This is a genomic window from Kribbella antibiotica (genome assembly GCF_004349055.1).
GTDB lineage: Bacteria > Actinomycetota > Actinomycetes > Propionibacteriales > Kribbellaceae > Kribbella > Kribbella antibiotica.
Genome location: NZ_SMKX01000008.1, coordinates 1 through 113,612, shown reverse-complemented (window position 1 = coordinate 113,612; position 113,612 = coordinate 1). Strand labels below are relative to the sequence as shown.

Annotated in this window: 105 protein-coding genes and 1 tRNA gene (1 of these 106 running past the window's edge); 57 read left to right on the top strand and 49 right to left on the bottom strand. The window is 67.1% G+C overall.

Annotation, left to right across the window (positions count from 1 at the left end):
- The 8 genes from E1263_RS04920 to E1263_RS04885 form a co-directional block, all read right to left on the bottom strand.
- Nucleotides 1-250, bottom strand: the 5' portion of a protein-coding gene (locus E1263_RS04920) for a hypothetical protein (RefSeq protein ID WP_132165800.1). It extends 122 nt beyond the left edge of the window; only the first 250 of its 372 coding nucleotides appear in the window; it begins with the start codon at nucleotides 248-250; its stop codon lies beyond the left edge, outside the window.
- A 46-nt stretch (nucleotides 251-296) separates the two neighbouring features.
- Nucleotides 297-1,637 (bottom strand): HAD-IA family hydrolase, encoded by a 1,341-nt coding sequence (locus E1263_RS44020; RefSeq protein WP_132165798.1) that lies wholly within the window; start codon nucleotides 1,635-1,637, stop codon nucleotides 297-299.
- Nucleotides 1,638-1,641: 4 nt separating this feature from the next.
- Nucleotides 1,642-2,712, bottom strand: a complete 1,071-nt coding sequence (locus E1263_RS04910; protein ID WP_202868721.1) for a M28 family metallopeptidase — start codon at nucleotides 2,710-2,712, stop codon at nucleotides 1,642-1,644.
- 159 nt (nucleotides 2,713-2,871) lie between these two features.
- Complete coding sequence (locus E1263_RS04905; protein ID WP_132165796.1) at nucleotides 2,872-3,090, bottom strand: hypothetical protein; 219 nt, start codon at nucleotides 3,088-3,090, stop codon at nucleotides 2,872-2,874.
- Nucleotides 3,091-3,143: 53 nt separating this feature from the next.
- Complete coding sequence (locus E1263_RS04900; protein WP_238161078.1) at nucleotides 3,144-5,267, bottom strand: DUF8189 domain-containing protein; 2,124 nt, start codon at nucleotides 5,265-5,267, stop codon at nucleotides 3,144-3,146.
- Nucleotides 5,268-5,437: 170 nt separating this feature from the next.
- On the bottom strand, nucleotides 5,438-6,415 hold the full coding sequence (locus E1263_RS04895; protein WP_165956471.1) for a GNAT family N-acetyltransferase: 978 nt from the start codon (nucleotides 6,413-6,415) through the stop codon (nucleotides 5,438-5,440).
- A 1-nt stretch (nucleotide 6,416) separates the two neighbouring features.
- Nucleotides 6,417-7,331, bottom strand: coding sequence for an aminoglycoside phosphotransferase family protein (locus E1263_RS04890; RefSeq protein WP_132165794.1), 915 nt, complete (start codon nucleotides 7,329-7,331; stop codon nucleotides 6,417-6,419).
- 45 nt (nucleotides 7,332-7,376) lie between these two features.
- Nucleotides 7,377-7,967, bottom strand: a complete 591-nt coding sequence (locus E1263_RS04885; protein WP_132165792.1) for an HD domain-containing protein — start codon at nucleotides 7,965-7,967, stop codon at nucleotides 7,377-7,379.
- An 85-nt stretch (nucleotides 7,968-8,052) separates the two neighbouring features.
- Here E1263_RS04885 and E1263_RS04880 point away from each other — a divergent pair, with 85 nt between their 5' ends.
- Together E1263_RS04880 and E1263_RS44015 are read left to right on the top strand one after the other, a co-directional pair.
- Nucleotides 8,053-8,952, top strand: a complete 900-nt coding sequence (locus E1263_RS04880) for an NADP-dependent oxidoreductase (RefSeq protein ID WP_132165790.1) — start codon at nucleotides 8,053-8,055, stop codon at nucleotides 8,950-8,952.
- A 138-nt stretch (nucleotides 8,953-9,090) separates the two neighbouring features.
- Nucleotides 9,091-9,225, top strand: coding sequence for a hypothetical protein (locus tag E1263_RS44015; RefSeq protein ID WP_272949646.1), 135 nt, complete (start codon nucleotides 9,091-9,093; stop codon nucleotides 9,223-9,225).
- Between the two features lie 75 nt (nucleotides 9,226-9,300).
- On the opposite strand, the gene E1263_RS04870 is transcribed toward E1263_RS44015, so the two are convergent.
- Nucleotides 9,301-10,179, bottom strand: coding sequence for a prephenate dehydratase (locus E1263_RS04870; RefSeq protein ID WP_132165786.1), 879 nt, complete (start codon nucleotides 10,177-10,179; stop codon nucleotides 9,301-9,303).
- Between the two features lie 38 nt (nucleotides 10,180-10,217).
- Entirely contained in the window at nucleotides 10,218-11,021 is an 804-nt protein-coding gene (locus E1263_RS04865; RefSeq protein ID WP_132165785.1) for a lysophospholipid acyltransferase family protein, read from the bottom strand.
- Nucleotides 11,022-11,169: 148 nt separating this feature from the next.
- Here E1263_RS04865 and E1263_RS04860 point away from each other — a divergent pair, with 148 nt between their 5' ends.
- A complete protein-coding gene (locus E1263_RS04860; RefSeq protein ID WP_238161077.1) occupies nucleotides 11,170-13,431 on the top strand; it encodes a M64 family metallopeptidase in 2,262 nt (753 codons plus the stop codon).
- A 9-nt stretch (nucleotides 13,432-13,440) separates the two neighbouring features.
- Here the strand turns inward: E1263_RS04860 and E1263_RS04855 are convergent, their stop codons facing one another.
- Nucleotides 13,441-14,664: an FAD-dependent oxidoreductase gene (locus E1263_RS04855; RefSeq protein WP_132165783.1), complete on the bottom strand. Its 1,224-nt coding sequence runs from the start codon at nucleotides 14,662-14,664 to the stop codon at nucleotides 13,441-13,443.
- Nucleotides 14,661-15,227, bottom strand: a complete 567-nt coding sequence (locus tag E1263_RS04850) for a TetR/AcrR family transcriptional regulator (protein WP_165956470.1) — start codon at nucleotides 15,225-15,227, stop codon at nucleotides 14,661-14,663. The genes E1263_RS04855 and E1263_RS04850 overlap by 4 nt, the downstream gene beginning before the upstream one ends.
- A 210-nt stretch (nucleotides 15,228-15,437) precedes the next feature.
- On the opposite strand from E1263_RS04850, the gene E1263_RS04845 reads away from it, so the two are divergent.
- From E1263_RS04845 to E1263_RS04810, 8 genes are all read left to right on the top strand, one after another.
- Nucleotides 15,438-15,938 carry an anthrone oxygenase family protein gene (locus E1263_RS04845; RefSeq protein ID WP_132165779.1) on the top strand — a complete coding sequence of 167 codons (501 nt, stop codon included), beginning with the start codon at nucleotides 15,438-15,440 and terminating at the stop codon, nucleotides 15,936-15,938.
- A 17-nt stretch (nucleotides 15,939-15,955) separates the two neighbouring features.
- Nucleotides 15,956-16,780 carry a TIGR03936 family radical SAM-associated protein gene (locus E1263_RS04840; RefSeq protein ID WP_132165777.1) on the top strand — a complete coding sequence of 275 codons (825 nt, stop codon included), beginning with the start codon at nucleotides 15,956-15,958 and terminating at the stop codon, nucleotides 16,778-16,780.
- A 144-nt stretch (nucleotides 16,781-16,924) separates the two neighbouring features.
- Nucleotides 16,925-20,383, top strand: a complete 3,459-nt coding sequence (locus E1263_RS04835) for an Rne/Rng family ribonuclease (RefSeq protein WP_132165775.1) — start codon at nucleotides 16,925-16,927, stop codon at nucleotides 20,381-20,383.
- A 163-nt stretch (nucleotides 20,384-20,546) separates the two neighbouring features.
- Nucleotides 20,547-20,885, top strand: a complete 339-nt coding sequence (gene rplU / locus E1263_RS04830) for a 50S ribosomal protein L21 (protein WP_132165822.1) — start codon at nucleotides 20,547-20,549, stop codon at nucleotides 20,883-20,885.
- 7 nt (nucleotides 20,886-20,892) lie between these two features.
- On the top strand, nucleotides 20,893-21,153 hold the full coding sequence (gene rpmA, locus E1263_RS04825) for a 50S ribosomal protein L27 (RefSeq protein ID WP_132165773.1): 261 nt from the start codon (nucleotides 20,893-20,895) through the stop codon (nucleotides 21,151-21,153).
- A gap of 155 nt (nucleotides 21,154-21,308) precedes the next feature.
- On the top strand, nucleotides 21,309-22,901 hold the full coding sequence (gene obgE, locus E1263_RS04820) for a GTPase ObgE (protein WP_132165771.1): 1,593 nt from the start codon (nucleotides 21,309-21,311) through the stop codon (nucleotides 22,899-22,901).
- A 6-nt stretch (nucleotides 22,902-22,907) separates the two neighbouring features.
- Nucleotides 22,908-24,020: a glutamate 5-kinase gene (gene proB / locus E1263_RS04815; protein WP_132165769.1), complete on the top strand. Its 1,113-nt coding sequence runs from the start codon at nucleotides 22,908-22,910 to the stop codon at nucleotides 24,018-24,020.
- Nucleotides 24,021-24,042: 22 nt separating this feature from the next.
- The gene (locus E1263_RS04810) at nucleotides 24,043-25,287 is read left to right on the top strand and encodes a glutamate-5-semialdehyde dehydrogenase (RefSeq protein WP_132165767.1); all 1,245 of its coding nucleotides are present in this window, start codon (nucleotides 24,043-24,045) and stop codon (nucleotides 25,285-25,287) included.
- Here E1263_RS04810 and E1263_RS04805 read toward each other — a convergent pair.
- Both E1263_RS04805 and E1263_RS04800 read right to left on the bottom strand, forming a co-directional pair.
- Nucleotides 25,272-25,949, bottom strand: a complete 678-nt coding sequence (locus E1263_RS04805; protein WP_132165765.1) for a 4'-phosphopantetheinyl transferase family protein — start codon at nucleotides 25,947-25,949, stop codon at nucleotides 25,272-25,274. The genes E1263_RS04810 and E1263_RS04805 overlap by 16 nt on opposite strands.
- 20 nt (nucleotides 25,950-25,969) lie before the next feature.
- On the bottom strand, nucleotides 25,970-26,674 hold the full coding sequence (locus E1263_RS04800) for an SDR family oxidoreductase (protein WP_202868720.1): 705 nt from the start codon (nucleotides 26,672-26,674) through the stop codon (nucleotides 25,970-25,972).
- 79 nt (nucleotides 26,675-26,753) lie between these two features.
- On the opposite strand from E1263_RS04800, the gene E1263_RS04795 reads away from it, so the two are divergent.
- Nucleotides 26,754-27,131 (top strand): winged helix-turn-helix transcriptional regulator, encoded by a 378-nt coding sequence (locus tag E1263_RS04795; RefSeq protein ID WP_132165761.1) that lies wholly within the window; start codon nucleotides 26,754-26,756, stop codon nucleotides 27,129-27,131.
- A gap of 14 nt (nucleotides 27,132-27,145) precedes the next feature.
- Here the strand turns inward: E1263_RS04795 and E1263_RS04790 are convergent, their stop codons facing one another.
- Complete coding sequence (locus E1263_RS04790) at nucleotides 27,146-27,598, bottom strand: Lrp/AsnC family transcriptional regulator (RefSeq protein ID WP_132165759.1); 453 nt, start codon at nucleotides 27,596-27,598, stop codon at nucleotides 27,146-27,148.
- 150 nt (nucleotides 27,599-27,748) lie between these two features.
- On the opposite strand from E1263_RS04790, the gene E1263_RS44010 reads away from it, so the two are divergent.
- The 7 genes from E1263_RS44010 (at nucleotide 27,749) to E1263_RS04765 (ending at nucleotide 31,725) form a co-directional block, all read left to right on the top strand.
- Nucleotides 27,749-27,877, top strand: coding sequence for a hypothetical protein (locus E1263_RS44010; protein WP_272949645.1), 129 nt, complete (start codon nucleotides 27,749-27,751; stop codon nucleotides 27,875-27,877).
- A gap of 82 nt (nucleotides 27,878-27,959) precedes the next feature.
- A complete protein-coding gene (locus E1263_RS42535) occupies nucleotides 27,960-28,115 on the top strand; it encodes a hypothetical protein (protein ID WP_165956469.1) in 156 nt (51 codons plus the stop codon).
- A gap of 1 nt (nucleotide 28,116) precedes the next feature.
- Nucleotides 28,117-28,728, top strand: a complete 612-nt coding sequence (gene nadD, locus E1263_RS04785; RefSeq protein ID WP_132165757.1) for a nicotinate-nucleotide adenylyltransferase — start codon at nucleotides 28,117-28,119, stop codon at nucleotides 28,726-28,728.
- A gap of 8 nt (nucleotides 28,729-28,736) precedes the next feature.
- Complete coding sequence (rsfS, locus tag E1263_RS04780; protein ID WP_132165755.1) at nucleotides 28,737-29,135, top strand: ribosome silencing factor; 399 nt, start codon at nucleotides 28,737-28,739, stop codon at nucleotides 29,133-29,135.
- Nucleotides 29,132-29,779, top strand: coding sequence for a histidine phosphatase family protein (locus E1263_RS04775; protein ID WP_132165753.1), 648 nt, complete (start codon nucleotides 29,132-29,134; stop codon nucleotides 29,777-29,779). The genes rsfS and E1263_RS04775 overlap by 4 nt, the downstream gene beginning before the upstream one ends.
- Nucleotides 29,780-30,509: 730 nt before the next feature.
- Nucleotides 30,510-30,582: transfer RNA gene (locus E1263_RS04770), tRNA-Ala, on the top strand.
- Between the two features lie 150 nt (nucleotides 30,583-30,732).
- On the top strand, nucleotides 30,733-31,725 hold the full coding sequence (locus E1263_RS04765) for an alpha/beta fold hydrolase (protein WP_132165751.1): 993 nt from the start codon (nucleotides 30,733-30,735) through the stop codon (nucleotides 31,723-31,725).
- Here the strand turns inward: E1263_RS04765 and E1263_RS04760 are convergent.
- From E1263_RS04760 to E1263_RS04750, 3 genes are read right to left on the bottom strand one after another with little or no spacing between them, the layout of a single operon-like run.
- Nucleotides 31,679-32,272 (bottom strand): NAD(P)-dependent oxidoreductase, encoded by a 594-nt coding sequence (locus E1263_RS04760; RefSeq protein ID WP_132165749.1) that lies wholly within the window; start codon nucleotides 32,270-32,272, stop codon nucleotides 31,679-31,681. The two genes, E1263_RS04765 and E1263_RS04760, sit on opposite strands and share 47 nt — an antisense overlap.
- Before the next feature lie 54 nt (nucleotides 32,273-32,326).
- Complete coding sequence (locus tag E1263_RS04755; RefSeq protein ID WP_132165747.1) at nucleotides 32,327-33,061, bottom strand: phosphotransferase family protein; 735 nt, start codon at nucleotides 33,059-33,061, stop codon at nucleotides 32,327-32,329.
- The gene (locus tag E1263_RS04750; protein ID WP_165956468.1) at nucleotides 33,048-33,905 is read right to left on the bottom strand and encodes a MurR/RpiR family transcriptional regulator; all 858 of its coding nucleotides are present in this window, start codon (nucleotides 33,903-33,905) and stop codon (nucleotides 33,048-33,050) included. Before E1263_RS04750 ends, E1263_RS04755 begins: the two co-directional genes overlap by 14 nt.
- Before the next feature lie 75 nt (nucleotides 33,906-33,980).
- On the opposite strand from E1263_RS04750, the gene E1263_RS04745 reads away from it, so the two are divergent.
- The 4 genes from E1263_RS04745 (at nucleotide 33,981) to E1263_RS04730 (ending at nucleotide 37,007) form a co-directional block, all read left to right on the top strand.
- A complete protein-coding gene (locus E1263_RS04745) occupies nucleotides 33,981-35,195 on the top strand; it encodes a hypothetical protein (protein WP_132165743.1) in 1,215 nt (404 codons plus the stop codon).
- Nucleotides 35,196-35,296: 101 nt separating this feature from the next.
- A complete protein-coding gene (locus E1263_RS04740) occupies nucleotides 35,297-35,935 on the top strand; it encodes an NPCBM/NEW2 domain-containing protein (protein WP_165956467.1) in 639 nt (212 codons plus the stop codon).
- A 13-nt stretch (nucleotides 35,936-35,948) separates the two neighbouring features.
- Nucleotides 35,949-36,563 carry a hypothetical protein gene (locus E1263_RS04735; protein ID WP_132165739.1) on the top strand — a complete coding sequence of 205 codons (615 nt, stop codon included), beginning with the start codon at nucleotides 35,949-35,951 and terminating at the stop codon, nucleotides 36,561-36,563.
- 78 nt (nucleotides 36,564-36,641) lie between these two features.
- Nucleotides 36,642-37,007, top strand: coding sequence for a YciI family protein (locus E1263_RS04730; RefSeq protein WP_132165737.1), 366 nt, complete (start codon nucleotides 36,642-36,644; stop codon nucleotides 37,005-37,007).
- On the opposite strand, the gene E1263_RS04725 is transcribed toward E1263_RS04730, so the two are convergent.
- On the bottom strand, nucleotides 37,004-37,639 hold the full coding sequence (locus E1263_RS04725) for an SMI1/KNR4 family protein (protein WP_132165735.1): 636 nt from the start codon (nucleotides 37,637-37,639) through the stop codon (nucleotides 37,004-37,006). The two genes, E1263_RS04730 and E1263_RS04725, sit on opposite strands and share 4 nt — an antisense overlap.
- A 178-nt stretch (nucleotides 37,640-37,817) precedes the next feature.
- Between E1263_RS04725 and E1263_RS04720 the strand changes: the two genes are divergently transcribed.
- Complete coding sequence (locus E1263_RS04720; protein WP_202868719.1) at nucleotides 37,818-39,314, top strand: FAD-dependent oxidoreductase; 1,497 nt, start codon at nucleotides 37,818-37,820, stop codon at nucleotides 39,312-39,314.
- 9 nt (nucleotides 39,315-39,323) lie between these two features.
- Here E1263_RS04720 and E1263_RS04715 read toward each other — a convergent pair whose 3' ends face one another.
- Nucleotides 39,324-40,478, bottom strand: a complete 1,155-nt coding sequence (locus E1263_RS04715) for a serine hydrolase domain-containing protein (protein ID WP_132165733.1) — start codon at nucleotides 40,476-40,478, stop codon at nucleotides 39,324-39,326.
- A gap of 116 nt (nucleotides 40,479-40,594) precedes the next feature.
- On the opposite strand from E1263_RS04715, the gene E1263_RS04710 reads away from it, so the two are divergent.
- Together E1263_RS04710 and E1263_RS04705 are read left to right on the top strand one after the other, a co-directional pair.
- Nucleotides 40,595-41,530 carry an ATP-binding cassette domain-containing protein gene (locus E1263_RS04710; RefSeq protein ID WP_132165731.1) on the top strand — a complete coding sequence of 312 codons (936 nt, stop codon included), beginning with the start codon at nucleotides 40,595-40,597 and terminating at the stop codon, nucleotides 41,528-41,530.
- The gene (locus E1263_RS04705; RefSeq protein ID WP_132165729.1) at nucleotides 41,527-42,270 is read left to right on the top strand and encodes an ABC transporter permease; all 744 of its coding nucleotides are present in this window, start codon (nucleotides 41,527-41,529) and stop codon (nucleotides 42,268-42,270) included. Before E1263_RS04710 ends, E1263_RS04705 begins: the two co-directional genes overlap by 4 nt.
- Here E1263_RS04705 and E1263_RS04700 read toward each other — a convergent pair.
- Genes E1263_RS04700 through E1263_RS04680 form a run of 5 tightly spaced genes read right to left on the bottom strand, consistent with a single transcriptional unit; the run spans nucleotide 42,254 to nucleotide 54,371 of the window.
- Nucleotides 42,254-45,352 carry an ATP-binding protein gene (locus tag E1263_RS04700; RefSeq protein WP_132165727.1) on the bottom strand — a complete coding sequence of 1,033 codons (3,099 nt, stop codon included), beginning with the start codon at nucleotides 45,350-45,352 and terminating at the stop codon, nucleotides 42,254-42,256. The two genes, E1263_RS04705 and E1263_RS04700, sit on opposite strands and share 17 nt — an antisense overlap.
- A 15-nt stretch (nucleotides 45,353-45,367) precedes the next feature.
- On the bottom strand, nucleotides 45,368-46,045 hold the full coding sequence (locus tag E1263_RS04695) for a DUF998 domain-containing protein (RefSeq protein WP_132165725.1): 678 nt from the start codon (nucleotides 46,043-46,045) through the stop codon (nucleotides 45,368-45,370).
- Nucleotides 46,046-46,098: 53 nt separating this feature from the next.
- The gene (locus E1263_RS04690) at nucleotides 46,099-50,571 is read right to left on the bottom strand and encodes a glycoside hydrolase family 2 TIM barrel-domain containing protein (protein WP_132165723.1); all 4,473 of its coding nucleotides are present in this window, start codon (nucleotides 50,569-50,571) and stop codon (nucleotides 46,099-46,101) included.
- Between the two features lie 54 nt (nucleotides 50,572-50,625).
- Entirely contained in the window at nucleotides 50,626-51,657 is a 1,032-nt protein-coding gene (locus E1263_RS04685; protein ID WP_132165721.1) for an acyltransferase domain-containing protein, read from the bottom strand.
- 53 nt (nucleotides 51,658-51,710) lie between these two features.
- Nucleotides 51,711-54,371 (bottom strand): helix-turn-helix transcriptional regulator, encoded by a 2,661-nt coding sequence (locus E1263_RS04680; RefSeq protein WP_132165719.1) that lies wholly within the window; start codon nucleotides 54,369-54,371, stop codon nucleotides 51,711-51,713.
- Between the two features lie 134 nt (nucleotides 54,372-54,505).
- On the opposite strand from E1263_RS04680, the gene E1263_RS04675 reads away from it, so the two are divergent.
- Together E1263_RS04675 and E1263_RS04670 are read left to right on the top strand one after the other, a co-directional pair.
- Complete coding sequence (locus E1263_RS04675; RefSeq protein ID WP_132165717.1) at nucleotides 54,506-55,516, top strand: medium chain dehydrogenase/reductase family protein; 1,011 nt, start codon at nucleotides 54,506-54,508, stop codon at nucleotides 55,514-55,516.
- 43 nt (nucleotides 55,517-55,559) lie between these two features.
- Entirely contained in the window at nucleotides 55,560-56,111 is a 552-nt protein-coding gene (locus tag E1263_RS04670) for an ester cyclase (RefSeq protein ID WP_165956466.1), read from the top strand.
- Here E1263_RS04670 and E1263_RS04665 read toward each other — a convergent pair.
- Nucleotides 56,087-56,503 carry a GNAT family N-acetyltransferase gene (locus tag E1263_RS04665; RefSeq protein ID WP_132165713.1) on the bottom strand — a complete coding sequence of 139 codons (417 nt, stop codon included), beginning with the start codon at nucleotides 56,501-56,503 and terminating at the stop codon, nucleotides 56,087-56,089. The genes E1263_RS04670 and E1263_RS04665 overlap by 25 nt on opposite strands.
- A complete protein-coding gene (locus E1263_RS04660) occupies nucleotides 56,451-56,852 on the bottom strand; it encodes a DUF805 domain-containing protein (protein ID WP_165956465.1) in 402 nt (133 codons plus the stop codon). Before E1263_RS04660 ends, E1263_RS04665 begins: the two co-directional genes overlap by 53 nt.
- 910 nt (nucleotides 56,853-57,762) lie before the next feature.
- Here E1263_RS04660 and E1263_RS04655 point away from each other — a divergent pair.
- Together E1263_RS04655 and E1263_RS04650 are read left to right on the top strand one after the other, a co-directional pair.
- On the top strand, nucleotides 57,763-58,773 hold the full coding sequence (locus E1263_RS04655; protein WP_132165709.1) for an NAD-dependent epimerase/dehydratase family protein: 1,011 nt from the start codon (nucleotides 57,763-57,765) through the stop codon (nucleotides 58,771-58,773).
- A 4-nt stretch (nucleotides 58,774-58,777) separates the two neighbouring features.
- Entirely contained in the window at nucleotides 58,778-59,419 is a 642-nt protein-coding gene (locus tag E1263_RS04650) for a TetR/AcrR family transcriptional regulator (protein ID WP_132165707.1), read from the top strand.
- Here E1263_RS04650 and E1263_RS04645 read toward each other — a convergent pair.
- From E1263_RS04645 to E1263_RS04635, 3 genes are all read right to left on the bottom strand, one after another.
- Nucleotides 59,416-60,522, bottom strand: a complete 1,107-nt coding sequence (locus tag E1263_RS04645; RefSeq protein ID WP_132165706.1) for an NAD(P)/FAD-dependent oxidoreductase — start codon at nucleotides 60,520-60,522, stop codon at nucleotides 59,416-59,418. The two genes, E1263_RS04650 and E1263_RS04645, sit on opposite strands and share 4 nt — an antisense overlap.
- A 62-nt stretch (nucleotides 60,523-60,584) precedes the next feature.
- The gene (locus tag E1263_RS04640) at nucleotides 60,585-61,244 is read right to left on the bottom strand and encodes a response regulator (RefSeq protein ID WP_132165704.1); all 660 of its coding nucleotides are present in this window, start codon (nucleotides 61,242-61,244) and stop codon (nucleotides 60,585-60,587) included.
- On the bottom strand, nucleotides 61,241-62,098 hold the full coding sequence (locus tag E1263_RS04635) for a sensor histidine kinase (RefSeq protein WP_132165702.1): 858 nt from the start codon (nucleotides 62,096-62,098) through the stop codon (nucleotides 61,241-61,243). Before E1263_RS04635 ends, E1263_RS04640 begins: the two co-directional genes overlap by 4 nt.
- A gap of 121 nt (nucleotides 62,099-62,219) precedes the next feature.
- On the opposite strand from E1263_RS04635, the gene E1263_RS04630 reads away from it, so the two are divergent.
- The 3 genes from E1263_RS04630 to E1263_RS04620 are packed head-to-tail and all read left to right on the top strand — an operon-like array spanning nucleotide 62,220 to nucleotide 64,209.
- Entirely contained in the window at nucleotides 62,220-62,921 is a 702-nt protein-coding gene (locus E1263_RS04630) for an ATP-binding cassette domain-containing protein (protein ID WP_132165701.1), read from the top strand.
- Nucleotides 62,918-63,625 (top strand): ABC transporter permease, encoded by a 708-nt coding sequence (locus E1263_RS04625; RefSeq protein WP_132165699.1) that lies wholly within the window; start codon nucleotides 62,918-62,920, stop codon nucleotides 63,623-63,625. The genes E1263_RS04630 and E1263_RS04625 overlap by 4 nt, the downstream gene beginning before the upstream one ends.
- Entirely contained in the window at nucleotides 63,622-64,209 is a 588-nt protein-coding gene (locus E1263_RS04620; protein ID WP_132165697.1) for an ABC transporter permease, read from the top strand. The genes E1263_RS04625 and E1263_RS04620 overlap by 4 nt, the downstream gene beginning before the upstream one ends.
- Nucleotides 64,210-64,220: 11 nt before the next feature.
- On the opposite strand, the gene E1263_RS04615 is transcribed toward E1263_RS04620, so the two are convergent.
- A complete protein-coding gene (locus E1263_RS04615; RefSeq protein WP_202868718.1) occupies nucleotides 64,221-65,693 on the bottom strand; it encodes a multicopper oxidase family protein in 1,473 nt (490 codons plus the stop codon).
- A complete protein-coding gene (locus E1263_RS04610; protein WP_132165695.1) occupies nucleotides 65,690-65,911 on the bottom strand; it encodes a hypothetical protein in 222 nt (73 codons plus the stop codon). Before E1263_RS04610 ends, E1263_RS04615 begins: the two co-directional genes overlap by 4 nt.
- A gap of 120 nt (nucleotides 65,912-66,031) precedes the next feature.
- Here E1263_RS04610 and E1263_RS04605 point away from each other — a divergent pair, with 120 nt between their 5' ends.
- The 3 genes from E1263_RS04605 to E1263_RS04595 are packed head-to-tail and all read left to right on the top strand — an operon-like array spanning nucleotide 66,032 to nucleotide 68,404.
- Complete coding sequence (locus E1263_RS04605) at nucleotides 66,032-67,210, top strand: sensor histidine kinase (protein ID WP_238161076.1); 1,179 nt, start codon at nucleotides 66,032-66,034, stop codon at nucleotides 67,208-67,210.
- Complete coding sequence (locus E1263_RS04600; RefSeq protein WP_132165693.1) at nucleotides 67,207-67,875, top strand: response regulator transcription factor; 669 nt, start codon at nucleotides 67,207-67,209, stop codon at nucleotides 67,873-67,875. The genes E1263_RS04605 and E1263_RS04600 overlap by 4 nt, the downstream gene beginning before the upstream one ends.
- Before the next feature lie 16 nt (nucleotides 67,876-67,891).
- Nucleotides 67,892-68,404, top strand: coding sequence for an NUDIX domain-containing protein (locus tag E1263_RS04595; protein ID WP_132165691.1), 513 nt, complete (start codon nucleotides 67,892-67,894; stop codon nucleotides 68,402-68,404).
- A gap of 98 nt (nucleotides 68,405-68,502) precedes the next feature.
- Here E1263_RS04595 and E1263_RS04590 read toward each other — a convergent pair whose 3' ends face one another.
- The 3 genes from E1263_RS04590 to E1263_RS04580 form a co-directional block, all read right to left on the bottom strand.
- A complete protein-coding gene (locus E1263_RS04590) occupies nucleotides 68,503-70,551 on the bottom strand; it encodes a PQQ-dependent sugar dehydrogenase (RefSeq protein ID WP_202868717.1) in 2,049 nt (682 codons plus the stop codon).
- 317 nt (nucleotides 70,552-70,868) lie between these two features.
- The gene (locus E1263_RS04585; RefSeq protein ID WP_132165687.1) at nucleotides 70,869-71,687 is read right to left on the bottom strand and encodes a MauE/DoxX family redox-associated membrane protein; all 819 of its coding nucleotides are present in this window, start codon (nucleotides 71,685-71,687) and stop codon (nucleotides 70,869-70,871) included.
- Nucleotides 71,688-71,700: 13 nt separating this feature from the next.
- Complete coding sequence (locus E1263_RS04580) at nucleotides 71,701-72,303, bottom strand: cell wall protein (protein WP_132165685.1); 603 nt, start codon at nucleotides 72,301-72,303, stop codon at nucleotides 71,701-71,703.
- Between the two features lie 939 nt (nucleotides 72,304-73,242).
- On the opposite strand from E1263_RS04580, the gene E1263_RS04570 reads away from it, so the two are divergent.
- The 3 genes from E1263_RS04570 (at nucleotide 73,243) to E1263_RS04560 (ending at nucleotide 76,738) form a co-directional block, all read left to right on the top strand.
- Nucleotides 73,243-74,154 carry a TRM11 family SAM-dependent methyltransferase gene (locus E1263_RS04570; protein ID WP_132165683.1) on the top strand — a complete coding sequence of 304 codons (912 nt, stop codon included), beginning with the start codon at nucleotides 73,243-73,245 and terminating at the stop codon, nucleotides 74,152-74,154.
- Nucleotides 74,155-74,548: 394 nt separating this feature from the next.
- Nucleotides 74,549-75,535, top strand: a complete 987-nt coding sequence (locus tag E1263_RS04565; protein WP_132165681.1) for a TerC/Alx family metal homeostasis membrane protein — start codon at nucleotides 74,549-74,551, stop codon at nucleotides 75,533-75,535.
- Nucleotides 75,536-75,607: 72 nt separating this feature from the next.
- Complete coding sequence (locus E1263_RS04560) at nucleotides 75,608-76,738, top strand: alpha/beta hydrolase (protein WP_132165679.1); 1,131 nt, start codon at nucleotides 75,608-75,610, stop codon at nucleotides 76,736-76,738.
- A gap of 229 nt (nucleotides 76,739-76,967) precedes the next feature.
- Here the strand turns inward: E1263_RS04560 and E1263_RS42530 are convergent, their stop codons facing one another.
- The gene (locus tag E1263_RS42530; protein WP_165956464.1) at nucleotides 76,968-77,696 is read right to left on the bottom strand and encodes a GNAT family N-acetyltransferase; all 729 of its coding nucleotides are present in this window, start codon (nucleotides 77,694-77,696) and stop codon (nucleotides 76,968-76,970) included.
- Nucleotides 77,697-78,095: 399 nt separating this feature from the next.
- On the opposite strand from E1263_RS42530, the gene E1263_RS04550 reads away from it, so the two are divergent.
- From E1263_RS04550 to E1263_RS04530, 5 genes are all read left to right on the top strand, one after another.
- A complete protein-coding gene (locus E1263_RS04550; RefSeq protein WP_238161075.1) occupies nucleotides 78,096-79,109 on the top strand; it encodes an ABC transporter permease in 1,014 nt (337 codons plus the stop codon).
- Nucleotides 79,106-80,056 carry a carbohydrate ABC transporter permease gene (locus E1263_RS04545; protein ID WP_132165673.1) on the top strand — a complete coding sequence of 317 codons (951 nt, stop codon included), beginning with the start codon at nucleotides 79,106-79,108 and terminating at the stop codon, nucleotides 80,054-80,056. Before E1263_RS04550 ends, E1263_RS04545 begins: the two co-directional genes overlap by 4 nt.
- A gap of 55 nt (nucleotides 80,057-80,111) precedes the next feature.
- Nucleotides 80,112-81,773: a type 2 periplasmic-binding domain-containing protein gene (locus E1263_RS04540; protein ID WP_132165671.1), complete on the top strand. Its 1,662-nt coding sequence runs from the start codon at nucleotides 80,112-80,114 to the stop codon at nucleotides 81,771-81,773.
- A gap of 125 nt (nucleotides 81,774-81,898) precedes the next feature.
- On the top strand, nucleotides 81,899-84,121 hold the full coding sequence (locus E1263_RS04535; protein ID WP_132165669.1) for a glycoside hydrolase family 95 protein: 2,223 nt from the start codon (nucleotides 81,899-81,901) through the stop codon (nucleotides 84,119-84,121).
- Nucleotides 84,122-84,153: 32 nt separating this feature from the next.
- A complete protein-coding gene (locus E1263_RS04530; RefSeq protein ID WP_238161074.1) occupies nucleotides 84,154-85,167 on the top strand; it encodes an ABC transporter substrate-binding protein in 1,014 nt (337 codons plus the stop codon).
- Between the two features lie 4 nt (nucleotides 85,168-85,171).
- Here E1263_RS04530 and E1263_RS04525 read toward each other — a convergent pair whose 3' ends face one another.
- Both E1263_RS04525 and E1263_RS04520 read right to left on the bottom strand, forming a co-directional pair.
- Entirely contained in the window at nucleotides 85,172-87,265 is a 2,094-nt protein-coding gene (locus tag E1263_RS04525) for a DUF8189 domain-containing protein (RefSeq protein ID WP_132165665.1), read from the bottom strand.
- 68 nt (nucleotides 87,266-87,333) lie between these two features.
- Complete coding sequence (locus E1263_RS04520) at nucleotides 87,334-87,945, bottom strand: hypothetical protein (protein ID WP_132165663.1); 612 nt, start codon at nucleotides 87,943-87,945, stop codon at nucleotides 87,334-87,336.
- 140 nt (nucleotides 87,946-88,085) lie between these two features.
- Between E1263_RS04520 and E1263_RS04515 the strand changes: the two genes are divergently transcribed.
- Nucleotides 88,086-89,084, top strand: coding sequence for an endonuclease/exonuclease/phosphatase family protein (locus E1263_RS04515; protein ID WP_132165661.1), 999 nt, complete (start codon nucleotides 88,086-88,088; stop codon nucleotides 89,082-89,084).
- Here the strand turns inward: E1263_RS04515 and E1263_RS04510 are convergent.
- The 3 genes from E1263_RS04510 to E1263_RS04500 are packed head-to-tail and all read right to left on the bottom strand — an operon-like array spanning nucleotide 89,073 to nucleotide 91,301.
- Nucleotides 89,073-89,714: a response regulator transcription factor gene (locus E1263_RS04510; protein ID WP_132165659.1), complete on the bottom strand. Its 642-nt coding sequence runs from the start codon at nucleotides 89,712-89,714 to the stop codon at nucleotides 89,073-89,075. The two genes, E1263_RS04515 and E1263_RS04510, sit on opposite strands and share 12 nt — an antisense overlap.
- The gene (locus tag E1263_RS04505; RefSeq protein WP_132165657.1) at nucleotides 89,707-90,804 is read right to left on the bottom strand and encodes a sensor histidine kinase; all 1,098 of its coding nucleotides are present in this window, start codon (nucleotides 90,802-90,804) and stop codon (nucleotides 89,707-89,709) included. Before E1263_RS04505 ends, E1263_RS04510 begins: the two co-directional genes overlap by 8 nt.
- Nucleotides 90,805-90,815: 11 nt before the next feature.
- Nucleotides 90,816-91,301, bottom strand: coding sequence for a hypothetical protein (locus E1263_RS04500; protein WP_132165655.1), 486 nt, complete (start codon nucleotides 91,299-91,301; stop codon nucleotides 90,816-90,818).
- A 194-nt stretch (nucleotides 91,302-91,495) separates the two neighbouring features.
- Here E1263_RS04500 and E1263_RS04495 point away from each other — a divergent pair, with 194 nt between their 5' ends.
- The 3 genes from E1263_RS04495 to E1263_RS04485 all read left to right on the top strand — a co-directional run bounded on the left by E1263_RS04495 (nucleotide 91,496) and on the right by E1263_RS04485 (nucleotide 95,628).
- Nucleotides 91,496-92,752 carry an RNA-guided endonuclease InsQ/TnpB family protein gene (locus tag E1263_RS04495; RefSeq protein ID WP_132165653.1) on the top strand — a complete coding sequence of 419 codons (1,257 nt, stop codon included), beginning with the start codon at nucleotides 91,496-91,498 and terminating at the stop codon, nucleotides 92,750-92,752.
- A gap of 207 nt (nucleotides 92,753-92,959) precedes the next feature.
- Nucleotides 92,960-93,853: a hypothetical protein gene (locus E1263_RS04490; protein ID WP_132165651.1), complete on the top strand. Its 894-nt coding sequence runs from the start codon at nucleotides 92,960-92,962 to the stop codon at nucleotides 93,851-93,853.
- Nucleotides 93,853-95,628, top strand: a complete 1,776-nt coding sequence (locus E1263_RS04485) for a GMC family oxidoreductase N-terminal domain-containing protein (RefSeq protein ID WP_132165649.1) — start codon at nucleotides 93,853-93,855, stop codon at nucleotides 95,626-95,628. The genes E1263_RS04490 and E1263_RS04485 overlap by 1 nt, the downstream gene beginning before the upstream one ends.
- A 25-nt stretch (nucleotides 95,629-95,653) precedes the next feature.
- Here the strand turns inward: E1263_RS04485 and E1263_RS04480 are convergent, their stop codons facing one another.
- The 7 genes from E1263_RS04480 to E1263_RS04450 all read right to left on the bottom strand — a co-directional run bounded on the left by E1263_RS04480 (nucleotide 95,654) and on the right by E1263_RS04450 (nucleotide 100,867).
- Entirely contained in the window at nucleotides 95,654-96,781 is a 1,128-nt protein-coding gene (locus E1263_RS04480; protein WP_132165647.1) for a methyltransferase domain-containing protein, read from the bottom strand.
- A 3-nt stretch (nucleotides 96,782-96,784) separates the two neighbouring features.
- The gene (tgmB, locus tag E1263_RS04475; protein ID WP_132165645.1) at nucleotides 96,785-97,732 is read right to left on the bottom strand and encodes an ATP-grasp ribosomal peptide maturase; all 948 of its coding nucleotides are present in this window, start codon (nucleotides 97,730-97,732) and stop codon (nucleotides 96,785-96,787) included.
- Between the two features lie 3 nt (nucleotides 97,733-97,735).
- Nucleotides 97,736-97,966, bottom strand: coding sequence for a putative ATP-grasp-modified RiPP (tgmA, locus tag E1263_RS04470; protein WP_132165643.1), 231 nt, complete (start codon nucleotides 97,964-97,966; stop codon nucleotides 97,736-97,738).
- 67 nt (nucleotides 97,967-98,033) lie between these two features.
- Entirely contained in the window at nucleotides 98,034-98,891 is an 858-nt protein-coding gene (locus tag E1263_RS04465; RefSeq protein ID WP_165956463.1) for a helix-turn-helix domain-containing protein, read from the bottom strand.
- Nucleotides 98,888-99,418: a DUF6879 family protein gene (locus E1263_RS04460; protein ID WP_132165639.1), complete on the bottom strand. Its 531-nt coding sequence runs from the start codon at nucleotides 99,416-99,418 to the stop codon at nucleotides 98,888-98,890. The genes E1263_RS04465 and E1263_RS04460 overlap by 4 nt, the downstream gene beginning before the upstream one ends.
- Nucleotides 99,387-99,662, bottom strand: coding sequence for a hypothetical protein (locus E1263_RS04455; protein ID WP_202868716.1), 276 nt, complete (start codon nucleotides 99,660-99,662; stop codon nucleotides 99,387-99,389). Before E1263_RS04455 ends, E1263_RS04460 begins: the two co-directional genes overlap by 32 nt.
- Nucleotides 99,663-99,751: 89 nt before the next feature.
- Entirely contained in the window at nucleotides 99,752-100,867 is a 1,116-nt protein-coding gene (locus E1263_RS04450) for a DUF4303 domain-containing protein (RefSeq protein WP_165956462.1), read from the bottom strand.
- A gap of 122 nt (nucleotides 100,868-100,989) precedes the next feature.
- Between E1263_RS04450 and E1263_RS04445 the strand changes: the two genes are divergently transcribed.
- From E1263_RS04445 to E1263_RS04420, 6 genes are all read left to right on the top strand, one after another.
- A complete protein-coding gene (locus E1263_RS04445) occupies nucleotides 100,990-101,757 on the top strand; it encodes a phytanoyl-CoA dioxygenase family protein (protein WP_132165635.1) in 768 nt (255 codons plus the stop codon).
- Nucleotides 101,754-102,644 (top strand): helix-turn-helix domain-containing protein, encoded by an 891-nt coding sequence (locus tag E1263_RS04440; RefSeq protein WP_132165633.1) that lies wholly within the window; start codon nucleotides 101,754-101,756, stop codon nucleotides 102,642-102,644. The genes E1263_RS04445 and E1263_RS04440 overlap by 4 nt, the downstream gene beginning before the upstream one ends.
- 156 nt (nucleotides 102,645-102,800) lie before the next feature.
- Nucleotides 102,801-105,281, top strand: a complete 2,481-nt coding sequence (leuS, locus tag E1263_RS04435) for a leucine--tRNA ligase (protein WP_202868715.1) — start codon at nucleotides 102,801-102,803, stop codon at nucleotides 105,279-105,281.
- Nucleotides 105,282-105,296: 15 nt separating this feature from the next.
- Complete coding sequence (locus E1263_RS04430) at nucleotides 105,297-105,701, top strand: secondary thiamine-phosphate synthase enzyme YjbQ (protein ID WP_202868714.1); 405 nt, start codon at nucleotides 105,297-105,299, stop codon at nucleotides 105,699-105,701.
- Between the two features lie 72 nt (nucleotides 105,702-105,773).
- Nucleotides 105,774-105,962 (top strand): hypothetical protein, encoded by a 189-nt coding sequence (locus E1263_RS04425; RefSeq protein ID WP_132165629.1) that lies wholly within the window; start codon nucleotides 105,774-105,776, stop codon nucleotides 105,960-105,962.
- A 139-nt stretch (nucleotides 105,963-106,101) separates the two neighbouring features.
- Nucleotides 106,102-108,657, top strand: coding sequence for an ATP-binding protein (locus tag E1263_RS04420; protein WP_132165627.1), 2,556 nt, complete (start codon nucleotides 106,102-106,104; stop codon nucleotides 108,655-108,657).
- 583 nt (nucleotides 108,658-109,240) lie between these two features.
- On the opposite strand, the gene E1263_RS04415 is transcribed toward E1263_RS04420, so the two are convergent.
- The gene (locus E1263_RS04415; protein ID WP_132165625.1) at nucleotides 109,241-109,753 is read right to left on the bottom strand and encodes a pyridoxamine 5'-phosphate oxidase family protein; all 513 of its coding nucleotides are present in this window, start codon (nucleotides 109,751-109,753) and stop codon (nucleotides 109,241-109,243) included.
- A 218-nt stretch (nucleotides 109,754-109,971) separates the two neighbouring features.
- Between E1263_RS04415 and E1263_RS04410 the strand changes: the two genes are divergently transcribed.
- From E1263_RS04410 to E1263_RS04400, 3 genes are all read left to right on the top strand, one after another.
- Complete coding sequence (locus tag E1263_RS04410) at nucleotides 109,972-110,814, top strand: DegV family protein (protein WP_132165623.1); 843 nt, start codon at nucleotides 109,972-109,974, stop codon at nucleotides 110,812-110,814.
- A gap of 117 nt (nucleotides 110,815-110,931) precedes the next feature.
- Nucleotides 110,932-111,582, top strand: coding sequence for a ComEA family DNA-binding protein (locus E1263_RS04405; RefSeq protein WP_132165621.1), 651 nt, complete (start codon nucleotides 110,932-110,934; stop codon nucleotides 111,580-111,582).
- Nucleotides 111,569-113,612: ComEC/Rec2 family competence protein (locus E1263_RS04400; protein ID WP_132165619.1), on the top strand; the 2,044-nt coding region annotated here is incomplete at its 3' end. The genes E1263_RS04405 and E1263_RS04400, both read left to right, overlap by 14 nt.

The window sequence follows — 113,612 nt, the reverse complement described above, 5'->3', positions numbered from 1 at the left end:
AGGCCTCGTCAAACTTGGTAAACGGACCACTCGCGCTGTCAGCACGCTGCAGCTCCACCAACACCTCGGTGACGCTCGTCGAACAGCCGTCGAGCGACACCGCGACGTACAGCATCGAGGCGCTGGAGTAGACGCCCTTCGCGATGTGCAGGTCGCACGCCTGTGCGCCGGTCGTGCTCGCCTGTGCCGGCGCCGCGAAACCGACCACACCGGCCGCCACTGCGACGACCGTTCCCAGAAGCTTCTTCATCCCAGTCCCTTCGGTTAGCAATTAACGGAAGAGCTAGCAGGTTAAGTCACTTGGTTACTGAGGTCGACCCTTTTGACGCCGCTGATAAAACCAATTCGTGGAGCGGTAGGTCGGCTGCGCTGCCCAGATCCAGGTCAGCGGCCTTCAGCGTCGCGGGTTCCACATACGGATTCGGGATCGCCACCGCGAACATCCCGGCTGCCTGCGCGGCGGCCACGCCGTGCGGGGTGTCCTCGACTGCGATCGCCTGCGCACCGGCCAGCTTGAGCCGTCGCAGCGCCAGTTCGTAGATCGCCGGGTCAGGCTTGTGGGTGCTGACCTCGTCGCCGGTGACGATCACGTCGAACAGGTCCAACGCGCCGACTCGCTTCAGATGGCCGCGAACCCAGTCGTTGGGCGAGCTGCTCGCGATCGCCGTCCGCAGCCCCAACTCACGGGCTGCCAGGATCCAGTCGCGAATCCCCGGCCGGAAGTCGAGCGCCGCATGCATCCGCTCCCGATGCGCCATCCGCCGCGTGTGGCTTGCCGCGCGGTCGAACTCCACGCCGACGGCGGCCGCCAGTACGGCGTACCGGTCCTCGGTCACGTCACCTCCGTGACCCGGCCAGAACTCGGTCATATCCAGCTGGAGCCCATGGAACCGCCATTCGGCCTGCCAGCTCTCGACCATCGTCGTCTCGGTGTCCATCAGGAGCCCGTCGAAGTCGAACACCACAGCCTGTACGTCGCCCGGCAGCAACCGACTGGCCAGCCGATGGACCTGCTCATCGGTCAAGCCGAGTCCAGCCAGGTAGGTGCGGACACCACCGAGTTGGCTCTCCACGTGCTCGAGTGAGCCGAGGATGGTCTCCGGTCGGGTGCGCGAAATTTCCGGGCCGTCTTGCAGTCCGAGGTTGACCTCGCTGATCGCATAGTCAGCGGCGATCACGTCACGCGGTACGCCGACCAGTTCGAGCAGCAGCGCGATCGTCAGGCCGGTGCGGTCCTTGCCGGCTCGGCAGTGGACGATCACCGGGCGGTCCGGGGGAGTGTCGGCGATCGCCTGGAAGATGCGGCTGATGTTGGCCGCGTTCCGGCTCAGGCTGTTGCGGTAGACGTCCACCAGGTTGGGCTCGGCGGCCGCGTCGCGCAGCGCCTCGGCTGCGGGGTCGATCCACGGGATCCGCTGGTACGACGGATGGTCCGCGAACGGATGTGGTTGCTTGAGCTCCCAGTCGGACCGGAGATCGAGGATCAGGCCAGGGTCGACGGCCACGAACTCCGCCTGGCCGTCCGCATCCAGCAGCTCGGGGGTATCAGTGCGGAACAACCTTCCGGTGGCGGTTGGTACGCCGTACCGGGTTGGGAAACCACCGACGTCACGGGCATTCAGGCATCGACTCCACACCCCCTCACCCTACGGCGAAGACGTCGATGCGGTTCGGGCCCCAGGAGACGATCGAGCCGGCTGGCCGGGGCCGAGTGGGTAGTGGTTCCAGCCAGGTGGCCAGGGCAGCGGTGTTCATTCGGAGGATCTCGGCGGCGAACGGCCAGTTGAGGAAGTTGAGGGTGTCGTTGGCGGAGTGGATGTGGGTGTTGGCGCTGTCGCTGCCCTCGATGGTGAGGACGGCGGGGATGCCGGCGGTGATGAACGGGACGTGGTCGCTGGCGAACGGGCTGAGGGAGGTCTCCACGGTGAGGCCGGTGTAGGTCGCGGCCGCGGTGGCGAGGTCGGTGATGAGCGATTGGGAGACGGGCGCGCCTTCTAGGAGGACGGTGGGCGTGGGGCCGTTCTTGCTCGCGATCATGTCCAGGTTGAGGACGGCGCGGATCCGCGCTCGCTCGGCAGGCGGGAGCGCGGCGACGTACTGCTTGCTGCCGTAGAGCCCTTCTTCCTCACCACCGAACAGAATCAGCCGGATGCCGTGCCGCCAACTGGTGCTCGCGAGCACGCGACCGAGCTCAAGGACCCCTGCGGCTCCACTCGCGTTGTCGTCCGCCCCTGGAGCTGGCGCATTGGCTCCACCCGTCAGGTTGATGGAGTCAAGATGTGCGGTGATCAGTACGACGCTGTTGGTAGTGCCTGCGCGCTCCCCGATGAGGTTCTGCGATGGTTTCGTTCCAACGGTGATCGACTGCCGCTTCGTTTGGTAGCCCAGGGCAACCATCTGCTGCTCCGCATGCTCGACCGCGGTGACGAACGACGCACTGTGCGAATGCCGCGTCGGCAAACTCGCCAACCACGTCACCTCCGCCTGGTACGACGCCAGATCCAGCTGCCCGACCAGCGCAGCCGCCACCGGATCAACCCGCGCAGTCGCAACCTCCGGCTGGTCGACCACCGTCCCGGCGCGCAGAGTTTCGATCCGCCAGCAATGATTCGACCGCCGCTTCGGTCGATCCGCCGCCGAAATCACCAGGTGCCGCCCCCGGTCGAGCAGCGGCTTCACCTCGGGAAACGCGTCCTGGAAACTTCGCCCCACCTGAGTGACCAACAACAACCCGGGTGCGCGCCGCCCAGCCCCAGCATCCCCCCAAACAACAGCCTGCTCACCGAATCGAGCCACCTTCGAGTCACTTGTTCTCTTGGAGACTGTGTCCAGGTCGGCTGTGGATACGACGCGGTAGCGGATGGTGGGCATTCAGTCCTCCCAGCGGATTTCCAGGCGGTCGGGCGTGGCGCTGACGATCCTGCCGTCCGTGAGGCCGCCGTCGGAGGTCCAGCGGCCGGCGGGGCGAGCTTCCGGGGCGTCACCCCGGCCGAGGGCGTACTCGACCAGGGTGCCGTCAGGGCGGAACTGCACCCCCCGCCGGCCGCGGGCCGGCGGGAAGGCGTAGTCGTCGCGGCGGTAGACAGTCACTCCGTCGTGGTCCTCTTCGAAGGAATGCGTCCACCGCCCCGGCAGGTGGGTGGTCAGCTCAGCACCACCTCTCCGAGGGACGGCTCAGTGGGGATGTCGGTGGGGATGGTGAGTTTGAAGTCCGAGATGGTCCCGCCGAGTGCTTCGTAGCCGTCGATGGACGGTCCCCAAGCGGTTCCGTCCCACCACTTGTGGTAGAGCTGCTTGTCGGTTCCGGTGACGAAGACGTCCAGCCGGTTCGGCCCCCACGAGACAACGCGTGGCTCGTCGGTGCAGACCCCGCCTTGGTACTCCCAGCCCGACCAGGCGTTCCCGTCCCACCACTGGTGATACAGCGCTGAGTCGGTGCCGAGCACAAAGACATCCAGCCGGTTCGCGTCCCACGAGACCACGGTCGGCGCCGTGGTGCAGACACCGCCGAGCGATTCCCAATCCGACCACGCCGTACCGTCGAACCACTTGTGATACAAGGCGGAGTCCGTCCCGATCACGAACAGGTCGAGTCGATCGGGGCCCCAGGCAACCGCTCTTGGCGGCGAAGCGCAGATGCCGCCGAGTGACACCCAGCCCGACCACGCCGTACCGTTCCAGGACTGTTGGTAGACCGCGTGGTCCGTCCCGAGGACGAACACATCCAGCCGATCAGGGCCCCAGGCAACGACCTCCGGCGGACTCATGCAGGTCCCGCCGAGCGATCCCCAGCCGGACCATGCCGTGCCGTTCCAGGACTGCTGATACAGCGCTCGATCAGTCCCCAGTACGAACGCATCAAGCCGGTTCGGCCCCCACGTCGCCACCCGCGGCGGGCTCATGCAGACGCCGCCAAGAGACGCCCAGCCGGACCACGCCGTACCGTCCCAGGACTGTTGGTAGAGCGCGTGATCAGTGCCAAGCACGAATGCGTCCAGCCTGTTTGGCACCCACGAAGCCACCTCGGGTGCGCTCAGACAGGTCCCGCCCAGCGACTCGTAGCCGGTGACCGACGGGCCCCAGGCTCCCTCCCACCATTTGTGGTACGTCGCCAAATCCGTCCCGAGCACGAACGTGTCGAGCCGGCCCGAGCCCCACGACACCACCGAGCCCGCAGGTTCCGGCGTACCGGATCCGCTGGCACCGGCGACAGGCAACGCCGTACGGACTGTGTCGAGGCAGGCCTCCATCCGCGCCGCCTGGTCGTGGGTGAACATGACCATGCCGCGGTCGTCGGTGTAGTCCATGTAGTTGACGAACAGATCGCCGTTCGGCCCGTTGCTGCACGACAACTTCGGGAACGTCGGTACGCCGAAGTTCGGCCCACCGGCGTTCGGGGTGTCGGCGCATTCGTCGGTGCCGCTGCAGCCCGTGCCGTCGTCGCCCCAGATGTGGAACAGGTTGAGGTAGTGGCCGACCTCGTGCGTCGTCGTCCGGCCGAGGTTGAACGGCGCGGCCGCCGTACCGTTCGTGCCGAAGCCGGAATGCAGGATGACCACTCCGTCGGTGTTGGCCGGTCCGCCCGGGAACTGTGCGTACCCGAGCAGGCCACCGCCGAGCTGGCCGACCCAGATGTTCAGGTAGCGATCAGTCGGCCACGGGTCGACCCCGCCGGTCGCGGACGATTTGATCCGATCGTCGGTCCCGAACGACGCGCTCGTCGTCTGGGTCCGGGTGACCCCGGTGGTCGGGTTGCCGGCCGGATCCTCGGTCGCCAGGAAGAACTCGATCCGCGAGTCCGCGACCAGTCCGGTGAACGGCGCCGGCACGATCCCGACATCGCCGTTCGTCGCCCGGAAGTCCTGGTTCAGAACGTCGATCTGGCTCTCGATCTGGGCCTGCGAGACGTTCTGCGCGGCCGTCTTCCACACCACGTGCACCACGCACGGGATTCGCACGACACCGCTGAACCGTTGCTGGCGGGCCACGTACTGCGTTGTCGCGTTCTCCAATGCCGACCGAGCGGCGGCGTACTCCGGTGAGGCGGACAGCAGCCGCCGGTGCACATCCATTACGCCGCACTGGCGTCGTACCGGGTATTCCGTGCGGCCGGTCCCGGTGTCCATTGCGCCGGTCCCACCCGCCGCCGTATTCATCGCGCCACCACCCGGCGCCGCGTTCATGTCCGCAGCGCCCCCGGTCGCGCTGCTCATCCCCGTGTCCGGCGTGCCGTTCGCCGACGCTCTCCCGTTGGCCTTCCTCGGCATGTCCTTCCCCCTAACGCAGGGGCACTTGAAGCAGGTCGAACCGTCGAGCAGACACCCCCAGTACACCCCACGGCCGAAGACGGCTCGTTCCGCCTTCCCCGCCGAGCAGTCGGCCCCCAAGTCACTGCTCTGGTTTCACCATCCTCCGATCACGCCCAGCGCACAACCCCTTACGAGACTGGTAATTCCCAACTAGTCCGCTGTGCAACCGGCCGGAAGCCGAGCTTGTCGTTGACCGCGATCATCGGCGCGTTCTCCGGTGCGTTCCACGTGTGCAGTACGGCGGGCCGCGCGACGCCGGCCTGCAGCGCGCGCAGGTTGGGCGCCTTCACTGCGATCCCAAGTCCGTTACCACGATGGGATCTGCGGACATACGTGTCGTACTGCAGCAGCCGGTCCGGCGTTTCCGGCGTACCGCCCATCTGCGTGTACGCCGCCAGTTCGCCGCTCGCAGTGTGGACCGCGGCTGTGGCATAGGTGAAGCGTCCTTGAGCAAGCCGCCGTCTTTCGGCATCGCGAATCAGCTCCGGCGTCCAATGGACCGTCTCCGTGATCCGCTCGCCGGCCGGCACGTCCTGGCTCATCCCGGTCTGCAGATCGGCGAACTGCTCGATCCATTCATCGGGGGTGTGCTCACGCCACTGCACAATCTCGTACCCAGCAACGGGTTTCTCCGCAATGACGATCGGAAGGTCGAGCACTTGATGCAGCTCCGCGTGCTTGCGGACAAACCCGCGCGCGGCGGCGAACGCCGTACCGGCGCTGTCACCCGTCACCGGATCACCCGTCAGAATGCCACCCGCCAGCACGTTCCGTCCGTCGGCCCGGGCCCGCTCGACCGCAACCTCCAGCAACCGCGACCCGAGCCCACGCCGCCGCCATTCCGGCAGTACCGCGATCTCCACGTCGACCGTGTCAGTGGTCCCCACCAACCACCAGTCGAACCAAGCCACCCCGACCCAGACGCCATCCACCACCAGGCCGAGCCCGTCGGCCCGCGCCTCCGCATGCTCGCCCGCCATGAGAACCCGAGACTCCTCGAGCCCCATCCCCACCGGAAACTCCAGCTCCTGCCGTACGCCGAACTTCACTGCGTGGAACTTGTCGAATACCTCGGGGTCTCGCCCGTCCACCGCCACGATCTCCATGTCAGCAGTCCGCCTTGAAGTCGTTCAGCAGGTCCGTGATGAAGGGGTGTTCGCCGGGGTTCGGATCGGGGCGGCGGGTTCGGTAGTAGGGGATGGCGATCATGGAGAGGGAGAGCGCCCAGCCGCGAGCGCGCGTCCAGGTGGTCGGGTCGACCCCGAGGGCTTCGCGAAAGGCTTGCCGGGCCGCACCCTCGAACAGCCACCAGGCGGGCATGACGTCGGCCGCGGGGTCGGCGGCGCGCGCGGTCCCGAAGTCGATCACGGCGGAAAGCTTGCCATCGGCAACCAGGAGATTGCCCTCCATCAGATCGCCGTGGACCCAGACGGGCGGACCGGCGTACGTGTCGGCGGCCAGCGACGCATCCCAGGCCGCCAGGACCAGTTCGGTGTCGAACTCGTCGCGAAGCTGGTCGAGGGCTTCCCGAAAGAGCGCGTCGCGGGGCTTCAGCGGCGTACCGCGACTGAAGGGATCGTCAGTGGGCGGAAGGGGAGCGCCGGAGGTGTCGACCTTCTGGAGCTCGCGGATGAAGCCAGCCAGGTCGCGGGCGGCCTGCAGCGGATCTTTCAGCTGGTCGAGGTTGAAGGTTTCGCCGTCGAGCCAGCGGTAGACACCCCAGGTCAACGGATAACCAGCCCCCGGTACGCCGATCGCCAGCGGCTCCGGGATCGCGAGCGGCAGCTGCGGTGCCAGGCGCGGGAGCCAGGTGAGGTCCTTCTCCACCTGACCCTGCATCCGCTCAGTCCGGGGAAGCCGTGCCACCAGCTCCGAACCCACCCGGAAGGCGATGTGGTCTGTGCCGGACGAGGTGACGACCTCAATCGGCTTGTCGGCCCACTGCGGGAACTGCTCGGTGAGGAGCTGCCTGAGGATCGATGCGTTGATCTCTACTTCGTCATCGTGCAGTTTCGCGACCATAGCCCCGGAGCCTCACAGCGGGCTCGCCCGCGGTCAATCGACTTTTCAGGCGTCGAGCGGGTTGGCGGCGATCCGGGTGCTGAGGTCCGCCTTGATCGCACGAGCGGGGGAGCTGTCCGGCTTGCGCTCCGCTTGAGCCTGGAAACACTTCAGGAACTCGTCGGTCAGCCCGAGTCGCGGGAACTGCTTGAGGACGTCGGCGCGGAACTCGGTACTGAGCTCGTCGACGTTCTTACCGACGATATCGAGCGCGGCCGCTCGCGAGATCAGGTGACCCGCGGGGTCGTCGCTCACACTCACATCGGGCCACATATGCCGGACGATGACCTCGCCGAGCCGCTCCCGTCGTACGGGTGACCATCCTGCGCCAGTGGCGAAGACCCGCGCGAGGTGACCGGCGGCTTCCTCGAAGGAGACGGTGTGGCTGTCGAAGACCGGTACCAGGCTGAGGTCGTGGAACATCGCGGCCACGAAGAGCAGCTCAGCGTCGTACTGGATGTTCTCCCGTTCGGCCAACGCGGTCGCCCACACGTAGACGCGGCGGGAGTGGCTCTGCAGAGCGGGGGACTGATACGCGGCGGCCACCTCCAGGGCTGCTGCCGCGGCGGGAGTTGCGGGAATCACGAGATCGTTCATAATTCAACCGTATGGTGGGAAGGGCTTACGCTGGTGGTCCATTCCGGCGTCAGGTTCATGGGCCAATCATCGACCGAGGAGCGTCATGCGAGCCATCACAGTCCGGGACCAAGCGGCCGTCGACCTGACCCTGACCGACCTCCCGTACCCCCATGCCGCCGAGAACGACGTCATCGTCAAGGTCCACGCCGCCGGCTTCACCCGCGGCGAACTCACCTGGCCCGGCACCTGGACCGACCGCGCCGGCCGAGACCGTACGCCGAGCGTCCCCGGGCACGAGGTGTCGGGCGTCGTGGCTGAGCTCGGCTATGGAACCACCGGCCTCGCCGTCGGCCAACGAGTCTTCGGCCTGACGGACTGGACCCGCAACGGGACCCTCGCCGAGTTTGTCGCCGTCGAGGCCCGCAACCTCGCGCCGCTGCCCGCCGACATCGACCACGTGACGGCGGCGGCTCTGCCCATCTCCGGATTGACCGCCTGGCAAGCCCTCTTCGACCACGCCCACCTGCAAGCCGGCCAAACCGTGTTGGTCCATGGCGTAGGCGGCGCCGTCGGCTCCGTCGCCGCCCAGTTGGCCCGTACGGCGGGCGCCCGCGTGATCGGCGCCGGTCGCAAGACCGACCGCGCCTTCGCCGATGAGCTCGGCGTCGACGAGTTCGTGGCGCTGGAAGGTGGTGACCTGGAGAACGTTGGCATGGTCGACGTCGTCATGGACGTCATCGGCGGCGAAATCCGCTACCGCTCAGGCCACATGATCCGCCCCGGCGGAACTCTGGTGACCATCCCCGACCCGCCGAGGCAGAGTCCGCCCGGCGTACGGACGGTCTTCTTCGTGGTCGAGCCCAACCGAGCCCAGCTCGTCGAGCTAGCCGCGCGGGTGCGCGCCGGCACACTCAAGCCCCTGATCGCCAAGGTCCGCCCCCTGTCCGAGGCAGTCGAAGCCTTCGCCGACCGAGGCCGAACCATCATCCAGCTAAAGCCCTAACGCGGTCGGCAGGTCCCCATTTGATGGGCTGACCCACGGGGTTGTGGGTTGGCCAACCGCATGCGGTGAGCCCACCCGCATGCGATGGGCTGGCCCATCAAACGGAGACGACGAAGCTCCGCGGTCGGCGCGCTGCGCGTGACCGCAGCCTCTGATCCGCCGCGCGAGCCTGGCCAGCCGCACGAGCAACTGCAGGTAGTCACGCTCGGCGTGCTCGGCGACCGGTCGTGCAGCGTGGCGCGCGCCGAACGCAACAACACCTGCAGTCCGTAGTGCCGCCACCCAGTGCCGCAATCCAGTTCTGCGAGCTGTGTGCACGATTCCGGCAGGGTGCGCGGAGCGGGAGGGCTAGTGGTGAGGCCGCAGGGCTCGGTTCGCTGCAGGCTCGGCGATCTGGGCTCGGAACGGATGCGCCGGGTACACGCCCAGCAGCCGGACCTCGACCGAGAAGAACGCCAGCTCTTCCATCGCCAGGGCGACGTTCGGGTCTTCGGGGTGGCCTTCGATGTCGGCGTAGAACTGGGTGGCGAAGAACATGCCGCCCAGCTGGTACGACTCCAGTTTCGTCATGTTGACGCTGTTGGTCGCGAACCCGCCGAGGGCCTTGTAGAGGGCGGCCGACACGTTCCGGACCCGGTAGACGAAGCTCGTCACGATCGGACCGGAGCCGACCGGCGGTACGACGGGCTCGCGCGCCAGCACGAGGAATCGGGTCGTGTTGTGGTGCTCGTCCTCGACGTCCTCGGCCAGCATGTCCAGCCCATACAGACCGGCCGCGGCTCGCGGCGACAGCGCCGCCACCGTCGGATCCGCGAGCTCGGAGACCTCGCGAGCAGCCCCGGCGGTGTCATCTGCGACGACCGTCGTCCAGCCGTGTTCGCGGATGATCTTGCGGCACTGGCCGAGAGCGTGGATGTGGCTGCGGACTGTCCGGATCTGGTCGATCGAAGCACCCGGTACGGCGAGCAGCTGGAAATGGATCGGCAGGAAGTACTCGCCGATGATGTGCAGCCCGGATTCGGGGAGCAGGTGGTGGATGTCGGCGACGCGGCCGGCGATCGAGTTGTCGATCGGGATCATCGCCAGCCCGGCGCGGCCGCTGCTCACCGCCTCGAGGGCGTCCTGAAACGTCGTACAGGGCAGTTGGTCGTGGTCCGGGAACATCTCGGTGCACGCCATTGCCGAGTTGGCTCCGGGCTCACCCTGGTACGCGATCGGTCCGTCCACGAGCACCAGAGTAGCCCTGAGTCATCTCAACCAGCGGATCAGGTGTCCGACTTACGGACCTTCTTCGGTGCACCCGTGGTTGCTCGGCCCTCGAGTGCCTTGGCCTTGGTGGCGTACATGTCGATGTACTCCTGGCCGGACAGTTCCATGATCTTGTACATGATCTCGTCGGTCACCGCCCGCAGGATGAGCCGATCGCTCTCCATCCCCTCGTAGCGGGAGAAGTCCAGCGGCTCACCGAACTTGACCGTCGGCGAGGCGAACGACGCCACCACCTTGCCGGGCGGCGCGACCACGTCGGTGCCGATCACCCCGCACGGGATCACCGGGACCTTCGCCTCGAGCGCCAGCCGGGCCACGCCGGTCCGGCTCTTGTACAGGCGGCCGTCGTGTGAGCGCGTCCCCTCCGGGTAGATCCCGAACAGGTCGCCGCGCTCGAGGACCTTCATGCCGGCCCGCATCGCCCCTTCGGAGGCCGAACCGCCGGAGCGGTCGATCGGCACCTGGCCGGTGCCCTTGAAGAAGCCGCGCTGGAACCGGCCCTTGAGACCGGCGCCGGTGAAGTAGTCGGACTTTGCGACGAATGTCACCCGCCGCCGGAGCACCAGCGGCATGAAGATCCAGTCGGCGTACGAGAGGTGGTTGCTGGCGATGATCGCCGCACCCTCGGCCGGGATGTTCTCGGCGCCCTCCACGATCGGCCGGAAGAGCCGCTTGACCGGCGGGCCGATCAGGACGTTCTTGAGCACCCAGTAGATGCCCCGGCCGTCACCGTCCGCGGCGGCGTCCACCACCGGATCCACCCTGCGCTCGGGCCGTGGCGACTGTGCCGGTTCCGTCATCGATGTCCTCTCCTCACGTTCCCCGAGCCCTCATGATGCCGTACGACGGCCCCGGGTGGGGAGGAAGTCGCCACGCGGGTGGTCCTGACAGGTCGCGGACACGTTCGTAAGCTGCTCACGGCAGTGTCGCCGTGGTAGGGGAGATGTCGTGAGGACCACACGTTTGATGGCGGTAGTCGGCCTGCTCGCCGCAGGCCTGATCGGAACCGGTACGACGGCGCAAGCCGATGAGGTGGCCCCGGAAGCCAAGGTGGTCCCGCTCCAGGTGACCGGCCCGGCCGCATCCCGCTTCAACCTCATCGTGATGGGCGACGGCTACACCGCGACCGACCTGCCGAAGTTCCGCGAGCAGGTCGACAAGCACCTGAACGTGCTCTGGAGCATCGAGCCGTTCAAGTCGTACCGCAACTACATCAACGTGTACGCCGTCGAGATCGCGTCACCCCAAAGTGGCGTCGACTGCGATCCGAACCTGACCTCGCCCAAGGTGGACACCCCGCTCAACATGGGCTTCTGGGGCGGCTGCAACCCGAACAGCGTCCAGCGCCTGCTGACCGTCAGTTCAACGGCAGCGATCTCGTACGCCGACCTGGTCCCCGGCTCGACCTCGAGCAACCGGCAGATTCTTGCTATCGGCAACAGCGACACGTACGGCGGTGCCGGTGGAACGTACGCCACGGCCTCCGGCGGCAACGCTTTGTCGGCCCTGATCACCCCGCACGAGCTCGGGCACTCGCTCGGCGGGCTCCAGGACGAGTACGACTACTACGCCCGCGGCGACCGCGGAGCGCCGTACGAGGGGTCTGAGCCGTCGTCGATCCACCACACCCTGCTCACCGAGCCGCAGATGCGTGACCAGCAGCAGAAGTGGTTCCGCTGGCTGGGGGAGCAGTCCGAATCAGGAGGTCCGATCGGGCGCTACGAGGGCGGCATGTACTCCGGTTCCGGGGTCTGGCGGCCGAGCCGGCACTCGATGATGAAGACCCTCGGCTACTACTTCGACCAGATCTCCCGGGAGCGGATGACCCAGCGGATCTCCGCGCGAGCTGCACTATTCCAGACCAGTACCCCAACTGGTCAGGTCGCCGCCGATCAGGTCGTCTGGCTGCAGACCCTGCACCCGAGCAGCCACGAACTCGACCTCACCTGGACCCTTGACGGCCGAACCCTCCCGACCGGCAACCGGCGGGCGGTGGATCTCGCCACTCTCGACCTCACACCCGGTCTGCACACGCTCACGGCCAAGCTCGTCGACCCGACCGGCTTCATCCGCGACCCCGCTGCCCGGCCGACCGTGTCCCGGACCTGGACGGTCAACACCGCCCTGACCGCCCAGCCCACGACCACCCCGGTCGCGTTCACCGGGTCGACCGCGACCGAGCACCCGGTCAACGCGGATGAGGTCGTGTACGCCGAGACGACCCAATCGGACACCGACCAGCCGGCGATCGCCTGGCAATTGGACGGCCGGCCGGTCGACAACCCCGGCAACGACCGCGACTTCGACCTCGGCCCACTGCGGTTGACCGGTCGGCACACCCTGAGCGCCACCGTCGGCACCCAGACCCTGACCTGGCAGGTCGACGGCGTCGAGCCGACCGTCACCTCGACGATGTCCAAGCCGCTCCTGACCGTCCAGAAGCCGGCCGGCCCGGAGTACATCTACAACGACGCCTTCACGATGAAGCTGGCCGCGACCGACGACAGCACCGGGTATGTCGTGCCGGAGTTCCGGGTCGACGGGGACGGTTGGTACAACTACTACGGCTGGCCGACCGACGCGTCCGCCCCGTTCAAGTTCACCGCCGAGGGCACCGCGATCGATCAGCTGGTCTACGGCAAACTCGGCGTACCGCGGGTGGTCCCGTGGGACGACGTACCGCCCGGCTACGGCCGGCACCAGGTCGAGTACCGCGCCATCGATGCCTCCGGCAACATCGGTACGCCGAACCGGTTCGCGGTCACCCTGTTGCGCCCGGCCCCGACCTGTACGGCGACGATCACCGGAACCCACAGCGGCCCGCTGGTCTTGCGATCCGGGGTGACCTGCTTGACCGGAGCAACCGTCAACGGCCCGATCCAGGTCGCGGCCCGGGCCTCGCTGGTCGCGACCGACGCCCGGATCTCCGGGCCGGTCAACGCCTCCAAGGCGGCTGACGTGCACCTGCTCCGAACCACCATCAGCGGCCCGGTCTCGCTGTCCGGAATCACTCGCAGCGCGGCCCTGATCGGCAGCACGATCAGCGGTCCGGTCTCGGTCGGCACGGCCACCAGTACTGAGCCGGTCGCCCTGGCCGGCAACACCATCAAGGGCCCGCTGTCCTGCTCCGGAAACACCATCGCCCCAACCAACCTGGAGGCCCCGAACCAGGTCGCCGGCCCCAGAATCGGGCAGTGCGCCCGGCTCTGAGGCTTCGCATCACGACTCGAAGATCGCCTTGCGCAGCGGCGGGACCAGCCCGCAGACCCGGAAGAACGTGCGGGCTGTCCGCCGGAGTGCACGGCTGCGGGAGGATGCCAGCTTCGTATAGCGAAGGGCTTCGGCGGCTGCGCCGAAGCCGTGACTGCGGATCGTCTCCTCGGCAACGCTGAGGGCCTCGAATAGCGGCCGCTCGCCCCGATCGACTGCGGTCAACGCCTCGCAGAGCACCCGCGCATCCTGCAGTGCTGCGTTGCCGCCGAGCCCGCCGACCGGTGGCATCGGGTGGAGCGCGTCTCCGAGGAGTGTCACCTGGCTTGTCTCCCAGGGCCCGATCCGTCGGCCGGCGGTGAAATCGAAGCGCTCGATCGTGTCCGGATCAGAGTCCCCGACCAGCCGCACCAGTTGGGGGTCCCAGCCCGTCATGCGGGCCTGCACATGGTCGCGCAGGATCGGCCCGCGCGGTCCGGTGAGACCGGCCGTCAGTGTGGAGCGATGCGCGACGTAGGCCCACATCACATAGTCCGTGTCGGTCGTGTCCTGCCGGTCCCGGCGCCGGAACACCGAGGTGAACAAGAAGTCCCGCGGGGGCAGGATCATGTTCTTGCTGCTGGTCAGTGCTCCCGGCAACCAATCCTCGGTCTCCGCGGTGAGTGCGAGCTTCCCGCCGATCCCGATCGCTTGCGGGTCGAGATACCCGGCATGCGGGAGCTGTTGGCGCCGTACCGGTGAACGCACGCCGTCGGCGCCGATCAGTACGTCGCCAATCGCCGTACTGCCGTCTTCGAAGGCTGCTGTCACCTCGCCCGAACCGGCGATCTCGTAACCGGTGAACGTCTTCCCGAAGTGGACGTCCGCCTCGAGGCCGGAGAGCAGGATCTTGCGCAGACCACCCCGGCTGACCGCGTGCACGGCGTGGACCGGGTCGGCGGGATCGGTGGAGCTGTTCTCTCTCATCAGCAGGTGCAGCCGCTCGTCGAACACACCCATTCCAGGCCCGGGATCGCCTGCCGTGGCAACGAATCGGTCCCATGACGCGGGTGGCAGGCAGTGGTGCAGAGCGGCGCTGCCGACGGGCTCGATGTTCAGGCGATATCCCTGTTGCCGCGAGTCCGGCGCGAGGTCCCGCTCGAAGACGCGCACCTCGACTCCCGCCTTACGCAGCCCCTGCGCGAGGCACAGCCCACCGATTCCGCCGCCGGCTATCAGCACTCGCACGGTCATGATTCCGCCTGGCCGGTCAGGAGTTCGGCGAGCGAACGCAGTACCGGCCCGGCTGTCGCCGGATTGAGGCTCGCACCCTTCACGGTCCCGATGATCAAGTCGGCGGTGACGGCGGCCGGGGTCCCTGCAGCGACTTCGGCGGCCTCGACCAGGTCGACGAGCGCATCGCGCCAGCCCTGCTCGCGGGCCGCGACGATCTCCGCGACCGCCGGATCGCGCATCGCCCGCAGATCCAGCTCCCGCAGAACGACGAACAGATCCGGGTCTGCCTCGATCCGCGCGGCGAGCACCTGCAGGTGGGCCCGCAGCCGATCCGTGGGATCACCTTCGGGCGGCGTGGCCCGCAGTTGCGAGGTCGCGTAGTCGGTGACCGCGGTCACCAAGTCCTGCTTGCCGGGAAAGTAGTGATGGATCGTCGTGTGGTCGATGCCGGCCGTCGCGGCGACGGCCCGCAACCGCAGCCCGCCGATCCCGTGCTCGACGATGCCTGCGAATGCTGCTCGCACCACGGCGTCGCGGCGCTCCCGGCCCGCCGGCAGCAGGCCCCGTTTCGTCCCAGCCATCGAACCCTCCACCTTTTTCAATCCACCAACCACTTGGTGGACAGAGTGGCCGTTGACCAGGCAGGATGTCAATCCCCGACGCGCTTGAGGGCGTCTGGGTAAGCGCTGAGCCGACCAGACATGAAGCTGAGTTTCGGCGACATGTCCGTGGCAGGTCGGGGCGCCTAACTTCGACATTGCGGGATCGGCCCGCCGTACTGGAGGAGCGACATGAACGGACTGCGGGTGGCGGCGCTGATGGCGGCCACGATCACGACCGGAATGATGGCCGGGGTCTACTGGGCGTACGGGATGGCCTTCATGCCCGGGCTGGCGAAGGTCGACGACAAGACCTTCGTCGGGGCGTTCCAGGCCGCCGACCGGGCGATCGTCAACCCGGTCTTCCTCGGGATCGGCTTCGTCGGGACCCTGCTGCTCACCGCGCTGGCCGGGCTGCTCAGTCTCAAGGAGAAGGCGCTGCCCTGGATCGCGGCGGCGTTCGTCCTCTACCTGATCACGATGATCATCACGGTCGCGATCAACGTCCCGCTCAACGACGCCCTCAAGGCGGCGGGCGACCCGAACACGATCGACGTCACCGCCGCCCGGGCCGCCTTCGACGAGGCCCGCTGGCGCACCTTCAACACCGTCCGCACCGTCCTCGACCTCGCCGCCTTCGGCCTCCTCGGCTGGGCCCTCTACCTGACCGGCAAATCCGCCGCCCAGCCCTGAGCTGCCACACTGTGGGGGTGCCTGTTCAAGCCCCGCCGTCGTCGCAGCTCCCCGCGGTCCAGAAACTCCGGATCCGGTTCGCCAAGCGTGGGCGGCTGCGATTCACCTCACACCGCGACTTCCAGCGGGCGTTCGAGCGCGCTGTCCGGCGCGCGGAGCTCCCGGTGGCGTTCTCGCACGGCTTCAGCCCGCACCCGAAGATCTCGTACGCCGGGGCCGCGCCGACCGGCGCCGCCTCGGAAGCCGAGTACTTGGAGATTTCGCTCACACAGGAGCGGGTCCCCGAGGAGGTCCGGGTCGCGCTGGACGAGGCCCTGCCGCCGGGGCTGGACGTGCTTGAGGTGGTCGTCGCCGGGCCGGGCGCCCTGGCGGACCGCCTGGAGGTCAGTGAGTGGCTGATCGCGTTGCCGGGAGTCGATCCCGAGCCGGCCGCTGCGGCGGTCGAGGCGTTCCTCGCGCGGACCGAAATCATGGTCGAGCGCATGACCAAACGGGGTATTCGCTCGTTCGACTGTCGGGATGCCGTTCTGCGACTCACCGTCGCCAGCGAACCGGCGTCGGTTGAGACATGTGCGATACTGCAAGTGGTGTTACGGCTCGGAACCCCGGCCGTGAGACCCGACGACGTTCTCGCCGGCTTGCTCGAAGTAGCGACGCTCCCGGTGACGGGCCCGGCTCTTCTGACCAGGCTCGCCCAGGGCCCGCACCTCGCGGCAACCGGCACAGTGGACGACCCGCTCGCTCGTGACCGCGACGCCAACCAGGCGACCGCGACCGGCCAGGCAGGTCCCCACCAGACGCATACAGCGGAGGGCGACGCCGCCGCTCCCTCTGTGCCCTGAGCCCGGGCGGAGCGGATCCCGCAGGCTTCCGTCGCCCCGGTACCAAGCTGTACCGGAGCGGCGAACCGTGACCGCCAGGCAGCAGCGCCGGACCCGTGACAGGGGTCGCAGGATGCGCCGCAGGGCTTGAGGAGACCGCACCACATGCTCGACAACGAGCCGACCACCGAGGCAGCCACGGCTGCCACCGCCCGATCGACCGCCAAAAAGACGGTCAAGAAGACCGCGGCGAAGAAGACCACGGCCACCACCGCGCGCAAGCGCGTCGCCAAGACCGCTGCGGCCGAGGTGCCCACGCAGTCCGACGCCGTCGCGGCCGACCCGGCCCCGAAGACCGCCAAGAAGGCAGTCGCGAAGAAGGCCGTCGCCAAGAAGGCGGTGGCCAAGAAGGCCGCCGCGACCCCGGTCAAGCGCGCCGCCAAGAAGGTCGCCGAGCCGGAGCCCGCCGCGGCTGAGGCTCCCGCCAAGAAGGCGCCCGCTCGCAAGCGCGCCACCACGAAGAAGGCCGCTGCCACCCTGGTCGCGACCGACACCCCGCTCACCGACGGCCCCGTAGCCGACGCCGGTACGCCGGACGCCGCGCCCGCTCGCCGTACGCGCTCCCGCCGCGGTGCCGCGCAGGCCGCTGAGCCCGCCGCGCAGACTCCCGAGCCTGCCGCTGCCGCGCCTGCTCGGACCACCTTCACGGGCACCTCCCACGTGCGTAGCTCGGCCAGCCTCTCCGCCGAGGCAGCTGCTGCCGCTGACTCGGCTGGATCAGCAAGTGCTGCCGACTCGGCAGCTGAGTCCGGCCCGAGCGCCTCCAAGCGCACTTCGCGCCGCCGCGGCGCCCAGCCCGCTGCTGACGCGCCCGCCGCATCCGAGGCAACCCCGCTCTTCCCGACGGCTGGAGAGTCAGCCGCTGCTGCAGAGGCACCCGCCGAAGAGACCACCACCGGGGCCCGCCGCACCCGTCGCCGCGCTCCTGCAGCCGCCGCGGTGCTGTTCCAGGCGCCGACCGTCCCGAGCAACGCTCCGGCCGGAACGCCCGCACCGGCGCAGGCCGAGGCGACCAGCCCGGTCGAGGCGACCGACCCGGCCCCGACTACCCGTTCGCGGAGCCGTCGCGGCGCCAAGAACACCCAGTCCGCCGAGGTTGAGGCCGAGGTGACCACCCAGGCCGCCGAGCCGGGTGACGACGAGCAGCCGAGCACGTCCCGCCGTCGTCGGAGCCGTCGTGGCCGCGATGCCGAGGCGCGCGAAGAGGTCGTCGTCGAAGAGCTCGAGGACGACGAAGAAGAAGACGAGAACGCTGACGCCGAGGCCGATGAAACGGCCGACGAGCAGGCGGACGACGTACAGGCTGAGGACGGCGACGACGACGAGTCCGCCGAGGGCACCCGTCGCCGCCGTCGCCGTCGCGGTGGCCGTCGTCGCCGCAAGACCGGTGACGCCGAGGACAGCGCCGACGAGCAGGACGAGAACGGCGACGAGCCGGACGACGCCGAAGCCTCGGCCGACGACGAGCAGGACGGTTCTGCCGACGACGGTGAGGACGCCGGCAGCTCGTCGCGTCGCCGCCGCCGTCGCCGTCGCCGCAAGGGCGAAGAGGGCACCAGCGCTGCCGACGACCCGGACGAGATCGTGGTCCGGGTGCGTGAGCCGCGCAGCAAGAACACGGCCAACGAGGTCACCGCGATCGAGGGTTCGACCCGCCTGGAGGCGAAGAAGCAGCGCCGCCGTGAGGGTCGCGCCGCTGGTCGCCGCCGCGCGCCGATCGTGAGCGAGGCCGAGTTCCTGGCCCGCCGCGAGTCGGTCGAGCGGACGATGGTGATCCGGTCCCGTGGGGACCTGACCCAAATCGCGGTCTCCGAGGACAACGTCCTGGTCGAGCACTACGTGACCACGGCGGACCAGAGCTCGCTGATCGGCAACGTGTACCTCGGTCGCGTGCAGAACGTGCTGCCCAGCATGGAGGCGGCGTTCATCGACATCGGCAAGGGCCGCAACGCGGTGCTGTACGCCGGTGAGGTCGACTGGGCCTCGCTCGGTGGATCCAACGGATCGCGCAAGATCGAGCAGGTGCTGAAGTCCGGCCAGTCGGTCCTGGTCCAGGTGACCAAGGACCCGATCGGCCACAAGGGCGCCCGGCTGACCAACCAGATCAGCCTGCCCGGCCGGTACGTCGTCTACGTCCCGCGCGGCGGCAACGGCGGTATCAGCCGCAAGCTCCCCGACACCGAGCGGAACCGGCTCAAGACGATCCTCAAGGACATCGTTCCCGACGAGGCCGGCGTGATCGTCCGGACCGCCGCGGAAGGTGCGACCGAGCAGGAGCTGACCCTGGATGTCACCCGCCTGCAGGCGTTCTGGACCGAGATCGACAAGAAGTCGAAGGGCGGCAATGCGCCGGCCCTGCTGCACGGCGAGCCCGACCTGCTGATCCGGGTCGTCCGCGACCTGTTCACCGAGGACTTCTCCAAGCTCGTCATCTCCGGTGACGAGGCCAACGACCAGGTCAGTGAGTACGTCGCCTCCGTGGCGCCGCACCTGGCCGACCGGGTCGAGAAGTGGGGCGGGGACGGCGACGCCAAATCCGGTGACGTTTTCGCGAGCTACCGGATCGACGAGCAGATCAAGAAGGCGCTGGACCGCAAGGTCTGGCTGCCGTCGGGTGGTTCGCTGGTCATCGACCGCACCGAGGCGATGACGGTCGTCGACGTCAACACCGGCAAGTTCACCGGGTCCGGCGGCAACCTCGAGGAGACCGTCACCAAGAACAACCTGGAGGCGGCCGAGGAGATCGTCCGCCAGCTCCGGCTGCGCGACATCGGCGGCATCATCGTGATCGACTTCATCGACATGGTGCTGGAGTCGAACCGGGACCTCGTCATGCGTCGCCTGGTCGAGTGCCTGGGCCGCGACCGGACCAAGCACCAGGTCGCCGAGGTCACCTCGCTCGGCCTGGTCCAGATGACCCGCAAGCGGATCGGTACCGGTCTGCTCGAGGCGTTCAGCGAGAACTGCGACCACTGCGGTGGCCGCGGCCTGATCCTGCACGACGAGCCGAAGGAGTCCCGCCGCCGTGACGGTGGCCGGGGCACCACTGGCGGCAACGCTGCTGCCAGCACCAGCGGCAACACTGGGGGCAACACCGCCAGTGCAAACGGCAACGGCAGCACCAACGGCAACGGCAACAACGGCCAGAGCAGCAACGGTCACGACAAGCCGGCCGCCCAGGCCGAGGAGTCCGGCCGGAAGAGCTCGCGTCGCCGTCGTGGCAAGGGCCGCTCCGACGAGGAGAGCACCGAGGCGGAGACCGCGCAGCACCACGCGGACGCCGCTCAGCACCTGGCCCAGATCGCTGCCGCATCCGCCAAGAAGGACGCTGAGGGTGCACCGGAACCGACCGGTTACCCGATGTCCGGTCACACCGATGAGCCCGTGAGCCCGGAAGCGACCGGTTTCCCGCCGGCCGACGTACCGGCTGATGGGGCTGAGGCGGCCGAGGCTGAGCAGAACGGCACCAAGAGCACGCGACGTCGGCGCAGTAGCCGGGGCCGCGGTAAGACGGCAGGAGACGCTCCGGAGACGCCTTCGGAGCTGGTTTCGGCCGGTCAGTAACCCGATTTCCAGGATGCTGCGCTCGCGTAGTATCCTGGACCTTCGGTGCGCTCCAGGCGTGCCGACTTGTGTGTTGTGACTGTGAGTGTGCGGGGAATCCTCGCGGCTCAGACCAGCACACTATGTACAAGAACTTCCGATCCAGCAGAGAGTGAGATCCACGGTGTACGCGATCGTGCGCAGTGGCGGCACCCAGCAGAAGGTCGCCGTCGGCGATGTCATCGAGATCGACAGCCTGACGGACGCAGTGGGCGACACCGTCGCGCTGTCCGCGGTTCTGGTCGTCGATGGCGACACCGTGACGACCGATGCTGCGGCGCTGGCCAAGGTTGCCGTGTCGGCTGAGGTTCTCGGCCGCACCAAGGGACCCAAGATCCACATCCTGAAGTACAAGAACAAGACCGGTTACCGCAAGCGCCAGGGGCACCGCCAGCACTACACCCAGGTCAAGGTCACCGCGATCGACGCGAAACTGTCATCCTCTGAGAAGAAGGGGAGCTGATTAACTCATGGCACACAAAAAGGGAGCAGCCTCGACCCGCAACGGTCGTGACTCCAACTCACAGCGCCTCGGCGTGAAGCGGTACGGCGGCCAGCTCGTCAACGCCGGCGAGATCATCGTTCGCCAGCGGGGCACGCACTTCCACCCGGGCATCCTGGTTGGCCGTGGCGGCGACGACACGCTGTTCGCGCTGGCCGAGGGCAAGGTGGAGTTCGGCACCCGTCGCGGACGCCGCGTCGTGAACATCGTCCCGGCCCCGGCGGAGTAGTACCGCCACCCCGGGAAGTAACAGCTCTTTCAAGAGGGCGGGTCGCGGAATACCGCGACTCGCCCTCTTGCTATGAAGCACAGTTGCTATGAAACGCAGTTGCTGTGTAAGGCGCTCAGTACGTTTATTTGGCTACAGGAAGTTGAGATACACCGATGGCAATCCCCAGCTTTGTGGACCGCGTGACGGTGCACGTCACCGCGGGCCGCGGCGGACACGGATGTGCCTCGGTGCACCGGGAGAAGTTCAAGCCCCTCGGTGGTCCGGACGGCGGCAACGGCGGTGACGGCGGCAGCGTGATTCTCCGCGTCGACCCGGACACCACCACACTCGTCGACTACCACCGCTCCAGCCACCGCGCCGGCACGAACGGTGCCCAGGGCAAGGGTGACCACCAGGCCGGCAGCAACGGCGAAACCGTCATCCTGCCGGTCCCGGAGGGAACCGTGATCTCGGTCGACGGCATCGTCGTGGCCGACCTGGTTGGCCCCGGCGCCGAATTCGTGGCAGCCCAAGGTGGCAAGGGTGGTCTCGGCAACGCGGCCCTGGCCAGCAGCTCCCGTAAGGCGCCCGGTTTCGCCCTGCTCGGTGAGGACGGCGAGGAGCGCACGCTCGTCCTGGAGCTCAAGGTTGTCGCCGACATCGGTCTGGTCGGCTTCCCGAGCGCCGGCAAGTCGTCGCTGATCGCGTCGATCAGTCGCGCTCGGCCGAAGATCGCCGACTACCCCTTCACCACCCTGATCCCCAACCTGGGCGTCGTGGTCGCCGGTGGCGAGACCACTTTCACCGTGGCCGACGTACCGGGTCTGATCGAGGGCGCCAGCGAGGGCCGCGGGCTCGGGCACGACTTCCTGCGCCACGTCGAGCGCTGCGCGGCACTCGTGCACGTCATCGACTGTGCGACGTACGAACCGGGGCGTGACCCGCTCAGCGACCTCGACACGATCGAGGCCGAGCTGACCGCCCATGGTGGTCTCGAGGACCGGCCGCGACTCGTTGCCCTGAACAAGATCGACGTACCGGACGCGCGTGAGATCGCGGAGATGGTGCAAGAGGGTCTGGAAGAGCGCGGGCTGCAGGTGTTCCCGATCTCGACCGCTTCGCACGAAGGCCTGGAGGCCTTGAAGTTCGCGATGGCCGAGATCGTGGCCAAGCGTCGCGCGGAGGAAGAGAAGCCGGACAGCACCCGGATCATCATCCGGCCGCAGGTCCAGGGCGGGCCCGAGTTCAAGGTCAAGAAGCTGCCGGCCGACGGCGAAGGCGACTGGCTGGTGCAGGGCGGCAAGCCCGAGCGCTGGGTCAAGCAGACCGACTTCACGAACCCGGAGGCCGTTGGCTACCTGGCCGACCGGCTGAACCGGCTCGGCGTCGAGCGGGCGCTGCTCGAGCTCGGCGCGACGGAGGGCGAAGGCGTCATCATCGGCGACGGACCCAACGCCGTCATGTTCGACTTCGCTCCCGAGGTCCAGGCCGGCGCGGAGCTGCTGTCCCGCCGTGGCGAGGACCAGCGGCTGGAGGAGAACCGGCCTGCGCTCGACCGGCGCCGGCGCAAGGACGAGGAATACCACGCGCTCCGGTCCGGCGAGAAAACCAAGTCCGACCTGTCGGAGTACGGTCACGGCTGGATCGAGGACGAGGTCGACCTGACCCCGGCCGAGGCCAGGCGAGTTGCGGAGAAGGCGGAGAAGCTGGCGCGCAAGGAAGCACGCGAGCTCGCTGCGCAAAAGGATCTCGACCAGAACGGTTGATACCTGATGAACATGCGCGCGGAGGCCGTCGAGGCCACGCGAATTGTCGTCAAGGTGGGTTCGTCGTCGCTGACTCAGCGCGGGCGGATCGACATGGACCGGCTCCGGCCGCTCGTCGATGCCATTGCGGCGCGGCGGGCGACGGGGACCGAGGTCGTGCTCGTCTCGTCGGGAGCGATCGCGGCCGGGCTGGCTCCGATGGGGTTGCGTTCGCGACCGCGTGACTTGGCGACGCAGCAGGCGGCTGCTTCGGTGGGACAGGGCGAGCTGATGGCTCGCTACAGCGAGGCGTTCGGCGCGCATGACCTGCGGGTCGGTCAGGTGCTGCTGACAGTCGACGACGTGACCCGGCGCAGCCACTACCGCAACGCGTTCCGGACGTTTGCACGGTTGCTGGAGCTGGGCGTCGTACCGATCGTGAACGAGAACGACACCGTCGCCACCACCGAGATTCGCTTTGGTGACAACGACAGGCTGGCCGCACTGACCAGCCACCTCGTGCACGCGGACCTGTTGCTGCTGCTGTCGGACGTCGATGGCCTGTACGACGGCGATCCGCGCAAACCGGGGACGACGATGGTCACCGAGGTTCGCGGTGCCGCCGATCTGGAGCCGCTCGCGATCGGCAAGACCGGCTCATCCGGTGTCGGCACCGGCGGCATGCAGACGAAGGTCGAGGCGGCCGCGATCGCCACCGAAGCCGGGATTCCCGTCGTACTGACTTCGGCGGCGCTGGTCGCAGAAGCCTTGCAGGGCAAGCGTGTTGGCACGTTGTTCCACCCCACCGGCCGTCGCCAGAAAACCCGCATGCTGTGGCTGGCGCACGCCACCACCGGCGTCGGCAGCCTGCGACTGGACGAGGGCGCCGTCCAAGCCGTCACCGTACGGCGAAAGTCCCTGCTCCCAGCCGGTATCACTGCTGTCGAAGGCACTTTCTCGGCCGGCGACCCCGTCGACCTGGTCTCGCCGACCGGCGTCGTTGTGGCCCGTGGACTGGTGAACTACGACGCAGCTGAGCTGCCTGGCCTGCTTGGCCGCTCCACTCACGAGCTGGCGCGCGAGCTCGGCCCGGCGTACGAACGTGAAGTCGTCCACCGAGACGACCTGGTCCTGTTGTGAACCTCGAATCTAGGATGGTTCCGTGAGCGAGATCATCGAACTGGCCCAGCGGGCGCGCGAGGCGTCGTACGCGTTGGCGGAAGCCTCACGGGCGACCAAGGACGCGGCACTGCACGCAATGGCGGCCGCGCTGCGGGCGAACACAGACGCGATCGTGGCGGCCAACGCAGTCGACGTCGCGGCGGCACGCGAGGCCGGTACGCCGGAATCCACCGTCGACCGCCTTGCTTTGGATGCCGGCCGGGTCGACGGGATGGCTGCAGGGCTGGAGCAGTTGGCCGGTCTGACCGATCCGGTCGGCGAGGTCGTGCGCGGGTACACGCTGCCGAACGGTCTCGAGCTGCGTCAGGTCCGCGTGCCCTTCGGCGTCGTCGGGATCATCTACGAGGCCCGGCCGAACGTGACGGCCGACGCGGCCGGCATCTGCCTCAAGTCGGGCAATGCCGTGCTGCTGCGGGGGTCTTCGTCCGCGGCCGCGTCCAACGTGGCGATCATCTCCGTACTGCGCGATGCCGCAGCGTCGGTGGGATTGCCGGCTGACGTGGTGCAGGGCGTGCCGACGGACCGGGCTGCCGTGAAGGAGCTCATGCAGGCGCGCGGGCTGGTCGACGTACTGATTCCGCGCGGGGGAGCGGGGCTGATCCAGACCGTGGTCAGCGAGTCCACAGTGCCGGTGATCGAGACGGGCGTGGGCAACTGCCACGTGTACGTCGATGCTGACGCCGATCTCGGTCTTGCGCTGGAGATCCTGCTGAACTCGAAGACGCAGCGGCCGAGTGTGTGCAACGCGGCCGAGTCGCTGCTCGTGCATGCATCAGTGGCTGACGATTTCTTGGCGATTGCCCTTCCTGCGTTGGCTTCCGCGGGCGTGACGGTGCACGGTGATCCGACAGTTGTTGCTGCGGGCAAGGACATTGTGGCGGCGACGGACGAGGACTACGGGACCGAGTACAACTCACTCGACCTGTCGGCCGCGGTGGTCGAGTCGCTGGAGAGCGCCGTACAGCACATTCGTCGTTACAGCTCCGGTCACACCGACGCGATCATCACGCGCTCCCAGGCCGCGGCCCGCCGTTTCGTGCAGGCCGTCGACTCGGCCGCGGTCGTCGTCAACGCCAGCACGCGTTTCACCGACGGCGGCGAGTTCGGGTTCGGCGCCGAGATCGGCATCTCCACCCAGAAACTCCACGCCCGCGGCCCGATGGGCCTGCCCGAAATGACGTCCACCAAGTACGTCGTCACCGGCGAAGGTCAGATCCGGAACTGATCCACATGGACGACGGGCGGCTCGGCACTCAAGACTGCCAGAGCCGCCAGGTGGTCGTCGTCCGGTGTCTGGACATCCACTAGCTGCGCCGGACCGTCATGTCCCTCCCACCGCACCACGGCGGCTGGCTGATCCGGTGAGCTCACCACCACGCCACACAGTCCGGCGCCGATCCCGTCCTCGGTGGCTTTGACCAGCGACTCCTTACGCGTCCAGTACCGCGTGAACGCCCGCGCCTTCGCGATCCCGTCGTACCGCTTGAGCTCCTGAAGCTCCTCAGGCGCCAAGGTCATGTCCGCGACCCCGTCGACATCCGTCCGCGAGTCGATCCGCTCCACGTCCAGCCCGACCGGCGCCGTACCGATCGCCAAGCCAACCCACTCGCCCGAGTGCGACACCGACAGCTCGACACCCGCGGTCCGCACCTTGCCATGCGGCTTTCCGCAGTCCCGACACGACCGATCCAGTACGACGCTCGCCGGCGGAACGGACATGCGCTCACCGACCAAGCGCCGTACGAGCGTCACTCCCAGCAGGAACCGGGCCTTGTCATCGTCACGCCGGTATCGCGCATACCGCTCCTGCTCGATCGCGTTCAGATCATTGAGGAACTCCGCCTGAGCCTGATCGACCCGCGCCCACCACACCTCAACCGCGTTCACCCTCCGACCCTAGCGGGGCCTCAGGCGGTCTTGTGGCGAGCACCGCCCTCGAGGTGGACCGTCTCGCCGGAGATGAAGCCCGCGCGGAGGAGCCACATGACCGCGTCGACGATGTCGTCGGACTCGCCGGACCGTCCGACCAGCGTGCCGGCCGCGCTCTTACTGAGGAGACCGGCCTTGCCGTCGCCCAACCGGTCCCACGCGCCCGAGTCGATGACACCGGGCGAAATGGCATTGACCCGCACTGGAGCGAGATCCGCCGCGAGATGGCGAGCGAGGTACTCGACCGCGCCGTTGGTCACGCCCTTCACGAGCGAGCCGGGGCCTGGGCGCCAGCCGACGACCCCGGAAAACACGACGATCGACCCGGTCGGCCGCAGTACCGGTGCGAAGTGCTTGGCGACCAGCATCGGTCCGATCACCTTCGCGGTGAACGCGGTCACCAGTTTGTCGTGCTCCAGTTCGACAGCCCGTACGTCGTGCGGTGCCGAACCAGTCATCACAAGGTGGTCGATGCCGTCCGCGAGCAGTGCGGCTGCGGCGGCCATTGTCGTCTCGTCCTGCAGGTCGATACGCACCGCGGTCGCGCCGAGCTCGACCGCCAGTGCCTCGGCAGCCGCCAGGTCACGGGCGCCGATCACCACGTCGTACCCGTCCTGCACCGCGCGTCGCGCGACGGCCGCTCCCAGCGCCCGTGCACCGCCGATGACCAGGATCCGCTCCATATTCGCCACTCCCTCTCGTAGGATCGGGTCTCACGGTATGGATTTGATACCGGTATCTTCAACGGAACTGGGAGCAGCCATGGGCAAGGCGTACAACGTGATGGCGGCGACCTGTCCGAGCCGGACCGTGCTGCACCGCATCGGTGCTCGCTGGACGGTGTTCATCGTCAACGCCCTCGCCGACGGACCTCGTCGCTTCACCGAACTGAAGGCGCACATCCAGGGCATCACTCCAAAGGTGCTGACCGAGACGCTGCGGTCCCTGGAGGTCGACGGGCTGATCAGCCGACGTGAGTACGTCGCCAATCCGCCGCATGTCGAATACGCGCTGACGCCGTTGGGGCGGTCCCTCCTGATCCCGCTCCGCGCCGTACGGGCGTGGGCTGAGCAACACGTCCCCGACATCGAGGCCGCCCGGGCTCGTCATGAGGATCAGGCGGCCGCCCCGACGCTGTGAGCGCCGTACGGGGCTCACTCCTCGGGCAGCGGCGCTGGGCGGCCTTCCCAGCGTGTGGAGAGGACGACCGTCGTACGGGTGCGGACCACGCCGTTCACGCGGCGCAGAGAGCCGACCACGGCCTCTAGCTGGCTGACGTCGGCGACGCGGATCTTCACGACGAGCTCCTGGTCGCCGGCGACGAACCAGCAGTCCTCGACGGCGGCGATCTCGCGGACCTGGTCCACGATGTCGTCGGTCTCGACGTCGTCGCGCTGGAACAGGCCGATCAGGGCGCTCGTGCCGAGCCCGACCTCACTCGGCGCCACGATCGCGCGATAACCGAGGAGGACGCCGCGCTCTTCCAGACGCCGTACCCGCTCCTGGACGCTCGGGCCGGACAGCCCGACCACCCGGCCGAGCTCCGCCCAGCTGGAGCGGCCGTTCAGCCGCAAGGCCTCGATCAGCTGCCGATCGATCACGTCCATACGGGGTGAACCTCCTGTTTGCCGCAGATTCGTAGGCACTTCGCCTGATCTGCCTTCAATTCGTTTGTGTGGACCGGATGATTGTCGTACAATTTGAGATGTCGGGGCCGGACCGCCCCGACCGTAGCCTGACAACCCAGTGAAGGAAACATGATCACCCCCGACGTTGCCCGTGCCCACATCGACGAGATGCACCGTGTCGCTGCGCAGTATCAGCGCGCTGCCGCCGTGCCGTCCCTCTGGCGCCGGCTGCTGACCCGTCACGCCCGCAGCAACTGAAAAACCGACCTCACGCGCGACCGGATGGCCTGAAGAGCCACCGGTCGCGCTCCTGTGTCCGGCCACGAGATAGGCTCTGACCATGCTGAACCTTGTCGTGCCGCAGCTCGCGGCCCTCGAGGAGGCCGCTGAGGCCTCACACATCTCGCCGTGGTGGTACGGCGGGTTCACCCTCGTTGTCCTGTCCCTGCTGATTCTCGTCACGGTGATCATGGGCAAGGGCCGGCCGCACAGCTGATATGACTGCCGTCGAGCGGGTCCGCCGGCTGGGCGTGATGGGCGGGACGTTCGACCCGATCCACCACGGTCACCTGGTCGCCGCCAGCGAGGTCCAGGCCTACTTCGATCTGGACGAGGTCATCTTCGTCCCGACCGGCCAGCCCTGGCAGAAGCTCGATCGCGACGTCTCCGCGGCCGAGGACCGGTATTTGATGACGGTGATCGCCACCGCGTCGAACCCGAGATTCTCGGTCAGTCGGGTCGACATCGACCGGCCCGGGCCGACGTACACGATCGACACGCTGCGCGACCTGTCCGCGCTCTATCCGGACGCGGAGCTGTTCTTCATCACCGGTGCCGACGCGCTGGCCCAGATCCTCACCTGGCGCGACGTCGACGAGATGTTCAAACTCGCGCAGTTCGTCGGCTGTACGCGGCCCGGAACCGAAAGTCTCGAACTGCCGCTGGACAAGCTGCCGATGGACCGGATCACCTTGCTGGAAGTTCCGGCGCTGGCGATCTCGTCGACGCAATGCCGGGCCCGGGTCGCCAAGGGAAACCCGACCTGGTACCTGGTCCCGGACGGCATCGTCCAGTACATCGCCAAGCGCGAGCTCTACATCAACCGTTAGGACTGTTAATGCCAGCCTCAGAACGCGCCATCGAGCTGCTCACCGCGGCCGCCGAGGCGGCCCACGACAAGAAGGCCGAGAACGTTCTCGCCTTCGACGTCTCCGAGCAGCTCGCCATCACCGACGCCTTCCTGGTCGCGTCCGCCTCCAACGACCGCCAGGTGCGCGCCATCGTGGACGCCGTCGAGGAGAAGCTCCGCGCCGATTTCGACATCAAGCCGGTACGCCGCGAAGGCGCCCGCGAAGGCCGTTGGGTCCTGCTCGACTACCTGGAGATCGTGATCCACGTCCAGCACGACGAGGAGCGCAACTTCTACTCCCTCGAGCGGCTGTGGCGCGACTGCCCAGTCATCAAGCTGCCGTCCGACGTACCCGGTTCAGACACAGCCTCGGGTTCGGCCGAATGACTGCTGGGCGGCTGATCGTCTGGCGGCACGGCCGTACCGAATGGAACCTGGCCGACAAGATCCAGGGCCAGGCCGACATCCCCCTCGACGAGGTGGGCATCGGCCAGGCCCGCGCCGCCGCCGCCCGCCTGGCCGCCCTGGCTCCCACCCGCCTGTTCGCCAGTGACCTCCAGCGCGCCGCTGCCACCGCCGGCGAACTGGCGGTCCTGACCGGGCTGCACATCGAGTACGACAAGTCCCTGCGCGAGATCGACGTCGACGACTGGGCCGGCCTCACCCAGGCCGAACTAGCCGCCCGCCACCCCGAGGCCGCCGCCCGCATCAAATCCGGCGCCCCCCAACGCCGCGGCACCGCTGGCGAAACCGTCGAAGAGGTAGCCACCCGCTTCGCCGACGCCCTCACCCGCATTTCTCTGCAAGGTGAGTCCGCCGACACCACCGTCATCGCCACCCACGGCCTGGCCGCCCGCGTCGGCATCTGCCGCTTCCTCAACATCCCAGACCCCCACTGGCCCGCCTTCGGCGGCCTCTCCAACTGCAACTGGGTCTCCCTCCTCCCCAACCGCGCCACCGGCTGGCGCATCGAAGAGTGGAACGCAGGCTCCCTCCCCGAACCAGTAATGTCCGACGACCCCCAGGGCTAAAAGGACACCCCTCCGCGGCGACAGCCCATTTGGTCGCCTCCGACGACGCCCGCGCCCGTCGCCCCGGGGCTGACTCTCGGCGCCGGACACAAACGGACACCGCTCCGCGGCGACAGAGCGGCCGCCGTTCCGCCCACCGCATTGGCCCAACGAACTGGGCTGGGCGGCGCCACGCACAACGGACACCGCTTCGCGGCGACAGCCTCTTGCCCGCCTCCGGCGACGGCTCGACCGCGCTCCCGCAGACCGCATGGACCGAAGAGTTGGTTGCAGCGCGGCACGAGCGACTGCAGGTAGTCGCCTAACGCATCCTCAGCGGCCGTTCGCACAGCGTGCCTGCGCTGGACGCCGCCACTACCTGCAGTGCTTCGTGCTGCGCCGGGCACCGCGCAGGACCCGAGTGCCAGGTTCACGGAAGTCTGCTGCCGCTATACGGCAGCAGGACTCCGATGATCGGCTCCGCATCGACTGATCAGCTGACGAGCGTCGGTAGGAACATGTAGTAGTCGCCCGTGGGTTCCCAGGCAATCTGCTGAGCGTGCGAGGCAACGGTGCAGGCACACACCTCCTGTCCTTCGCGTCGTTCGCATCACGCAGTTCGCCTGCTCAGCAACGCAAGCACGACACCCGGATGACCCATGTCATCTACCTCACCACCCCCAGCCAGGTATCCGATTTTTCTTCTCCGCCCTTCATCCGCTAAGCTTTCGGAGTCGCAAGGGAACACCGCGGGGCTTTGGCGCAGTTGGTAGCGCGCTTCCATGGCATGGAAGAGGTCAGGGGTTCGAATCCCCTAAGCTCCACCGCAAGAACAGCAGGTCAGGAAGGCATTACGCCTCCTGACCTGTTTTCGTTGGAGGGCCAGGGGAGCGGGTGTCGATATCGCACCCGGCCACGTCAGTGCTGGATATACCGGTCATGAGGTGACCGGTACTGGTACTTGGGTGGGAGGCATGAACTTGCCGACTAACTCGTCCAACTTCCCCGAGCCCACACTGATCGCCGTCAATGGCGTTGAGCTGGAGGTCTTCGAAGCGGGCAGACAGAACGCCGGGAAGCTTGTGGTGCTATGCCACGGCTGGCCGGATCTCGCCTTCACCTGGCGTTATCAGGTGCCTGCGCTCGTTGCTGCGGGCTACCACGTCATCGCCCCCAATCAACGCGGGTACGGCGGCTCCTCCCGCCCGGACGAGGTCGCCGCGTACGACGTCGCGCATCTGGCTGGCGATCTTGTCGCGCTCCTCGACCACTATGGCTACGAGGATGCGATCTTCATCGGGCATGACTGGGGCGCGATGGTCGTGTGGAGTCTCACCCTGCTGCATCCGACGCGGGTCAACAAGGTGATCTGTCTGAGCCTGCCGTACCAGGTGCGCGGAGAGACGCCCTGGATCGAGTTCATGGAAGCGGTGCTCGGTAGCGACTTCTACTTCGTCCATTTCAACCGGCAGCCCGGTGTTGCCGACGCCGTGTTGGACGAGAACCCGGAACGATTCCTGCGCAACCTGTACCGCAAGAACGAGCCTCGCCAGGAGCCGCGGCCAGGGATGGTGATGATCGATCTTGCTCGGGCGGAGACTGCTCTCGGAGAACCTCTGCTGAATGACAGCGACCTGGGCGTCTACGTCGCAGCCTTCGAGAAGTCCAGGTTCACTGGCGGCATCAACTGGTACCGGAACCTTGACCGCGGCTGGCACCTGCTTGCCGACGTCGACCCGATCATCCACCAGCCCGCCCTCATGATCTACGGCGACCGCGACGCCGTGGCCCCGGCCGAGAATCTCGCGGAGTTCGTGCCCAACGTCGAAGAGATCCACCTCGACAGCGGGCACTGGATCCAGCAGGAGAAGCCCGAGGAGACGAATCGCGCGATCCTGGAATGGCTGGCACGGTACGACGCTATTCGGCCAGGGTTGGCTGGCGGTGGAGCCAGGCTTGGGTGGTGATCTCGTCGATGACGAAGCGGGCCAGGTCGGTGCGGGTGATCTGCCAGCCGCCGACGGGAGTTTGGTTGTCTTCGACCCGGTAGGTGCCGGTGGCGGGCTCGTCCAGGAGGCGGGTCGGGCGGACGAAGGTCCAGTCGAGGTCGGCCGCGGCCACTAGGGACTCCATGGCGCGCATGTCGTCGTATGCCTCGCGCATGAGTGTGTTGGCGAGGATGCGGTAGACCGGTTTGAAGTTGGGGTCGTTGTGGCGAACGCCGGCTGAGGTGATGGCGATCAGGCGGACGCCGTCCAGGGCGGGGATCAGGGCTCGGGCGGCGTCGGAGTACAGGCCGTCGGCTTTGCGGCCGGCGGGGCCGATGGCGGAGATGACTACGTCTTGGCCTTTGAGAGCGACCTCCACAGAGGCTGGGTCGCGGAGGTCGACGACCTGAGCGCCTGGCTGGGGTGTGCGGACGGCGGCGGTTACTTCGTGCCCGGCGGCGCGGGCCTCCTCGACCAGGAGGCGGCCGCTGCGGCCGTTGGCGCCGAGGATCAGGACCTTGCTCATGAGCCAACCTCCATCGAACGGTGTTCGTCTAGCGAACACTGTACGACATGAGGTTCACATCCGAGCGCGCAGTACGTCGAACTCGGCGCCGGGGGTGTTCGGATCGAAACCGTGCTCGAGGAGCCAGCGGGCGTTGCAGAGGCTGCGGATTGACCACCAGGCGCGGATGATGTCGAGGTCGGCGGGGCCGTAGCCGGCTAGGAGGTGGGGGAGCTGTTCCTCGTGGCCGAGGGTGAGGCTGGCGAGGTCCCAGAGAGGGTCGCCTTGGGCTGCTTCGGACCAATCGATGATTCCGGTGACGGCATCGTCGGACGTGAAGACGTGGGTGATCTGCAGGTCGCCGTGGATGAAGGCGGGCGTCCACGGGCGGAGGGCGGCTTCAGCGACCTCGCGGTTGCGGGTGACCAGGTCAGCCGGGAGCACGGCGTTGCTGATCAGCCAGCCGCATTCGCGGTCGAGTTCGGCGACGATGTCGTCGAGGATCCGGCCTGGCCAGGGTGGCAGAGGTGCGTCGTGCAGTTGGCGAATGACCAAACCTGCGGCGGCCCAGGCTGCTGGCGAAGCGGGGGAGGGCTCGCCGAGTACGCCGAGTGCTTCGCCCGGTACGGCGGCGATTGCGAGCGCAGGCGCCTTGCGCCAAAGGATTTCAGGCGTGGGAACCGGGGCCAGCGCGATGGCCTCGATCTCGACGTCGAGGTTCGACTGATCGGAGTCGATCTTCACGAACACGTCGCCGACGCGCAGCGTCGCGCGATCGCTGTGGGCGACGACAACCTCAACCTTTTCCATGTCGGCCAGTATCTCGGTGCGAGTCCAGTGCTTTTGCTGTCGCGATCAGGCGCGGAAGGGTGTCGGCGTGGGTGTGTTGAGCGACGCGGGTGTAGAGGATGTCGAGCACGAGGAACTGGGCATGCCGATCGGCCAGCGTGGCCGGGTCAGTGCCCGGGGCGGCGGTGGTGAGGACGTGATCCGCGACCTCGGCCAGCGGCGAGTTCGGGTGGGCGGTGATGGCAACGGTGAGCGCACCGCGGTCGCGGGCGGCGCGCAGTACCTCGATGGTTTCGGTGATCCGACCGGACGTAGAGATGCCGATGTAGACGTCGGTCGGTTCGGCGAGCGTCGCGGAGACCAGGCCGCTGTGAACATCGCCAGAACTCCAACAGGGGATGGCGATGCGTTGCAGTCGTCGGCGCAGTTCGTCGGCGCTGACCCCGCTGGTGCCGACGCCGAAGAAGTGACATTGCCGAGCGGTCGCCAAGCGTTCAGCCACAGTGTCGACGCTTGAAAGATCGAGCCGGGCGGCGGTGTCGGCGAGGGCTTGCGTGGTAGTTGCCATCAGCACCTTCATGACCTGATCGGCGCTGTCGTCGGGCCCGATCTCACGGCCGATGTCGGCGCTCCACCGCTGTGCCCCGGCCGCCTCCGCAAGCGCGACCCGAAGCTCCGCGAACCCGGTCAGTCCACAGGTCCGGCAGAAGCGAGTGACCGTTCCTTGTGACGTCCCGGTGCGTTCCGCCAGTTCGGTGATCGTTAATCGTGAAGCGGTCGATGGCTCTGCCAGCACGAAGTCGGCGATCTGCCGCAGCGATCCACTGAGCCCGTCGTAGGCCGCCCGCACACCGTCGAGACTCATCGCAGGCTCCTCACCGAGAGCAATAATTGTTTCCATGATATTGACACCAGGGAGCCCAAAGTGGAAATTATTTCCATGACCGTGTCGCGCCGTGCAGTACTCGGTGGAATCGCAGCCCTAGCCCTCACCGCTCCCCGCGCCGAAGCCACCTGCCGCCCGGCGGACGCCTCGATGACCGCGGCCGCAGGCTTCCTCGCCGCAAAGATCGACGAGTACGGCGCCGGTTCCACCCTGCGCGTCCCGCGCAGCTACACCGGCGGCTTCTTCGACACCATCAACTTCGTCTCGTCCTTCCTGTACGACGACGCCCTCACCGTGATCGCGTTGATCCACGAAGGCTCGGCCGCCCAACTCGACCGCGCGAAGATGCTCGGCGACGTGCTGCTGTACGTGCAGTCCCACGACCCGATCGGCGACGGTCGCACGCGAGCGTCGTACCAGCCTGACCCGCTGATCACCGCCGACGGTACGCCGTACATCGGATCGCCGGCCGCCTACTCGGGCAACCAAGCCTGGGTCGGTATGGCGCTCTGTCACCTCTACCACCGGACTAAGCAGCAGAAGTATTTGGCCGGTGCGCTGACCGCCGCCAACTGGATTCAGGCGCACACCTGGTCCGCTGCCGGTATCCCCGGCTACACCGGCGGCCGCAGTGCCGACGATCAGCCGCTGACCTTCAAGGCCACCGAGCACAACATCGACATCACCGCTTTCTTCGCCATGCTCAGAACCCAGACCGGCAAGGCGATCTGGGGCACCCGATCCGCGCAGGCGGCGTCGTTCGTCCGCGCGATGTGGGACCGGAGCAAACTGTGGACCGGCACGAACCCCGACGGCGTCACGATCAACCGGCACCCGGTCCCGGCCGACGTACAGGTCTGGGCCTACCTGGCGACCCGCGACTACAGCCCAGCGCTGACCTGGACCATCAACACTCTTGGGGCGACCGACAACGGCTTCACCGGCATCAGCTTCAGTGACACTGACACCTCCAAAGTGTGGTTCGAGGGCACGGCCCATCTGGTCGCCGCACTCAAGCTTCGTAATGCTCCGGGCGACAGAGCGAGAGTCAGCAACTACCTCGCGAGCCTCCGCGACGCCCAGACCCGCGCGCCCAACGCAGACGGTCGCGGCATCGTCGCCGCCTCGTCCGACGGACTCGACACCGGCTTCGGCGACCTCTACTACGCGTCCCTCCACACCGGTGCCACCGCCTGGTACCTCCTCGCCGCCCAGGGCACCAATCCCTTCGTGCTTCAAGGAAAACCCGCTCCACAGTTCCACTCGTGAAGATCTGGAGAATCCGGGCCGGTGAGTGGAGGCAGGATTTGTCCCGTTGTCACGGTGGGTGATGGTCGCCTAGCATTCGGGGCCGAGGCGAGTGGGGGAACGTGGCAGAGAAGAAGGAAGGCTCTTCGCGGGTCAAACTGATCACTGAACTGGTGATCTTGGCGGCTGCGATCGCGGGGCTCTTGACGGCGTACCTGACGTTGCGATCGAAGGACGACGAGGGTACGGCACCACCGCCCGGCAACTCGCCGTCGGCGACCGTACCGAGCACGCCACCGCCGGTAACGGATCCGTCCGAATCGCCGCCGCCGAGTACGACGGAGCCCGCGGCAGTCCAGTACCTCGCGGATCTCGACGCGCTCCAGGGTGACACCCGGCAGCAGCAGGCGGAGCTCAGTGACAAGGGCAAGCGCACGCAGTACCTGCACAGCCTGAAACCGCCGAACCCGTTCGTCGAGTACACGTTCGAGTTCGCGATCACTGAGGGCAAGTACTTCTGCTCGACCGTCGGTATCGACACCAAAGGGTCGAGCGGCAACGTGATGGCCTTCCAGGTCTACCTGGACGGCAAGAGCGTTGCCGACTATCAGACCGCCACGAACGAGACCCGCCCCGTCCAGGTCGAGCTGACCGGGCACAGCCAGATCAAGCTCTTCTCGTCCGCCGTGAAGCGCGAGGGCACCCGCCCGCCGGCCGTCTGGGCCGACGCACGCTTCGCCGACAACTGCACCCAGAACTGAACCCGGAGGATTTGTGTCACCGAACTGGCTGTTCCTGATCCTCATCCCGATCGTGCTGCTCTGCATCTTCTTCCCGATCTTGGTGATCAAGAAAGTCCGCCGCAGCGGGGTGCTGGGCGCGCCGGCCGGGCAGAATCCGTTCCACCAGGCCGCGGGGGAGAGCCGCGAGGATTTTGTCCGGCGGTACTGGAACCGCTCGGGCGTGGTCATGGATGGCGTCACGCTGGTCGATCTTTACGATCGCGTCCGTGTCCTTGAGGGGCGTGGCCCGGGGACGGAGCCGGGCGCGTTTGTCAGTCAGGGTCCGTTTCAGCAGGCGCCGGGTCAGAGTCGCGAGGATTTTGTCCGGCAGCACTGGAATCGCTCCGGTGTGGTCGCGGATGGCGTCACGCTGGTCGATCTTTACGATCGCGTCCGTGTCCTCGAGGGGCGTGGCCCGGGGGCGGAGCCGGGCGCGTTTGTCAGTCAGGGTCCGTTTCAGCAGGCGCCGGGTCAGAGCCGCGAGGATTTTGTCCGGCAGCACCGGAATCGCTCCGGCGTGGTCGCGGACGGCGTCACCCTGATCGACCTCTACGACCGCATCGGCGTCCTCGAGGGCCTGGCCCGCACCGAACAGAAGTCTGAGTAACCTGTCGAAATCGCGGTTCGGCGTTCGTTGCGCAGGTAACAGGCGGTCCACGGGTGACCGCCGGAGTGGAGTGCTGACATGGACAAGTACCTGATCTCGTTCGACCGCGGCGCGATGGACCACATCCCCGCAGAAGACTTCCCGCAGGTCGGCGAAGACGCACACGCAGTCTGCCGCGAAGCGAAGACCGCCGGCGTCCTCATCTTCACCGGCGGCATCCACTACGACACCGACGACGAAACCCTCGCCGCCAACCCCGCCGTAGTGGACACCAACGGCCTCATCACCGACGGCCCCTACCCCGAAAGCAAAGAGCTCATCGGCGGTGTCTTCGTCGTCGAGGTCGCCACCCGCGAAGAAGCCCTGCACTGGGCCGCCAAAGTGGCCGCCGCTTGCCGCTGTCCCCAAGACGTCCGCAAGTTCATGTACGACGCCGAGGTCTAAAGAACCTGCCGCTCGGCCGCATCAAGCCAGCGCCGGTACCACCGGGCGAAGCCGAGGGGCGTCCGGTCCTCGTCGTACATCGGCCGGAACCCCTTGTCCTCGGTTGTGTCGTCCGCCCACATCTGACCGCGCGCCGGCCCAGTGATCACCAGGCACTCGCGAAGCGCGCATCCCAGGTGACACAGGTAGAGAAGCCCGATGGAGTGCTTGGGGTCGTAGACGATCGCATCGACCGCCTCCACCCACGCGTCGTCGGACTCAAAGTCCTCCCGCGCAGGTGTCCCATCGGCCGGGTTGAAGGCCTGGACATGCGGGAAGGGCTGGTCGAGCGTGTCCAGGTCAGTGAGCTCGGCGCCATCGCCGTCCCACTGCCAGCGCCCGGCCAGACGTCGTACCGGAAAGAGCCCGTACGCCGGACCGGCCCCACCGCGCCCGACTTGCAGCACGAACGACCGATACTCCGCAGGCAGTTCGACTCCGAGTTGGGTCTCGGCGTCAGCCAACTCGTCCGGTCCGAGCGGTGGCTCGAGTTGCCAGGTGTGTTCGTCGGCACCGAACACCACGCGACGGCGGTCTGCGCGCCGAAGGTGCTCGATTCGTTCGCGCACATCTGACCAGTCGAGGGTTGTCACGGTCGGAAGCGTACCGATGGACGGGTAGAGGTTGGGGGTTGCAGCGTGGGTGCGGCTGCGGGGGTGGCGTTTAGGGGACCACTACCCGTTGATCGGTACGCGGCCGCTGTTTCGGCGTGACAGCGGGGGGACAGCGCAGCGCGTGTGCGCTGTAAGCGGTTGTTGTGAGGCTCTTCTTGTGACCGAGGACAGGGAGAAACTCATGTACGACGTAGCGATAGTTGGTGCCGGACCGGTTGGGTTGTTCCTGGCGTGTGAGCTGGGGTTGCAGGGGTGTTCGGTGGTGGTGCTGGAGCGGGAGGCCGAGGCGGGGTCGGTGTGGCGGGCGGCGCCATTGGGCTTGCGGGGGTTGATGGCTTCGTCGCTGGCGGGGTTCTACCGGCGGGGGCTGCTGCCGGATCTGCTGGAGGTCTCCGAGGGGATCCTGGTGGCGGACGAGCCGTTGCAGGTCAAGGGGTTCGGGCACTTCGCCGGGATCATGATCGATCCGGACAAGGTCGACCTGGCGGCGTTGCCGCATCGGCTGCCGACGCCTGCGCCGGAGGGATTGATGACGCCGCTCGCGCATGTCGAGCAGATCCTCGCTGAGCGCGCGGTGAAGTACGGCGTGGAGATCCGCCGCGGCGCAGAGGCGACAGAGCTGACCCAGTACGACGACCACGTGGTCGTCCGGGCCGGTGATGACGACTACGCCGCCCGCTGGGTGGTCGGGACCGACGGCGGCCGGAGCGCCGTACGGCGGTTGGCGGGGTTCGAGTTCGTCGGGACCGAGCCGCTGTTCACCGGGTACACGATGCAGGTCGAGCTCGATGACCCGGGCAAGCTGAAGCCGGGGTTCAACCCGACGGAGAACGGCATGTACGTCGCGATGCGGATCGGCGGACATATCGGCGTGCTGGACTTCGATCACGGTGCTTTCGACCGGAGTCAGGAGCTGACGAAGGAGCACCTGCAAGATGTTCTGCGCCGGGTGTCGGGCACGGACGTGACGATCACCGAGCTCGGCCTCGCGTCGACGTACACCGATCGTGCTCTGCAAGCGACGACGTACCGGAAGGATCGCGTGCTGCTGGCGGGCGACGCCGCGCACATCCATTCACCGCTGGGCGGGCAAGGGCTGAACACCGGTCTCGGCGATGCGATGAACCTGGGCTGGAAGCTCGCCGCGACCATCCAGGGGCACGCGCCCGACGATCTCCTCGACACCTACACCGCCGAGCGGCATCCGGTCGGCGAGTGGGTGCTCGACTGGACCCGCGCACAGGTGACGGTCCTGAAGCCGGGTGCGCACGGCCGCGCTCTCCAAGGGGTGATGCGCGAAATGCTCGATACCCCGGACGGCGCGACGTACATCTACAAAAAGATCTCCGGCATGCAGCGCCGCTACGACCTCGGCAGTGAACACCCGCTCGTCGGCCGGATCGCTCCCGAGTTCCGGCTTCAGGACGGCACGCGGCTCGCCGATCTGATGACGGACGGCCGCGGCGTCCTCCTCGATTTCACTGGCGAACTCAACGGCCTCGACCTGAACAGCCACTTCCGGTACGCCGCTGGTCCGGCGATCGACGATCTCGGACTGGCCGCCGTACTGGTCCGGCCGGACGGTGTCGTTGCGTGGGCAGGGGATGCCGATCGGGACGCGTTCGAGCAGGCCGCGAAGCGCTATTTCGGATGACGATCGTGCCTACGACTGGTCAGCTGAGCAGAAGACGCTCTGCAGCAGCTTGTTGAGGGTCGGCTGGAAGACGGCGGCCGGGTCGATCGGGGCGTCCCCGGTGGTGATGGATGCGGTGAGAGTTTTGGTCCCGTCAGCGTTGCTGTAGACCAAGGCCGCATAGCCACCGGGGGCTGCGCCGTTGTGGTAGTAGAGGGTTCCGATGCAGCTGTCCTGGCTGAACAGGCCAAGGCCATAGTGGAAGTCGCCGCTGCGCGGATCGCCCTTCCGCATCTCGGCCAGCAGGGCGGGTGGCAGGAGTCGGCCGCCTTGGAGCGCCGAGGTGAAGGTCTGCAGGTCCTTGGTGGTCGAGATCATGTCGCCGGCGCCGGTCAGGAGCGATGGGTTCTGGCGAGTGACATCGGCGATCTTCCACTCAGTGCCGTCCTGATAGCGGTAGTAGCCGTGGGCATGCGGTCCGGGGATGTCGAGACTGGTGCCGGGGGCAACGGTTCCGGTCAATCCGAGTGGGCGGACGATCTGGCGGCGCAGAGCTTCGGCGTACGAGTGGCCGGTGAGTTTCTCGACGAGGAGGGCGGCGACTGTGTAGTTGGTGTTCGAGTAGCTCCAGCCGGTTCCGGGGGCGAAGCGCGGCGGCTTGGAGAGCGAGAATTTCACCAGTTCCTCCGGGCGGTAACTGCGGTAGCGGGTGTCGACCCAAGCCTTACCGCTCGCGTCCACGCCTAGCTCGAAGGTGCCGTCGGGCATGAGGTCGCCGGTGTAGTTGTACAGGCCGCTGGTGTGTTGCAGCAGCATCCGGACCGTGATGCGGGGATCGAGGCCGAGCTTCGGCAGCCGCGGTGCGACCGGGTCGTCGAGCTTGATCTTTCCGGCTGCGACCTGTTGAAGGACGAGGACCGAGACGAAGGTCTTGGAGACGCTGCCGACGCGGAAGCGGCCGTTGGTCGCGGGCTTGGCGGGGTCGCCGAGCTTGCGGACGCCGGCGCTCCCGGTCCACTCGTGGTTGCCGTCGCGGACGCGCAGCTGGAAACCGGCGAATCCGGCATCGACAACCGCCTGAGCGGCCTGCTGCAGATCGGGGCGGGAACGTACGGCCGCGGCGGGAGTGATGGAGCCGGCGAGTAGGGCCGTCGCCAGTGCGATGGGGATCAGGATTCTTCTCATGTGATCCACCCTCGCGACGAGCCCTGACACAGCCCCGCCGTACGGCGGCACCCGCGGTGTCAGGCGTGTCAGGACGGTGTCAGGGGAGCGTCAGGGCCGGTCGGGATCTTGGTGGCATGACAGGTTCAGCGATCACGGCTTCCGGCCTCCGGAAGGCCTACCACGACAAGGTCGTCCTCGACGGCATCGATCTGGACGTCCCCGCCGGGACGATCTTCGCCCTGCTCGGCCCGAACGGCGCCGGCAAGACCACCACCGTCAATGTCCTCACCACGCTGACCAAGGCTGACGCCGGCACGGTCCGCGTCGCTGGGTACGACGTCGCCTCCGACGCGAAGGCGGTGCGCAAGGCGATCGGTGTGACCGGCCAGTTCGCGGCCGTCGACGAGTTGCTCACCGGCCGCGAGAACCTGCAGCTGATGGTCGACCTGAGCGCGATCAAGGACGGTCAGCGGATCATCGCCGACCTGCTGGAGCGGTTCGAGCTGACCGAGTCCGCCGACCAGCAGGCATCGACGTACTCGGGTGGTATGCGCCGCAAGCTCGACCTCGCGATGACGCTGGTCGGCAGCCCGCGGATCATCTTTCTCGACGAGCCGACCACGGGTCTCGACCCGCGCAGCCGCCGGACGATGTGGACGATCATCCGGGACCTGGTCGCGGACGGCGTCACGATCCTCCTCACCACGCAGTACCTGGAGGAGGCCGACCACCTGGCCCACCGCGTCGCCGTACTGGACGGCGGCAAGATCGTTGCCGAAGGCACCCCCGACGAGCTGAAGCGCCGCATCCCCGGCACGCACGTCCGCTTCCGCTTCGGTACGGCGGCCGACCTGGCAACCGCGGAGCGGATCCTCGACGGCGCGACCGCGGACGAGAACGAGCTGGTACTGCGTGTGCCCAGCGACGGCCGGACCAAGTCGGTCCGCGGCCTGCTCGATCGGCTCGACGAGTACGCGCTCGATGCCGAGGAGTTCTCGGTCCACACCCCTGATCTCGATGACGTTTTCCTCGCCCTGACGGGCCACACCACTGAGGCGGCCAAGAAATGAAGAACCACTCGATCGTGATGCTGCGACGCAACCTCAAGCACATCGCCCGCAACCCGATGTCGGTCTTCAATGCGGTGCTGATGCCGATCGTCGTGATGCTGATGTTCGTCTACATGCTCGGCGACGCCTTCAGCGTGGGCGTCGATTATGTCGACTACGCGACACCAGGCCTGCTCCTGCTGGCCGTCTGCTATGGGCTCGGCTCGGTCTCGCTGGCCGTCAACTCCGACAAGACGAAGGGCATCATCAACCGCTTCAAGGTGATGGACGTGCCACCGAACGCTGTCCTGACCGGCCATGTCATCGCCAGTGTGCTGACCAACCTGATCGCGGTCGGCGCGGTCATCGGGGTCGCGTTCCTGCTCGGCTTCAACCCGGCGGCGAGTTTCCCGCAGTGGCTCGCGGTGATCGGCATCGTGCTGCTGCTCAGCCTCGCAACCAGCTGGATCACGGTCGCTCTGGGGCTGGTCGCGAAGACTCCGGAGACGGCTGGGCTGGTGACTGTTCCGCTGATCATGCTGCCGTTCTTCAGCAGCGCGATCGTGCCGGCGGACAAGATGGGGCCGGGTATCAAGCAGTTCGCCGAATACCAGCCGTTCACGTCGATCATCGAGGCGCTGCGCGGCCTGCTGAACGGCGTACCGGCTGCTGGCGATGTGATTCCGGCGCTGGCCTGGCTGGTCGGGATTCTGGTGGTCGGCTACTTCTGGGCGTCGTCGACGTTCACCAAGCAGGCGTGATCTTCAGCGTGGCGGCGGCGAGGTCACGCCAGTCCGCCGACGCACCTTCCGCAGTCGCCTCGGTGAACCGCGTGTCGCCGAGGCGGCGTCGTACTGTCTGCTCGATCCGGTCGATGTCAGGCAGCGACCGGTCGCGCAGGCCGCGGATCTTGTGGCTGGCCGCGAGCAGCCGTGCGGCCTGCTCAAACTCTTCCTGCCGTACGGCGAGGTCCGCGACCCCGATGAGCGTCTGCGCGACCATCAGCGGCGACCGGTCAGCCGACGCTTCGAGCACCGCCGCCTGGTAGGCGCGGGCCTGGTCCAGGTCATCGGTGAGGTAGCCGAGGATGCCGTCGATCGCGCCCCGCATCCCAGCGTGACCGGAGTTGGCGGGGAGCCCAGCCGTCGCGAGGTCGAGTTGCCGCCGGGCCTCTTCGGAATCGCCCCGCCACCGGGCTAGCTCCGCCTTCGCCAAGGTCAGCTCGGCCAGCGCCTCCGGGAGCGCGACCTGCCGGGCAACCCGCTCGGCCTGTGTCATAGCCACTTGGCTAGCTGCTTCGTCGCCGGCCAGCCAGTGCAATTGGGCCTGGCGCGCACGCATCCGCAGCAGGTCCTCGATAGCGCCGACCTCCGTGACGACGTCGGCCGCCTGCTCGTAGTACTCGGCCGCATTGGCGAATTCGCCGCGGACGGTGATCCGATCGGCCAACTCGGTCAGCGCGAACGCGATACCCCAGCGCTCGCCGACCGCGCGGAAGTCCGCGACCGCCTGCTCGAGGTGGGCGTCCGCCGTCCGGCTGCCGTCGCCGAGGTGGATCCGCTGCTTACCCAGTTGAAGTTGTGCGAGGGCGGCGACCCACGGATCGTCGTCGGTCAGCAACGATTCGAAGGCGGGCATGAACGCACTCTCGTCGTGCAGCAGCCCTTCGAGGGCGGTGGCGAATCGCACCGCAGGGTGCTTGTTCTCGATACCGTGGCTCAGCTGGAACAGCCGCTGAATCCATTCCATCGCATCGAACTGATCGCTCCGCCCGGACGACATGAATCCCACGACGAACGACAGCACGACGGCCTGGATCTCGTCGGCGACCTCACCCGGTACGGCGGTCGCGGCCATCAGCAGCTCGCTGCCCTCGGCGCGGTGACCGCCCAACCACCAGTACCAGCAGGCGCCTGCGGCCAGTCGCATCGCGGGCTCTGCTTCGCCAGCGGCGAGGGCTCCGCGCATCGCCGCGGTGATGTTGTCGTGCTCAGCCTCGAGGATGGCAAGCCATTCCAGCTGCTCGCCCCTTCTGAGATGTGGATCCGCGGTCTCGGCGAGTTGGGTGAAGTAGGCGAGATGGGAGCGCCGCGCCAGCTCGGCCTCACCCGCCTCGGCGAGGCGCTGCTCGGCGTACTCCTTGACCATGCCGAGCATCCGGTACCGCGGCGCATCATTGCCCTCAGCAACCACCAGCGACTTCTCGGTCAGGGCGGTGAGAAGCTCGAGAGCATCGCCCGTGCAGACGTGTTCGGCGGCCTCGAGGCTCGCGCCACCGGCGAACACCGAGAGTCGGCGCAGGACGGTTCGCTCCGGTTCGCTGAGGAGCTCCCAGCTCCAGTCGATCACCGCGCGCAACGTGCGGTGCCGCGGAAGCGCCGTACGGCTGCCGCCAGTCAGCAACCGAAACAGATCGTCGAGCCGGTGCGCGAGCTGGTCCAGCGTCATCGTCCTGAGCCGGGCCGCTGCAAGCTCGATCGCCAACGGCATCCCGTCGAGCGCCCGGCATACCCGCGCCATGGTGGCCAGGGTTGCATCAGTGGTTGGAAGATCTTTCCGTACGGCGCTCGCCCGATCCCTCAGGAGTCGCACGGCCGGCGATGATTCGATCTCGGCCGGGTCGGCGTCCTCGTCGGGGAGCGCGAGTGGTGCGACCGCCCAGAGTGCTTCGCCGGTGATGCCAAGCGGTTCACGGCTCGTGGCGAGGATCCGCAGTTGCCGGCACTCGCCAAGGACGCGATGAGCGAAGGCAGCCGCCGACTCGATGACATGCTCGCAGTTGTCCAGGATCAGCAGCAGCTCACGATCGCGGATCGCGCTGATCACCCGGTCGACGGCGTCAGCCTCCGGCGCTCCACCCAGCAACGCATCTCGATGCCCGAGCCCCGCCAACACCGCCCCAGCCACATCATCAGCCGCCCCGATCGCGGCAAGCTCAACCACCCGCGCCCCACCCTGCAAGTCGTTGACGAGCGCTCGCGCGGTCTCCATCGCGAGGCGGGTTTTGCCTGAACCGCCTGGGCCGATCAGCGTCGTCAGCCGGTGTCCGGCGACCAGTGCTGCGACCGCGGTGACGTCGTCGTCTTTGCCGACATAGGAGGTCAGCTCGGCGCGCAGGTTGGACTTCGGTGCCTCCTCGCGGCGGCCGAGCTCACCCCGCAGCAACGCAACATGCAGCCCGGCAAGCTCGGGGGAGGGGTCGACCCCGAGTTCATCCGCGAGCGTCTCTCGGGTTCGCTCGTAAACCAGCAGCGCCTCAGCGTCCCGACCGCTAGCAGCCAACGCCCGCAGCAACGCACCGACCAGCCGCTCCCGCACCGGGTGCGCAGCGACCAGATCAGTCAGCTCGGTCACCAACTGTGCCCCGCGCCCACGACCGATCTCCGCATCGAACCAGTCCTCGGCCGCGGTCAGCCGCAACCCCTCCAACCGCGTGACCGCCGCGTCGAACGCCGTACTGTCCTGCAACCCGACATCCTGCAGCGCCGCCCCACGCCACAAGTCCAGCGCCTCGCGCAATCGCCCTTGCCCAACCAGCCGCTCGAACGAAACTGCATCAACAGCATCCGCCTCGACCACCAGGCGGTAGCCGTCCGGTGTACCGTCGATCGCGCCGCCGGGCAGCACTTTCCGCAACCGCGAAACCAAACGCTGCAACGCATTGGCGGCCTCCGCCGGTGGCTGCTCACCCCACACCCAGTCGACCAGCCGCGCCTTCGGAACCACCTGCCCAGGCTCAAGCGCCAGCGCAACCAACAGACCACGCAGCCGCGCTCCGGGAACGTCGACAACCACCCCGTCGTCGGCCCGAACCACGAACGACCCCAACATCCCGATCTGCACAGCCTGATCTTGCCATCAGCCGGTAGCCACCGACCGCGCGGTTGATCGCTGCACCGCGAGGAGCGCGACCCCGGCCAGCAGCTCGGCAGCAATGAACGGGTAGACCGAGCCGCGTTCGAACGCCGACGAGATCGTGCTGCTGCCGGTCGCGCCCATCACGATCAGCGACAGCAGCCCGACCACCCCGAGCGCGATCCCCGCCGTACCCCAGCTGCGGTGGATCGGGCGCAGCCGCAGCCCGACCACGATCGACGCCGCGTTGGCGGACAGGATCAGCAGCGCGGCACCGAAGATGTGGATCGCCATCCCGTTGTCGAGACCCGCCTCCGGTGAGCCGTGGAACAGGCCGACCAGGCTGAAGCCGATCGCGTGGATGATGCCCAGCACCGCGTAGATCCACGGCCGACGGCCGGGCAGGAGGCGATACAGCAGCAGCGCGGCGACGCCGTACAGGACGCCTTGCGCGATGAAGCTGGTGTTCATCAGCGTGTGCAGCGGCGAGCAGATGACCCGGCCGCCGACCTCGCCACCGCACGACGGCACCCCGAGATCACTGATGTTGTTGTGCGCATAGCTGTACGGCGGGTTCTTCCACGCCGCCGCGGTTACCGCCTCCAGTACGACGTACTGCACTCCCGCGACGACCAGCGCAGCCGCGCCGACCGCCGTACTGATCGATTTCGAACTCGTCATGTCCGCCCTCCGATGAGATCTGGTGGGCGGAGGTTGCTCACAAAGCGTAGCGGTCAGGTATCGCAATGGAGGTTTGCGGCGGCCCAATCGGCGTGGTCATGGGCGTTGCCGTTGGCGGCCGGGGTGACTTTGAGCCGGAGGGTAGTGGCGTTGGTGGTGTCGATGGTGATGGGAGTGGCTGGGCCGGCGCCGGTCAGAGTGGGGCTGACGTAGCGGCGGGTGTTGTCGGTGTAGACCTCGAACTCGACGCTGCCTTCGCTGCCGACCTCGTCGTCGACACCGATGTTCGCGGTGAAGGACGCGCAGCGGCCGCCTAGGTAGATGTCGACGGTGGACTCTGCGTGAACACCCAGGCCGGACGGGTACGTCGTACCGCCGATGGTGATCGGGAGTCCGTCGGAGTCGCCTTGTTCGCCGTTGCTGCGGTTGCGTTCGACCGGGCCCCAGCCGTTTTGCTCGGTGAGGAAGTCGAGGGTGCTGACTGCGACGTCGCCGCGGGGCGGTGCGGGGGCGCCGGCGAGTTGGGCGGAGGCGAGGACGGTGCGCGCTCCTCGGGCCGAGATCTCGGCGGTGACTGGCCGGGTTCCGCGGGGTGAGCCGGCGCTGCGGGTGATCTTGACGACGGTCGCGACCGACTTGCCGGGCTGGATGGTGCCGAGGTTGGCAGTCGCGGGTTGGACGGTCCAGCCGTCGGCCGCGCGCAGGACCGCCGAGGCGGACTGCAGCTCGGCGCGGCAGGGGTTGGTGACGGTGAAGGTCGCGTCGATGGTCTCGCCAGGCTCGACGGTCGACTTGGCCGGAACCAGAGTCGTGTCCGGCGCGCAGGCCACTTGGCTGTGCGGTTGGCCGTTGGCCCGGACCTCGGCGCGACTCAGCGGTCGGAGCAGGACCGAGTAGGCGAACTCACGATCGGCCTCCACCTGGTACTGCGGAAGCTGCTCGTGGAACGTCTCGCTCACTCCGGTGACCGCGGTGCTGACATGCAGCGTCGTACCGTCCTTGTTGCGTTGCAGGGCGTGCGGATAGACCGCGCGGTCGGCGGCGTCGTACTGGTCGACGGCCACGTTGAGGTCACCGGCGACAAGGAGGCCGCCGGACTTGCCGTCGGTGAGGGTCGCCCAGCGGACGTCGCTGTGGTTGCCTTGCTCCTGCGGCTGGACGTAGGGGAAGTACTGCTCGGCCACGGTCGATGAGTAGACACCGACCGGAGTTGCCGCCTTGCGGTCGCTGTAGTTCTCGACCGGACCGCGGCCGTAGTAGGTGAACTGCTGGAACGCATCCGGCACCTTCAACGCGAACCCGAGCCGCGGCAGGTACGGAACCGTCCGCACCTTCCCTTGCGGGTCGGCCCGGTGATAGACGCGGACCTCGCCGTTGCCCGTGACGGTGTAGACCATCGTCTGGCCGAAGGATGCGTCGGTTACTCCCGGAGCAGCCGCCGTACTGCGTGCTGTCACGGTGACCGTGTCTGCCTGGCGGTCAACGGTGAAGTCGGACACCGTGGTGGCTAGCCGGTCCAGCCCGGCGTTGCGCCAGGTGGCTGCCTCGCCGCCCATCTCGTTGACCAGCGGTGCGCGCCAGGCATCGAGCTTCGGACCGCTGGTCAGCAGCTCGGCGCCACGGACCTTCATCGAGGTCAGCGTTCCGGCGGTCTTGTTGAACGTGTAGGTGAAGTCGCGGCCTTCGACAAGCGTGTCCGAGCCGGATTGGCGCACTGTGAGTTTGCCGCTCGGCTCCGGCGAGGTGACGCCGCGGACCTGCTTGCCACCGACCGAATATTGACCAAGCGAGACCACATGCCCGTTCTTCTGCACGGCCTGTACGTCGAGGAACCGCTCGAGACCGGTGGTGGGTGGCAACTTCGGCAGCGGCACGGACTTCGTCGTACCGGGTGCGATGTCGAGCGGCTGCCGTCCGGATGCGAGCGTGCGATGGCCTTCCTTGACGCTCCACTGCAGCCGGACGTCCTCGGTACCGGTGAACGCTCGCTCGTTGGTGATGCTCAGGCGGCCGTCCTGGTACGTGCCGAAACGGATCGGGGCGTGGACCAGCGCGAGCTCGTGGGTCTCGGGCTGCAGTGTCCGGTCCGCGTTGACCAGACCGTCCACACCGCCCGGCCCCGCGCCGTACGTCTCGTAGGTGCCCTTGTTCTCGACCTTGTCGAAGTCGAGCGCGAGGACGGCGGATGTCTTCGGGTCGGCCGCGAGGTCGGTTTCGGTCAGCGCGCGGTGGTAGATCCGCACGTTGTCGAAGGTGCCGTGCGACGGCCGCGTCGAGGGGTTCTCCTGGGGGTCCGGGTTGCGGCCGATGTTGAGCGGGTCGTAGGAACGAGCGATCGTGCCGGTCCAGGCGGTCCGCCCGGCTTCGACGCCGTCGACCAGCAACCGCAGCGTGTTGCCGTCGAAGGTCCCGGTCACCCGGTGCCAGTTGCCGCGCCAATCAGCCGGTACGGCGGCCCTGACGGTGTGCCAGTCGCCGTTGCCGTAGACGAAGAACTCCAGGGTGTTCTCGTCGGCCATCTTCAGTGCGTACTGACGGTTGCCCTTGGCAATCATGGTGAAGTCGCCGGTCCAGCTGTCGGGCTTCACCTGCAGGTCGAGAGTCAACCCGGTCGATACCTCGTCGAACTTCGGGTCGCGATAGACCTCGACCCAGTCGTCCAGGCCGGACAGGTAGAGGCCCTTGCCTTGCTTGCCGTCGACCTGTTTCGGAAGCCCGGTCAGCCAGGCCATGATGTTGTTGCCGGAGGCATCGGGCGTGACTCGCAGTGGCTGGCGAAGATTCTGGTCGGCCCAGTCCCAGATGAATCCACCCTGGACCTGCGGATAGCGCCGTACGACGTTCCAGAACTCGTTGAAGTTGCCGAAACCGTTGCCGCTGGCATGGGCGTACTCGCCCATGATGATCGGCTTCTGGGTGGTCTTGGCCATCGCCTCCAAGCCGTCGGGCGACGGATAGCGCGGGCCCCAGACGTCGGCGAAGGGGGCATCGCCGTCCGGACCGTTGGACTGGTGGTAGAGCGGGCGGCTCGGGTCGTTGGCGGTCGCGTACTCAGCCATCGAGTAGTGCGCCTTGCCCAGCCCGGCCTCGTTTCCGGTGTCCCACATGAACACGCTCGGGTGGTTCTTGTCCCGCTCGACCATGCCGACGAAGCGGTCCAGGAACGCCTTCTGCCACTCGGGTTTCTCGGCCAGACAGTTGTTCGGGCAGCCGTCGTGGTGGTGGGTCTCGATGTCCACCTCGTCGGCGATGTAGATGCCGCGAGTGTCGGCCAGGTCGTAGAAATACGGGTCGCTCGGGTAGTGCGACGTACGGACGGCATTGAGGTTCAGCTGCTTCATCAGGGCGACGTCCTCGAGCATCCGTCCGGTGGTCGCGTGCCGGCCGGTGGCCGGGTCGGTCTCGGCGCGGTTGGTGCCCTTGATCAGGATCCGCTTGCCGTTGACCAGCAGCTGCTTGTCCTTGATCTCGATCGTCCGGAAGCCGGTCGGCTGGCTGGTGATGTGGGTGACCCGGCCGGTCGGGTCGATGAGCTCGACCACGACGCGATAGACATTCGGCGTTTCGTCACTCCACTTGGCCGGTGCGGTCACCGGTGCGCTGACGCTGATCTTGCCGTTGGCGATCGTGGTGCCGGTCGTGCTGACAACCTTCCGGCCCTTCGGATCGTGCAGCGTGGTCCGAACGGAGTAGCCGGCTGTTTGACCGGCTACGTCGATCTCGGCGTTCAAGGTGGCGTTGCGGTACTCGGCATCCAGCTTGGGCTTGAGCGTGATGTCCTGGACGTGGACCTCAGGCGTGGAGTACATCCAGACGGACCGGAAGATCCCGGCGAACCGCCACTGGTCGTAATCCTCCAGATGCGAACCCGCAGACCAGCGATGCACCTGCAGCGCGACGGTATTGCGACCAGCCTTGAGCAGCGGACTCACATCGAACTCGGCCGGCAGATACCCGCCCTGGTCGTAGCCGGCGTACTTGCCGTTGACCCACACGAAGTAAGCGCTGGTGACGCCCTCGAAGCGAAGGAACGTCTTGCGATCCTGCCAATCCTTCGGTACGTCGAACTGGCGCACGTAAGCGCCCGTCGGGTTCACATCGTGCGGCACGTTGGGCGGATCGTCCGGCCACATCTCGGTCGGGATGTTGCGGAAGATCGGGTGGTCCAGCCCATCGGTCTGCCAGGTGTGCGGTACGTCGGCAGTCGGCCAAGCGCTGGTGTCGTAGCCGTCATCGTGGAACCCGGCCGGCACATCCTGTGGCCGATCGGCCATCTTGATCCGCCACTTGCCATCCAGCGATCGAGTCCACCGACTGTCCTTGCCGGCTTTGATGGCCTGCTGAGTGTCGTCGTACGGGCGAAGCTCCGCGTGCGGCGCCTGCTGTCCCTCGCCGACGAGCTGCGGATCCTCGAGGTACTGATAGACGTCCGGTGGGGGAGCGGCCGCCGGTGCCGGAGTCGCCGGCAGCAGGGCGAGCATCGGCAGAGCGGTCAGAGTCCACACGAGGGCACGGCGCAGCGACATGTCGATCCCAATCCATGGGGCGGATGCATCGGGTCAATCACTCAGGATCGAACACTATTCGACCAGATTACTCAAGGTGTTGGAAACGTTTCTGTCAGTATTCGGCCGGAAGCCGATCCGCAGGTGGAAGTGCCGGCCGGAGCTCAGATGAGTGACGAAGGCTCGCTGGAGCGTGGTGTTCTGCGGGATGCCGGCCAGATCCGCGGCGGTGAGTTCGCCGTCGGGTGGATCGAGCTGGAGCGCGAGCCGCATGATTTCGTGATCACCCTCGTACGGCGTACTGGGCGTGAGTAGCGGGAGAATCGTGAAGCGGCGCTGGAAGGTGAGGATGTTCGAGTCGGCCGGGAGATATTCGGCCAGTTGCGGATCGAGCAACCAGGACGGACAGACCAGGCCGGTGATCGGCTCATCCGGATACCACTGTGGGAACAGTTGCAGCGCCGCAGCGATCGACTGCTCGGAGACCGTGGCGTCGAGCGGACCGGTCGGCGGCACATGCACCATCAGTAGATGCCCCGCGACGCCGTCGCCGAGCCCGAGGTGTGTGCGCGTGAACGAATGCCGCCCGATCTCGTAATCCGCCCCACGGAACCGCAGCGGCGGACCCCACAACGGCATGAGCCCGACGCCGGGCCGACCGTAGATCTCGCGATGACTTCCCATCACACCACCGAGCGCGGCGACGGTAGCCCTGCTGATTGCGTCAGGGACACCGCGCTGCCGGTGTACTTCGAGGAGCCGCGGCAGGCTGGCGAGCAACGCCCAGGCCCAGGCGAACATCCCAACCTGCGTTGACGATTCGGGCACCACTGGCCAAGCGGTGTGTCCAGTCGAGGGGAGCGGCTGCTCCAGATCCCGCTCCAAGCTCGCGGCCAAGGCGGCCGTCAGCGCCCACCACTCCGGATGCTTTACCGGATCCGGCCGAGCGGCAAGCATCTCCGCCCGATCCCGTTCCGCAACCCCGCAATACACCAGCAACTCCGCCGCATCAGCTGCGAGCTGTACGTCGTTGGTCGGCAGTTCCCTGAATTGCTTTAGCGCAGTTTCCGGGAATCCAAGCCGTTGGGCAGCTTCGTCAAGGTCCATCGGGTGAGCTCACCACGGGCCGCCCCCGCTGCGCACGACTCGTGTGACCCAGCTCACAATGAAAGGTCCCGGAGTTGCCTGCGGGACGTGATGTCGAGCTTGCGGAAGATGTTGCGCAGGTGGGTGTCGATCGTGCGTGGGCTGAGGAACAGCGTGGCCGCAACCTCCTTCGACGTCTCCCCGCCGGCCACCTTCGTCGCGATCAGCCGTTCCTGCGCGGTGAGACTGTCCAGCGGGTTCGTGCCCTCCCGCCGCGGACGCTGACCTGTGGCCGACAACTCCCTCGCTGCTCGCTCGGCAAAGGCGGCTGCGCCCATCGCGGCCAGCGACTCGTGCGCCGCCTGGAGCTCGACGCGGGCCTCGGCCCGACGACCCTCGCGCCGCAACCATTCGCCGTACGCCAAGCGCGCCCGCCCATGCTGCGCCCGTACGTCGGTCTGCGCGAGCAGGTCGATTGCCTCGCGGTACCGGCTGTCGGTGTCCGGCGAGGCCGGGTCAAGCAGGGCCTGGGCGAGGAGGTGTTGCGCGATCGCCCAAGGGACCGGATTCGCGCGCGCGAGCCCCGCAAGCTGTTCCATGGCCGGGACTGCGGCCTCGGGACGCCCGGCTCGAGCCGCGGCCTCGACAAGTTCGGAGTCGAGCGGCCAGACGACGTACGAGCCGAGCGCCTTCTCCGCGTAGGCGGCCAGGGTGGCGTCGAGCGCGGCGGCATAGTCGCCCAGTCCGTTGCGCAGGACCGCCGTCGCGTAAAGCGCCGCGACCAGTTCGTCGCGCCCGACGCGGTCATGGATCGACGCCCTCAGTTCGTCGAACTGCTCCGCGTTACCGCGCCACGCGGCGAGGATGACGTCGGCGAACGCGAGGCTGACACTCCCGGCCGCTTCGTCGACCGCGTTCGCCTCGGCGAGACCGGCCTCGGCCTCGTCGAACCGGCCGAACAGCGTCTTGCCGATCGCCTGGAACTTCAGTGCCTGCGGGAGAATCGCCAGCGCGGACTGCCGGCGTGCCAACTCGACCTGCCGGGCTGCGATCTCGTCGGTCGCCTGCGAGTCGGCCAGATCAAGCGCCATCATGCAGGCGAGTTCCATCCACCAGGGGTCCGCTAGGTCCGCCGTACGGAAGGCATCGACGGCTCGGCGCATGGCCGGCACCGCTTCATCGACCGGCAGCATCGCCTGGTCGAGGAGCGCATCCAACAGCAAGTCGGCCGGACGCGGATCCTCGCGTGGCGGGACCTGTGCGCGGATACGAGTGCCGAGCTGCCGCAGCCGACCGGGCAGGCGGTCGATGAACATTGCGGACGAGAACGCCTCGATGTAGGTGCCGGTTGCGTCGTCCGGGCCGAGGTCGGCGGCGGCGCTGACGAGGGCAGCGGTCGCCTCCGGACTACGGGTGACATGTACGTCGATTGTGGCGGCCTGCAACCGCACCTGCGCGCGTTGCCCGGCATCGAGTGGATGGCGGTCGGCCCGCGTGAGCAGCTCGCGGGCGTCGGCGAACGCGCCGAGTTTGAGTCGCAGACTGGCCGCAGCGAGCAGCCGCGCGGCCTGTCCGGCAGGCTCAGGGCTGAGCTGGGCGGCGCGTTCCAGGAAGGAAGCCGCGGACGCGAAATCACCGCGGAGCTGGGTGCGCTCAGCCGCGTCGGTCAGCTCGGCGGCGACGTCCTCATCGGTATCGATGACTGCGTGCGCTCGATGCCAGGCGCGGCGATCCGGGTCGATCTGTCCGTCGGTCGCGTCGGCGAGCGCCGCGTGCAGGCTGCGGCGGACGCCCGGAGTCACCGACTGGTACGCCGCCGATCGGACGAGCGGATGGCGGAATCGCAACCGCGGTCCGAGCGTCACCAGCCCGTCGTTCTCGGCCTCGGCGGCGACCGCCAGATTCAGGTCGAGGCGTTTCGCGGCCCGACGCAGTAGACCGAGGTCGCCAACGGGTTCGGCCGCGGCCAGGCCGAGGAGCAATTGCGTTGCCTCCGGCAACCTTCGCACCCGGCGGGTGAACTCCGCCTCTAGCTCCTCCACAACACTCTTGCGCGGGCCGTCCGCAGCGCCGTCGAATTCCAGCAGGGCCAACGGATTGCCGTGAGCCTCGGCCAGAATGCGATCCAGTACGGCGGAGTCGAGCCCCGCGCGTCCGGTCGAACGCAGGAGCGCCTGCGCCTCCTTCTCGTCCAGCCCGGCCAGTGGCAACTGCGGCAGGTCGGGGAAGCCGGCGCCGTCCGGGCGCCCCGAGAGGATCATCGCGACCCCCTCGGAGGAGATGCGGCGCGCGACAAACGCGAGGGCCTGTCGGGTACCAGCGTCGATCCACTGGATGTCGTCGACGACGCAACAGACGGGCTGCTGCCGAGTGAGCTCGTTGAACAGACCCAGTACGGCGAGTCCGACCAGGAGCGGACTTGGCGTCGTACCGGCTGCTAGTCCGAACACCGATTCCAGAGCCTGCCGCTGGACCTCGGGCAGCGCTGTGCGTGCCTCGATGACGGGCGAGCAGAGTTGGTGCAGAGCGGCGTACGGGAGATCTTGCTCGAACTCGCTGCCGTCGGCGCGCAGGATCAGCCAGCCGTCGAGACCCTCGGTGACCGTCTCGAGCAGCGTGGATTTGCCGATCCCGGCCTCGCCGAGCACCACTACCGCGCCGCCGCGCCCATCGGTCGCGCCTTGGGTGAGGGCTTCGATCGCCTGCAGTTCCTTCTGGCGGGCTACGAACTGCATCGGCTCGGTTCTCCTGCGTAGTCGGTGGGCGTCGGGTCTACGTACGCAATCTACGTAGTTCTCGCCGACGCGCCGAGTCCGGCCCCGGCGGCAAGGTTGACCCCGTCAGCAAGACGCTCTGGAGGAGGAAAAAGATGATCACCGAGGTTCAACTGCCGGGAATCGTGGAGCCGGACGGGCTGGAGCTGCGTCGGCGGGAGACCCCGGAGGTCGGGGCCGGCCAGGCGCTGGTCCGGATGGAGGCGACCGGAGTCTCGTTCGCCGAGCAGCAGATGCGACGCGGCAAGTACTACGACCAGCCGCCGTTCCCCTTCGTTCCCGGGTACGACGTGGTCGGGGTGATCGAGGCTCTCGGGTCTGCGTCGTCGGAGTTCTCTGTCGGTCAGCGGGTCGCCGCAGTCACCAAGACCGGCGGGTGGGCCGACCGACTGGTGGTCAACACCGCGGATCTGGCGCTGGTGCCGGACGGGGTCGGCGCCGAGGAGACCGAGGCCGTGATCGTGAACGGCGTGACCGCTCGGCGGATGCTGGCGATCGCCAAGGTCCGGCGCGGCGACACCATCGTCGTACTGGGGGCGAACGGCGGTGTTGGCTCGCTGCTGGTTCAGCTCGCTCGGCACGCTGGGGCGCAGGTCATCGGGGTCGTGTCGAAGCGGCACTTCCCGTACGTCCGTGAGCTTGGGGCGATCCCGGTCGACCGGTCGGTGGATGTTGGTGCCGCGGTTCGAGCGATCGCGCCGAACGGCGTCCAGGCGGTGTTCGACCACGTTGGTGGACCAGAGATCAAGAAGTCCTGGGCCATGCTCGGCCACGGTGGATCGCTTGTCTCCTATGGATCCGCAGCCACCATGAAGGATGAGGGCAACGCCCGGCTCCCCGTGCTGGCGCTCGTCGTACGGCTCCTGCTGTGGAACTTCCTGCCGAACGGAAAGTCCGCCACCTTCTTCAACCTCTGGGCCGGCCGCCGCCGGCTCGCCCAGCACCAGGTTGCCATGCGCAACGACCTCGAAGCCGTCTTCGGCCAGCTCGCCGCCGGTGACATCACCGCCCGGATCGCCCGCGCCTTCCCGCTCTCCGACGTCGCCGGGGCTGTCCGCTATGCAGAGTCCGGCTCAGCCGCCGGCAAAGTCGTCATCATCCCCTGAATCTGTTCGCCCTGAACCTGTTCCCCTGAAAGGACTTCTCGTCATGTCTCGCACCACTCGCTTGATCGCCGCTCTCGCTCTCTCCGCCGGCGTCGAGGTTGCCGCCGTACCGGCCACGGCCGCTCCCGCCACCGTCCCTGTCGCCAGCTTCGGTCACCACTCGCCGCGCATCGTCCAGCAGTGGGCGAACGCCTGGACCACCATGAACCCCGTTGCCATGAGCAACCTCTTCGACAAGAACGGCGTCTACATCGACCACGCCTTCCAGGCCTCGTTCACCGGCCCCGCCGGCGCCAAACTCTGGGTCGAACTCACCGCCGACAGCATCAACCCCGCCAAGGTCGCCGTCCACGACACCATCGCCCAAGGCAACAACATCGCCGTCACCTGGACCTTCAGCGGCACCTTCACCGGCGACTCACCCTTCACCCCGCCCTACACCGCCGAAGGCAAGTCCTTCGCCGTCCCCGCCACGTCGATCATCACCCTCCGCCACGGCAAGATCCTGAAGATCGACGACTACTACAACCTCGCCGACATCCTCCGCCAGGTAGGCCTCCCCGCCGGCGCCTACACCCCGCCGTCCGCTCCCTGAAACAACCAAGGCCCGGTGCAGTCGGCAAACCCGGCGCGGCGATAGAAACCCGCGGCCGCCTCATCGATCCCCGACACAAAAATCACCTCAGCCCCCAACCGCGCCAGCCAACCGCGGCACTCGTCGAGCAACAGTCGCCCGACGCCAGTGCCGCGGTGGGCCGCGTCCACCACCAACTCCTCGACCATCCCGTAGGCGCCCGCCCTGTAATCCACAAACGTCACGACCGCGACCCCGATCACCGGCTCGCCCGCGACAAACGTCTGCGCCTCCTGCCGGATCCGCGGCAGCGTCGTCCCGGCGAGGTCAGGATGCAGTTGGCGCAGTACCTGATGAATGTCAGCCCGGTCGGCCGGGGCCGCCGGCCGGATAGTGAATGGCGGGCGGCTCATAGATCGCCGGCCTGCCCTTGGGGTCCGCGCCGAAGCGGTTGGGGCCGGGGGTGCTGTCGGTGCTGAGGAGCACCAGGACGTAGATCAGACCGAGGCCCGAGATGCCCAGCAGGATCCACCAGCCCCGGCGGTTGGTGTCGTGCAGTCGGCGGATGGCGACGAGCAGGACGACGAGGTACATCACCCAGAAGGCCGCGATCGCCACCGAGTCCAACGTGCTCTCGGGCCGGTCGATTTCGGCGCCAGACACCGTCACTGGCACGAACCAAGCCGCGACGAAGAGCCAGAAGGTCCGCCGCCGAGTGCGACCGCGAAAGTCGAACACCGCCCTGAGGGCTCTGATGATCACCGTCGTGACGGTAGAACCCGCCAACGTATGGCGAAGCCCGCTGACCCGAACCTGCCACCGCGCTCACCAGCAATTTCGCGTACTGCGGCCAGGTCCGCCGTACGGCGATCTCGCCATCGCTCATGCCGCTCGTCACCTTTCGCGCCGACTTTGTGTCCCCACCAACCGTTTTTCCGGCGCGGAAGTGGTTGGTGGGTGCTCAAAGTCAAGGGGCGTGCACAGAGGTGAAGTCATCGCGTTGCGGCGACTTCGCGGGCTGCGGTGATGACGAGGTCGGGGCGGTCGAGATGGATGTAGTGGCCGGAGTCGGTTGCCATACCCCATCAACCCCCGCCTGCCGGCCCTCGGTCAACTGGGTAACCACCACGAGCAGCACGAGCGACTGCAGGTGGTCGGGTCCACCCATTTAGTGCGTCCCAGAACACGATCGCGCACTCGGCTCTTTCAGGCGCTAGCGGGTACCCGGGCCCGCGAGTGGGTTCACCGTGCACGGGGTGCTCCGAGTGGGTTCACCGTGCATCTGATCCCCGAGTGGAGGGAGTGTGCTGTTGGCAAACGTTGGCCGGCGGCAATCTCCTTCCACTCGGTGCTGGTTCGGCAGGGTGGGTTCAGTGGCGGCGCCACTCGCGCGAGTGAACCCACTGTGCGAATGCTCCGCGAGTGGGTTCACCGTGCACGCTCGGCCCTGCGAGTGGGTTCACCGTGCGCAGGCGGACCCCGCGAGTGGGTTCACCGTGCACAGGTGGTGGGCAAGCGTTCGGGAGTGCGACTACCTGCAGTTGGTCGTGTCGGGCGACGAGAAGTGGAGATTGTGTCTCCGGTTACATTTGCGGGAGAAACGGAGATGGTATCTCCGGATAGTGCTACCGTCTTAAACGGAGAGTGGATCTCCGTTAAACGAGGAGGAGTGATGGGCGAGACGGTGTTGGTGACTGGTGGGACCGGGTACGTCGGCGGGTGGGCGATCGTGGCTTTGCTGGAGCGGGGGTATGACGTCCGGACCACCGTGCGGACCCTGGAGAAGGCGGATGCAGTCCGGGCGGCGGTGGGGGCGAGTGAGCGGTTGTCGTTTGCGGCGGCTGACCTGACCAAGGACGCCGGGTGGGACGAGGCGATGCAGGGCGTGGACTACGTGCTGCACGTGGCGTCGCCGCTCGGCGACGAGAACTCGACCGACGCCGAAGCCCTGATCGTTCCGGCGCGTGACGGCGCACTCCGGGTGCTCAAGGCGGCCACGCGGGCCGGCGTCAGGCGAGTCGTGATGACATCCGCGGCCAACGCGGCCAGCCCCGCGTCGTACAAGGAAGACAGCGTCACCGACGAGACCCTGTGGACGGTCGATGACCCATCGCTCCCCGCCTACCGCCGCTCGAAGACGCTGGCCGAGAAGGCCGCCTGGGACTTCATCGACTCGTACGACGGCCCGACCGAGCTCACGACCGTCCTCCCCGGAGCGGTCTTCGGCCCGATCCTGACCGCGAACAATGTCGGTACGACGCAGATCATCCAGCGCATGTTGACCGGCAAAATGCCCGGTACGCCGAAGATCGGGCTCGAGGTGGTCGACGTACGGGACCTGGTCGACCTGCACATCCGCGCGATGGTGTCGGCCGAAGCCGGCGGCCAGCGGTTCCTCGGCACGGGCGAGTTCGTGTGGATGCGCGACATCGCCGAGGCGTTGAAATCCAGGCTCGGCGAGCAGGCCAAGAACGTGCCGACGCGTCAGCTCCCGAACTTCGTCGTACGGCTCGCCTCGATCTCCGACCCGGCGCTGAAGGCGATCACGATCAGCCTCGGCCGCCGAAACCGCCACAGTACGGCGAAGGCCGAGCACATCCTGGGATGGAAGCCCCGGCCGGCCGCTGAGACCGTGGTCGAGTGCGCGAAGAGCTTGATTGCACAAGGCGCAGTGAGACGATGACGAGGTGAGCACCCCCGCCCCCCGCAGTGCCCGAAGCGACTCGGTGCGCAACCGGGAACGACTCGTGGTCGCGGCGCGCGAAGTCTTTGCAGAACACGGCTTCGGCGCGACGCTCGACGATATTGCGCGCCACGCCGGGCTCGGCACCGGGACGGCGTACCGGCATTTTCCGAACAAGCACGCGATCGCCGCCGAGGTGCTGCGGGATGCGACCGAGCAGATCGTCAACGACGCCGAAGAGGCCTTGGCGATCGAGGATCCCTGGGCGGCGCTGGTCGAGTTCTTCGAACGGACCGGCGCCCGCCAGGCCGCGGATCGGGGGCTGTACCAAATGCTCACCGGGCAAGGCGATGACGAGCAGCAGGCCCGGATCTGGCCGCGGATCGTTGCCGCCGTCACCGAACTCTTCGAGCGCGCGCAGAAGGCCGGCGCGATCCGGCCCGACGTCGAGGCGCAGGACATCGCCGCGATCTTCGCGTTGCTCGGCCCGGCCTTCACGATGAGCCGGACGATCCGGCCCGACCTCTGGCGCCGCTACCTCGCGCTGATGCTCGACGCCCTCCGCCCGGCGGACCGGCCCCCGCTGCCGGTCGATCCGCCACCTGTGGAGTCGCTCAGCGAGATCCTGCGCAGCGGCAAAGGCTAAACAGAGGCGACAAGCCCCGGCCGCCGCTGGCTGTAGAACGCGCCGCCGACAATGGCTGCCTTGTACTTCGCCGCCAGCCGACCGGTCAGCACAGCCTCGACCGGCGAGTCATCGGCCCGAACGAACTGGATCAGCCCGTCCCGCCGACCGAGGCTGATGCACTGGTTGAAGTAGCGGAACTTCATCCCGCGCGGCTCCCGCCCGTTCAGCCGATCGTTGATCGCCCGCGCCAGATGGCTAGCCATCGGAATCCCAGTCGCACAAGCCATCCGCAGCTCGTCCCGACCTTCAGGTCGAACGACCGCCGCATCCCCGATCGCCGACACCTCGGGATGCGACACCGACCGCAGGGTGGTGTCGACCAGAATCCGCCCGTTGTCGTCGACCGCGAAACCAGCCTTGCGAGCGATGTCCGGCACCTCGAACCCAGTCGTCCACACGACGACATCCGCGTCCACCCGGCCACCATCCGCAAGCTGCAGACCCTGACCATCGACCGCCACCACCCGCGCGCCCTCGACCTTCGAGATCCCCAATCGGTCGAACACCTTGTGCAGGTGCCGCCGCCCGCGCTGCGACAGCGCGCCACCCAGCGCACCGGCCGTGACCAACTGGATCTTCCGTCCTGGATAAGTCTCCGCCAGTTCCGTCACTGCCTCGAGCCCGGTCAATCCACCACCCACCACAGCAATCGACCCACCACTCTGCAACCGATCCCGCAGCCGCCCGGCGCTCACCACATCCGCGACCGTGAACGCATACTCACCAACCCCCGGCACCGAATCCAGGTCTGCCCGACTCCCCAACGCATAGACCAGTACGTCGTACGCGATCTCCTGACCGCTCAACGCCACCACCCGCCGCTCGGCGTCGATGTGCACGACCCGATCGACAACGAACTCGATCCCCGTCCCCTTCAGCAGCTGGGCAATCGGCCGCTCCGGCAACGTCTTCCCCGAAGCCAGTTCATGCATCCGGACCCGCTCCACGAACGTGTCCCGCGCGTTCACGAGCGTGACCTGCCCCTTGGTACGACGTGCAGCCAGCTTGGCCGCGATCATTCCGGAGTACCCGGCTCCCAGTACGACGATGTGCGGTGTCATCTCTGTCCCCTTTTCGACACCCCAAGGACACCGCCCACCAGCACCGTGTGACATGACGGTCGTCACAGGCGCGGCGGTGCCGTCACCAGCCCGCGTTCGTACGCGGCGATCACGAGCTGGGCGCGGTCGCGGGCGTGCAGCTTGGCGAGCAGGTTCCCGATGTGGGTCTTGGCGGTGCCCATCGAGATCGTCAATGCCTGGGTGATCTCCTGGTTGGACAGCCCGCGCCCGATCAGGGTGAGCACCTCCGCCTCCCGCTCGGTCAGGTCGGCAGCCGTTGCCTGAGGCATCGATCGGCCGAGGTAGTGCTCGACGAGGCGGGTCAGGATGCTCGGGGCGAACAGCGATTCACCGGCATGCGTTCGCCGGACGGCATCGACGAGGCGTTCCGGTTCGGCGTCCTTGAGCAGGAAGCCGCTGGCTCCGGCGTACAAGGCAGCGTGGACGTACTCGTCCAGCTCGAACATGCTCAGTACGACGACGCGCGTCGCCGTCAGCGCGGTCGTGATCTGCCGAGTCGCTTCGATCCCGTCGCCGTCAGGCATCCGGATGTCCATCAGTACGACGTCAGGCCGCAACTCGACAGCCCGCGCAACAGCCGCCGTACCGGTGCCGGCCTCGCCCACCACCTCCAGATCGCTCGCCCCGTCGACGATGAGCCGCAGGCTGTGGCGGATCAGCGGCTGGTCGTCGACCACCAGGACCCGAACCGACGGGCTCATTGGTGGTCCGGAAGGTGAGCAACGACCTCGAACCCCGCTGATTGCCGAGCACCGGCCCGCAGCGTTCCGCCTACAGCACCGACCCGCTCGCGCAGCCCGGCGAGCCCGGCTCCGGCGCCCGGATGCGGGATCCACCCGGCGTCCGGTCCGTCATCGGCGACGGTGACCGCGATAGCGCCGGCATCCCTCCGTACGGCGACCTTGGCGCGCACCGGCCCGGCATGTCGCGCCGTGTTGGCGAGCGCTTCGCGGACGATCGCACAGACGGTGAGCTGGATGCCGCCCGTCACCTCGCCGAGGTCGGCGACAGTGAGCTCCGCCCGTACGCCGCTGGTCCGGGCGAACTCGACGATCCGAGGCAGATCCGCCAACGACTCGGCCGGCTGCAACGCCGTACCGTCGCCAGGGGAGCGCAGTACGGCGAGCATCCGGCGGAGCTCGGTGGTAGCCTCGCGGCCGGCCTGCTCGATGTCGGTGAGGGCGGCGAGTCGCTCGGCATCGCCGTCGGTCCCGGTCAAGGTGCGTGCGGCAGCGGCGCGGACGGTGATGAGTCCGAGTCCGTGGGAGGCGAGGTCGTGGAGGTCGCGGGCGATGCGTAAGCGCTCGTCCTGAGTGGCCCGCTCGGAAGCCCAGGCGGTCAGTTCGTCCTCGTATTGCTGCCGTTGGCGGCGAGTCCGCAGCAAAGCCCAACCGACGACCAGCACAGCGCAAAGCACGGTGGCGGACGTGACGGCGATGGTGGCTGCGGGTGGGCTGGCGCCGACGGTCGCGAGAACGAGCAGCAGTACGACGAGCACTCCGAAAGCGGCCGGCCAGGCGCGGGAGCGCAGTACGGGCCGATCGCGAGCGTCCATCCGGTCAGTTTAAAGAACCGGTGGTTCCCGCACATCGGACTCAGGTCTGACGGATCGTGGTCTGAGCAAGTCCCGACTGCGGTCCGATCCGCCGCGGTCGGAGGATGGCTGGGATAGGCGCATGATCACGATCGACCAGCTCGTCAAACGCCGCGGCTCGCGGACCGTCCTCGACAATGTCGGCTTCACCGCCAGGCCCGGCCGGGTGACCGCGTTCCTCGGACCGAACGGCGCCGGCAAGTCGTCCACGCTGCGGATACTGCTCGGCCTCGATCGCGCCGACGATGGCCATGCGCTGTTCGACGGACGCCCGTACCGAACGCTGCCCGATCCGCTGCGCACCGTTGGCTCGATGCTCGAGGGATCCGGCGCGCACCGGTCCCGGACCGCCCGCAACCATCTGGCCTGGGTTGCCCGAAGCAACGGTATTCCGCGGCGCCGGGTTGCTGAGGTGCTGGCCGAGGTCGGTCTGGCCGCCGACGCTCGGGTCCGCGTGGCGAAGTACTCGCTGGGAATGGGGCAGCGACTGGGGATCGCTGCGGCGTTGCTCGGCGAACCCCAGATCCTCGTCCTCGACGAGCCGGTCAACGGCCTCGATCCGGAAGGCATTCGCTGGATCCGGCGGTTGCTGCGCGACCACGCCGACGCCGGTGGCACCGTGCTGCTGTCCAGCCACCTGATGACCGAGGTGGCAGACGTCGCCGACGACCTGGTGGTGATCGCGAACGGGCGGATCGTGACCACCGGCACCGTCACCGAAGTGACCTCAGGGTACGCCGATCTCGAGGAAGCCTTCTTCGCGCTGACCGGGGTGACCCGATGAATGCCCTCAAAGCCGAGCTGTACAAGGCTTCTACGCTGCCGGCCGTCTGGGCCGGATTTGCTTTGACCGTTGTGGGTTGTATTGCCCTCGAGGTGTTGCTGGCGAGCCAGGGCGATGTCACAGGCACCGACAGCCTGCCGATGGGAACCGTCGGGGCGGCCGTGATCGGAGTCGTTGCCTTCAGCAGCGAATACACCGCTAACAGTGCCGACGCAGGCGGCGGCCGCCAGATCACTACCACGCTCACGACAACGCCGAGCAAGACCCGGGTCCTGCTGACGAAGGCGCTCACCATCGTCATCCTGATCGTGCTCAGCGCTGTCGTTGCCATGCCCGTCGCCGTCGGCATTGCGCGACCGGACGTCCCGGCCGATGAACTGTTGACCAGTTGTCTCGGGGCAACGCTGTACTGGGTCCTCAGCGGCCTGCTTGGCTTCGCGATCACGGTGGTGCTTCGCAACGGCGTCATACCGCTGATCTTGCTGATCCTGAACAGCTCGCTGGTCTCGGTCTCGCTCCTGCTCACGAAACTCACCTCGCTCGCCTACTGGTTGCCGGACCTGGCCGGACGCCGGCTTTTCGGCAGCGGTGTCAGGACGGTCGACAGCGGACTGGACGCCGTACCGGGTGGGTTGGTGATGGCGGGCTGGGCAGTCCTGCTCTGCCTGCTGGCAGGGTTCGTCTTCGCCCGGCGGGACGCATGAACGTCGTACTCGCGGAGCTGTCCAAGCTCCGCACCCTTCCGCTCACCGGATTCACCGTGGCGGGGATCCTCGCCTGCACCGCACTTCTCGCGGCCGCGGATCAGGCGGTCGACATCATCATGTACGTGCAGGCAGGGTTCGTCCTGCTGGGGATCATCCCGGTGGCGCACGAGCACGCCGGTCGCCAGTTCGGTACGACGCTCATCGCCGTACCGGCCCGTGGTCGTCTGCTCGTCGCCAAGAGCTTGGCCACTGCCGTCGTCATGGCGCTGACCGCTGCCGCCACCGCCGTGCTGGGGGGAGCCGAGCGGCCGGTGGGCGCGGCGGCGTATCTCGTGTTCATCGGTCTCTTCGCGTATGCGGTCGCCGTGGTTGTTCGGCAACTCATTCCAGCTCTGGTCGGCATGCTCAGCCTGATCCTGATCGTTTCTCCCGTGCTCGCCGACCACGGCCGCTGGCTCCCCGACCGAGCGGCGGCGGAGCTCTACCAAGGTTCCGCAACCATCGGGGCGCTAGGGGCCCTCGCCTGGGTCGCGCTGATCGGAGCCGTCGCGACCGTTCAGTTCCTCCGACGGGACCTGTGACCGCCCGCCCCTCACCGGACCCGGAAGTTGGCCATCATCATCATGTCTTCGTGCTCCAGGTTGTGGCAGTGGAAGACGTACTTGCCGCGGTACCCGTCGAAGCGGAGCAGTACCTCGGCCTCGTCCCCGCTGGCCAGATCGACGGTGTCCTTCCAGCCGGTCGCCGTCCGCCCGGGATCCACGACCTGGAACGGCGCGAGGTGGATGTGGATCGGATGCGGAACGTTCTGTGCCCGAAGCTTCCAGAGTTCGACCGTGCCGAGGGCAGGCTCGGCCACGATGGTGTCCGGACTGAACGCCTGGCCGTTGACTGCCCAGGTGGTCATCCCATGATGGGACGGGCCGTTGCGTTCGAACGTGAACTGCCGCTGTACGACGGCCTGCGACCGGCTCAGTGGTTCGATCTCGGCCAGCCGATCCGGGACGCGGCTGTCGTCGGATCCGCTCCGGGCGACGACGAACCGCATGACGTTCTTGGTCCCGCCCGATCCGAACCGATTCGTCAACGTCACCTGCTGGCCGACGGCGTATCGGGAGAAGTCGATGATGACGTCGAACCGCTCGGCCGGTGCGACCGGAAGATCGTCATGTTCGACCGGTGCGGCCAAAAGCCCTTGGTCACTACCGATCTGGACGATCGGCGTGGGCGGATCGAGCTTCAGCTTGTACCGGCGGGCGTTGGAGGCGTTGAGGATCCGGAAGCGATATCGCGTCGCACTCACCTCGAGCACCGGCCAGGGCGCGCCGTTCACCAGGATGCAGTCGCCCAGCACCCCACTCATGTATTCGCCGGCCACCCCAGGCATGCCTTCCATCATCATCGGGTAGTGGAACGAACCGTCCTCGGCGAACGCCCGGTCGGTGATCATCAGTGGGATCTCCCGCTTACCGCGTGGCAACGGCAGGGCATCCTCGACGTCGTCGCGGATCAAGTGGAACCCTGCCAACCCTTTGTAGACCTGCGGTCCGGTGTAGTCCATCGTGTGGTCGTGGTACCACAGCGTGGTCGCTGCCTGGTCGAGCGGATAGGTGTAATCCCGCGACCCGCCCGGCTTGATCACATCGGTCGGGTAGCCGTCGGAATCGGCCGGAGTCCGACCGCCGTGCAGGTGCACCACGGCCGGTACGGCGAGCTCGTTCCGATGCCGTACGACGATCTGCCGGCCCCGGCGCGATTCGATCGTCGGTCCGGGGAACGTTCCGTCGTACCCCCAGATCTCGGTCGTCAGCCCCGGCAGGATCTCGACCTTCGCGGCGCGCTGGGTGACGTCGTACCGGTCGGTCCCGCTGGGGCGCAGGACGGCCGGGATCGGTAGCGGGACGGTGAACGGTTCGGGCAGCTTCGCCGTACTGCGCAGAAGCGTCCCCGCACTCGACTCGGTCTCGTTGTTCCCGCCGCCCCCGCTACTGGCGGAGCAGCCGCTGCTCGCGCCGAGCAGCAGCCCTCCGACAGTTGCTTGAAGCAACTTCCTGCGCCGGATCACTTGCTTGTACCAGCGCGCCGCCGGTGGTCGATGACGATGGCGGCGATCAGTCCGGCGATCGCGAGCCCTTGCTGCCCGAACCCGATGACGAAGGTCCAAGGCGCTTCGACCGAACCCTTGTTCGCGACAACGATCCGGCCGACCAGTTCCCCGAATATCAGCAAACCCGCCAGCAGCCCGAGGAACAGACCGAGGACGGCGACTCCTAGTGTTCTCATGGCTCCGACGCTAGACAGCGGAGCCGCCGCGGACAGCCCGCTGCTGTTGCCGATCCGGCGCCGCAATCGTCAACATCCGACGACTGCGGACGACGCCGACCCTGACCTATCCTCGAAGCTGTGGACCAACCCGGTACGGCGGATGCAGCGGGCAGTACGCGGTTCGGGGTGACCCCGGACCTGCTGATCGACATCGCGCTCGGTCTCGTGACGTCGGCTGTCGTGGCAGTGGCGATCGCGATGGACCTCGGCGGACAGCGCGGTCCCGATGCGATCGCCTACCTGTTCGCGGTCGCGCTCGGAGCCTTGATGCTGGTCCGGCGGCAGTTCCCGGTGCTCGCGTTGGCGGCGACCGTCGCCGGGCTGCTGGCCTATTACGCGATCGGGTACCCGGCGGTCGGGCTCGCGCTACCGGTCGCCGCCGCGCTGTATTCGGCGGCCGAAGCGGGCAAGTTCCGGATCGCCGGTGCGACGGCCGTTGGGCTGATCGTGGTCAGCACGGCCTTTCGGCTCGTGCAAGGGGAGAGCGCCGGCTACCTGATCGGGTTCGAGCTGGCTTCGACGGCCGGGTTGATGCTGAGCGCGATCGCCCTCGGCGCCACCGTCCGCGCAACCAGGCTGCTGCGGGCCGAGCATCGCCGTACGGCGGAGCGATCCGCGGCCGAGAAGGAGAGCGAAGCAAGACGCCGGGTGGAGGCCGAGCGGCTGCGGATAGCACGCGACCTGCACGACGCGATCGGGCACACGATCGCGGTGGTGTCGGTGCAGACGAGTGTCGCGCTGGAGGCGCTCGACGACGATCCGGAGACGACCCGATCGGCCCTCGGCACGATCCGGACCACCAGCAACACGGCGGTGCGCGAGCTGCGGGCGATGGTCGGGCTGCTCGACGAAAGCGCGGACCGGAGCCCGGTGGGTTCACTGGAGCACCTGGGGTTGTTGATCGAGGCAACGATCGGAAGTGGGCCGGAGGTCGAGCTGCAGACCGAAGGGGAGCCGCGGCCGCTGCCTGCAGTCGTGGACAGTACGGCGTACCGGATCGTTCAGGAGGCGTTGACGAACGCGCTGCGGCATGCCTCAGCGAACCGCGCGGTCGTCGTCCTGCGGTATCAGCCGGCCTGCCTCGGGATCAGCGTCACCGACGACGGAATCGGTACGACGGTCGACGAGTCGCGCGGGCGAGGCCTGACCGGGATGCGGGAGCGGGCCGGGGTGATCGGTGGCGACGTCTCGTTCAGTTCGCGACCCGGAGAAGGGTTCCGGGTCGAGGCGACGCTGCCGTTGGGGGAGCACCGGTGATCCGGGTGGTGGTCGTGGACGACCAGCAGTTGATGCGATCCGGTCTGGTGGCGCTGCTCGAACGCGATGCCGAGATCACCGTGGTCGGTCAGGCCGGGGACGGCACCGCCGGTGTCGCGACAGTGCGCGCTGAGCGGCCGGACGTCGTACTGATGGATATCCGGATGCCGGGCGTGGACGGGATCGAGGCGACCCGGCGGATCGTTGCCGACGAGCGGTTGCGGGCGACCCGGGTTGTCATGCTGACGACGTTCGACACCGATGAGCACATCTTCGCCGCGATCCAGGTTGGTGCGGCCGGTTTCCTGTTGAAGGACACTGACCCTGACGACCTCCGAGCGGCTGTGCGGACGGTCGCGAACGGTGATGCGCTGCTCTCCCCGTCGGTCACGCGGCGCGTGCTGGCCCAGGTCGCTGCCGATCGCCGTACTACTGACCCCTCGCGGCTCGCGCCACTCACCGACCGCGAACGTGAACTGCTGGTCGAGATCGCGGCCGGCCGTTCCAACACTGAAATCGCTGCCCGCCTCTATCTGACCGCGGCCACCACCCGCACCTACGTCAGCCGGCTGCTCACCAAACTCGACGCCCGCGACCGCGCCCAACTCGTCCACATCGCCTACGAGTCCGGCCTCAGTACCCCGGGAGACCCACCGACGGGGTAGGCCCGAGACTGGTGCCATGAGTCGAGAAGCGGATCTGCTGGCCGAGGGTGAGCCCGAGAAAGAGTGGAACCCGGGAGTCGCGGAGACCTTGCCGCGGAAACGGGTGTCCGGGGGTGCGCTGATCCGGGATCAGGAGGGGCGGATCCTGTTCATCGAGCCGACGTACAAGCCGATGCTCGATATCCCCGGCGGCATCGCCGAGTTCGACGAGTCGCCGTACGACGCGTGTCAGCGGGAGGTGATGGAGGAGGTCGGGCTCGACCTGACGATCGGGCCGCTGCTTGTCGTGGACTGGGATCCCGCACGCGGTGTCTGGCACGACGCGCTGGCGTTCGTCTTCGACGGCGGCGTGCTGACCGGCAACGAGCAGTTGGTCCCCCAGCCGGACGAGGTCCGCGCCATCCACTTCCTCACGCTGGCGGAAGCCGCGCCGCGCACCTACCCGTCGATGGTCCGCCGCCTCAGCCGCGCGCTCGATGCCTTGGAGTCCGGTGCGCCGCAGTACTCCGAGTTCGGTCGGCGTCGGTAAGAACATGTAGTAGGTGTCTACGTAGACCGCCCGGCACGCTCAGCAAGTGAGCGGCCGGGCGGCCTTGACGCAGTACTATGTGTTCTTGGCTACAAGGATCAGCCGAACTTGAGGCGGACGATCACGTTGTCGAGCACGGTCGGCGTACCGCCGTTCTTGTCGTTGTTGGTGGAAGTGAGCCACAGGCCGCCGTCGGGGGACTTGGTGACGCTGCGCAGCCGGCCCCAGCGACCGGAGAAGACCGCTTGCGGGGTGCCGACGCCGTTGCCGGCGGAGTTGATCTGGGTGACCCACAACTGCGAACCGGTGACTCCGGCGATGTAGATCCAGTCGTTGACGATCTCGATACCGCTCGGACCTGCTTGCGACGTCGACCACGTGCGCTTCGGCGCGATGTAACCGCCGCAGTCTCCGATGGTCCCCTCACATGCGGGCCAGCCGAAGTTGCCGCCCTTCTGGATCAGGTTGAGCTCGTCCTGGCTGTTCTCGCCGAACTCCGACGCCCACAGCTGACCGCGCGAGTCCCAGGCCAGACCCTGCGGGTTGCGGTGACCGCGGCTCCAGACGTAGCGGGCATTGCCGCCGGTGCTGAAGAACGGGTTGTCGCTGGGCGCCGTACCGTCGGGGTTGGCCCGCAGGATCTTGCCGTTCAGCGAGCCGTTGTTCTGCGCGTTCCCGGAGTTCTGCGCGTCGCCGACCGAGACGTACAGCTTGCCGTCCGGACCGAAGGCGATTCGGCCGCCGTTGTGGTACCGGTTCTTGGTCAGACCGGTGAGCACCGGCGACGATGTCGTGGCCAGCACGCCGTTCTCGTACTTCATCCGCACGACCCGGTTGTCTCCTGAGGCCGTGTGGTAGAAGTACACCCAGTTGTCGGTGGCGAAGGTCGGCGAGATCGCGATGCCGAGCAGCCCGCCTTCACCGGTGGTCGTCACTGCACCAGGAACCTTGCCCAGCGTGGTTTTCGTGCCGTTCGCCTGGACCCGCACAACCTCGAACCGGTCCCGCTCGGTCACCAGCGCCGACCCGTCCGGCAGGAAGGCGACGCTCCAGCCGAGGTCGACCTTCGCGATATCACGGTCGTACGCCGGAATCCCGCCGGTGCCCGTGGCTGCGGTCTTGACGGTCAGGGCGTTGCTCGCGGCCGAGGCGTTGCTGTCGGGGTCGCGGGCCTTCACAGTGAACGTGTAGTTGGTGTTCGCGGCCAGCCCGGTCACGGTCGTGGTCAACGATCCGGTCGAGGCCACCTTGGCCGTGCCCTGGTAGACGTCGTACCCCGCGATGCTGCCGCTGTTGTCGGTCGACGCGTTCCAGGCCAGCGAGACGCTGTTGACGCTGACACCGGTCGAGCGCAGGTTTGTGGGTGCCGTCGGGGGCTGTGTGTCACCGCTGCCCGGCGTCGTGAACGCGACCACGTTGCTCTGCTGCGAAGCGTTGCCTGCGGCATCGAATGCACCGACAGAGATGTCGTACGCCGTGTTGGCCGTCAGGGTGTCGACGGTGGCCGACAGGGTGTTCGCGTCGACCACCTTCAGGACGTTGCCGCCGCGGTTGATCTCGTATCGCGTGACGGCGACGTTGTCGCTGGCCGCGGCCCAGGTGAAGGTGGCCGCGTTCGACTTGATGTTGCTGACCACCAGGTTGCTCGGCGGGGACGGCGGTGTGACGTCGTCGCTGACCGGGTTCACCGTTAGCTTGTCCGCGTTCGGTCCGCCGTCGGCGGTGGTGGCGCGGGCGCGAATCTTGTTGGTACCGGCGGCGAGCTGGAGGCGGACGGTCTTGGTGACCCACGTCGTCCAGGCGCCAGTGCCGGGGTAGGTGATACCGACCGCGCCGGCCACGCCGTTGACAGTCCAGTCGAGCGGTCTGGTGGCCGCCGTACCGTTGGCGAAGCGCAGGGTCACGTCAGCCGGTCCGGCCGGCGCGTTGGCGATCGTCCATTCGACGTAGCTGCCGACGAGGTTGTCGTAATTGACGAAGCCGCTGCCGGTGAATCCGGCGTGGTTGGACTCGACGACTCCTTGGGAGATGGTCGCGTCTTCGGCCTGGTAGTCGGTCGGTGCGGCGGTGGCCGTCGGGGGAGCGGCGAGCAGGGCGAGTGCTGTCGCCAGCGCCGAGGCGCCGGCTATCAGGCTGCGCCTGAACATGCGAGGTTTCATTTCGAGTTCTCCTGAGTGTTCCGGGGCGGAGGAGCTGCAGGGAGACCACAATTTCGCGCTATTAGGAAAGTTTCCTAACATTATTCCCGCATGAGACCACCAGTGACGGATTGCTGTCAACCGGTGAACGCCGGAGCTGACAGCAGGTGGTCAAAGGCGTCTGGCATGCGCTTTCCCAATTCGTCAGATCGTACGAGCATCCGGGCTTCGTCGCTAGAGAGCGCGGCGAGATTGTCGTTTCCCCGAACAGCAGGAAGCCCCCGCGGAGCTGATTGATCAGCTCCGCGGGGGCCGGTTCGGTCCGGTTAGCTCGCCATGCTCAGCAGGGCCGGCCGATAGAGCGTCTGCCCCGACGTCTCGTCGACAACGGCGACCCGGACAGACTCCGAATCACTATGCGGTACGGCGAAAACGGCGGTTGCCGAGCGGCCGTCGTACCGGGCTGTGTAGCTGACGAACCGCCAGTCCTCTTCGTCCCAGTAGTCGCGGACGTCGGACCTGAGTAGTCCGGTGACCGCGCGGTAGGCGGGGCTGAGGATTACGCGGCGTTCCGTGGCGGCGAGCGGTACTGTCGTGCTCGCGGTGCCCGCCAGAGGGTGGCTGAGCCGGACGCGCAGCCGTCGGAGCGGTAGTAGCCAGTAGCGGTCGAGTTCGGGTGACAGGGCAATGAACGCGGCCGCTTCAGCGATCAGGATGAACGTGGCCGGTCCGGCCGACCACCATCCTTGGGTGGTAGTCAGTGCGACCGCGGCTGTTGCCGTTAGCAACAAGGCACGCCCGATCGAACGGTAGCCAACGGGTTTGGCCGACTTGCCGGCACAACCACACGACGCCTCCGGTACGACGACCTTCGCGTAGATCAGGTATCCCGTGAAACCGAGGCCGAGCGCGGTTGCAGCCAGTACTTCTGCAGTCCAGGCGGGCGGACTGAGCAGCGCTAGCGCCAGGGCCGCCTCGATGATGCCGATCGCGCGATAGGCGGGCTTGGCCCGTTTCTCGCCGACCAGCTTCGGGAGGGCGGTCTTCTCTGCTTCCTCTGGATTCGCCAGTTTCCCGTACGACGTCCAGAGGAGCAGTAATCCGATCAGCAGCGGCTGGGCGGCCGCCACCTGCTGTGCGAACATCGCGGCCTGCCGGTCAGTTCGCCGCGTAGATCGTCGCGATGTCGATCTCGCTGGTCCCGGGTCGCCAGGCGCCGATCACCTGGACATGCCGGCCGACCTTCAGCAGCGACAGGTCCGAGATCGCCGGCGTGCCGTTGTAGGCGGCCGCTGTGACCCCTTCCTGGACATGACCGAAGATCTTCTGGCCGAAATGATCCAGGTTCAGCCCGGTCCGGCTGATCGAGTTGATCATCACGTCCAGGTTGACGATATTGAGCCACACCGACTCTGCGGCCAGGACGCCGTTCGGCAGCTTGACGCCCCGCGCGTACAGGCCGTCACCGATCATCGCCTGGTCGATCGTGGTCGGCCGGAGCTTCCAGATACTGGTCACGCCGGTCAACTGGATCTTGTGCAGCCGGCCGTCGGATCCCTTGACCTGCAGGAGATCCTGGTTGCGGCCGGTGATCAGACCTTCCGCGAAGTTGGGATCCGGTGCGCCCGGATCCGGTGCTTGCGCCGAAGTTGCGAACGCAGCCTCCGGAGCGAGCGAACCCATCGCGCTGGCCGCAACCAAACCGGTCGCGCCCAGGGCGGCCCTGGTGAGCAGAGCCCGGCGATCCATCGTCGAAGTCATCTCAGCTCACCTCATCCCACATCGATGCCGGCTGGAATCAGCCCGGCGTTCAGGCTGGCGATCCGCGTGAACGCCGCGGGAGTCAGGTCGATGACCCGGTTCGACGCACAAGTCCCTCCGCAGCAAGCCCGCTCACCACAGAACGACCGCGTCCGCGGCCCACAGTCCGCGATCGACGTAACCACCCGTGAGCCGTTGCACAGGTTGGTCGTCGCATGCCGGAACCCACAACCCCTGCGGGATACCCCGGTAACCCCGCAGTTGTCCGGCCGTGTGATCGCGTAACAGGCGTCCGAAGTGTTCGTCCATGCATGCTGAAAGTTTCCCGAATGACACGTCCCACAAGCACCGGTCCCGGTGCTCGCGCAGGGTCCCCATGCGTTGCCGCAACAGAACCACGATGCCTCGCCGACAAGTCCGTACATCACGTCCATCAAGTACCTCCAGGTCTAGGGGCGGTAAGACCTACAGCACTTCTTTGTACTCCTCAGATGAGAAATCTCCCAGTCCTCGACCGAAATGGAAACTTTTTGCCTAACGAGACCCGGACGGCCCGCAAAAGCCCGGTACGCCTTCGCGGCGCCCGTCGGACCCCGTCTGCGCGTGCCCGCCCCGCCGCGCCTACCCACGGTCGCTGCCCGCCCCATTTGGTAGGCCCACCCACGAGAATGTGGGAGGGCCAATCGCATGCGGTTAGCCCTCCCACACGCGGGTGGGTCAGCCCACCAAATGGGTTTGGCCCTCGACGAACCCCGGCCGACCACCAGGTGTCCTTCCCGACGTAAATGCCTCGCGGGATCAGCGAGGGGCGTTCTAGGGTCGACGGTAGTGACTGGTTTCTGAGAGACGTGTTCCACCGCCAGAGGTTCGACCTGCTGGTGGTGATGAGGCACGTCGCGCATCGATCGACATTCATCGACGCGACCTCAGGAGTCACCTGTGCAGTTGAATCTTCGTTGTGTAGAAGGAGCGGTCGACCTGCTCGCCGCCGAGCTCGGTCAGTTCGTCATTCGCTCCAACAGATCTTCGGTGGACTGTTGCGTGAGCGACCTGCAAGAGATCGCCGGTTGCCGGTTGTATTCGTCGGCGGCGATCCCGCTGCCGGGCAGCCCCGGTGATGAGACCTTTCTCGAACCTCTGCAGCACCTGGAGCCGGTGGCGTTCCGGGTCGGTGCGGACAGCGCAACCGTCAGGCGTGAGTTGGTGTCAGCCGTTGAGCGGATGGGGTGGCGGAACGATCCGCGGGACTGGGCGATCAATCTGACCGAGTCGCCGGCAGGTTGGGTTGCCGAGGTTGGTGAACTGCATTGGGTACGGCGGTTCGGGCGGCTGGAGCGGTTGCCTTGGGCCACTAGTCCGGTGGTGGCCGAGGTGCTGGTGCGGCTGGCGAAGATTCGCGCCGGACAGGTGGTGCTGGACCCGTTCTGCGGATCAGGAACGGTGCTGGTGGCGGCTCGCGCCCAGCAGGTCGACGTACGGGTTGTCGGAGCGGATCAGTCTGCGGGGTCGATCGAGTTGGCTCGGCGCAATCTTGGTGATGGGTGTTTGCGTGTCGGGTTCGCTGAAGAGTTGAAGCACGCGGACGGAAGCGTCGACCGGGTGGTCGCGAACCTGCCATTCGGGAAACGGGTCGGCAGTCATCAGGACAACCTGCGGTTGTATCCGGCCGCCGTCGGCGAGATCGCGCGCGTGCTCACCAAGGATGGCCGCGCGGTGCTGATGACCGAAGACAAGCGGTTGCTGCGGACCGCCGTCGCCGGCACTCAGGGTTTGAAGATCGTGAAGGAGCGGCTGTTGCGCTTCAACGGCGCTACTCCGACGGTCTTCGTTCTGATGCCGACGCGGCGGTAAAGGGTCGGCGCTCTCAGGGCTGGTGGTAGTCGACTGCAATCGAATACCACCAGCCGAAGCGGTACGGCGCGTCATTTGTCCACCCTTGCTGCGGTGTCCGCAGATCGCCACCTGTTCAGCGCTGATCGAAGGGTTCCGGGGGCTAGCAGTGAGGACTGTATGCGGTATACGATCACGCAGAGCGGCTCGACTGTGACGTGGTGCACGGTGAGATGCATCGGTATCAGATAGAGTTGGCTCGTTTGTGGAGGGGAGTATTCCGCAACGGCAGTGTCGTCATCACGGGAGGCCTGGGCGGCCGAACCGGTGCTGCCGGCCTGGAGTGATCCAGGCGGAAGAGACCTCCGGACCAACGTAATCTCATGCGTCCGGAGGATCACTCATGGTTTCTGTCATGCCCCCCTTGGTCTGGGTGCTCACGATCGCCGGTCTGGTTGCGATCGTCGCGTTCGACCTGATCGTGATCTCGCGCCGGAACCATGCCGTCACGATCAAGGATGCGACCCGCTGGGTGCTGTTCTATGTCGGGCTGGCCGCGCTGTTCGCGATCGGGCTGTTCATGTTCAGTGGCGGGAAGACCGGTGGTGAGTTCGTCGCCGGGTACATCACCGAATACAGCCTGAGCGTCGACAACCTCTTCGTCTTCGTCATCATCATGGCGCGGTTCAGCGTGCCGGCGCTGGCGCAGGACAAGGTGCTCTACATCGGCATCGTCGTGTCGATGCTGCTGCGCGCCGTCTTCATCTTGGCCGGTGCGGCGGCGATCTCCGCGGCCAGCTGGGTGTTCTACATCTTCGGCGCGTTTCTCGTGTACACCGCGATCAAGCTCGCGATCGAGGGGGAGAACGACGATGAAGACTTCCAGGAGAACGCTGTACTGCGTGGCATGCGCCGGATCCTCCCGCTCGGCCACGACTACGACGGCGCGAAGCTGGCAACCCGCGACGAGAAGACCGGCAAGCGCCTGCTGACCCCGCTGGTGATCGTGATCTCCGCGATCGGCATGGCGAACGTGATCTTCGCGCTCGACTCGATCCCCGCGATCTTCGGCCTCACCCAGGACGCGTACGTCGTCCTGACCGCGAACGCCTTCGCCCTGATGGGTCTGCGCCAGCTCTACTTCCTGATCGGCGGCCTACTGGAGCGGATCGTCTACCTGAACGTCGGCCTGTCGGTCATCCTCGCCTTCATCGGCATCAAGCTGATCGTCGAGGCCCTGCACGGCTCACACATCGACGACATCGGCGCGATCCACCTGCCGCACATCGGCATCATCACCTCGCTCAGCTTCATCGGCGCCACGCTGTTCGTCACCACGGTCGCCAGCCTGGTCAAGTCGTCATACGACGCCCGCCGGGTGCCGGTCAGGACCGACGACTGAGCGGTTTGGGGCGCGGCGGCAGGTTCCGGTCAGCGACCGACCGGCGCGGTGTTCGGCTGGCAGGGTGAGGCCATGTGGAGCAGACGGAGTTTTCTCGCCCTGTCCAGCCTGGCGGCCACCTTGCCGATGGCGACTCTTGCGCACGCCACCTCGACCCAAGCTGACCTCACGTTGAGGTTGCCGGCACCCACCGGACCGCACCGGATCGGTGTCCGATCCCTGCAACTCATCCAGCGCGGCCGGCGCGATCCGTGGATCGGCACGCCCGACCGCGACGTGATGCTCAGCATCTTCTACCCGGCGCTGACGACGCACGGCTACCCGGTCGCTCCGCAGATGACGCCCGCGGCGGCCGCGTTCTTCAATATCTTCGACGCGCAGTTCCTGCACTCGCTGCCCACCGCGGGGGTCAACTGGGCGGCCACGCTCACCCACTCGCACGTCGAGGCACCGGCACTGCCGGGACACCGTCCCGTCATCCTCTACTCACCCGGCGGCATCGACCCGAGAACCCTCGGCACCGGTACCGCCGAGGAGCTCGCCAGCCACGGCTACATCGTGATCACCATCGACCACCCGGGCGAGACCTCTGAGGTCGAGCTCTCGACCGGTGAGCTGCGGAGGATCAAGATTCCCCCGACCGGGGCGACCGATCCGGTCATTTTGCGCCTGATGATCTCGACCCGCCTGGCCGATATCGCGTTCGTGCTCTCGCAACTGAAGACCATCGACCTGCCGCTCGACCTGCGCCGAGTCGGCATCTACGGCCATTCAGCCGGCGGCGCCACCGCGGCCGAGGCGCTCTATGAGAACCGTGGGCTCAGGTCAGCCATCAACCTCGAGGGCTACCTCGACTACCTGCCGCTCACTCCAGGCGAACCCAACGAGCTCTACCCGATCGCCCAGCACGGTACTGATCGGCCAGTCCAGCTGACCGGCACCGACGGCTACCGCGACGACCGTTTCGACAGCTCCTGGTCGGCGTTGCTCAGCCACGGTGGGCCGGTACGCCGTACCGAACTCACGCAAGCCAACCACTGGGTGTTCACCGACCTGGGCACGATGGCCGCCCAATGCCAGCAGGCCGGTCTGATGACCGCCGAGAACCGCGCCAAGCTTGTCGGCACCATCGCACCCGGCCGATCTGTGCCCTGGATCCGCAACAGTGTCAGGTCCTTCTTCGACCGGACACTGCGCTGCTGATCCGCCTCTCTGCCTTCCACCGCGCAACAGCACCGGGATCGGCGCGAGCAGAACGCCCAGGCGGTCTGATAGGTCCGGACCGGATCGGACCGGGCGATAAGTCTTCGGCAGGAAACGTGTTCTCCTGAAAGCGTTCCGGCGCGTCCGCCTGCCGTTTACCCGGACGTGCACTCCGAACCGGAGTAGTATCGAAAGTGCCTGGCCCGGCCGTTCCCCCGTGATGGTCGGGTCAGGTCCCTAAGGCGGAGCCGTTAGATGGCACAGTGAGAGCCTTTCGATATCTGGGCTCCCGCTCGACGACCTGATACCCGAGCGATTCGTAGAGCGCCACGCTCCCCGTCGGATTCTCCGCGACGGTCCACAGCGACGCCTCCCGTACGCCGTTCTCCCACAGCTGGGCGTGGTTTGCGCGCAGTAGCGCGGACGCGAGCCCACGCCGTCGCCAGTCCGCCCGGACGCCGACCCATGGGGTGTCGTCGATCCCACTGACCACCCAACCAGCGAGCTTGTCGCCAACCCAAGACAAGGTCCACAACCGGTAGTCCGGGTAGTCGTCAGCGATGTCCTTCTCAAACTCCTCGAAGGTGTCCTGGATATACCCGGTCGACCTTCCCGAGAACACTTCGGAATTGGCCTCGAACACGGCCCGATGATCACCCGCCGACGCCGGCCGCAGCTCAATCCCCGCGGGCATCTCCACCTCGCCCGGCTCACCCAGCTCAAGCGTCATCCGCACCCGGGTGAACGCCACCCCGTACCCAGCCGCCCGTACCAGCGCGACCTCGTCCGCAGACTCCGGGTTCGTCCCGAACATCGGCGTACCAACGCTGTCGTCGGCAGCCGCGTGCTCTCGCGCCTGCTGCTCGAGCTCGGCCAATTGCGCAGTGTCAGCGAACCCCAACAGTAAGTAGAGCCGCGTTCCGTCTGCCTCGTCCCACCACGTCATTCGCGCTCCCATCTGGCCACTATCCCAGCGCCGTCGACGGGTTTTCTTGTTCTCACAAAGTCTTGACAGGGATTGCGGAGGGCGGTTGACTGCGAGATAGTTCACAAGAGTAATAAATTGTGGTGCGGTCCGGTGTCGGTGGCTCAGAGCGACCCGGGGCAGTGCCGTGAGGTGCCCGGGTCCGGTGGGAAACAGCCATCGGGCCATGGCTCGTTGGCCGTCATGGTTGCCTTGGGCAACGCGAGTTTCCCCTTGCCTGCAAGAGATCGGACCTTTTTGGTCAAGGTCGGGTATCGGCACCGGGCGGGAGTCTTCCGTCGACGGTCGTTCTGTGTCATCCTCCCGGTGAGTGAGGGCCGAGATCCTATCGGATATCGGTTTCACTCCGATCGGTGACGGAAAGGATGCGGAGTGAGTGCAACGTACGAGGTGCGGGATAGTGAGTCGTCGGCGGCGCCGCCCACGCCGGCTCCGGCGAAGGTGGTGACACGGACACCGTTGCCCCGGCCGAGCCAGTGGACGCAGGCCCGCCGGAGTCTGCGCCGGCATTGGCAGCTGTACCTGCTGGTGATCGTGCCCCTCGCGTACTTCGTGATCTTCAAGTACATCCCGATCAGCAACGCGGTGATCGCGTTCAAGAACTACAGCCCGATCAAGGGGCCGTGGGGTAGCGACTGGGTCGGCCTCAAGAACTTCGAACTGTTCTTCCAGAACCCCGTGTTCTGGACCCTGGTGAAGAACACGTTCATTCTGGCGGCCTACACGGTGCTGGCGAGTTTCCCGATCCCGATCATCCTGGCGATCGCGCTGAACGAGATCCGCAACGGGAGGTTCAAGAAGCTCGTCCAGCTGGTGACGTACGCGCCGTACTTCATCTCCACCGTGGTGGTCGTCTCGATGACGATCCTGGTGCTGTCGCCGCGGCTGGGGTTCGTGAACGACGCGATCGGGCTGTTCGGAGTGCCCGCCGTCGACTTCCTCGGTAATCCGGACTACTTCCGGCACATCTATGTATGGTCCGATGTCTGGCAGACGACCGGCTATTCGGCTGTCATCTACCTGGCGGCGCTGGCCGGGATCGACCCCGCGCTGCACGAGTCGGCCCGCATCGACGGGGCCAGCAGGCTGCAGCGGATCCGCAACGTCGATCTGCCCGGCATCATGCCGACCGCCGTGATCATCCTGATCCTGGGCGTCGGCAACATCATGTCGATCGGGTTCGAGAAGGCCTTCCTGCTGCAGAACCCGCTGAACCAGTCACACGCCGAGATCATCGCGACCTATGTCTACAAGACCGGCCTGCTGAACGCCGACTTCTCGATGGCGACCGCGATCGGGCTGTTCAACTCCGTCGTCAACCTCGTCCTGCTGGTGGTCGTCAACTTCGTCGCCAAGCGGATCACCGGGAACGGACTCTGGTCATGAGCGTCACGTTGCAAGGATTCCGCCGTACGGGGAAGTCGTCCGAGGGCTCGAAGCGGACGGCGATCGAGGAGACCCGGACCGACAAGATCTTCCTGACCGGTGTCCGGATCATGCTGTGGCTCGCGCTGATCGTGGTCTCGGTACCGATCATCTACATCGTCGCGAACTCGTTCAGCAGCGCGTCCGCGGTCAGTGCCGGCCGGGTGCTGCTGTGGCCGGTCGAGCCGAGTATCAAGGCCTACCAGCAAGCGTTCAGCGATCCCCTCATCATGAAGGGCTACCTGAACTCGTTCATCTACGCGATCGGCGGCACGCTGATCAGCGTCACGCTGACGATCGCGATCGCCTACCCGCTCTCGCGGCGCACCTTCTACGGGCGCAACGTGATCATGAGCCTGCTGATCTTCACGATGCTGTTCTCCGGCGGCCTGATCCCGACCTACCTGGTGGTCCAGGACATGGGCCTGCTGAACACCCGGTGGGCGATGGTGATCCCGAGCGCGATCGGCGTCTGGCAGGTGATCATCGCGCGCACCTTCTTCCGCTCGACCATCCCGGACGAGCTCTACGAGGCGGCCACCATCGACGGCGCCGGCGACCTGCGCTTCCTCTGGTCGATCGTGCTGCCGCTGTCCAAGCCGGTCATCGCGGTGATCGCGCTGATGTACGCGATCTTCCAGTGGAACAGCTACTTCGACGCCCTGATCTACCTCAAGGATCCCGGGCTCTACCCGTTGCAGATCGTGCTGCGGAACGTGCTGATCCTGAACACCCTCACCGGATCCACCACGGCCAACAACCTGGCGCAGCAGCTCGAACAGCAACAGCTCGCCAACGTCCTCAAGTACGCGCTCATCGTCATCTCGAGCCTGCCCGTACTGGTCATCTACCCCTTCGTCGCCCGCCACTTCACCAAGGGCGTGATGGTCGGCGCGGTCAAGGGCTAACGGCTCTTTCTCAGCGGTCAAGGGCCGAAGGCCCTTCTCAGAAAGGAACACAGCAATGCGCGTATCCGTGCGCAAACTGTCCGCGCTCGTCGCCGCCGGTTTGCTCGCCACCGTGGCGGCCTGCAGCTCGGACAAGTCCGACGCGGCGGCGAACGAGACGTCGGCCGACGGCAAGACCGTCATCGACGTCTTCACGCCGGCCGACCAGACGATGAACTTGGACACCAACGAGGTGACCAAGATCATGAGCGACAAGTTCAAGCTCCAGTTCCGCTGGCAGACGACCACCTTCGACGCCGGTCCGGCCAAGGAGAAGCGGCAGATCTCGCTGGCCAGTGCGGACTACCCGGACCTGTTCTTCCTGATTCCGTGGGTCGACGGCTTCAGCAAGGCCGAGGTGATGAAGCTTGGTCAGCAGGGCGTGGCGCTCCCGATCGAGCAGCTGATCAAGGACAACGCCCCGAACATCCAGAAGTTCCTGGACGAGAACAAGGCCTACAAGGAGGAGTCGACCACTCCGGACGGGCACATCTACGCGTTGCCGCAGTGGGCCGACTGCTACCACTGCAGCCTCCCGAACAAGCTGTGGATGAACTCGGCCTGGCTGAAGAAGCTCAACCTCCAGCAGCCGAAGACTCCGGAAGAGCTGCGCACGGTCCTGAAGGCCTTCAAGACGCAGGACCCGAACGGCAACGGCAAGGCCGACGAGGTCCCGATGACCGCGGACACACAAGACGGCACCCTGATCTCGTACCTGATGGGCGCGTACGCCTACCCGCCGGTCGGCGCGAACAACGGCGTCCAGGGGCTCATCACGCTGAACGGCGACAAGGTCGTCACCCCGCTGGCCACTTCGCAGTGGCGCGACGGGCTGAAGTACATCGCCTCCCTCTACAAGGACGGCCTGATCGACCAGGCGGCGTTCACCCAGAACGCGCAGGCATTGCAGGCCCTGGGCAACGACCCGAAGGCGGTCCGGATCGGCTCGGCGCCGATGCTGCACCCGTACATCTTCGTCCAGTCCGACTCCAAGGACGGCCGGGACAAGCAGTACGACGCCGTCCCGCCGCTGACCGGCCCGGAAGGCAAGAGCTACGCGGGGGAGCAGTACCTGCCGGCGCTCAACTACACCTTCATGCTGACCAACAAGGCCAGCAAGGAGGCTCAGGTCGCGGCGATCAAGATGCTCGACTACATCTTCACCGACGAGGGCCAGATCATCACGAACAACGGCCCTGAGGGTGTCGGCTGGAACAAGCCCGCCGCTGGTGAGGTCGGGCTCGACAAGGACACCAAGCCGCTCTGGAAGCCGGTCCAGAACGCGCCGAAGAACATCAACTGGGGCGCACTGGCGCAGTACCACAACGTGCTCGCCTTCCGGAACGCACAGGTCACGCCGACCGATATCTACAGCTCCGCCGGTTACGAGCGTCGGTTGTTCCAGGCAACGAAGCTGTACGACGGGCACGCCGACCGGGCCCAGGTCTTCCCGCAGGCTGTCGTGTGGCCGGACCCGAGCCTGAGTGGTGAGCTGGCGACACTGCAGACCAACCTGCAGAACTACGTGAACCAGGGCCAGCTCGCGTTCATCACCGGGTCGAAGAACATCGACACCGACTGGGATGCCTTCGTGAAGGGTCTCGACAACACCGGGATGCCGCGGTTCCTGGAGATCAACCAGCAGGCCTACGACAAGTACAAGTCCGGGAGCAAGTAAACAGATATGTCTGCATCACGGCCACGCCTCCGGCGCGTCGGGTCATGGGGCTTTAACTCCAGCCCTTCCCTCGTCACTCCAGTCGCTTCGCTCCCTCCACTCCTCAGTCCAGGTCAGGAGGCCCCATGACCAGCGAACTGTGGTTCCGTACCCCCGCGCCGGACTGGTTCGAGGCGTTGCCGATCGGCAACGGGCACCTCGGAGCGAAAGTGTTCGGCCGGGTCGGTGCGGAGCGGATCGCCCTGAATCTCGACGACGTATGGTCCGGCGACGGGCCGCGCGAGCTCAAGGTGACGGGCGGTCCGGAGGCGTTGGCCGACGTACGGCGATTGTTGCTGGACGACGGTGATCGGCTGGCGGCCACTGAGCGGACCCGGGATTTGCAGGGTCCGCTGGTGGAGTCGTATCAGCCGCTCGCCGACCTGTTGATCCGTACGGCGGGGGAGGCCGGCGATTATCGCCGGAGCCTCGACTTGCGGACCGGCGTGGTCGGTGTCGACTACACAGTGAGTGGGACGCAGTTCCGGCGCGAGACCTTTGTGTCCGCGCCGGACCAGGTGCTCGTCTGGACGATCACGGCCGACCAGGCCGGAGCGATCGATCTGGACCTGGGCCTGGAGAGTCAGCATCCGATCACGGCAGAAGTTGCCGACGGCATCTATACCGTCAGTGGCCATGCGCCGTCGGAGCTGACGATCGAGTATCGCCAGAGTCCGGATCCGATTCAGTACCGCGATGGTCACGGGATCGGGTTCGGGATCGCGTTGCAGGTACACCACCTCGGGGGTGACGTCACCTCGTCCCAGGAGGGCGTGACGGTTCGTGGCGCTGACCGCGTGACCGTGGTGCTGGCTGCGGCGAGCACCTTCGAAGGGTGGTCGGTGCCGCCGGGTCGTGATCCGCAAACCGCGGTGCGCGCGGCAATCGACCTACTCAAGGCTGTTGAGCTCGACAAGCTGCGTGAGCGGCACATCGAGGATCACCACGAGCTGTATAACCGTGCAGAGCTTCAACTCGGTGCTGGTCAGGATCAGGTCGCGCTGATGTTCAACTTCGGCCGCTACCTGCTGATCGCGTCGTCGCGACCGGGCACCCAGGCGGCCAACCTGCAAGGCATCTGGAACGAAGACCGCCGGCCGATGTGGGCGAGCGACTGGACCAACAACATCAACACCCAGATGAACTACTGGCCAGCTGATGTGACCGGGTTGGGGGAGTGCTTCGAGCCGTTCATCGACCTGCTGGAGGGCCTGGCCGACTCCGGCGCGGACACGGCACGGATCCTGTACGACGCTCCTGGCTGGGTCTCGCATCACAACTCGGACATCTGGCGTGCGACCTGGCCAGTTGGCGACGGCGGTGATGATCCGGTCTGGGCGATGTGTGCGACGTGCGGCGTCTGGATGGCCGCGCATCTCATGGAGCACTACCGATTCGGTCAAGACCTGGAGTTGCTGCGCGAGCGGTCGTATCCGCTGATTGCAGGTGCTGCGGAGTTTGTGCTGGCGATGCTGATCGAGGACTGGGACGCGCAGTTGCAGTTCATACCGTCGACTGCGCCGGAACATCACTTCGTCTTGCCGTCAGGGGAGAAGGCGTCAGTTGATCTGACGTCGACGTACGACATCTGGTTGATTCGCGAGCTGTTCGCGAATCTGGCCGAGGCCGAGTCGGCGCTGGGTCTTGCGACTGAGCTCAACAAGCAGGCCCAAGCGGCGCGCGAGCGGTTGCCGGAGATCAAGATCACGCCGGACGGGCGGCTGAACGAGTGGCCGACCGACTGGACCCCGTCCGAGATCAACCACCGCCACCAATCGCATCTGTACGGTCTGTACCCGGGCGCGGAGATCGACCCAGCCGGTACGCCCGAGTGGGCGGAAGCCGCGCGCAGATCGCTGACCGTGCGTACCGATGGTGCGACGAATGGTGGCTGGACGGCCGCCTGGCTCGTGGCGTTGTGGGCGCGATTGTTCGAGGCAGACAAGGCGTCTGAGGTCATCCAGGACTACCTGGCCCGGCTGGTCTCGGACAACCTGCTGCACCGCGACGGAGACATCTTCCAGATCGACGCGAACTTCGGTATGACGGGCTGTATCGCCGAGCTGCTGATCCAGAGCCACACCGACGTGATCCGGCTGCTGCCTGCGTTGCCCACCGCCTGGCCGGACGGCTCGTTCCGTGGTCTGCGGGCCCGGGGCGGGCTCGTGTTCGACGTCACGTGGCAGGGTGGGCGAGTGACGGCGGCCTCAGTCGTTGCCTCGCGCACCGGTCAGCATCGGATCGCCTTGCCGGACAGGGAAATTGTCGTCACGCTGCCCGCCGGCCGCACGGTGGACTTGGTGAGGTGAGCCTTACCGAAGTTGTTGTAGTCTCAATGTTCGTGAAGAGACTGATCGGAATCGTTGCCGTGTCCGCCGTTCTGGCGCTGGCCGGCTGTGGTGGTAGTGACACGAAGAGTGCCAACACCGGGGCCGGTGACACGGAGGTGGCGACCGGCGGGCGGCTGTTCAAGACCGCCGACGCCGAGACCGCCAAGCTCGGCTCGGACGCGCAGCCGGGGGCCTTCCCGCGGACCGTCAAGCACGCGCTCGGCGAGGCCAAGCTGGACAAGAAGCCCGAGCGCGTCGTGGTGCTGGACAGCGGCGAGCTGGACGACGTGCTCGCGCTCGGCATCACCCCGGTCGGGATGGCGACGAACACCGGGCAGAACGGCGTCCCGTCGTACCTGGCGGACAAGGCGCAGGGCATCAAGACGGTCGGTGGGGTCAGCGAGCTGAACCTCGAGGCGATCGCCGCTCTGAAGCCGGATCTGATCCTGGGCAGCAAGCTGCGCGCAGCGACGCTCTACAGCAAGCTGAGTGCGATCGCGCCGACCGTGATGAGCATCCGGCCCGGGTTCCCCTGGAAGGAGAACTTCCTGCTGGTCGCCGACTCGGTCGGCGAGGAGACCAAGGCCACCCAGATCTTGAACGACTACCAGAAGCGCGCCGACGAGGTGAAGGGCAAGGTCCAGGGAGCGCCGACGATCTCGCTGGTCCGGTTCCGCCCGGCCGAGATCCGCCTGTACGGCAATCTGTCGTTCATCGGCGTGATCCTGAAGGACATCGGCCTGCCCCGCCCGAAGGTGCAGGACGTCCAGGACCTCGCGGTCGAGGTCTCCGAGGAGAACATCGGCCAGGCCGACGGCGACTGGATCTTCTACTCCAGCTTCGGCCCGATCACCGGTACCAAGGAATCCCAGGTCGTCAACGGCAACCTCTGGAAGGCGCTGCCCGCCGTCAAGGCCGGCCACGCCAAGCGCGTCAACGACGAGGTCTGGTTCCTCGGCCTCGGCCCGCTCGGCGCCATGGCCACCCTCACCGACCTGGAAACCCTCCTCACCGCCAAGAGCTGACGCATCACTTGATGGGCTGCCAGTCGTCGAAGCTGGTGGCTCCGGGGGCGGTCTGGATGCGGTGGGCGATGCGGCCGTCGGGCTGGCGGACCACCAGATCGAGGCGGTTGTCGGAGCGGAGTTGGGCCACCGGGTCGTCTCCGGCATTGCCGGCCAGGGAGGTCCAACTGGCGAAGGCGCCGTTGTCGGTTTGTTGCTGGGCCCACCAGATGCTGCCGTCGGCAGCTCGGGCGAAGATGGCGAGGCGGCGTGCAGCCTGCTCGACCAGTACGGCGTCGTTGGCGGGGCTGGCGCCGAGGCTGGTCCACGGGGTGAAGCCGGTGGCCGTCTGGACAGATCGGTAGACGACCGAGAGCTGGCCCTCCCAGCGGCGCGCTACGAGCACTAGGCGGCCGTCAGCCTGGCGGGCGACGGACGGCTGACCATCGAAGGATGGTGAGCTCTCCACGACCTGCCAGCCGGTCCACGAGGTGCCGTTCTGCTGGTTGAACCAGATCTGACCGCCGGCCTCTTTCGCTGCCCGAGCGAACAGCACCAGCGATCCGTCTTGGTTGGTGCCGATGACGGGTTGACCGGCGGGGCTGGCGCCGAGGTCCTGCCAGGTGCTCGCGAAGGCCCCGTTGGGCGCCTGCTGGGTGTTGACGTAGACCCGGGAGCCCGGTGCTTCGTTCCGCCGGGTGACGGCGACCAACCGACCGTCGGGTGTCTTCCCGACCACCGGGTCGCCGGCGCTGGCCGACCCGGCCAGCTGGCTCCAGCCGGGATGACCACCGTTCGGCGCGGATTGCACGTTCCACCAGATCGACCCGTCGTTCGCGCGGGAGAACAAAGCAACCCGGCCGTCGGGCTGTCGTGCTGCGACCGGTCGCCCGGCCGGGCTTGCACCGAACTTGGTCCACGGCCCGGCCTGCGTTGAACTCCAGACGTTCGCTTCACACCGGTTCGCGGTGTGCCCGAGCACGGTCAGCTGGCCGTTCTCCTGTGCGACCAGCTCCGGCTTGGCTCCACTGGTGAAGGCGAGTGGCGCCTGCGCGTGCGAGAGCCGGTACGCCCAATAGTCGCCGCCGGGCTGCTCGGTGGCGAAGTACACATCGATCTCGGAGCTGTCCGCGATCATGCCGTACGCGTTCCGCACGATGCCCGAGTTGTGGTTGTACTTGAATCCGCTCTGGCATTCGTTCAGCCGGCCGACCACGCTCCAGGTCCCGGTTCCGGACCAGATCGCGGAGCTGGCGATCCGGTTGATCTCGGTGTCCGTCTGGACCCTCGGATTACTGGCACCGGTGTCGCGGGACATCAGGAACTCGTCGCGCGCCGGGTCGTACACGAAGGACGCGTTGTGCAGCCACACACCGCCATCGGGTTCCGGCGTGAGGCCGTCCCCGGGCAGTTCGACGCGCGCACCGACCTTTGGGTTGTTGGCGTCGCTGAGATCGATCTCGCGCCGCGACACCCGGCCGACACCGCTGTAGAACACGAGCACCCGGCCGGCGCCGTCGATCGAGGTCACGCTCGGCTGGCCGACTCCCCAGCTGCTCAGCGGGCCGTCGGTGGACCGGTCGAGGAGCGCGTTCCGGCTGAGTTTCCACGGTCCCTGCGGCTGGTCGGCGTACGCGACACCGATCACGTTGATCGGGTCCGCGTTCGGATACTTGCCGAGGTCCGGGTAGCCCAGGACGAACATTGCCCACGCATACGTGTGGTCGTCGTACCGGAACGAGCCGCGCACCACCTCGGGATCGCAGATGTGGTTCGAGGCCCAGAACGGCGTGTCCGCTGCCTGCGGGTTGAGGGGGAACTGGACGGCGCCCCAGGCATAGGTGCCGTCGGCGCGACGGGTGCCGTAGTTCATGCCGATGTGGTCCCAGGTCTGGCCGGAGACCCGATTGGCACACGTGTAGACCATTCGCTCGGTGGGTGTGAGCTGCACGACCGAAGGTGCGTACATGTAGTACGACCCGTTGCCAGGCGGTACCGGTACGCCGGCATTCGGCGCGGCCTGCGGATTCCAGGTACCGGCGGGCTCGGCCGCGTGAGCTGGGAGGGCGAACTGGCCGGCGAGCAACAGCGCGACGAGGACCATTCGGGCGAGACGCATGGACTACATCGTCGGGTGATCGAGCGGTGATCGCCACCGTTTCAACGGTGGGCGAATACTGAAGTGGTTCAGTCCGGTACGCGGCCGCGGTCGGTGACCGGGACGTCCGGCGCATACCGCGCTACGGCTGCGACCAGGTCGTCGTACGGCATGGCACGCCCGATCACCTCATGGGCGCCGGGCCAGGGGCGGGACGGTCCCCACGCCTTGGAGCTGTGGGGGAGCGCCAGCTCGTCGTGCATCAGAACGACGAGATAGGGCTCCCACTCCTCGTCCTCCGCGCTCCCGACCGGACGCTCGATCCGGCAGATGCCACGCATCTCGGTCCACGCGACGGTGCGCGGCTGAGCGCCGCCCAGGTGCACGCCGGCCTCGTCGATGGACAGCAGTACGTCGTCCTCGTCGGCCTGCTGGCGTTCCTCGAGCGCGGTGATCGCGCCGATCAGCAGCAGGAACGGCATGCCGAGCGCGAAGATCAGCGGGCTACCGCCCCAGGACAGCCAGATCGTCTCCAACCCGTCACGCACGGAATGTCCCTGAGCGCGCGCGATCACCACCGTGAGCACAGTGAGCAGGATCTCGGCACCGACCAGCAGTGCGCAGAAGAGCAGCATCGTCTTGGTGGTGCCGAGCCCGTGGCGCTTCACGACGAACGGCTCAACCTTTTGGTCAGGCGGCATTCCTGCATTGTGGGTGTTGTCCACCCTCCGCACCATAGCTCTCATGAAGATCTAATCACTTCGGCCTGATCCGTCCTTCACAAGGATGAAAAGGGGACCGCGGGCTTTGGCTGAGCCGCTGTGTCCGCAAGAATCGGATCATGTCCAACAGCACCGCGACACTCGCGCCCAAACGGCCGCCGCAACGGGCCACCGCCCGTCGTGCGCGGAAGAACGGCAACAAGTGGCGTCGAGGCTGGTTCATCGCGGTGCTTGCGGTGCTGTCCGCAACCCCGTTGCTCTTCCACCGCTGGGTGCCGAATTCGTTCGGCAACATGGGGAGTCTGCTCGACACCTTCCTGCCCTGGGTGGGCGTCGCCGTACCGATCCTTGCCGTTGCTGCACTGGTACGGCGTTCTGCGATCGCCGGCGTGGCTTTGCTGCTGCCCGCAATCGTGTGGGGCGGGATGTTCGGCAATCAGCTGATCCCGCAGTCGACCGGTGGTGCCTACGACCTGCGCGTCCTGTCACACAACGTCGATGCGGCCAACCCGGACCCGAAGCGCACGGCGACCGATCTGCTCGCCGCCGACGCCGACATTGTTGCGCTGGAGGAGCTGACCGCGGCCGATCTCAAGATCTACAAGGCGGCCTTCGCGAAGAAGTACCCCTATCAGGTCACGCGGGACACGGTTGCGCTCTGGTCGAAGTACCCGGTCGAGGAGAGTGAGTCGGTCGACGTCGGCTTCGCCTGGACCCGGGCGTTGCGGGCCGAGGTCGACACCCCGGAGGGCAAGGTCGCGGTGTACGTCGCGCACCTCGCCTCGGTGCGGATCGGGACCAGCGGCTTCACGTCGGACCAGCGCAACAAGACGATCAAGGCCCTTGGCCGGCAGATCGCCGCTGAGAAGCTGGCCGGTGTGATCGTGATGGGCGACTTCAACGGTACGGCGACCGATCGCAGCCTGGCGCCGTTGACCTACGGGCTGCGCTCGGCGCAGGGCGCGGCCGGGCACGGGTTCGGGTTCACCTGGCCGTCGGCGTTCCCGATGGCGCGGATCGACCACATCCTGGTGCGCGGTGTGCAGCCGACCAAGGCCTGGGTGATGGATTCCACGGGCAGCGACCACCGCCCGGTCGTTGCCGAGCTAAAGATCTGACGCCAGCCCTTGGCGATAGGCGTACCGGACCGCATCCGCGCGGTGCCGGGCGCCGATCTTGGCGAATGTGTTGTTGATGTGGGTCTTGACCGTTGCCTCGCTGATGAAGAGTTGCGCGGCGATCTCGGGATTGCTGAGACCGCGCGCGATCAGCTTGAGGACCTCGGTCTCGCGGGTGGTGAGGCCGTCGTTGCCGGCCGGCTCGGGCGCAAGCCCGGCGATGAGCCGCTTACTCACCTCGGGATCGAAGGTGGACTGACCTGCTGCTGTTGACCTGATCGCCGCTCCGATCTCGACCCGGCCGACGTCCTTGGTGAGATAGCCACGTGCCCCGGCTCTGAGCGCGGTGGCGATCGACGCGTCATCGGCGTACGTCGTCAGCACCAGTACGGCGACCTGCGGAAACTCGGCGGTGATCCGGGCGGTTGCGCCGACGCCGTCGAGGACCGGCATCCGGAGATCCATCAGCACGACATCGACGTTGCCCTGAGCAACGAGGTCGACGGCCTCGGCGCCGTTCGCCGCAGCGCCGGTGACCTCGATCCCGTCGAGAAGTTCGAGCAGCGCAACGAGCCCTTCCCGCATCACCTGCTGGTCGTCGGCCACGATCACGCGGATCGTCTCACTCACTCGGCACCTCCGCGGTCACGAGCCAGTCGTCCCCATCCGCACCCGCCGTCAGCGTCCCATCCACCAGCGCCAGCCGCTCCCGCATCCCCGTCAACCCGAACCCCTCGCCGCTGGTAGGACCCGCATTGCGAACCTCCAGCCGCACACTGCCGCCGTACGAGAGTGTGAGGGCTACTGCTTGACCGGGCGCGTGCTTCGCGGCGTTGGTGAGTGCTTCGCGGGCCGCGTTCAGCAGCGCGACGATGATGCCGGAGTCGAGCTTGGTGGGAGCGCCTGCAATGTTCAGGTGGACGGATGCCGAGTGGTCGGCTTCGTGTTGCTGAGCGAGTGTGGCGAGTGCTTGCGGCAGGTCCGGGACCTCGTCGGCGCGCAGGGCGGCGACCGCGTTTCGCGCTTCGTCCAACCCTTGTACGGCGAGGCGGCGCGAGCGTCGTACTCGCTCGAGAGCACCGTCTACGTCGCGGCGCTCGGAAAGGAGGGCCTCGGCAACTTCCAGCTGCACGCTCAGAGCGCCCAGGGAGTGGGCGAGCACGTCGTGCAGGTCGCGGGCGATGCGGCCACGTTCGTCCAACGCTGCGGCGCGTGCCTGCTCGCTCTGGGCGAGCCGGGTCTGGGCAAGCAGTTCGCGGGTCTGCCGGACCTGGATCTCGTACTGGCGGCGGTTCAGGCCGAAGGCGATCAGGATGGTGGACCACAGGTACTGCGTGAGCAGCCAACTCTCGGGCCGGTCGAACCACCACATCGACACGGCGAAGCCGAGCGCAACACCGATGCCGACGGCAATGATCGGGCGGATACCGGTGCGGTTCAGGTCGACGACCACGATGGTGGTGATGGAGAGGAGAGTGAGGACCAGCGAGTTCGAGTCCGGATACCCCGCGAGGAGCGAATTGACGATCGCGACCGTGATCAGCAGCACGAGCGTGAGCCGCGGGCGGACGGCCATCAAGACGGTTCCGGCGAGGAACGCGAGCAGGCCGGCGCCGAGGGCGAACCACACCCACGGATCGGCAGGGCGCGCCGTACCGAGGACTCCGACGGCGACCGCCGCGGTCATCACGCGGCCGAGCCAGCCGCTGTCGCCGTGCATCCCACTTGACCTCAACGGACGCTGTACTCCTCTGCTTCGCGGTGTGCCTTGCTCTGGATCACCAGTGTCTGGGTCAGCAGGTTCGCACCCAGGCTCACCATCAGTGCACCACCGCCGACCGTAGTCGCGGCGCCGAGCAGGTGCCCGGCACCGGCCAGGCCGAGGCGGACGACCAGGTACGCCACCATGATGCCGAGTCCGGGGATGCCGAGCCGGAAGAACACCTTCCCGGCGCGCCGCTCGACCTGCGCGACCATGCCGGACGCGTAGCCGGCCGCCAGGGCGACGACGGCTCCGATGACCAGCAGTACGACGTCGATCGCGCCGTACTGGTGTTTGCCGTAGATCTGGTAGACGCCGACCCCGCAGAGGATCAGCGGACCGCGCCAGGCGTCGGCGTCGGAGTTCTTGAGCTCCGAGCAGGAGATCCGGCGGATGAGGACCACGACCACGATCGCGATCACGACGAGAGCGTTGCTCAGGGTTCCGAAGGACATGCTCCGACGCTAAGTGGGTACCCCCTTTCCGCAGGACCGTCCAGGGGTGGAGATCCGGGTGGAGACGCAGATGCAGAGGACGCGTCCAGAACCCATCGTTCTGGTTGTTGAAAAGGCTCCGATATCCAGCAGTGCAGCGACTCCCGTCTCTGCGAGACTCAGAAATTGTCGGTGCTGGATGATTGAGTCAAGGTATGTCCCGGTTCCGGATGTACCCGACTCCGACGCAACACGCTGCGTTGCTGGAGCAGTGCGGGCATGCTCGATACGTGTGGAATCTTGCTCTTGAGCAGTGGTCGATGTGGAGCCGCGACAAAGGCGCGACGCCTGGCTACGTCGAGCAATCGAAGCAGCTGACCGAGGCGCGGGCCACGTTCGGCTGGTTGCGGGCAGGGTCGCATACCGTTCAGCAGCAGGCGCTGCGAGACTTCGCCCAAGCCACCAAGAACTTCTACGCGGGTCTCAGTCGGCGGCCGACGTGGCGCAAGGCCGGGAGGCGCGAGGGGTTCCGCATAGTCGGTTCTCAGGCGTCGCGGATAGTGCGGCTGAGCCGCAGGTGGGCCGCGGTGAACGTGCCGAAGGTCGGCTGGGTGCGAATCCGGCTGTCCCGTGCCGTCCCGGATGCGAGGTCGTACCGGGTCACCCGCGATCGGGTCGGTCGCTGGCATCTCGCGTTCGCCGTCGTCCCGCCGCCGATTCCCGGGCCTGGTACCGGTGAGGTCGTTGGCGTGGATCGCGGTGTCACGGTCTCGGCCGCGCTATCCACCGGTGAACTTTTGATCTGCCCTGGTTTGTCGGAGACCGAACAAGCGAGGCTGAAGCGTCTGCAACGTCGGCTGGCCCGGTGCCGCGGCTCCAAACGCCGCGAACGGGTAAAGGCTGCGATCGCGAAGCTGTCTGCGCGGGCCGGCGACCGTCGCAAGGATTGGTTGGAGAAGGCCAGTACAGATTTGGCGCGACGGTTCGATGTCATCCGGGTGGAGGACCTGCATATCGCCCAAATGACTAGACGACCTAGGCCGAAACCTGATCCGGATCAACCAGGTAGGTATGCACCGAACCGCCGTCGTGCCAAGGCCGGACTCAATCGCGGGATCCTGGCCAACGGCTGGGGCGGCCTGGTGTCCCGTTTGGAGCACAAGGCGCCCGGACGGGTCGAGAAAGTCAATCCCGCTTACACGTCGCAGACCTGTGGCGTCTGTGGGCATTGCGCACCGGAGAACCGCAAGAGCCAAGCGGCGTTCCGGTGTGTGGCCTGCGGGCATGAGGCGAACGCGGACGTGAACGCAGCAGTCAACATCGCGGCCGGACGGGCCGTTAGCGCACGCCGAGAGACGTCGGTACGAGTTTCGTCGAAGCGTGAACCGCAGTTCGCTACCTCTATAGCGGCTGGAATCCCCGTCCTTCAGGGCGGGGAGGACGTCAACCTCGGTATGTTCTGGAACAAGTAGCGGGCTCAATATCGACCTGTGGGGCGGGATCGCGATGGTCGTGTTCGCGGCCCTGTTCGTGCTGTGGGCGCGGGTGCGGCCGATCGCCGTACCGGTCACAACAAGCGAGTGACTCCCCGGCACCACTGGTCGTTGTAGGACCAGTGGTGCCGGTGGTTCCACCTCCTGCGGGACTCCGGCGTGGCCCCCATCTGCCGAAGGACCCGTATGCCTACAGCAGTTCCTCTTGCCCGAAGGGCGTTTCTCGCCCGGATCGGGATTCTGGGCGCGGCGCTGGGCGGAGGCGGGCTGCTCACGCGCAGCCTGCTGAACCCCGCTGACGCCGCCACGAATCCCCTTCTTCCGCCCACGGTGGATCTTCTCCGCCCTGTCCTCGCGGCGCTCGCCCGCGACACCATGAACGGGTTGACGGTCTTCTGCCAGCCCGGCCCGGATGCGTATTCGCGCACTCAGGGCACGGTCAGCAAGACTCCCGGCGCGATGGAGTCCGGCGCGACCAACTTCATCATCGAGTCGCTGGACAACTTCGTCCCGTTCCCGGACGCGCTCGCGCAGCCGATCGGTGCGGCGATGGTGACCGGCCTGGCCGACACCGGGATCGTCCTGCCCGGGCTGGAGTTGCTGCCCCCGCAGCTGCGGCAGCTCGACAAGGCGCTCGCGGCGCTCCTGCAGAGTGACGAGGCGCTGCCGCTGTCGCTGCCGATCGCGATGCTGCTCAACCTGATGGCGACCCAGGTGAACCCGCTCGCGGTGAACGGTCCGCACCTGTCGCCGTTCGCGCGACTGACGTATGCCGAGAAGGCGTCTGCTTTCGAGCTGATCGAGAAGACCGACGCGGATCTGGTCGCGTTGCTGGACGTGCAGTTCCCTGAGCCGCTGAAGGAGTCGGTCTCCGGCCTGCTCAAGTTCGTCGGCGGTGCGCTGATCGAGTTCGGCACCTTCGGCGCCTACAGCGAGTACGCCGTCTTCGATCCGAAGACGCGGAAGCTCAAGGGGCGGCCGGTCTCGTGGCAGCTCTCGGGCTACCAGCCGGACGGTCCGGTCGAGGGCTGGGACGACTTCATCGGCTACTACCAAGGGCGTACGGAGGTGCACGACTGATGCGCGATGTCATTGTGATCGGAGCCGGCGGTGGTGGCCCCGTCGTCGCCAAGGAGCTTGCGGCGAAAGGGCTCGACGTACTGGTCCTGGAGGCTGGGCCGCGGCATGCGAAGCCGCGGGACGAGTGGACGACTTTTGAGAACGACGCGAACAATCCGCTGAGTGGGTATTTCCGGCTCGGCCCGACCGATCGGTCGAAGCCGGCCTGGTACCGCGAGTGGCCGCAGAACTCGTTCGTCTGGCAGCTGTCCGGTGTCGGCGGGACGACGCAGCACTTCTACGGCAACTACCCGCGTGCGTATCCCGGGGTCTTCAAGGGGTACGACGGTGCCGACCGCAACGAGTACGACGTGAACCATCGGTTCCCGTTCACGTACAAGGAGATGGTTCCGTACTTCGAATGGGTCGAGGCGCTGATGCCGGTCCAGACGGCGGCGATGGGCCACAAGGAACAGCTGTTCTTCAAGGGCGCTGAGACGATGGGGTTGCCCGTCCAGACCACCAAGACAACGTTGCGGGCGTCGTACCGGCCGCAGGAGAACGCGATCCTGCAACCGCAGGGGACGGCCGGCAAGACATCGGACAAGAACCTGCTGAACTTCCCGCAGGCCAAGGGCTGCACATTCTGCGGCTACTGCTTCCAGGGCTGCATGCGACCGAAGGGGGCCCCGCGCAACCAATTCGCCAAGCGCTCGACCGATAACAGCTATGTGCCGATGGCGTTGACCGCTGAGGTCTGGGCGACTGGTGGCCGCCCAGCTGAGCTGATCGCGGATGCCTACGTGACGCAGGTGCACTCCGAGAAGCGGAACGGCGTCCTGACCGCGACCGGCGTGACGTGGCGCGACAACGTCACCGGTGACGAGCACCGCGAGGACGCGAAGGTCGTCGTGATGGCCGGTGGCTGCACCGAGAACCCACGGTTGTGGTTCAACAGCGGTCTGCCCAATCCGAACGACTGGGTTGGGCGCGGGTACACCGATCACTTCTTCGACTGGATGATCGGGTCGTTCGACGACTACACCGGCAACCCGAAGGGCGTCGGATCCAGCGCGCGGCTGGACTACCCGCCGTACGGGGGTCTGGAGAACGTCGGCCTGCCGCCGGCGCTGAGCGCCTTCTCGGCCTCGCTGTCGGACAGCGGAATCCGTGGGCAGTACAAGAACGGCCGCGGCGCGACCGGGCCGTGGGACGGACCGGCGGGACGAGTCGCCGGCCCGGAGCTGAAGGAGCTGCTCAGCGGCGGCATCGACAAACTGCTGACCGTGCTGGTGATCACCGACGACGACGTCGAGGCGCAGAACCGCGTCACCCTGTCGGCGCTGCCGGCCGACGAGAACGGCCCGATCCCGAAGGTCACCTTCAAACAGCGCCAACGCACCAAGCGGACGCTCAAGAACCGCGAGTTCATGGCGCGCAAGGCAGCCGAGCTGCTGCGTGGAGCCGGTGCCAAGAAGGTCTACCGGATCGACTGGGCGCCGCTCATCCTGCACGTCCAGTCGTCGATGCGGATGGGGGAGTCCGAGAACAACTCGGTCCTCGATGCCCGCGGCGAGTCCCGCGCCGTCAAGCGCCTCTTCATCGCCGACAACTCAGCTCTGCCGAACGGCCTTGGCGGCCCGAACCCGACGCTCACGTCCCAGGCACTGGCGACGCGGACGGCGGAGAAGATCTTCCAGACCTACTTCGGCGGCGACCCTTGGGTGCTGAAGGAGGCCCCGGTGGTCTCCACGGATCCCCGGATCTCCGTGCGGTTGGGACAGCTCGGCCTGTAACCGCGCTCGAGCGGCCCCGACGCGCTCAGAGTTCAAACTGCCAGTCCTTGTCCGGGCTGAGAAGAACGCTGCGCTCGGGGCCGAACTCGGCGGACATCCGGTGCAGAGGGAAGCGGCCCGCGTCGTACCAGCGGGAGCGAGTTCGATCGAGCTCGCCCCACAGGCGACGAGGGCCGCTTTCGTGGACGACCCCGCTGGCCTGCTCGGCGCGGGCCCAGGATCCGTCGGGGCTGAGCAACCACATGATGCGGCTGCCGTCGTCGAGTGTGGCGGAGCGGTGCTCGATGTCGGGACTTTCGAGTTCGTACAGGCAGCGCAGCTCCCAGTCGGTCCACAGGTCCGGTACGTCGTTGCCCTCGACGCGGCGTATCTCTTCTCCGGAGGCGTCACGAGCCGCGGCGTACACGTCGTCGAAGCGCGGCGGGTAATCGGCACCCTGCCGGGCCCGCATGAAGCTGGCCGGGCCGGGAAGCACGCGTCCGTACGCCGTTCCGTCGTCGTCCAGATCGGCGCTGATGAGGAGAGAGGTCTGGGCGATGGTCGTGACGATCCGACCACCTGGGCGAAGGGCTTCGAGCCAGGCCGGAGGGATTGGCCTGACCGACACAGTCGCCATCAGCCTGTCGTACTGCCCGCTTGGTAGCGTCGTCGTCGCATCGGCGACCTCGATGGTCGGCACCCGCCCAAATCCGGCCAGCCGCTCCTTGGCGATTCGGACCAGGTAGTCCTCCCGGTCGATGCTGGTCACGAGCTCGTCCCCGAGCCGGTGACCGAGCAGGGCAGCCGAATAGCCCGAGCCGGTGCCGACGTCCAGCACCTGCTGACCGGGCTGCGGATCGAGAAGGTGCAACATGTCGACGATCAGACCGGGCAGTGTGGAGGACGAGGTGGGAGCGCCCGTCCCGTGGTCTGCCTCGGTCGCGTGGTCTGCATGCTGGCGACCGACCCGCGTCACGAGCGTTTTGTTGGAGTAGGGGCCGTCAGCGCTTGTGGTGATGAGCTGCCAGTACGGCGGGTAGCTTCCGGCGACCGGTTCCCACCATCGCGGCACCAGCCGATGCCGCGGCGTCGCCGCTACTGCGTCGTACCACTCGGGCGCCTCACCGGTCACCTGTGCGGCGAGCTGCCGCGCCGCTGCGGTCCAGTCATGCATCGATCAATAGTCCCGTCTCTGCAGGGCATCGGCCATCGCATCCACCATCGGTACGCCGGCCTTTGCCGCCAGCCAATGCCATTGGCCGTTTGGATTCACCTCGAAGAACACCCAGCGGCCATCCGGAGTCACGGCGAAGTCCAAAGCACCGAAGAAGAGCTCCAGATCATCCATCAGCAGCCGGACACCTTTCTCGACCTCGGCCGGTAGTTCGATCCGCTGGTAGGTCAGCGACGCGTAGTCGGTCCGCCAGTCCAGTCTCGCTGCGTCAGACCCGGCGTGGATCGCAACGGGGAACATCCGCTGCCCGATGACAGTGAGCCGGCACTCGAAGGCTTTGGGCACCCGCTCCTGAAACAGGTGGGCGGTCCCGGCCAGACCGGCGTCGAGGTCTGCTGCCGTGAGTGGAGTCGTCGGTAGGTAGCGGTGCCGCCGCTCAGGCGTCAGGACACCGCCGCTCAGGCCTTTGTAAATGACCTGCTCGGTTCCGATGAACTGCCGGGCGTGATCCAGATCGGACGTGATGATCGTGCGCGGTACCTCCAGGCCGGCACTGGCTGCTGCCGCTAGCTGAACTGGCTTGTAGCTCGCCGCCGAGTCCTTGGCCGGATGATTGATCCAGCGTGCAGGCAACGAACCCAGTACGCCGAGAAGTCCGACTCTCGCTTCGGAAGCTGCGAACGCTCGTGCCTCGTCGGGCCAGTCGTCGGGCAGTGCAAACTCGGCGGGCCGCCGCCACCAGACGGATCTGATCGAGTCCAGGTCGATCGTGCGGTCGCCCGTCAGGGTTCCCTCCCATCCGCGTCGGCCAAGGGAGGCTGCGAGCTGGGAAGACAACGGAAAGTCCGCAGTGTCGTAGCGAACGACATCTGCGCCGCGGACGGCAAGCTCGTCGATCACCGCGTCGGCGGTAAGGTCATCGCGGCTCGTGAGGACCAGGATCGTGCTCATGGGTCAGTAGTTGTCCGTAGAGCTGTCCGAGCCCGGTCGTTGACCATCACCGGTGTCGGTCTCGGTGCTCGTCTCCGGCAACGACGCGGCGATCGCGTGGTAGGGGTTCCCTGTGCTCGAAACAGTGAGTTGCAGCTTCGCGCTGTAGGACATCGGCGGTGCGACTGGGCGGGATGCTGCTGGCGACGCAAGAAAGCGGGCTCCGAACGGTACGGCGTACGGCGGAGTGCTCATGAAGGCTCCTCGAGACGTGGCGAGTGGAACGGCACTTGCAACCCTCGCTAGGAGCTCGACCGGCTGGCTAGAAGTTTTCAGCAGTTTGCAGCTGTTGTTTCGCGGCCGTGATGAGATCGCGCGCCTCGTCGCCGTACACGGCTTGGTCACGGAGGCGGCCGAATACCTGGCTGAAGAACTCGACCTCCTCGGGCTGGGTGGCGCGGAAGGCGCCGGTCCACATCTCGCTCCTGACCATCAGGTCGTCGAAGATGTAGAAACACTCACCGCCCCACATCGTCCGCGGGCCGGGCGGAATGATCCCGAGCGCCACGTTCGGCAGTCGAGTGGCTGCGACCAGGAAGTCGAGCTGCTCGCGCATCACCTCGAGGCCACCGAACCAGTAGCCGAGCACCCCGGCCTCGATGACAAAGGAGTAGTTGTTCCGTCCGTTCCCCATCGTCAGGAGGTGTTGACGGGCCAGCCGCGCGTCGACCGCACTGTCCACCTCACCCAGCGGCAGGCCGTGCACCGACGCGTTGATCGTCAGGATGGCGCGTACGTAGTCGGCTGTTTGCAGGATGCCCGGTACGACGATCGCCTCGTAGACGCGGAGCAGGCCAGTTCGGGCGTACAGGGCCTCCCCCCGGGCTTGGATGTGGCGTTGACCCTTGCGGAGCTCGCGACGGTGCTCGACCCACATCTGCTCGACTTCGCGATGGATGGCCACCAGTTCGTCGATCCGGCGCGCGACGCCGCAGGCGATGCACCAGGCCCGGATGTCGTCCTCGGACGGATTCTGCCGACCGTGCTCGATCCGGGAGATTTTCGTGTTGTGCAGGCCGGTGGCCTGAGCGAACTCACGGCCGCTCAGGCCTGCGTCTCGGCGCAGATCGCGCAACTTGAGTCCGAAGGCCACCTTGGCGTCGGACGCGTCCTGCCTCAAGGCAGCCGGGATGTTTCCTGCGGGCGGTATTCGTGATGCGGCACCGCAAGTGACCAGGCTGTCTCGAAGGCTTCGAGACAGAACTTCACGGCTTCCGGCTCGGTGTCCAACTGGATCTCCGACCGATCGTTGTCACCATCGAGGATGTTGAACATCGCCATCCGGCCGTCCAGGACGAAGCAGTCATTACCCGGTAAGGCGATGGCCGAGACCAGTCGCCGGGGCAGCCAGCGCAGATCCTCGCCGGCGTCTACTGCCGAGCCACTGAACCGCAGCGACATCTGCTGGTATTCGGACAAGGGCTCGGACACGACCCGGACGCGGCGCAGTGTCTTTCCTTGAGCCAGTCTGGTGGCAACAGCATCACGCCAGCCGCCGTACGAGGCCTCGAGCGTTGCGTAGTCGCGGGCGCGCCAGGCTGCCAGATCCTCCTCGTCGACTTTGTAGCTGTCGCGCAACTCCAGTTTCAGCAAGTCGTAGGTCTGGTTGACCAGCTCACCGCGGCGCTGGACCGAGATCGACTCCATACCTCTCCTCGACGTACTGCTGGACGAACCGATCGACCAGCGTCTGCGGGATCTCCAAGAAGGTCTCGCTCTCCTTGAGTCCCCGTAGCTGAGCCCCGACCTCGTCGCCAAGGGCATCGCCCTGGACGACCCAGCTTCCCTTGCTGGTCTGGTAAAAGCTCGGGCAGTCGTCTGCCGTCTTCGATTGCGGGTCCTTGCAATAGAAGTGAACCTGCAGGTCGTCACCAACCGGCTGAGTTTGCATGAAATTGCTCCTCAAGTCAGGTGCCACCGTCGCAAACGACTATCACTGACAGCAATCACCCAGGTCAAGACAACAGCCTCGAGTTGGGCCTATCTGTGCAGGGCTTCCAGACACAGGGCCGCGTGGCGGCGGACGGCTGGGTGGGATGAGGTGAGGGCGCGGTTGGCCTCGGCGGCTTCGGCTGGGGAGAGGTCGCAGTGGCCGCGGCCGGGGGCGAGCTCTTCGGCGAGGGCGGCGGCGTACCCGGGGTGGTGCTCGAAGACTTCTTCCAGGGGGCGGTAGTCGAGCGGGCGTGGAGCGAGCGTGTAGTTGCGGAAGCTCGTGTACGGCGCGCAGATGGCGGTAACGACTACATCGTGTGGAAGCTGGTTCCGCTTGCTGAATACGAGATCCAGGCGGCCGAGGAACGACAAAGCGCTGGCGATCCACGCCTGGTCCGGGCCGGAGCATCGTGTCAGCGCGGCGTCGAGTGCGCGAACGACGCTGTCGTCGGCCTGACCGATCTCGCCGAGCAGCTTCGCCGCCTGCCAAGCCTGTTGCGAGACGGCGAGCATCTCGACGAGCGCGGGCACTGCCGCCGGACCGAGTCGGCGCAGCGCTGACTCGGCCTCTTCGCTGTCAAACGAGTCAAGGCGAGATACGTAGTACGCGGCGCGCGTGTCTCCCGGAAGCGCGGCGACCTGTGCCGCCTCGGCCGCTCGTACGTCGAGTTCGGGGAAGTACCGGCGTACGTCGCTCGGGGTGAGCGTGTCCCGGATGAGCAGCTCGTGGTGCTCGTCGTCGAGGACAAGTATCAGGAGGTCCTGGCTGCGACGCCGGACCGCCTGGCAGACCCGGACGAGCAGCATCAGATACCGCTGAAAGGTCGACTCCCAGTGGGCGGTCGTGTCCCGGCAGGCCTCCGCGGTGAGGGCCTGCTCCCAACTGCGGGCGTCAGGCAACCAGTCGTCGTCGACGTGCTCCCAGTCGAGGACGCTCCAGCGAAGGTCCGGCTGGTCTTCGACCGGGTGCTTGCTGAGTGCCTGGATGCTGTTGAGGCCAAGCGTCGGCAGCGCGATCAAGGCGTTCTGCTCGCGGTAGATGCCGGCGAGTGCCGCGGCGTAGAACTGCTCGTCGCGGTGTGTGGTGATGACCGACCGGACAGCCGTTGTCAACGCGTCTGTCAGCGTCTGCTCGAAGGCGGCCCAGTTCAGGAGTGCTGTCACTTGAGCATCCTTGCACCCAGTCGGAGCATGTCCGTTTGAGAAACATCGGCGTCCGGCGGGGTCCTCCCTGACGGGCGCCAATTTTCTTACGCTCGAAGGACCCGAACAGGAGGAGCTTCGAGATGACGATCACGCCCGCCAGGGCCGAGCTGTCGAGCCTGGCTGCGCAGTATGACGAGCAGGGATTCGTGTTGGTGAAAGGCCTGCTCAGTAAGGAGGAGGCGGCTTACTATCGCGGCCGTAGCCACGATCTGCTGGCGCAGTTGAATCGTGAGGACGACCCGACGTGGCAGTCTGCGATGGGGTTGGCTGATGGCGCTACTCGGTTGCAGCATTTGCATGATGCGCAGTTCTACGATGCGGAGTTTGCGAAGCTGTTGGTTGATCCTCGGTTCACTGATGTGGCCGCTGCGGTGATGCAGGTGGAGAACGTTCAGTTGCATCACACCAAGCTGTTTGTGAAGCCGCCGGAGAACGGGTCGCCGTTCCCGCTGCATCAGGACTACCCGTTCTTTCCGCACCAGTATCACCGGGTGGGGGCGGCGATCTTCCACTTCGATGACGCGCCGGTCGAGAAGGGGTGTGTGCGGGTCATTCCGGGCAGCCACAAGTCTGGGCCGCGGGAGCACGATCCGGAGGGGTCGTTCCACCTGACTGATGTGCCGTTTGATGATGCGACGCCGCAGCCGGCTGAGGCGGGGGACGTGCTGTTCTTCACCTACCTGACGGTGCACGGGTCTGGGGTGAATGTCAGCGACCAGCCGCGCACCACCTGGCTGGTGCAGTACCGCGACCCGTCGGACCCGCCGACGGTGAAGACCCACGAGTGGTCGCTCGGGCAGGGCATGATGCTGCGAGGAGTCGACCCGACGGGTAGGAGCAATGTTTGACGCTCGCGGAGCTCGCTGACGCGGACCGTTTCGTCGACCTCGGTGGACTACTGGAGTCCTGCGAGGTCGACGGGTTCCGCGCGGACTTCCTGAGCTGGGGGCACTACCGGCCGGAGTACTGGCGCAACTACTGGCACAGCCACTCGTTCCACGAGGTCTGCCTCGCGTACTCCGGCAGTGGTCGCTTCAACAACGGCGACACCCTGTACGACGTACAGCCGGGCAGTGTGTTCCTAGCGCGACCAGGTGATGTCCACGAGATCGAGTCGAGCCGTAGTGAGCCACTGGGGATCGCCTTCTGGGGCTTCACCTTCCGTCCGGGCTCGGATGAGCCGGGTTGGTGGTCTGGGCTCACGCGCGCCGACGGGCCGGTGCTCTCTAACCGGGTGGGCGCGCTGCCCGCACTGATCACCGCACTCGCCGCCGAGGCCGCCACCCCCGTCTCCGGCTATAGCGCCGTACTGAATGCACTTGGCTCCACTCTGGTTCTTGAGACTGCCCGTGCGTTCGCACTGGACGACGACCTGGCTGTGGAACCCGTACGGCGGGATCGCGGGCTGCTAGTCGTTGAGGCGATGCAGCGGCACTTGCGGGACAACCTGTCCCGGCCGATCACGGTCCGGGACGTAGCGGCCGTCGTACACCTGTCTGAGCGCCATGCGGAGCGGCTGTTCACGCAGCAGACCGGTACGTCGCTCATGGCGACGCTGTGGCGGCTGCGGCTCGAGCTGGCCGCTCAGCTGTTGCTGGACCCGGCCCTGACAGTCACCGAGGTGGCGCGGGCCTGCGGCTATTCAGACGTCCGCCCCTTCTCCACCGCCTTCAAACGCCACTACGGGCGCACCCCCGGCGACCACCGTCGCTCCGGCGGAACGGAGTTCGTCTAGTGCTATCGTTGGCCTATGCGAGTGAGCCTGCTCCTTAGTTAGCCGTACTGGCATTCAGGCGCCTTCAGTGCGCCGGCCCGTACGGCGTCCCCTCCTGAGCGAGGGGCTTTTTCATTTCAGGGGCTCAACTACAGACACGAGCGGGAGAGTAAGACCGTGAGCGAGCAGGTGGAGGACACCCCCATCGACCGGGGTGGCTACGACTTCAATGCGATGCAGGCCAAGTGGCGTCCGGTGTGGGAGAAGCTGGACCCGTTCAAGGCGAAGGACGACGGCTCGGCCGAGCGGCGCTACGCGCTCACGATGTTCTCCTACCCCTCCGGCGACCTGCACATGGGTCACGCCGAGGTGTTCGCGCTGCACGACGTGCTGTCGCGCTACTGGTTCCAGCAGGGCTATGACGTCCTGAACCCGATCGGCTGGGACTCCTTCGGCCTGCCGGCCGAGAACGCGGCCATCAAGCGCAACGAGCACCCGGCGACCTACACCTACGCCAACATCGAGACCCAGGCGGAGTCGATCCGCCGGTACGCGATGAGCTTCGACTGGTCCAAGCGCCTGCACACGTCCGACCCGGAGTACTACCGGTGGACGCAGTGGCTGTTCACGCGGTTCTACGAGCGTGGGCTGGCCTACCGCAAGGCGTCGTTCGTGAACTGGTGCCCGAACGACCAGACCGTGCTGGCCAACGAGCAGGTCGTGCAGGGGCGCTGTGAGCGCTGTGGCTTCGAGGTCACCAAGCGCGAGCTGACGCAGTGGTACTTCAAGACCACCGAGTACGCGCAGCGGCTGCTGGACGACATGGACCAGCTGCAGTGGCCCGAAGAGATCCTGCTGCAGCAGCGCAACTGGATCGGCCGCTCCGAGGGTGCGTTCGCCGAGTTCCAGGTCGAGGGCCGCGACGAGCCGATCCGGGTGTTCACCACGCGCCCGGACACGCTGTTCGGCGCCACCTTCCTGGTGGTCGCCCCGGACGCGAAGCTGGCGGCCGATCTGGTCACCCCGGACCAGCAGGGCGCCTTCGACGAGTACCTGCGCGCGGTCAAGGCGACCACCGAGATCGAGCGGCTGAGCACCGACCGGGACAAGACAGGTGTCTTCCTGGGCTCGTACGCCGTCAACCCGGTCACCGGTCAGCGGATCCCGATCTGGGCGGCCGACTACGTGCTGGCCGACTACGGCACCGGCGCAATCATGGCCGTCCCGGGTCAGGACAGCCGGGACTGGGAGTTCGCCGAGAAGTTCCACCTGCCGATCATCCGCACCGTGCAGCCGGAAGAGGGCTTCGACGGTAAGGCCTTCACCGGCGACGGACCGGCCATCAACAGCTCGAACGCCGAGCTGAACCTGGACGGGCTGGAGGTCGCCGAAGCCAAGTCACGCACCATCGACTGGCTGGAGGACAAGGGTCTGGGCGAGCGGACGATCAACTTCCGGCTGCGCGACTGGCTGCTGAGCCGGCAGCGCTTCTGGGGTGCGCCGATCCCGATCATCCACTGCCCCGCCTGTGGCGAGGTGCCGGTTCCGGACGACCAGCTTCCGGTGGAGCTGCCTGACCTGCGCGGTTCGGACCTGTCGCCCAAGGGCGTCTCCCCGCTGGCCGCTGCTCGCGACTGGGTCGAGGTGGCCTGCCCGAAGTGTGGTGGCGCTGCTGAGCGCGACACCGACACGATGGACACCTTCGTCGACTCCTCCTGGTACTTCCTGCGTTACCTGTCGCCGGAGTACACCGACGGTCCGTTCGACCCGGGCATGGCCGAGCGCTGGATGTCGGTCTACCAGTACGTCGGCGGCAAGGAGCACGCCGTACTGCACCTGCTGTATGCGCGGTTCTTCACCAAGGCGCTGCACGACATGGGCCTGCTGAAGGTCACTGAGCCGTTCACTCGGCTGCTGAACCAGGGTCAGGTCATCAACGAGGGCAAGTCGATGAGCAAGTCCCTGGGCAACGGTGTGAACCTGGGCGATCAGCTGGACGAGTTCGGTGTTGACGCGGTCCGGCTGACGATGGTGTTCGCCGGTCCGCCGGCCGACGACATCGACTGGGCCGACATGTCGCCGGGTGGTGCGCTGAAGTTCCTGCAGCGCGCCTGGCGGCTGGCCGGTGCGGTCGAGTCCCCGGTCGGGACCGATCCGGCGACCGGTGACGTCGCGCTGCGGCGGGTAACGCACCGGACGGTTGCGGACGCGACCGACCTGCTGGACTCGATGCGCTTCAACGTCGTGATCGCCAAGGTCATGGAGCTGGTCAACGCGACCCGCAAGGCGATCGACTCCGGTCCTGGTGCCGCCGACCCGGCGGTGCGGGAGGCGGTCGAGACGACCGCGATCCTGCTGAGCCTGGTGGCGCCGTACACGGCTGAGGAGATGTGGGAGGAGCTGGGCCACGAGCCGACTGTCGCCAAGGCGGGCTGGCCTGTGGTTGACCCGGCGCTGCTGGTCGAGGACACCGTCACCTGCGTCGTCCAGATCGCCGGCAAGGTGAAGGACCGGCTGGAGGTCGCACCGGACATCACCGACGCCGAGCTGGAGCAGCTGGCGCTGGCCTCGGAGGCGGTTGTGAGGGCCCTGGACGGCCGCGGCACCCGCAAGGTGATCGTGCGGGCGCCCAAGCTGGTCAACATCGTCCCGGCCTAGCTGGAGCTGACACCGTTGGATTCGGAACTGATTTCGGTCCGGACCGGAACTCGTGAGGTCGTTCTCGACCTCACGAGCCGGTGCGAGGAGTTCGTCTCCGGTCGTGGCGACGGTCTGCTGCACGTCTTCGTGCCGCACGCCACGGCCGGTCTGGCGATCCTGGAGACCGGAGCGGGCAGCGACACTGACCTGCTCCGGGTGCTCGAGGAGCTGCTGCCCCGGAACTTCGCCTGGCGGCACCGGCACGGTACGCCGGGCCATGGCCGGGACCACGTGCTCCCGGCGATCATTCCGCCGTACGCGACTGTGCCAGTGCTCGACGGGCGGCTGACGCTGGGCACTTGGCAGTCGATCTGTTTGGTCGACACCAACGTCGACAACCCCGAGCGCCAGGTCAGACTGTCTTTCCTCGCAGGTTAATACTTAGTGACTTATCGTGGCGTTGCCCGCACCGTTACGTAGGCGAAACACGCTCCCTGTTCACTGGTGGACATGGCAGCCCTCGACACCGTGCGTGACCACTGCGCCGAACTTCTGATCCGCGCGACGCAGGGTATCTGCGCGGGCAGCCGGGTGAACGCCGAGCTCGGTCACGCCGAGGCATTGGCCCGGCGCGACGACTGGGACAGCGTGTTCGCCCTCTACGCGACCGACGACGTACCGGCGCGCGCGAGCGCCTGAAGATCCCTTTTCGCTTCCAGGTGGTTGCCGCGCGCAACGACCTGGTGTGATCGAGGTCGCCGTCCCGCACGCCGATCAGCCCGACGCGAGCGTCCCGCCCACGCTATGTTGTGTCGGGAACGTTTGGGGGTGACGGGCTTTGTCGGAGACGGACAGTCAGGGGCGGAGCTTTGCCGACCTCTTGCTCGACTTCAGGGTGCAGGCAGGGCTGTCCCAGGAGGAGCTGGCCGAGCGGGCGGGTCTGAGCGTGCGGACGATCCGCGAGCTCGAGGCCGGCCGGGTGGCTCGTCCCCGGAAGGACTCGGTCCGGCTGCTCAGCAGCGGCCTCGGCCTGGGCGCGGAGGACGCAGCACGTTTCCTGACTGCTGCCGGGCGCGGTTCGGCACCGAAAGCGGTGGTCTCGGTCGCCGATCCGGCGCCGACCGGTCTGCGCTGGCGCGGGACGCGGCCGATCCCGGACGGTCTGGTCGGCCGCGAAGACGAGCTGCTGGAGCTCGAGCAGCTCCTGCGGCAGAACCGGCTGGTGACTCTGGTCGGCCCCGGCGGGGTCGGCAAGACCGAGCTGGCGCTCGCTGCGGCTGACCGGTTCTCCGGAGCCGACACGACTGTCGTGGTCGTCGACCTGACCACCGTCCAGCGCGATGCGGCCGTCACGTCCGCGATCCTGGATGCCTTCGGCACCGCGCCCGGTACGTCGGATCTGGACGACGTACTGTCCGGCCGGAAGCCGGGTGACCTGGTGATCGTCGAGGACAACGCCGAGCATGTGCTTGACGGGGTGGCGACAGTCGCGAACCGGATGGTCAGGAGCTTCCCCGGCGTCGGCGTACTGGTGACTTCGCGGATCCCACTCGGGCTGCCCGATGAGGTGGTCCGGCGGGTGCAGGTGCTCGGAGTGCCGTCGAATGACGAGGACTTCGCCGAGATCGCGGCCAGTCCGGCGGTGGAGATGTTCATCCGGCGGGTGGCGCGGGTCCGGCCGGAGTTCCGGCTGACTGCGGACAACGCTCGTACTGTGGCGCGGTTGTGCCGTCGACTGGACGGCCTGCCGCTCGCACTGGAGCTGGCAGCTGCGCGGGCCGGGTCACTGTCGGTGGAGACCATACTGGCTGCGCTGGACGACCGGTTCCGGCTGCTGTCCGGGCCGAGGCGGTTCGGGGCGCCGCATCAGCGGACGCTGGCCGACACGATCGCGTGGAGCGTCGACGCGCTGTCGGATGCGGCGCGGCAGTTGCTGTACCGCGCTTCGGTGCTGGGGTCGCCGTTCACACTCGACGCGGTGGTCGGGGTGTGTACGGGGTATCCGATCGACGCAGCCGACGTGCCGATGCTGCTGGCTGAGCTGGTGGACAAATCGCTGCTGCAGCCGGTGCATGAGTTCGAGCAGCTGTACGGCGCTCGCTACAAGATGCTGGAGACGATCCGGGAGCACGCGTACGCCGGGCTGACTTCGCAGGACGACGACCTCACCGAGTTCCAGGACCGAGCGGTCGAGTGGTGTACGACGTACGTCGCGGGGCTTGAGGGTGCTTGGTCCTCGCCGGACCGCGACCGGCGCTACCGGGCGGCGAATGCGAACTCGGCGCTGTTCGAGGTGGCGCTGGAGCGTGCGTCGGCGCTGGCGCAATGGGATGTCGCTGCGCGGATCGTGCTCGGGTTCCGGATCGCCTGGCAGTACCAGGCGAGTGTGGCCGAGAGCGGGATTCGTTGGGCGACCGTCTGCGCGGACAACGTCACGGACAAGGAAGTCGGCGGCATGTTGCTGGCGATCGCCGGTCGGCTGTCCAACCTGACCGGTGACGTGCATGGGGCGCGGCGGCACTACGGCGAGGCCCGGCAGCTGGTTCCGGGGGAGTCAGAGATGGGGCTCGTCGCCCGTGGCGGCTGGGTGTCGTCCGGCTCGCACCTGCTGGACACCCAGAGTCTCGCCGAGATCCCGGCGCTGGTCGATGACGCTCGCAAGCACGGCGACGTACAGAGGTCGGCGACGGTGCAGGCCATCTGCGGGCTCGCTCTGCTGCGTTGGGGTCGACTGCCCGAGGCCAAGGAGCTGCTGCTCGCGTGGGAGGCCGCACTGGTCAACCCGGGCGTCTATCCGGACGAGATCGCGTACATGGCGCTCAGTCGAGTCGAGCTCGAGCTGGGGAACGTGGCCGAGGCACGGCGCTGGGCGGAGCTTGCCCGGGATGCGCAGGCGTCTGACGACCCTGAGCGGACCAAGGTGGCCGGGTGCCTGGCCATGGTCGAGTTCCACGACGGCCGGTACGACGAGGCGCGGCGGCTGCTTGATGCGGCCGAGGCTGATATCCGCGGGCATCGCGGGTACTTCGACTACCTGGTGATGCTCTACCGCAGCCGGCTGGCTCGTGCTGCGGGCGAGGCCGAGCAGGCTCGGTTGTGTATTCGGGACACGGTCAGTCGGCTGCTGGCCGAGGGCCGGGTTGTCTACCTGCTCCAGGTCCTGCCGGAGGCGGTCGCGGTCCTGCACGCGCTCGGCAAGACCGAGGCTGGTGACGCCCTGTGCGGGCAGCTGCTGGCCTGGCAGCGCACGATGGACCCGCCGATGCTGCCGACCGCCTGGGCGGTCCTGCAGGAGTCGTGCGAGCGGGCCGCGCAGTCAGCCGGCTGGCCGCAGTCGGATCCGGCGGCCGCCGTACAGGTTTTGGCTGCTGACGTATTAGTCGCCCTTTCGTGATGCTGAACCGCTAAAGCTGCCGGGTAACTGCCGGTTGTTCTGCCTCGTCCGGACATGGCTGCCCGGACGAGGATTACAGCCGTAGGGCAGGTTCCACGAAGCAGAGTCCGACACCGAGCGGTACAGGGCAGCGAAAGGGCGGGTGATCCGTGTGAGGCCACGGAAGCCGGTTCAGCTGCCGTCGAGTTCGGTGAAGGCGACGCGGAGGGCATCCGGTGGCCGGTTGGTGGGGGCGCCGACCGGCTGTCGAGAGCTCCGGAGTGCTGACAAGTGCGGATCTGTCCTGCTCGAACCGGTTGCCGTGCACCGTCAGGGCACCGCACCCGGGGCGAGGTCCCAGCAACGGACAGGCACACGACACAGGGGACGAGTGCAGGTTCGGCTGACACGGGGACGCTGGTGGGTCTGGTCACCTGCCGGCGTGGTTGGCCGCTGGGGCCTCCCGAGACCTCGACGGGCTCGCGGTCGAACCGGTTCTGGGGACCGGCACGGGGAGTAGCCCGGCGAGGCACGGACTTGGCTGACATCCAGGGGGAGTCAGCACAGAGTGAGGTGAAGGCTTCCGGAGGGGTCGGCCTTCACCTCACTTGGTCTGTGTGACCGCCGCTTTGTCGAAGGCGTAGCCGACCATCCAGCTCGGCTGGAACCGGCAGTACGCGATGTCTTCGGCCCAGGTGGACGGCGAGCTGCCGTAGTGCGCCACCAGATGCGCCTCGATCTCTGCGAAGTCCGGGTGCTCGGGAGTCAGGAACTCGACCTCGCCGTGGCTGAACACGCCGAGCCGCTCACCGTCGACGTACGAGAGACTCGCTGCCGGTCTGGCTTTCAGGTGTCTGGCCTTCGCGGCCGAGCCGGCCGTGGTGAACACCCAGCGCGCGTGCAGGAAATGCCCGTCGACCGCACTGATCCGCGGCTCACCACCCTTCGTCACGGTCGCCAGATTCAGCACTCGCATGCCGGTCAGGAGCTGGACCAGGTCAGCGGCGCTCAGCTGCCGCTCGTCCGTGATGATGGCTTGCAGATGCGCTGTCGACCGCCCGATCGAGGCGTCGAGAAGCGCCTGCAACTCGCTGACTTCCTCCGCTGATTCCTTCATCTTCCCGATACTGACACCGCGCGCCGACATAGGGCGTGTCTCGCGGTCACGCGCCTACTGCGCGGCACTCGGCACGGCACCTCGCCGCACGTGTGCAAAGCGCACGATGCTCCGCATCGCACCCTTCGCCCCCGCGCACCGATGCACCGCACCGAGCACCTGCTCGCTACGGCGCGTGACCGCGAGACACGCCCTAAACTCTCCGGTAACCTCGCTGCATGTCAGCCCGCGTGCACGTCGTCACCGACTCCACAGCCGGGCTGTCGACACACGAGGTGCTCAAGCACGGGCTGACCGTCGTACCGCTTCAGGTGGTGATCGGCGGGACGTCGTACGACGATGGTGCGACCTCGGCCGACGCGGTAGCGGAGGCGTTGAAGACCTTCACGCCGGTCTCGACCAGCCGCCCGGCGCCGCAGACCTTCGCCGACACGTACGCCGCCTGTGCCGCGGCCGGTGCCGAGTCGGTCGTCTCGATCCACCTGTCCGGCGACATGTCCGGCACCTTCGAGGCCGCGATGATCGGCGCCAAAGAATCCCCGATCCCGGTCCGCGTCGTCGACTCCCGCTCGCTCGGCATGGGCCTCGGCTTTCCCGTGCTGGCCGCGGCTGTTGCAGCAGCCGCAGGGGAGGACCAGGCCGCCGTCGAGGCCGCCGCTCGATCACGCATGGCGACCATCTCGTCGTACTTCTACGTCGACACCCTCGAATACCTCCGCCGCGGCGGACGCATCGGCGCCGCCCAAGCCCTCCTCGGTACGGCGCTCGCCGTGAAGCCGCTGCTCACGATCAAGGGCGGTCGTATCGTGCCGCTCGAGAAGGTCCGCACCTCCAGCCGAGCCATTGCGCGGATGGCCGACATCGCCGTCCAGCGCGCCGGCGAGGAATCGGTCCAGATCGCGGTCCACCACCTCGCGAATCTCGAGAAGGCGCAGACCCTCGCCGACGGTCTCACCGACCGGCTCCCGCTCGCCGGTGACATCGTCCTGCGCGAGGTAGGTGCCGTCATCGGCGCCCACGTCGGCCCCGGCCTCCTCGCGGTGGTCGTCTCCCCGCTCTAACTGGGGCCGGTTTTCCACAGGCTTCGGATTGTTGGTTCAGGCGGGTACGGAAACTCGTACTTTCTCTGTCGACAACGCCGCCCGGCGGCGTGCTCGACCGGAGGAGAGTGACGACCGATGCCTGGCTGGATTCCCGAAGCTGTTCGCTCCACCCGCTGGACCTTGTCCTTCCGCCACGTCCTGGTTCTCCTGGCGGTACTGGTTGTCGGCCTGGGCTGGGGGGTCTGGGCTGTCGTCCGAGCCCAACCGAGTCCTATCTCCGATGCCCGCCCACCGACCCTCACCACCGGCTCACCCGTCACCCAACCCACGGCCCCAGGTGCGACCGGCAAACCGCCGACCGGCACGGTCGTCATTCATGTCGCGGGAAAGGTTCGCCGCCCTGGCCTGGTCCGCGCGCCCACCGGCTCTCGCGTCGCCGACATCCTCACCCTTGCCGGTGGTCCACTCCGCGGTGTCGACCTCAGCTCCGTGAACCTCGCCCGCCAAGTCACCGACGGCGAGCAGATCCTCGTTGGCCTCCCCAATGCCCCGACCGCCCCTGCTTCCTCACCCGGTGCTGCACCGGCGGCAGGTGTCCCGGTCAACCTCAACACCGCCACCGTGCCCCAACTCGATGCGCTTCCCGGCGTTGGCCCGGTCCTTGCCCAGCGCATCCTCGACTACCGAACGGAGAACGGCCTCTTCAGCTCAGTCGACCAACTCCAAGAGGTCCCCGGTGTAGGTCCCAAGAAGTTCGACTCGCTGAAACCTCATGTCCGCATCTGACCCCGCCCCCACGTCGGACGCCGTCCCCGTCGAGCCGACCACCCCGTTGGACGTCCGCCTCCTCGCCCCCGCGGCAGCAGGCTGGCTCACCGCGATCCTCCTGATCGCCTATCGCCCTGCCGTCAGCCTCGTGACCGCCGGCGTAACCCTCACCGTCGCCATCACCACCGTCGTCCTGGTCCGCCGCACTCAAGCAATCGCGCATGCCCGTGCGACGCAGCGCGGCTGGGCTCTCCTCGGCGTCCTCGTCGTGGTGACCGGCATGGCGCTCGCCGCAGCTCTCCAAACCCACACCCTCCGGACAGGCCCGATCCGCACCCTCGCCGCCGAATCCGCCACCGTCGAAGTCCACTTAAAGCTCACCAGCGACCCCGTCCTCCGCCGCTCCCCAGGCACCCACCGCCCGCCCTACGTAGTCCTCCAAGCCATCATCGAAGAAGTCCACTCGCGGTCTACCGAGGACAGCGTGCGGGTTCGTACGCCGGTGTTGCTGATTACAGGGGAGAGCTGGCGGGACGTCCGTTACGGGCAACGCGTTGCGGCGACTGGGCGACTCGAAGCTGTGCAAGACGGTGACGATGTGGCAGCGACCCTGTCCGTCCGCACGCCACCTCGCCCGTTGGACGACCCAACCTGGTGGCTCCAAGCCGCCGAGAAGGTCAGGGCAGGTCTCCGCGCAGCGGTTGCCGACGAACCACCCGACGTACGCGGTCTTGTTCCAGCACTCGTGATGGGCGACGAATCCGCGTTGCCCGACGAGCTCACCGAAGACTTCAAGACCACCGGCCTCACCCACCTGTCCGCAGTCTCGGGCACCAACCTCACCCTCCTACTCGCTTTCGTCCTGCCCTGCGCCCGCCTGATCGGAGTTCGCGCCCGGGGCCTGACGGCGGTCGGCGTACTGACCGTCGTCGTCTTCGTGATCCTCGCCCGCCCACAACCCAGCGTCCTGCGCGCAGCTGCGATGGGACTGATCGCACTAGCCGCCATGACCAGCGGCGACGGTGGCAGACGAGCAGTCCGCAGCCTCTCCGGCGCAGTCATCGTGCTGCTGCTCCTCGACACCTCACTCGCCCGCTCAGCCGGATTCGCCCTGTCTGTACTAGCCACCGCCGGCATCGTCCTGCTCGGTCCCGGCTGGCGCGACGCCCTCGCCAACTGGCTTCCGACCTGGCTTGCTGAAGCCATCGCCTGCCCACTAGCCGCCCAACTAGCCTGTACGCCGGTTGTCGCCTGGCTCTCGAGCGAGGTATCGCTTGTCGCCGTAGCCGCCAACCTTCTCGCAGCACCCGCAGTCGGCCCAGCCACCATCCTCGGCTTCGCCGCCGCAGGCGTCGCGCTGATCAACACGGACGCAGCCCAACTCATCGGCTGGGCCGCAGGCTGGCCCGCCCAATGGATCCTCCTGATCGCCCGCCAAGGCGCCGACCTTCCCGGTGCCGCAAACCCCTGGCCAGCAACAGCAATCGGCGTCACCGTTCTCACCTTGCTCTGTCTCGCCCTGGTCGTTGGCCTCCATCGCATCCTCGCCCGCCCGCTCGCGATGCTTATCGCCCTCGCAGTCCTAGCCATCGCCGTACTGCGCCCGGTCGGTTCATTCGGTTGGCCACCGCGCGACTGGATTCTCGTGATGTGCGATGTCGGCCAGGGGGACGGAATGGTCCTCAGGGCAGGCGAGCGCAGTGCCGTGGTCGTCGACACCGGGCCCGACCCAGCCGCCATGAACCGTTGCCTTCGCGACCTGAAGGTCGAGCACATACCGATCGTCGTGCTCACGCACTTCCACGCCGACCACGTTGGCGGACTAGCCGGCGTACTGAACGGCCGTCGGGTCGACGAGCTAGAGGTGACGCCTTACTTCTCCCCGCAGGCCGAATACCGCCGAGTGACCGACCTGGCGACCCAGCATCGAATACCCGTCCGAACCGTTAGCTATCAGGAGAAACAAGTCGTTGGCGAACTCACCTGGACCACCCTCTGGCCGGCCCGTGTCCCCGCTCTGCCCCCGCCCGGCACGTCCTCCGCAACCC

What these genes read in the sequence shown, in the direction of transcription:
- E1263_RS04670 (WP_165956466.1), top strand. Translation starts at nt 55,560, where the DNA reads ATGTCTCGCACCACTCGCTTGATCGCCGCTCTCGCTCTCTCCGCCGGC.
- E1263_RS04520 (WP_132165663.1), bottom strand. Translation starts at nt 87,945, where the DNA reads ATGCCGCCTGACCAAAAGGTTGAGCCGTTCGTCGTGAAGCGCCACGGG.
- E1263_RS04620 (WP_132165697.1), top strand. Translation starts at nt 63,622, where the DNA reads ATGAACGTCGTACTCGCGGAGCTGTCCAAGCTCCGCACCCTTCCGCTC.
- E1263_RS04630 (WP_132165701.1), top strand. Translation starts at nt 62,220, where the DNA reads ATGATCACGATCGACCAGCTCGTCAAACGCCGCGGCTCGCGGACCGTC.
- rpmA (WP_132165773.1), top strand. Translation starts at nt 20,893, where the DNA reads ATGGCACACAAAAAGGGAGCAGCCTCGACCCGCAACGGTCGTGACTCC.
- E1263_RS44010 (WP_272949645.1), top strand. Translation starts at nt 27,749, where the DNA reads ATGATCACCCCCGACGTTGCCCGTGCCCACATCGACGAGATGCACCGT.
- E1263_RS04490 (WP_132165651.1), top strand. Translation starts at nt 92,960, where the DNA reads ATGCCTACAGCAGTTCCTCTTGCCCGAAGGGCGTTTCTCGCCCGGATC.
- E1263_RS04610 (WP_132165695.1), bottom strand. Translation starts at nt 65,911, where the DNA reads ATGAGAACACTAGGAGTCGCCGTCCTCGGTCTGTTCCTCGGGCTGCTG.
- E1263_RS04800 (WP_202868720.1), bottom strand. Translation starts at nt 26,674, where the DNA reads ATGGAGCGGATCCTGGTCATCGGCGGTGCACGGGCGCTGGGAGCGGCC.
- E1263_RS04640 (WP_132165704.1), bottom strand. Translation starts at nt 61,244, where the DNA reads ATGAGCCCGTCGGTTCGGGTCCTGGTGGTCGACGACCAGCCGCTGATC.
- E1263_RS04495 (WP_132165653.1), top strand. Translation starts at nt 91,496, where the DNA reads ATGTCCCGGTTCCGGATGTACCCGACTCCGACGCAACACGCTGCGTTG.
- E1263_RS04715 (WP_132165733.1), bottom strand. Translation starts at nt 40,478, where the DNA reads ATGAGAAGAATCCTGATCCCCATCGCACTGGCGACGGCCCTACTCGCC.
- E1263_RS04845 (WP_132165779.1), top strand. Translation starts at nt 15,438, where the DNA reads ATGAACGGACTGCGGGTGGCGGCGCTGATGGCGGCCACGATCACGACC.
- E1263_RS04425 (WP_132165629.1), top strand. Translation starts at nt 105,774, where the DNA reads ATGGCAGCCCTCGACACCGTGCGTGACCACTGCGCCGAACTTCTGATC.
- E1263_RS04485 (WP_132165649.1), top strand. Translation starts at nt 93,853, where the DNA reads ATGCGCGATGTCATTGTGATCGGAGCCGGCGGTGGTGGCCCCGTCGTC.
- E1263_RS04655 (WP_132165709.1), top strand. Translation starts at nt 57,763, where the DNA reads ATGGGCGAGACGGTGTTGGTGACTGGTGGGACCGGGTACGTCGGCGGG.
- E1263_RS42530 (WP_165956464.1), bottom strand. Translation starts at nt 77,696, where the DNA reads ATGGGAGCGCGAATGACGTGGTGGGACGAGGCAGACGGAACGCGGCTC.
- E1263_RS04500 (WP_132165655.1), bottom strand. Translation starts at nt 91,301, where the DNA reads ATGTCCTTCGGAACCCTGAGCAACGCTCTCGTCGTGATCGCGATCGTG.
- rsfS (WP_132165755.1), top strand. Translation starts at nt 28,737, where the DNA reads ATGCCAGCCTCAGAACGCGCCATCGAGCTGCTCACCGCGGCCGCCGAG.
- E1263_RS04865 (WP_132165785.1), bottom strand. Translation starts at nt 11,021, where the DNA reads ATGACGGAACCGGCACAGTCGCCACGGCCCGAGCGCAGGGTGGATCCG.
- E1263_RS04710 (WP_132165731.1), top strand. Translation starts at nt 40,595, where the DNA reads ATGACAGGTTCAGCGATCACGGCTTCCGGCCTCCGGAAGGCCTACCAC.
- proB (WP_132165769.1), top strand. Translation starts at nt 22,908, where the DNA reads ATGAACATGCGCGCGGAGGCCGTCGAGGCCACGCGAATTGTCGTCAAG.
- E1263_RS04415 (WP_132165625.1), bottom strand. Translation starts at nt 109,753, where the DNA reads ATGAAGGAATCAGCGGAGGAAGTCAGCGAGTTGCAGGCGCTTCTCGAC.
- E1263_RS04405 (WP_132165621.1), top strand. Translation starts at nt 110,932, where the DNA reads ATGCCTGGCTGGATTCCCGAAGCTGTTCGCTCCACCCGCTGGACCTTG.
- E1263_RS04890 (WP_132165794.1), bottom strand. Translation starts at nt 7,331, where the DNA reads ATGGTCGCGAAACTGCACGATGACGAAGTAGAGATCAACGCATCGATC.
- E1263_RS04750 (WP_165956468.1), bottom strand. Translation starts at nt 33,905, where the DNA reads ATGAGTCTCGACGGTGTGCGGGCGGCCTACGACGGGCTCAGTGGATCG.
- E1263_RS04765 (WP_132165751.1), top strand. Translation starts at nt 30,733, where the DNA reads ATGAACTTGCCGACTAACTCGTCCAACTTCCCCGAGCCCACACTGATC.
- E1263_RS04565 (WP_132165681.1), top strand. Translation starts at nt 74,549, where the DNA reads ATGCCCCCCTTGGTCTGGGTGCTCACGATCGCCGGTCTGGTTGCGATC.
- E1263_RS04590 (WP_202868717.1), bottom strand. Translation starts at nt 70,551, where the DNA reads ATGTTCAGGCGCAGCCTGATAGCCGGCGCCTCGGCGCTGGCGACAGCA.
- E1263_RS04835 (WP_132165775.1), top strand. Translation starts at nt 16,925, where the DNA reads ATGCTCGACAACGAGCCGACCACCGAGGCAGCCACGGCTGCCACCGCC.
- E1263_RS04560 (WP_132165679.1), top strand. Translation starts at nt 75,608, where the DNA reads ATGTGGAGCAGACGGAGTTTTCTCGCCCTGTCCAGCCTGGCGGCCACC.
- E1263_RS04685 (WP_132165721.1), bottom strand. Translation starts at nt 51,657, where the DNA reads ATGGACCTTGACGAAGCTGCCCAACGGCTTGGATTCCCGGAAACTGCG.
- E1263_RS42535 (WP_165956469.1), top strand. Translation starts at nt 27,960, where the DNA reads ATGCTGAACCTTGTCGTGCCGCAGCTCGCGGCCCTCGAGGAGGCCGCT.
- E1263_RS04525 (WP_132165665.1), bottom strand. Translation starts at nt 87,265, where the DNA reads ATGCGTCTCGCCCGAATGGTCCTCGTCGCGCTGTTGCTCGCCGGCCAG.
- E1263_RS04460 (WP_132165639.1), bottom strand. Translation starts at nt 99,418, where the DNA reads ATGGAGTCGATCTCGGTCCAGCGCCGCGGTGAGCTGGTCAACCAGACC.
- E1263_RS04895 (WP_165956471.1), bottom strand. Translation starts at nt 6,415, where the DNA reads ATGGAGATCGTGGCGGTGGACGGGCGAGACCCCGAGGTATTCGACAAG.
- obgE (WP_132165771.1), top strand. Translation starts at nt 21,309, where the DNA reads ATGGCAATCCCCAGCTTTGTGGACCGCGTGACGGTGCACGTCACCGCG.
- E1263_RS04755 (WP_132165747.1), bottom strand. Translation starts at nt 33,061, where the DNA reads ATGGAAAAGGTTGAGGTTGTCGTCGCCCACAGCGATCGCGCGACGCTG.
- E1263_RS04625 (WP_132165699.1), top strand. Translation starts at nt 62,918, where the DNA reads ATGAATGCCCTCAAAGCCGAGCTGTACAAGGCTTCTACGCTGCCGGCC.
- E1263_RS04775 (WP_132165753.1), top strand. Translation starts at nt 29,132, where the DNA reads ATGACTGCTGGGCGGCTGATCGTCTGGCGGCACGGCCGTACCGAATGG.
- nadD (WP_132165757.1), top strand. Translation starts at nt 28,117, where the DNA reads ATGACTGCCGTCGAGCGGGTCCGCCGGCTGGGCGTGATGGGCGGGACG.
- E1263_RS04580 (WP_132165685.1), bottom strand. Translation starts at nt 72,303, where the DNA reads ATGACTTCGACGATGGATCGCCGGGCTCTGCTCACCAGGGCCGCCCTG.
- E1263_RS04540 (WP_132165671.1), top strand. Translation starts at nt 80,112, where the DNA reads ATGCGCGTATCCGTGCGCAAACTGTCCGCGCTCGTCGCCGCCGGTTTG.
- E1263_RS04635 (WP_132165702.1), bottom strand. Translation starts at nt 62,098, where the DNA reads ATGGACGCTCGCGATCGGCCCGTACTGCGCTCCCGCGCCTGGCCGGCC.
- E1263_RS04505 (WP_132165657.1), bottom strand. Translation starts at nt 90,804, where the DNA reads ATGCACGGCGACAGCGGCTGGCTCGGCCGCGTGATGACCGCGGCGGTC.
- E1263_RS04585 (WP_132165687.1), bottom strand. Translation starts at nt 71,687, where the DNA reads ATGTTCGCACAGCAGGTGGCGGCCGCCCAGCCGCTGCTGATCGGATTA.
- E1263_RS04730 (WP_132165737.1), top strand. Translation starts at nt 36,642, where the DNA reads ATGGACAAGTACCTGATCTCGTTCGACCGCGGCGCGATGGACCACATC.
- E1263_RS04595 (WP_132165691.1), top strand. Translation starts at nt 67,892, where the DNA reads ATGAGTCGAGAAGCGGATCTGCTGGCCGAGGGTGAGCCCGAGAAAGAG.
- E1263_RS04900 (WP_238161078.1), bottom strand. Translation starts at nt 5,267, where the DNA reads ATGCCGAGGAAGGCCAACGGGAGAGCGTCGGCGAACGGCACGCCGGAC.
- E1263_RS04705 (WP_132165729.1), top strand. Translation starts at nt 41,527, where the DNA reads ATGAAGAACCACTCGATCGTGATGCTGCGACGCAACCTCAAGCACATC.
- E1263_RS04645 (WP_132165706.1), bottom strand. Translation starts at nt 60,522, where the DNA reads ATGACACCGCACATCGTCGTACTGGGAGCCGGGTACTCCGGAATGATC.
- E1263_RS04445 (WP_132165635.1), top strand. Translation starts at nt 100,990, where the DNA reads ATGACGATCACGCCCGCCAGGGCCGAGCTGTCGAGCCTGGCTGCGCAG.
- E1263_RS04515 (WP_132165661.1), top strand. Translation starts at nt 88,086, where the DNA reads ATGTCCAACAGCACCGCGACACTCGCGCCCAAACGGCCGCCGCAACGG.
- tgmB (WP_132165645.1), bottom strand. Translation starts at nt 97,732, where the DNA reads ATGAGCACGATCCTGGTCCTCACGAGCCGCGATGACCTTACCGCCGAC.
- E1263_RS04545 (WP_132165673.1), top strand. Translation starts at nt 79,106, where the DNA reads ATGAGCGTCACGTTGCAAGGATTCCGCCGTACGGGGAAGTCGTCCGAG.
- E1263_RS04855 (WP_132165783.1), bottom strand. Translation starts at nt 14,664, where the DNA reads ATGACCGTGCGAGTGCTGATAGCCGGCGGCGGAATCGGTGGGCTGTGC.
- E1263_RS04790 (WP_132165759.1), bottom strand. Translation starts at nt 27,598, where the DNA reads ATGGACGTGATCGATCGGCAGCTGATCGAGGCCTTGCGGCTGAACGGC.
- E1263_RS04535 (WP_132165669.1), top strand. Translation starts at nt 81,899, where the DNA reads ATGACCAGCGAACTGTGGTTCCGTACCCCCGCGCCGGACTGGTTCGAG.
- E1263_RS04795 (WP_132165761.1), top strand. Translation starts at nt 26,754, where the DNA reads ATGGGCAAGGCGTACAACGTGATGGCGGCGACCTGTCCGAGCCGGACC.
- E1263_RS04745 (WP_132165743.1), top strand. Translation starts at nt 33,981, where the DNA reads ATGACCGTGTCGCGCCGTGCAGTACTCGGTGGAATCGCAGCCCTAGCC.
- E1263_RS04695 (WP_132165725.1), bottom strand. Translation starts at nt 46,045, where the DNA reads ATGACGAGTTCGAAATCGATCAGTACGGCGGTCGGCGCGGCTGCGCTG.
- E1263_RS04850 (WP_165956470.1), bottom strand. Translation starts at nt 15,227, where the DNA reads ATGGCTGGGACGAAACGGGGCCTGCTGCCGGCGGGCCGGGAGCGCCGC.
- E1263_RS04690 (WP_132165723.1), bottom strand. Translation starts at nt 50,571, where the DNA reads ATGTCGCTGCGCCGTGCCCTCGTGTGGACTCTGACCGCTCTGCCGATG.
- E1263_RS04675 (WP_132165717.1), top strand. Translation starts at nt 54,506, where the DNA reads ATGATCACCGAGGTTCAACTGCCGGGAATCGTGGAGCCGGACGGGCTG.
- E1263_RS04665 (WP_132165713.1), bottom strand. Translation starts at nt 56,503, where the DNA reads ATGAGCCGCCCGCCATTCACTATCCGGCCGGCGGCCCCGGCCGACCGG.
- E1263_RS04480 (WP_132165647.1), bottom strand. Translation starts at nt 96,781, where the DNA reads ATGCATGACTGGACCGCAGCGGCGCGGCAGCTCGCCGCACAGGTGACC.
- E1263_RS04880 (WP_132165790.1), top strand. Translation starts at nt 8,053, where the DNA reads ATGCGAGCCATCACAGTCCGGGACCAAGCGGCCGTCGACCTGACCCTG.
- E1263_RS04455 (WP_202868716.1), bottom strand. Translation starts at nt 99,662, where the DNA reads ATGCAAACTCAGCCGGTTGGTGACGACCTGCAGGTTCACTTCTATTGC.
- E1263_RS04680 (WP_132165719.1), bottom strand. Translation starts at nt 54,371, where the DNA reads ATGCAGTTCGTAGCCCGCCAGAAGGAACTGCAGGCGATCGAAGCCCTC.
- tgmA (WP_132165643.1), bottom strand. Translation starts at nt 97,966, where the DNA reads ATGAGCACTCCGCCGTACGCCGTACCGTTCGGAGCCCGCTTTCTTGCG.
- E1263_RS04760 (WP_132165749.1), bottom strand. Translation starts at nt 32,272, where the DNA reads ATGAGCAAGGTCCTGATCCTCGGCGCCAACGGCCGCAGCGGCCGCCTC.
- E1263_RS04885 (WP_132165792.1), bottom strand. Translation starts at nt 7,967, where the DNA reads ATGAACGATCTCGTGATTCCCGCAACTCCCGCCGCGGCAGCAGCCCTG.
- E1263_RS04410 (WP_132165623.1), top strand. Translation starts at nt 109,972, where the DNA reads ATGTCAGCCCGCGTGCACGTCGTCACCGACTCCACAGCCGGGCTGTCG.